This is a genomic window from Mesorhizobium sp. M1A.F.Ca.IN.022.06.1.1, assembly GCF_003952605.1.
GTDB lineage: Bacteria > Pseudomonadota > Alphaproteobacteria > Rhizobiales > Rhizobiaceae > Mesorhizobium.
In genome coordinates, this window is record NZ_CP034455.1 from 3,944,507 (window position 1) to 4,057,588 (window position 113,082).

The 113,082-nt window shown below is 64.0% G+C and carries 110 protein-coding genes and 3 pseudogenes (2 of these 113 only partly in view); 53 read left to right on the forward strand and 60 right to left on the reverse strand.

Translation table 11 applies throughout. From position 1 onward, the window contains the following. The 6 genes from EJ078_RS18690 to gndA all read left to right on the forward strand — a co-directional run. Positions 1-202: the 3' end of a GntR family transcriptional regulator gene (locus EJ078_RS18690; RefSeq protein ID WP_067318943.1), read on the forward strand. It extends 701 nt beyond the left edge of the window; only the last 202 of its 903 coding nucleotides appear in the window; its start codon lies beyond the left edge, outside the window; its stop codon occupies positions 200-202. Positions 203-330: 128 nt separating this feature from the next. Beyond that, positions 331-678 (forward strand): DUF2946 family protein, encoded by a 348-nt coding sequence (locus EJ078_RS18695; RefSeq protein WP_127215390.1) that lies wholly within the window; start codon positions 331-333, stop codon positions 676-678. A gap of 93 nt (positions 679-771) precedes the next feature. Further along, positions 772-1,299: a copper chaperone PCu(A)C gene (locus EJ078_RS18700; RefSeq protein ID WP_127240079.1), complete on the forward strand. Its 528-nt coding sequence runs from the start codon at positions 772-774 to the stop codon at positions 1,297-1,299. A gap of 26 nt (positions 1,300-1,325) precedes the next feature. Then, complete coding sequence (locus EJ078_RS18705; protein ID WP_095780096.1) at positions 1,326-1,844, forward strand: YcnI family protein; 519 nt, start codon at positions 1,326-1,328, stop codon at positions 1,842-1,844. A gap of 52 nt (positions 1,845-1,896) precedes the next feature. Beyond that, the gene (locus EJ078_RS18710) at positions 1,897-3,534 is read left to right on the forward strand and encodes a copper resistance CopC/CopD family protein (RefSeq protein ID WP_127323690.1); all 1,638 of its coding nucleotides are present in this window, start codon (positions 1,897-1,899) and stop codon (positions 3,532-3,534) included. 108 nt (positions 3,535-3,642) lie between these two features. Next, positions 3,643-5,067 (forward strand): NADP-dependent phosphogluconate dehydrogenase, encoded by a 1,425-nt coding sequence (gene gndA, locus EJ078_RS18715; protein WP_127216908.1) that lies wholly within the window; start codon positions 3,643-3,645, stop codon positions 5,065-5,067. 117 nt (positions 5,068-5,184) lie between these two features. On the opposite strand, the gene EJ078_RS18720 is transcribed toward gndA, so the two are convergent. Further along, positions 5,185-6,228: a LacI family transcriptional regulator gene (locus tag EJ078_RS18720; protein WP_127216907.1), complete on the reverse strand. Its 1,044-nt coding sequence runs from the start codon at positions 6,226-6,228 to the stop codon at positions 5,185-5,187. Positions 6,229-6,609: 381 nt separating this feature from the next. On the opposite strand from EJ078_RS18720, the gene EJ078_RS18725 reads away from it, so the two are divergent. The 8 genes from EJ078_RS18725 (at position 6,610) to EJ078_RS18760 (ending at position 14,503) form a co-directional block, all read left to right on the forward strand. After that, positions 6,610-7,848, forward strand: coding sequence for an ABC transporter substrate-binding protein (locus tag EJ078_RS18725; RefSeq protein ID WP_127216906.1), 1,239 nt, complete (start codon positions 6,610-6,612; stop codon positions 7,846-7,848). An 85-nt stretch (positions 7,849-7,933) separates the two neighbouring features. Continuing rightward, positions 7,934-8,827: a sugar ABC transporter permease gene (locus EJ078_RS18730; protein ID WP_067318934.1), complete on the forward strand. Its 894-nt coding sequence runs from the start codon at positions 7,934-7,936 to the stop codon at positions 8,825-8,827. Further along, positions 8,820-9,764, forward strand: a complete 945-nt coding sequence (locus tag EJ078_RS18735; RefSeq protein WP_095800588.1) for a carbohydrate ABC transporter permease — start codon at positions 8,820-8,822, stop codon at positions 9,762-9,764. Before EJ078_RS18730 ends, EJ078_RS18735 begins: the two co-directional genes overlap by 8 nt. Continuing rightward, a complete protein-coding gene (locus EJ078_RS18740) occupies positions 9,764-10,873 on the forward strand; it encodes an ABC transporter ATP-binding protein (protein ID WP_127217481.1) in 1,110 nt (369 codons plus the stop codon). The genes EJ078_RS18735 and EJ078_RS18740 overlap by 1 nt, the downstream gene beginning before the upstream one ends. 47 nt (positions 10,874-10,920) lie before the next feature. Then, the gene (locus tag EJ078_RS18745) at positions 10,921-11,667 is read left to right on the forward strand and encodes a sugar phosphate isomerase/epimerase (RefSeq protein ID WP_127323689.1); all 747 of its coding nucleotides are present in this window, start codon (positions 10,921-10,923) and stop codon (positions 11,665-11,667) included. Between the two features lie 11 nt (positions 11,668-11,678). Then, the gene (locus EJ078_RS18750) at positions 11,679-12,821 is read left to right on the forward strand and encodes a Gfo/Idh/MocA family oxidoreductase (RefSeq protein ID WP_095783546.1); all 1,143 of its coding nucleotides are present in this window, start codon (positions 11,679-11,681) and stop codon (positions 12,819-12,821) included. 106 nt (positions 12,822-12,927) lie between these two features. Then, positions 12,928-13,974: an L-glyceraldehyde 3-phosphate reductase gene (gene mgrA, locus EJ078_RS18755; RefSeq protein WP_127216731.1), complete on the forward strand. Its 1,047-nt coding sequence runs from the start codon at positions 12,928-12,930 to the stop codon at positions 13,972-13,974. Positions 13,975-14,098: 124 nt separating this feature from the next. Next, the gene (locus EJ078_RS18760; RefSeq protein ID WP_059184736.1) at positions 14,099-14,503 is read left to right on the forward strand and encodes a Fur family transcriptional regulator; all 405 of its coding nucleotides are present in this window, start codon (positions 14,099-14,101) and stop codon (positions 14,501-14,503) included. A 47-nt stretch (positions 14,504-14,550) separates the two neighbouring features. Here the strand turns inward: EJ078_RS18760 and polA are convergent, their stop codons facing one another. Then, the gene (gene polA, locus EJ078_RS18765) at positions 14,551-17,514 is read right to left on the reverse strand and encodes a DNA polymerase I (RefSeq protein WP_164750608.1); all 2,964 of its coding nucleotides are present in this window, start codon (positions 17,512-17,514) and stop codon (positions 14,551-14,553) included. Between the two features lie 434 nt (positions 17,515-17,948). Between polA and EJ078_RS18770 the strand changes: the two genes are divergently transcribed. The 8 genes from EJ078_RS18770 (at position 17,949) to EJ078_RS18805 (ending at position 25,499) form a co-directional block, all read left to right on the forward strand. Beyond that, a complete protein-coding gene (locus EJ078_RS18770; protein WP_127323686.1) occupies positions 17,949-19,334 on the forward strand; it encodes a M20/M25/M40 family metallo-hydrolase in 1,386 nt (461 codons plus the stop codon). A 140-nt stretch (positions 19,335-19,474) separates the two neighbouring features. Continuing rightward, positions 19,475-20,095, forward strand: a complete 621-nt coding sequence (locus tag EJ078_RS18775) for a ribonuclease D (protein ID WP_095783543.1) — start codon at positions 19,475-19,477, stop codon at positions 20,093-20,095. 64 nt (positions 20,096-20,159) lie between these two features. After that, positions 20,160-20,366, forward strand: a complete 207-nt coding sequence (locus EJ078_RS18780; RefSeq protein ID WP_095778715.1) for a hypothetical protein — start codon at positions 20,160-20,162, stop codon at positions 20,364-20,366. Positions 20,367-20,423: 57 nt separating this feature from the next. After that, on the forward strand, positions 20,424-20,570 hold the full coding sequence (locus EJ078_RS18785; protein WP_082980768.1) for a hypothetical protein: 147 nt from the start codon (positions 20,424-20,426) through the stop codon (positions 20,568-20,570). Between the two features lie 117 nt (positions 20,571-20,687). Next, on the forward strand, positions 20,688-21,680 hold the full coding sequence (locus EJ078_RS18790; RefSeq protein WP_245322275.1) for a beta-propeller fold lactonase family protein: 993 nt from the start codon (positions 20,688-20,690) through the stop codon (positions 21,678-21,680). A 177-nt stretch (positions 21,681-21,857) separates the two neighbouring features. Beyond that, positions 21,858-22,241, forward strand: a complete 384-nt coding sequence (locus tag EJ078_RS18795; RefSeq protein WP_067004095.1) for a hypothetical protein — start codon at positions 21,858-21,860, stop codon at positions 22,239-22,241. Positions 22,242-22,439: 198 nt separating this feature from the next. Next, positions 22,440-24,686, forward strand: coding sequence for a transglycosylase domain-containing protein (locus tag EJ078_RS18800; RefSeq protein WP_127216386.1), 2,247 nt, complete (start codon positions 22,440-22,442; stop codon positions 24,684-24,686). 63 nt (positions 24,687-24,749) lie between these two features. Next, on the forward strand, positions 24,750-25,499 hold the full coding sequence (locus EJ078_RS18805; protein WP_127403389.1) for an SDR family oxidoreductase: 750 nt from the start codon (positions 24,750-24,752) through the stop codon (positions 25,497-25,499). A 66-nt stretch (positions 25,500-25,565) separates the two neighbouring features. Here the strand turns inward: EJ078_RS18805 and ybaL are convergent, their stop codons facing one another. After that, complete coding sequence (gene ybaL, locus EJ078_RS18810) at positions 25,566-27,368, reverse strand: YbaL family putative K(+) efflux transporter (RefSeq protein ID WP_095823512.1); 1,803 nt, start codon at positions 27,366-27,368, stop codon at positions 25,566-25,568. A 213-nt stretch (positions 27,369-27,581) separates the two neighbouring features. Beyond that, complete coding sequence (locus tag EJ078_RS18815) at positions 27,582-28,022, reverse strand: host attachment family protein (protein WP_164747059.1); 441 nt, start codon at positions 28,020-28,022, stop codon at positions 27,582-27,584. A 419-nt stretch (positions 28,023-28,441) separates the two neighbouring features. Between EJ078_RS18815 and cysG the strand changes: the two genes are divergently transcribed. From cysG to EJ078_RS18845, 6 genes are all read left to right on the forward strand, one after another. Further along, positions 28,442-29,890 carry a siroheme synthase CysG gene (gene cysG, locus EJ078_RS18820; RefSeq protein WP_095800581.1) on the forward strand — a complete coding sequence of 483 codons (1,449 nt, stop codon included), beginning with the start codon at positions 28,442-28,444 and terminating at the stop codon, positions 29,888-29,890. Beyond that, entirely contained in the window at positions 29,887-30,192 is a 306-nt protein-coding gene (locus tag EJ078_RS18825; protein ID WP_095800580.1) for a DUF2849 domain-containing protein, read from the forward strand. Before cysG ends, EJ078_RS18825 begins: the two co-directional genes overlap by 4 nt. A gap of 39 nt (positions 30,193-30,231) precedes the next feature. Next, positions 30,232-31,902 (forward strand): nitrite/sulfite reductase, encoded by a 1,671-nt coding sequence (locus EJ078_RS18830; RefSeq protein ID WP_127216388.1) that lies wholly within the window; start codon positions 30,232-30,234, stop codon positions 31,900-31,902. Further along, entirely contained in the window at positions 31,877-32,641 is a 765-nt protein-coding gene (locus EJ078_RS18835; RefSeq protein WP_127403390.1) for a phosphoadenylyl-sulfate reductase, read from the forward strand. Before EJ078_RS18830 ends, EJ078_RS18835 begins: the two co-directional genes overlap by 26 nt. Before the next feature lie 186 nt (positions 32,642-32,827). Continuing rightward, positions 32,828-33,361 (forward strand): DUF934 domain-containing protein, encoded by a 534-nt coding sequence (locus EJ078_RS18840; RefSeq protein ID WP_067318908.1) that lies wholly within the window; start codon positions 32,828-32,830, stop codon positions 33,359-33,361. A gap of 242 nt (positions 33,362-33,603) precedes the next feature. Next, the gene (locus tag EJ078_RS18845) at positions 33,604-34,224 is read left to right on the forward strand and encodes a DJ-1/PfpI family protein (RefSeq protein WP_127216994.1); all 621 of its coding nucleotides are present in this window, start codon (positions 33,604-33,606) and stop codon (positions 34,222-34,224) included. A gap of 40 nt (positions 34,225-34,264) precedes the next feature. Here the strand turns inward: EJ078_RS18845 and EJ078_RS18850 are convergent, their stop codons facing one another. Then, positions 34,265-34,465: a hypothetical protein gene (locus tag EJ078_RS18850; protein WP_067318902.1), complete on the reverse strand. Its 201-nt coding sequence runs from the start codon at positions 34,463-34,465 to the stop codon at positions 34,265-34,267. A gap of 218 nt (positions 34,466-34,683) precedes the next feature. Between EJ078_RS18850 and grpE the strand changes: the two genes are divergently transcribed. Then, positions 34,684-35,334: a nucleotide exchange factor GrpE gene (gene grpE, locus EJ078_RS18855; protein WP_095800576.1), complete on the forward strand. Its 651-nt coding sequence runs from the start codon at positions 34,684-34,686 to the stop codon at positions 35,332-35,334. Between the two features lie 111 nt (positions 35,335-35,445). After that, positions 35,446-36,078 (forward strand): trimeric intracellular cation channel family protein, encoded by a 633-nt coding sequence (locus EJ078_RS18860; protein ID WP_067318898.1) that lies wholly within the window; start codon positions 35,446-35,448, stop codon positions 36,076-36,078. Between the two features lie 115 nt (positions 36,079-36,193). Here the strand turns inward: EJ078_RS18860 and EJ078_RS18865 are convergent, their stop codons facing one another. From EJ078_RS18865 to EJ078_RS18890, 6 genes are all read right to left on the reverse strand, one after another. Continuing rightward, on the reverse strand, positions 36,194-37,078 hold the full coding sequence (locus EJ078_RS18865; RefSeq protein ID WP_127216995.1) for a GNAT family N-acetyltransferase: 885 nt from the start codon (positions 37,076-37,078) through the stop codon (positions 36,194-36,196). A gap of 186 nt (positions 37,079-37,264) precedes the next feature. Continuing rightward, entirely contained in the window at positions 37,265-39,544 is a 2,280-nt protein-coding gene (locus tag EJ078_RS18870) for a PAS domain-containing hybrid sensor histidine kinase/response regulator (RefSeq protein WP_127403391.1), read from the reverse strand. 143 nt (positions 39,545-39,687) lie between these two features. Next, a complete protein-coding gene (locus EJ078_RS18875) occupies positions 39,688-40,677 on the reverse strand; it encodes an MDR family oxidoreductase (RefSeq protein WP_127216571.1) in 990 nt (329 codons plus the stop codon). Between the two features lie 53 nt (positions 40,678-40,730). Continuing rightward, entirely contained in the window at positions 40,731-41,219 is a 489-nt protein-coding gene (gene lspA / locus EJ078_RS18880) for a signal peptidase II (RefSeq protein WP_067318893.1), read from the reverse strand. A 13-nt stretch (positions 41,220-41,232) separates the two neighbouring features. Further along, a complete protein-coding gene (locus EJ078_RS18885; protein ID WP_127216572.1) occupies positions 41,233-42,093 on the reverse strand; it encodes an RNA methyltransferase in 861 nt (286 codons plus the stop codon). Next, the gene (locus EJ078_RS18890) at positions 42,094-43,152 is read right to left on the reverse strand and encodes a class I SAM-dependent rRNA methyltransferase (RefSeq protein ID WP_127216573.1); all 1,059 of its coding nucleotides are present in this window, start codon (positions 43,150-43,152) and stop codon (positions 42,094-42,096) included. A gap of 124 nt (positions 43,153-43,276) precedes the next feature. On the opposite strand from EJ078_RS18890, the gene EJ078_RS18895 reads away from it, so the two are divergent. Continuing rightward, positions 43,277-43,987 (forward strand): YafY family protein, encoded by a 711-nt coding sequence (locus tag EJ078_RS18895; RefSeq protein WP_127216574.1) that lies wholly within the window; start codon positions 43,277-43,279, stop codon positions 43,985-43,987. Positions 43,988-44,056: 69 nt separating this feature from the next. Continuing rightward, entirely contained in the window at positions 44,057-44,437 is a 381-nt protein-coding gene (locus tag EJ078_RS18900) for a VOC family protein (RefSeq protein ID WP_127216575.1), read from the forward strand. A 35-nt stretch (positions 44,438-44,472) separates the two neighbouring features. Here the strand turns inward: EJ078_RS18900 and EJ078_RS18905 are convergent, their stop codons facing one another. From EJ078_RS18905 to sppA, 4 genes are all read right to left on the reverse strand, one after another. Continuing rightward, positions 44,473-45,444 carry an ornithine cyclodeaminase family protein gene (locus tag EJ078_RS18905; protein ID WP_127216576.1) on the reverse strand — a complete coding sequence of 324 codons (972 nt, stop codon included), beginning with the start codon at positions 45,442-45,444 and terminating at the stop codon, positions 44,473-44,475. Between the two features lie 22 nt (positions 45,445-45,466). Continuing rightward, positions 45,467-45,799, reverse strand: coding sequence for a DUF1049 domain-containing protein (locus EJ078_RS18910; protein ID WP_067004057.1), 333 nt, complete (start codon positions 45,797-45,799; stop codon positions 45,467-45,469). 60 nt (positions 45,800-45,859) lie between these two features. Further along, a complete protein-coding gene (locus EJ078_RS18915; protein ID WP_027165368.1) occupies positions 45,860-46,144 on the reverse strand; it encodes an integration host factor subunit beta in 285 nt (94 codons plus the stop codon). A 75-nt stretch (positions 46,145-46,219) separates the two neighbouring features. After that, positions 46,220-47,173, reverse strand: coding sequence for a signal peptide peptidase SppA (gene sppA, locus EJ078_RS18920; protein WP_095800571.1), 954 nt, complete (start codon positions 47,171-47,173; stop codon positions 46,220-46,222). 296 nt (positions 47,174-47,469) lie between these two features. On the opposite strand from sppA, the gene lptC reads away from it, so the two are divergent. From lptC to ptsN, 6 genes are all read left to right on the forward strand, one after another. Then, on the forward strand, positions 47,470-48,183 hold the full coding sequence (gene lptC, locus EJ078_RS18925; protein ID WP_067004053.1) for an LPS export ABC transporter periplasmic protein LptC: 714 nt from the start codon (positions 47,470-47,472) through the stop codon (positions 48,181-48,183). Then, positions 48,170-48,787: an LptA/OstA family protein gene (locus tag EJ078_RS18930; RefSeq protein ID WP_127217296.1), complete on the forward strand. Its 618-nt coding sequence runs from the start codon at positions 48,170-48,172 to the stop codon at positions 48,785-48,787. The genes lptC and EJ078_RS18930 overlap by 14 nt, the downstream gene beginning before the upstream one ends. Next, positions 48,787-49,605 (forward strand): LPS export ABC transporter ATP-binding protein, encoded by an 819-nt coding sequence (lptB, locus tag EJ078_RS18935; protein WP_067318880.1) that lies wholly within the window; start codon positions 48,787-48,789, stop codon positions 49,603-49,605. Before EJ078_RS18930 ends, lptB begins: the two co-directional genes overlap by 1 nt. 189 nt (positions 49,606-49,794) lie before the next feature. Next, entirely contained in the window at positions 49,795-51,324 is a 1,530-nt protein-coding gene (gene rpoN, locus EJ078_RS18940; RefSeq protein WP_208720766.1) for an RNA polymerase factor sigma-54, read from the forward strand. Between the two features lie 313 nt (positions 51,325-51,637). Beyond that, positions 51,638-52,222: a ribosome-associated translation inhibitor RaiA gene (gene raiA / locus EJ078_RS18945; protein WP_067004045.1), complete on the forward strand. Its 585-nt coding sequence runs from the start codon at positions 51,638-51,640 to the stop codon at positions 52,220-52,222. A gap of 59 nt (positions 52,223-52,281) precedes the next feature. Then, positions 52,282-52,746: a PTS IIA-like nitrogen regulatory protein PtsN gene (ptsN, locus tag EJ078_RS18950; RefSeq protein WP_067004043.1), complete on the forward strand. Its 465-nt coding sequence runs from the start codon at positions 52,282-52,284 to the stop codon at positions 52,744-52,746. A gap of 118 nt (positions 52,747-52,864) precedes the next feature. Here ptsN and EJ078_RS18955 read toward each other — a convergent pair whose 3' ends face one another. Together EJ078_RS18955 and EJ078_RS18960 are read right to left on the reverse strand one after the other, a co-directional pair. After that, positions 52,865-53,122: a DUF1150 family protein gene (locus tag EJ078_RS18955; RefSeq protein ID WP_067318876.1), complete on the reverse strand. Its 258-nt coding sequence runs from the start codon at positions 53,120-53,122 to the stop codon at positions 52,865-52,867. Between the two features lie 64 nt (positions 53,123-53,186). Further along, complete coding sequence (locus tag EJ078_RS18960; RefSeq protein ID WP_067004038.1) at positions 53,187-53,612, reverse strand: Hsp20 family protein; 426 nt, start codon at positions 53,610-53,612, stop codon at positions 53,187-53,189. 140 nt (positions 53,613-53,752) lie between these two features. On the opposite strand from EJ078_RS18960, the gene EJ078_RS18965 reads away from it, so the two are divergent. Beyond that, positions 53,753-54,688, forward strand: coding sequence for a nucleoside hydrolase (locus tag EJ078_RS18965; RefSeq protein WP_127216788.1), 936 nt, complete (start codon positions 53,753-53,755; stop codon positions 54,686-54,688). Between the two features lie 30 nt (positions 54,689-54,718). Here EJ078_RS18965 and EJ078_RS18970 read toward each other — a convergent pair whose 3' ends face one another. The 5 genes from EJ078_RS18970 to EJ078_RS18990 all read right to left on the reverse strand — a co-directional run bounded on the left by EJ078_RS18970 (position 54,719) and on the right by EJ078_RS18990 (position 58,743). Beyond that, on the reverse strand, positions 54,719-55,120 hold the full coding sequence (locus tag EJ078_RS18970; RefSeq protein WP_164757438.1) for a hypothetical protein: 402 nt from the start codon (positions 55,118-55,120) through the stop codon (positions 54,719-54,721). Positions 55,121-55,171: 51 nt separating this feature from the next. Further along, the gene (locus EJ078_RS18975; RefSeq protein WP_067318869.1) at positions 55,172-55,786 is read right to left on the reverse strand and encodes a LysE family translocator; all 615 of its coding nucleotides are present in this window, start codon (positions 55,784-55,786) and stop codon (positions 55,172-55,174) included. Positions 55,787-55,877: 91 nt separating this feature from the next. Continuing rightward, positions 55,878-57,329: an amidase gene (locus tag EJ078_RS18980; RefSeq protein ID WP_127216789.1), complete on the reverse strand. Its 1,452-nt coding sequence runs from the start codon at positions 57,327-57,329 to the stop codon at positions 55,878-55,880. Between the two features lie 5 nt (positions 57,330-57,334). Further along, complete coding sequence (locus EJ078_RS18985) at positions 57,335-58,237, reverse strand: ribokinase (protein WP_127847306.1); 903 nt, start codon at positions 58,235-58,237, stop codon at positions 57,335-57,337. Positions 58,238-58,386: 149 nt separating this feature from the next. Beyond that, positions 58,387-58,743 (reverse strand): hypothetical protein, encoded by a 357-nt coding sequence (locus tag EJ078_RS18990; RefSeq protein WP_306462660.1) that lies wholly within the window; start codon positions 58,741-58,743, stop codon positions 58,387-58,389. Between the two features lie 18 nt (positions 58,744-58,761). Between EJ078_RS18990 and EJ078_RS30725 the strand changes: the two genes are divergently transcribed. Then, positions 58,762-58,890, forward strand: coding sequence for a hypothetical protein (locus EJ078_RS30725; RefSeq protein ID WP_259979711.1), 129 nt, complete (start codon positions 58,762-58,764; stop codon positions 58,888-58,890). A 645-nt stretch (positions 58,891-59,535) separates the two neighbouring features. On the opposite strand, the gene EJ078_RS18995 is transcribed toward EJ078_RS30725, so the two are convergent. Continuing rightward, entirely contained in the window at positions 59,536-60,441 is a 906-nt protein-coding gene (locus EJ078_RS18995; protein ID WP_164747393.1) for a methylated-DNA--[protein]-cysteine S-methyltransferase, read from the reverse strand. Positions 60,442-60,652: 211 nt separating this feature from the next. Continuing rightward, on the reverse strand, positions 60,653-61,147 hold the full coding sequence (locus EJ078_RS19000) for a DUF2244 domain-containing protein (RefSeq protein WP_127214056.1): 495 nt from the start codon (positions 61,145-61,147) through the stop codon (positions 60,653-60,655). A gap of 22 nt (positions 61,148-61,169) precedes the next feature. Between EJ078_RS19000 and nth the strand changes: the two genes are divergently transcribed. Then, the gene (gene nth, locus EJ078_RS19005; RefSeq protein ID WP_127214054.1) at positions 61,170-61,985 is read left to right on the forward strand and encodes an endonuclease III; all 816 of its coding nucleotides are present in this window, start codon (positions 61,170-61,172) and stop codon (positions 61,983-61,985) included. Between the two features lie 82 nt (positions 61,986-62,067). On the opposite strand, the gene EJ078_RS19010 is transcribed toward nth, so the two are convergent. The 4 genes from EJ078_RS19010 to EJ078_RS19025 form a co-directional block, all read right to left on the reverse strand. Next, positions 62,068-63,576, reverse strand: coding sequence for a tripartite tricarboxylate transporter permease (locus EJ078_RS19010; RefSeq protein WP_067318861.1), 1,509 nt, complete (start codon positions 63,574-63,576; stop codon positions 62,068-62,070). A gap of 10 nt (positions 63,577-63,586) precedes the next feature. Continuing rightward, on the reverse strand, positions 63,587-64,048 hold the full coding sequence (locus tag EJ078_RS19015) for a tripartite tricarboxylate transporter TctB family protein (RefSeq protein ID WP_067004012.1): 462 nt from the start codon (positions 64,046-64,048) through the stop codon (positions 63,587-63,589). Positions 64,049-64,137: 89 nt separating this feature from the next. Then, a complete protein-coding gene (locus tag EJ078_RS19020; protein WP_095778744.1) occupies positions 64,138-65,115 on the reverse strand; it encodes a tripartite tricarboxylate transporter substrate-binding protein in 978 nt (325 codons plus the stop codon). 260 nt (positions 65,116-65,375) lie between these two features. Beyond that, positions 65,376-65,831 carry a DUF2214 family protein gene (locus tag EJ078_RS19025; RefSeq protein WP_067318854.1) on the reverse strand — a complete coding sequence of 152 codons (456 nt, stop codon included), beginning with the start codon at positions 65,829-65,831 and terminating at the stop codon, positions 65,376-65,378. Positions 65,832-66,044: 213 nt separating this feature from the next. Between EJ078_RS19025 and EJ078_RS19030 the strand changes: the two are divergent. After that, positions 66,045-66,598, forward strand: a pseudogene (locus EJ078_RS19030) (GNAT family N-acetyltransferase). Positions 66,599-66,646: 48 nt separating this feature from the next. On the opposite strand, the gene EJ078_RS19035 reads toward EJ078_RS19030, so the two are convergent. The 7 genes and pseudogenes from EJ078_RS19035 to EJ078_RS19065 form a co-directional block, all read right to left on the reverse strand. Next, positions 66,647-67,045, reverse strand: coding sequence for a DUF1801 domain-containing protein (locus EJ078_RS19035; RefSeq protein ID WP_127214050.1), 399 nt, complete (start codon positions 67,043-67,045; stop codon positions 66,647-66,649). Between the two features lie 78 nt (positions 67,046-67,123). Next, a complete protein-coding gene (locus EJ078_RS19040; RefSeq protein ID WP_208720767.1) occupies positions 67,124-67,573 on the reverse strand; it encodes a DUF1801 domain-containing protein in 450 nt (149 codons plus the stop codon). Continuing rightward, positions 67,573-67,795: pseudogene (locus EJ078_RS19045) on the reverse strand (hypothetical protein). The gene EJ078_RS19040 and the pseudogene EJ078_RS19045 overlap by 1 nt, the downstream one beginning before the upstream one ends. 83 nt (positions 67,796-67,878) lie before the next feature. After that, positions 67,879-68,289: an SRPBCC domain-containing protein gene (locus EJ078_RS19050; RefSeq protein WP_127214044.1), complete on the reverse strand. Its 411-nt coding sequence runs from the start codon at positions 68,287-68,289 to the stop codon at positions 67,879-67,881. Continuing rightward, positions 68,286-68,609, reverse strand: coding sequence for a metalloregulator ArsR/SmtB family transcription factor (locus EJ078_RS19055; RefSeq protein WP_127214042.1), 324 nt, complete (start codon positions 68,607-68,609; stop codon positions 68,286-68,288). The genes EJ078_RS19050 and EJ078_RS19055 overlap by 4 nt, the downstream gene beginning before the upstream one ends. A gap of 141 nt (positions 68,610-68,750) precedes the next feature. Next, the gene (locus EJ078_RS19060; protein ID WP_067318844.1) at positions 68,751-69,221 is read right to left on the reverse strand and encodes a nucleoside deaminase; all 471 of its coding nucleotides are present in this window, start codon (positions 69,219-69,221) and stop codon (positions 68,751-68,753) included. A gap of 81 nt (positions 69,222-69,302) precedes the next feature. Further along, a complete protein-coding gene (locus EJ078_RS19065; protein WP_082980771.1) occupies positions 69,303-70,154 on the reverse strand; it encodes an IclR family transcriptional regulator in 852 nt (283 codons plus the stop codon). A 202-nt stretch (positions 70,155-70,356) separates the two neighbouring features. On the opposite strand from EJ078_RS19065, the gene EJ078_RS19070 reads away from it, so the two are divergent. The 5 genes from EJ078_RS19070 (at position 70,357) to EJ078_RS19090 (ending at position 75,544) form a co-directional block, all read left to right on the forward strand. Further along, on the forward strand, positions 70,357-71,322 hold the full coding sequence (locus EJ078_RS19070; RefSeq protein ID WP_067318842.1) for a tripartite tricarboxylate transporter substrate-binding protein: 966 nt from the start codon (positions 70,357-70,359) through the stop codon (positions 71,320-71,322). Positions 71,323-71,442: 120 nt separating this feature from the next. After that, positions 71,443-71,979, forward strand: coding sequence for a tripartite tricarboxylate transporter TctB family protein (locus EJ078_RS19075; protein ID WP_127214040.1), 537 nt, complete (start codon positions 71,443-71,445; stop codon positions 71,977-71,979). Positions 71,980-71,984: 5 nt separating this feature from the next. Then, positions 71,985-73,508 carry a tripartite tricarboxylate transporter permease gene (locus EJ078_RS19080; RefSeq protein WP_067318840.1) on the forward strand — a complete coding sequence of 508 codons (1,524 nt, stop codon included), beginning with the start codon at positions 71,985-71,987 and terminating at the stop codon, positions 73,506-73,508. Positions 73,509-73,523: 15 nt separating this feature from the next. Further along, positions 73,524-74,708 carry a CoA transferase gene (locus EJ078_RS19085; RefSeq protein WP_067318839.1) on the forward strand — a complete coding sequence of 395 codons (1,185 nt, stop codon included), beginning with the start codon at positions 73,524-73,526 and terminating at the stop codon, positions 74,706-74,708. Further along, positions 74,705-75,544, forward strand: coding sequence for a citryl-CoA lyase (locus EJ078_RS19090; protein WP_095800552.1), 840 nt, complete (start codon positions 74,705-74,707; stop codon positions 75,542-75,544). Before EJ078_RS19085 ends, EJ078_RS19090 begins: the two co-directional genes overlap by 4 nt. A gap of 110 nt (positions 75,545-75,654) precedes the next feature. Here EJ078_RS19090 and EJ078_RS19095 read toward each other — a convergent pair whose 3' ends face one another. The 13 genes from EJ078_RS19095 to EJ078_RS19155 all read right to left on the reverse strand — a co-directional run bounded on the left by EJ078_RS19095 (position 75,655) and on the right by EJ078_RS19155 (position 89,483). Beyond that, entirely contained in the window at positions 75,655-76,122 is a 468-nt protein-coding gene (locus EJ078_RS19095) for an NUDIX hydrolase (RefSeq protein WP_067318836.1), read from the reverse strand. A gap of 145 nt (positions 76,123-76,267) precedes the next feature. Continuing rightward, complete coding sequence (locus tag EJ078_RS19100; RefSeq protein WP_245299831.1) at positions 76,268-76,531, reverse strand: hypothetical protein; 264 nt, start codon at positions 76,529-76,531, stop codon at positions 76,268-76,270. Between the two features lie 167 nt (positions 76,532-76,698). Next, a complete protein-coding gene (locus tag EJ078_RS19105) occupies positions 76,699-77,391 on the reverse strand; it encodes a response regulator transcription factor (protein ID WP_095826776.1) in 693 nt (230 codons plus the stop codon). Further along, complete coding sequence (locus EJ078_RS19110; protein WP_127403603.1) at positions 77,388-80,111, reverse strand: sensor histidine kinase KdpD; 2,724 nt, start codon at positions 80,109-80,111, stop codon at positions 77,388-77,390. The genes EJ078_RS19105 and EJ078_RS19110 overlap by 4 nt, the downstream gene beginning before the upstream one ends. Positions 80,112-80,167: 56 nt before the next feature. Further along, a complete protein-coding gene (gene kdpC, locus EJ078_RS19115) occupies positions 80,168-80,731 on the reverse strand; it encodes a potassium-transporting ATPase subunit KdpC (RefSeq protein WP_127403602.1) in 564 nt (187 codons plus the stop codon). Positions 80,732-80,743: 12 nt separating this feature from the next. Beyond that, positions 80,744-82,840, reverse strand: a complete 2,097-nt coding sequence (gene kdpB / locus EJ078_RS19120) for a potassium-transporting ATPase subunit KdpB (protein ID WP_127403601.1) — start codon at positions 82,838-82,840, stop codon at positions 80,744-80,746. Then, positions 82,837-83,067 (reverse strand): hypothetical protein, encoded by a 231-nt coding sequence (locus EJ078_RS19125; RefSeq protein ID WP_067319613.1) that lies wholly within the window; start codon positions 83,065-83,067, stop codon positions 82,837-82,839. The genes kdpB and EJ078_RS19125 overlap by 4 nt, the downstream gene beginning before the upstream one ends. A 7-nt stretch (positions 83,068-83,074) precedes the next feature. Beyond that, entirely contained in the window at positions 83,075-84,778 is a 1,704-nt protein-coding gene (gene kdpA, locus EJ078_RS19130) for a potassium-transporting ATPase subunit KdpA (protein WP_127403600.1), read from the reverse strand. Between the two features lie 22 nt (positions 84,779-84,800). Further along, positions 84,801-84,890, reverse strand: a complete 90-nt coding sequence (locus EJ078_RS19135; RefSeq protein WP_067003971.1) for a K(+)-transporting ATPase subunit F — start codon at positions 84,888-84,890, stop codon at positions 84,801-84,803. A 492-nt stretch (positions 84,891-85,382) separates the two neighbouring features. Further along, a complete protein-coding gene (locus EJ078_RS19140) occupies positions 85,383-86,474 on the reverse strand; it encodes a Gfo/Idh/MocA family oxidoreductase (protein WP_067003969.1) in 1,092 nt (363 codons plus the stop codon). A 74-nt stretch (positions 86,475-86,548) separates the two neighbouring features. Then, complete coding sequence (locus tag EJ078_RS19145) at positions 86,549-87,721, reverse strand: ABC transporter substrate-binding protein (protein WP_127403599.1); 1,173 nt, start codon at positions 87,719-87,721, stop codon at positions 86,549-86,551. Between the two features lie 83 nt (positions 87,722-87,804). Next, positions 87,805-88,653: an ABC transporter permease gene (locus EJ078_RS19150; protein ID WP_128203005.1), complete on the reverse strand. Its 849-nt coding sequence runs from the start codon at positions 88,651-88,653 to the stop codon at positions 87,805-87,807. Then, a complete protein-coding gene (locus EJ078_RS19155; protein ID WP_127214028.1) occupies positions 88,650-89,483 on the reverse strand; it encodes an ABC transporter ATP-binding protein in 834 nt (277 codons plus the stop codon). Before EJ078_RS19155 ends, EJ078_RS19150 begins: the two co-directional genes overlap by 4 nt. Positions 89,484-89,752: 269 nt before the next feature. Between EJ078_RS19155 and EJ078_RS19160 the strand changes: the two genes are divergently transcribed. Next, entirely contained in the window at positions 89,753-90,700 is a 948-nt protein-coding gene (locus EJ078_RS19160; protein ID WP_127214026.1) for a MurR/RpiR family transcriptional regulator, read from the forward strand. A 50-nt stretch (positions 90,701-90,750) separates the two neighbouring features. Continuing rightward, positions 90,751-92,541 carry an NAD(P)/FAD-dependent oxidoreductase gene (locus tag EJ078_RS19165; RefSeq protein WP_127214024.1) on the forward strand — a complete coding sequence of 597 codons (1,791 nt, stop codon included), beginning with the start codon at positions 90,751-90,753 and terminating at the stop codon, positions 92,539-92,541. A 5-nt stretch (positions 92,542-92,546) separates the two neighbouring features. Here the strand turns inward: EJ078_RS19165 and EJ078_RS19170 are convergent, their stop codons facing one another. Then, entirely contained in the window at positions 92,547-93,770 is a 1,224-nt protein-coding gene (locus EJ078_RS19170) for an amidohydrolase/deacetylase family metallohydrolase (protein ID WP_127403245.1), read from the reverse strand. A 29-nt stretch (positions 93,771-93,799) separates the two neighbouring features. Further along, complete coding sequence (locus EJ078_RS19175; RefSeq protein ID WP_067318812.1) at positions 93,800-94,165, reverse strand: RidA family protein; 366 nt, start codon at positions 94,163-94,165, stop codon at positions 93,800-93,802. Between the two features lie 200 nt (positions 94,166-94,365). Between EJ078_RS19175 and EJ078_RS19180 the strand changes: the two genes are divergently transcribed. Beyond that, positions 94,366-94,851 carry a hypothetical protein gene (locus EJ078_RS19180; RefSeq protein ID WP_127403247.1) on the forward strand — a complete coding sequence of 162 codons (486 nt, stop codon included), beginning with the start codon at positions 94,366-94,368 and terminating at the stop codon, positions 94,849-94,851. Between the two features lie 96 nt (positions 94,852-94,947). Here EJ078_RS19180 and EJ078_RS19185 read toward each other — a convergent pair whose 3' ends face one another. Then, complete coding sequence (locus EJ078_RS19185) at positions 94,948-95,202, reverse strand: hypothetical protein (protein WP_127403248.1); 255 nt, start codon at positions 95,200-95,202, stop codon at positions 94,948-94,950. Between the two features lie 208 nt (positions 95,203-95,410). Between EJ078_RS19185 and EJ078_RS19190 the strand changes: the two genes are divergently transcribed. Further along, complete coding sequence (locus EJ078_RS19190; RefSeq protein WP_127403249.1) at positions 95,411-96,910, forward strand: ATP-binding protein; 1,500 nt, start codon at positions 95,411-95,413, stop codon at positions 96,908-96,910. A 158-nt stretch (positions 96,911-97,068) separates the two neighbouring features. On the opposite strand, the gene EJ078_RS30870 is transcribed toward EJ078_RS19190, so the two are convergent. After that, a complete protein-coding gene (locus EJ078_RS30870) occupies positions 97,069-97,287 on the reverse strand; it encodes a hypothetical protein (protein WP_292239151.1) in 219 nt (72 codons plus the stop codon). Here EJ078_RS30870 and EJ078_RS19195 point away from each other — a divergent pair, their 5' ends adjacent. Both EJ078_RS19195 and EJ078_RS19200 read left to right on the forward strand, forming a co-directional pair. Beyond that, the gene (locus EJ078_RS19195; RefSeq protein WP_311202797.1) at positions 97,288-102,774 is read left to right on the forward strand and encodes a HAMP domain-containing protein; all 5,487 of its coding nucleotides are present in this window, start codon (positions 97,288-97,290) and stop codon (positions 102,772-102,774) included. Positions 102,775-102,797: 23 nt separating this feature from the next. Beyond that, positions 102,798-104,867, forward strand: a complete 2,070-nt coding sequence (locus EJ078_RS19200) for a response regulator (RefSeq protein WP_095800538.1) — start codon at positions 102,798-102,800, stop codon at positions 104,865-104,867. 9 nt (positions 104,868-104,876) lie between these two features. Here EJ078_RS19200 and EJ078_RS19205 read toward each other — a convergent pair whose 3' ends face one another. The 8 genes and pseudogenes from EJ078_RS19205 to EJ078_RS19240 all read right to left on the reverse strand — a co-directional run. After that, positions 104,877-105,863 (reverse strand): ABC transporter permease, encoded by a 987-nt coding sequence (locus tag EJ078_RS19205; RefSeq protein WP_067003946.1) that lies wholly within the window; start codon positions 105,861-105,863, stop codon positions 104,877-104,879. Continuing rightward, positions 105,860-106,846, reverse strand: coding sequence for an ABC transporter permease (locus EJ078_RS19210; protein WP_127213967.1), 987 nt, complete (start codon positions 106,844-106,846; stop codon positions 105,860-105,862). The genes EJ078_RS19205 and EJ078_RS19210 overlap by 4 nt, the downstream gene beginning before the upstream one ends. Then, positions 106,843-108,390: a sugar ABC transporter ATP-binding protein gene (locus tag EJ078_RS19215; protein WP_127213968.1), complete on the reverse strand. Its 1,548-nt coding sequence runs from the start codon at positions 108,388-108,390 to the stop codon at positions 106,843-106,845. The genes EJ078_RS19210 and EJ078_RS19215 overlap by 4 nt, the downstream gene beginning before the upstream one ends. Positions 108,391-108,543: 153 nt before the next feature. Further along, a complete protein-coding gene (locus EJ078_RS19220; protein WP_067003942.1) occupies positions 108,544-109,578 on the reverse strand; it encodes an ABC transporter substrate-binding protein in 1,035 nt (344 codons plus the stop codon). Positions 109,579-109,647: 69 nt separating this feature from the next. After that, complete coding sequence (locus EJ078_RS19225; RefSeq protein ID WP_095800536.1) at positions 109,648-110,562, reverse strand: sugar phosphate isomerase/epimerase; 915 nt, start codon at positions 110,560-110,562, stop codon at positions 109,648-109,650. An 18-nt stretch (positions 110,563-110,580) separates the two neighbouring features. Beyond that, positions 110,581-112,116 (reverse strand): mannitol dehydrogenase family protein, encoded by a 1,536-nt coding sequence (locus EJ078_RS19230; RefSeq protein ID WP_245456866.1) that lies wholly within the window; start codon positions 112,114-112,116, stop codon positions 110,581-110,583. Further along, positions 112,113-112,894 (reverse strand): annotated as a pseudogene (locus EJ078_RS19235) (SDR family oxidoreductase). The gene EJ078_RS19230 and the pseudogene EJ078_RS19235 overlap by 4 nt, the downstream one beginning before the upstream one ends. A gap of 71 nt (positions 112,895-112,965) precedes the next feature. Then, on the reverse strand, positions 112,966-113,082 hold the 3' end of the coding sequence (locus tag EJ078_RS19240) for a MurR/RpiR family transcriptional regulator (protein ID WP_127213970.1). The gene runs 771 nt beyond the window's last position; 117 of the gene's 888 nt are visible here — the last part of the coding sequence; its start codon lies off the right edge, out of view — the gene reads right to left on this strand; the stop codon is at positions 112,966-112,968.

A 113,082-nucleotide genomic window follows, 5' to 3' on the forward strand; every position in this document is an offset into this window, starting at 1 on the left:
CTTCCACTACCACTACCAATGGAACAAGGCGCAGGAACGCGAGCGCAACGAGGTCGCAGTCCAGGAGCATCTGGCCTATATCGCGGCGCTGAAATCGCGCGATCCCGCCAAGGTGGACGCCGCCTGCCGCAAGCACCTGAAGTCGGCGCGCCAGACGCTGTTGAGCTCAATTCCGGAAGGGCGGCAGGTGCAGCCCGCCTGATCAGGCGCGTCGCGCCGCGTTGCCGCAGCCCGGTTTTGACGATTTTCCGGCCGCCGCCCCCATGCTAGGCTCGGTGGAATTGCTGGAAAGAGGCAGGTCATTTGGATATCCGGCTGAGACGATGGAGCATGCCGACCGCGTTCGTCGCGGCGCTGCTGCTGTTGCTTCAGTCGGCGCTTGGCGCCTTCGCCTTTGGCGCTCCTTCGCAGCTTGATGCCTTCGGCAACGTCATCTGCACCCATGACGGGGCGGTCAAGCTTCCGGGCGGCGATCCGCACCGGCAGCATATGCCGGCTTGCTGCTTGGCTGGCTGCAGCCTGGTTTCGCCGGCGCATCTGCCGCCGCCGGATACCCGTGCGCCCGTCAGGGTGCTGGTGTTCGACGCGGTCGCTTTCCCGCCTTTCGCCTTTCGGCATCTCGATTTTGCCCGCGACCGCTCTCCGGCCAATCCGCGCGCGCCGCCGGCCGCAGTCTGACAAAAACCCGCGAAACCTTTCGCAGGCGCATTCATCCAAGATCAGACTGCTCGCGGCCGGATCACGGCGCGATCTCATACTCATGGAGCAACCATGTCCAATCTTCTTCCCGCCGCGCGAGCGCAAGCTCGTCCGCGCGGTTTCGAACGGCTCGGCCTTGCCGTGTTCGCTCTTCTTCTGTTCGCATGCGTTCCCGGCGCCCAGGCGCATGAATTCAAGGCCGGTGACCTGGAAGTCGGGCACCCGTGGTCCCGCGCAACGCCGCCCGGCGCCAAGGTGGCCGGCGGCTATTTCACCGTCACCAACAAGGGCGGCTCGCCCGACCGGCTGCTGTCGATTTCCTCCGACATCTCCGACAAGGCCGAATTGCATGAGATGAGTGTCAAGGACGGCGTCATGACTATGCGGCCGGTGAGCGGCGGGCTCGTGATCCCGGCCGGCGGCAAGGTCGCACTGAAGCCGGGTGGCTATCACCTGATGTTCATCGGCCTGAAGCGACAGCCCAAGCAGGGCGAGAAATTCCCGGCCACGCTGACCTTCGAGAAGGCCGGCAGCGTCAAAGTCGAGTTCGCCGTCGAGGGCATGGGCGAGATGGGCAGCATGGACGATCACGCCGAGTGATCATTTCGAAATTAGAGGGACAATTCATGAAGAAGTATCTTTTGGCGGTGGGCGCGGTTCTGGCGCTCGGGACAAACGCCGCGCTTGCGCACATCACGCTCGAAACCCAGGAAGCGGCCGTCGGCTCGACCTATAAGGCCGTCCTGCGCGTGCCGCATGGCTGCGAGGGCAAGGCGACGACCGCGGTGCGCGTGCAGATTCCGGAAGGCGTCATTTCGGTCAAGCCGATGCCAAAGCCCGGCTGGACGCTGCAGACCAAGAAAGGCCGATACGAGAAATCCTACCAGCTCTATGGCGAGACGCTGACCACCGGCGTCAAGGAAGTCGACTGGAGCGGCGGCAACCTGCCGGACGAATTCTATGACGAGTTCATTTTCCGTGCTTCGCTCGCCGCCGATCTTCCGGCCGGCCAGATGCTCTATTTCCCGGTGGTCCAGGAATGCGGCGATGCCGCCGATCGCTGGATCGAGATTCCGGCGGCGGGACAGGATGAGGATGCACTGGAAAATCCGGCGCCCGGCATCAAATTGCTGCCGAAGAAATGATCTCTCGATGGCGCGTCCCATTCGGGCGCGCCGTCCCTTCTCGAAAGACCGCATGAACGCAGCAGCAACTTTCCCAATCCGCCTGACGGGCATGCGCATCGGGCCAGTCGCCAGCGGCCTGTTCGCGGCTTTCGTACTCGTGCTGCTGCTGGTGCTTCCCGGCCGCGCCCTCGCGCATGCGGCCTTGGTCGCGACCGATCCGCCCGATGGTGCGGTGCTGTCGCAGAGTCCCGCGCGGTTCTCGCTGACCTTCAGCGAGCCGGTTTCGCCCCTGGTGCTCACTCTGGTGCGGCCGGACGGCACGCAACTTTCGCTGACCTCCTTCCGGCTCAACGATCAGACCGTCGAGATCGATAATCCGGAAAGGCTCGAATCCGGCACGCATGTGCTGAGCTGGCGGGTGATTTCGGAGGACGGCCATCCGGTCGGCGGCTCGGCGCTGTTTTCCGTCGGCGCGCCAAGTGCTGCGCCGGTAGCGGGCGAAGCCGTCGATTTGGCGCTGCGCACGGCAATCTGGATGGGTAAGCTCCTTCTCTATGCCGGGCTGTTCCTCGGCGCCGGCGGCGCCTTCGCGCTCGCCTGGCTCGCGGGAGACTGTCGCTGGGGCCAGGGTTTCGTTATCGGCGCTCTTCTGTGCGGACTGGCCGCCGCCCCGTTCTCGCTCGGATTTCAGGGGTTGGACGCGCTCGGCGCGCCGCTCGCCCGGTTTGCGGCGCCCATCGTGTGGGAGACCGCGCTTGCCACCAGCTTCGGCTGGACGGTGCTTGCCGCCCTGATTGCACTCGGCCTTGCCTTGCTGTCCCTCGCCGGACCGCGCGCTCTTGGCAAGCTGCTTGCGCTCGCCGGGCTCGTCGGTGTGGGCACGGCGCTTGCGGCAAGCGGCCACGCCAGTGCCGCCGAGCCGCAATGGCTGACGCGGCCGCTGGTTTTCCTGCATGGCACAGCCATCGCCTTCTGGAGCGGCGCGCTCGCACCGCTCGGCCTTGCGTTGCGTTGTCAGCCGGCGAAGGCCAAAATCTTCTTGCGCCGGTTTTCGCGCGCGATCCTCCCCGTGGTTGCCGTGCTTGCGATAAGCGGCATCGTGCTGGCGATCATCCAAGTGCGCGAACCGGCAGCGCTGATCAACACCGCCTATGGCCGCCTGCTGCTGCTGAAACTGGCCCTGCTTTTGTTCCTGTTCACCCTTGCCTCCGTGAACCGATGGACGCTGACCGCGCCGGCCGAAACGGGCGACACGGAAGTGCAGCGGCGGCTGGTGCGTTCGATCGGCATCGAGACGCTGATCGTGCTTGCCATCTTCGGCGTCGCCGCCGGCTGGCGCTTCACGCCGCCGCCACGCGCGCTGGCGATCGCCGCAGCGCAGCCGGCCTCGATCCACATCCACACCCTGCAGGGGATGGCCGATCTCAGCATCACGCCCGGCCATGCCGGCCAGGTTGCCGCCTCGATGGTGATCATGACCGGCGATTTCGGCCCGATGGATGCCAAGCAGGTGACCCTGGTGCTGTCGAAGCCGGATTCCGGCATCGAGCCGATCAAGCGGCCGGCGACGAAACGCGGCGACGGCACCTGGCGCGTCGACGATCTCGTCATCCCGCTGCCCGGCCGCTGGAACGCTCGGCTCGACATCCTGGTTTCCGATTTCGAGATGGTGAAGATTGAAGCGCCAATTGATATCAGAGCCGACTGACCTGGGCCGCGACACAATTCGGCGAGGCGGTTGACGCCGTCGCGAAGGCCCGTCAATCATCCGTCCAAAGCGCGGCTTCAACAAAAGTTCGAAAGCAGGGAAGAAACGATGGAAAAAGCCGAAATCGGCCTGATCGGCCTTGGCACGATGGGCTCCAACCTGGCGCTCAACATCGCCGAGCATGGGCACCGCATCGCCGTGTTCAACCGCACCGGTTCGCGCACCGACGCCTTCGTCGAGAGCGCAGGCGCGCTCAGGGACATGGTTGTGCCCTGCTACAGCCTGGAGGAACTCGCCGCAGCGATCCGGCCGCCTCGGCCGATCATCATCATGGTGCTGGCCGGCAAGCCGGTCGACGAGCAGATATCGGCGCTGCGCGGCGTGCTCTCCGACAACGACATCGTCATCGATGCCGGCAATGCCAATTTCCGCGACACGATGCGGCGCTTCTCCGAGCTGTCGGGCTCCGGCCTGACCTTCATCGGCATGGGCGTCTCGGGCGGCGAGGAGGGCGCGCGCCACGGGCCGTCAATAATGGTCGGGGGCACGGAAGACTCCTGGAAGCGCGTCGAGAGGGTGCTGACGGCGATTTGCGCCAAGTTCAAGGACGAGCCTTGCGCCGCCTGGCTCGGCACCGACGGCGCCGGACATTTCGTCAAGACCATCCACAACGGCATCGAATATGCCGACATGCAGATGATCGCCGAGATCTACGGCATACTGCGCGACGGTCTCGGCATGGAGCCGAAAGAGATCGGCAGGGTCTTCGACGGCTGGAACAAGGGCAGGCTCAACTCCTACCTGATCGAGATCACCGCCAAGGTTCTCGCAGCCGACGATCCCAAGACCGGCAGGCCGGTGGTCGACATCATCCTCGATCGCGCCGGCCAGAAGGGCACCGGCAAATGGTCGATCATCGAAGCGCAGCAGCTCGGCATTCCGGCGACGGCCATCGAGGCTGCCGTCGCGGCGCGCGTGCTGTCGTCGATCAAGGACGAACGGCAGGCTGCGGAAAAGGCCTACGGCAATATCGGCGTCGAGAAGATTTCCGGCGACAAGGCGGCGCTGCTGAAGGATCTCGAGCTGGCGCTGTTCGCCGGCAAGATCGCGGCTTACGCGCAAGGTTTTGCTGTGATGAGCGGCGCCTCAAAGGAATTCAACTGGAGCCTGCCGATGCCCACCATCGCCAACATATGGCGTGCCGGCTGCATCATCCGCTCGCAGATACTGGACACAATGGCGGAGGCCTTCGGCTCAGGCGGCGCCTCGACCAATCTCCTGATGGCGCCGGCCTTCATCGCCATGATGAAGGAGGCGCATCCGTCGCTCAGGCGCATCGTCGCGCGGGCCTCCGAAGCCGGCTCGCCGGTGCCGGCGCTGTCCTCGGCGCTCGCCTATTTCGACAGCTATCGCCAGGGCCGCGGCACCTCGAACCTGATCCAGGCGCAGCGCGATTTCTTCGGCGCGCACGGCTTCGAGCGCATCGGCGAGGAGGGGGCGTTCCATGGGCCGTGGGGAAGCGGCGCCGCCTAGAGTCAGGTTAGGCCAGCGTGCAAAGGGCGGCTTCCTGCGCTCCCGGTCCTACTCAAGGACGCTTCCAGTTCTCGGAAGCCGCCGACTCGGCCTGACCTGACTCTCAACTCGCGCCAGTCAACCCCGATAGGGCAGGACCTCGCTCGGTTTGCTCAGCGATTGCAGTGAGCCAGGTTCCTTGCCGCCGATCCAGCCGAGCACAGCGCGGGCAAGCTCGGAGCCGGCGAGCCGGAAATTCTCGTTCACGACCAGCAGTTCGCGCCGGAACAAATGCAGCACTTCCGAGGACTGTTTCGACACCACGTCGACATCGCGGCCGAGTTTCAGGCCGGCGTCCTCGATGCCTGCAACAACGGCGAGCGTGGCGGCGGCGGCGCTGCTGACGATGCCGTCCGGACGGCTCTCGCGGAGCATGAGCTGCGCAGTTCGCATCCTGATCTGCTCGATCGTGTGGTCGATGGAGACGGTGTTGAACGGCACCTCGCTGGCGCCGACTTCGCTCAGCGCATCGGCAAAACCGTTCACCGTGTGGTCGTAATAGGTGAGGCCGACCGGCGGCGTCACCAGAGCCAGCCGGCGCCGGCCCATGCCGGCGAGATGGCGGACCGCCTCGCCGGCGAAAGCATAGTTGTCGAAGTCGTGATAGGGATGCACCAGCCCCATGTCGGTGCGGCCATGCGTGGCAAATGGGATGCCGCGTTCCAGCATATAGCGGGCGCGCGGGTCGTTGGGCTGCGTGCGTGAAATGATAACGCCATCGGCGGAGCCCGTCTCCACCAGATAGCGCACCGGATCCAGCGGGTCCTGCGAGCGCGAATAGGGCGTGACGATCAGGTGATAGGGCGTGTCGGCGATCACCTCGGTGACGCCGTAGATGATGTCCGAGACGAAGCTCATCAGCTCGTGCTCGGTGTTGAGCACCAGGCTAATGACGTTGGTCTTGCCCGTCCTCAGCCTCACGCCGGCGCGGTTCGGGCGATAGCCGATCTGCTTGGCGACGAGCTGCACGCGCCGCCTGGTCTCGGCGCCGATCTCCGGCGCGTCCTTCAAAGCGCGCGAGACGGTGGTGACGCCGAGCCCGGTCATGAAGGCAAGCGTCTTCAGCGTCGGCCGTTCCTTAGCCGACGTGTCGTCGTCCTTCTCGTTTGCTCGTCTGTCCATTCGTCCCGCCCGTCAGGCGCATAGCAGCCGCGAAGCCGGCCGGCAATCGCGCCCATCGCATTTGCGCGGCCTTCAGCCCGTGACACGGTGCAATATACTGAAACGTTACAGATTGCCAACGCCCGTGATCAATGGGCAGGCCGCACTCGTTGCGGTCAGCGCCGGAGGGGTGGACTGAAAGCCACTGGGATCATAAACAAATCTCGATTTACCTCTGCTTTTGCATCGATTGGCCGCACCATCGACTCCCCGGCAGGCCTTTGGAGAGGATTTTGTTCGCGCCTCGAAGAAATCTCATGCCGTCCCATTCGAGGGGTTGCCTATATCGGGCATTTGCCGTATCGAAAATCTGTAACGTTTCAGATTCTGGGAGGAACCGAAATGCGATACAAATTCCTGACTGCCGCGTTCGCCGCGACGGCCGCGCTGAACTTCGCCGGACCGGCGGCCGCGACCGATCTCGAAGTCACCCATTGGTGGACTTCGGGCGGCGAGGCGGCGGCAGTGGCTGAACTTGCCAAGGCGTTCGACGCGACCGGCAATCACTGGGTCGACGGCGCCATCGCCGGTTCCGGCGGCACGGCGCGGCCGATCATGATCAGCCGCATCACCGGCGGCGATCCGATGGGCGCCACCCAGTTCAACCACGGCCGGCAGGCGGAGGAGCTCGTCCAGGCCGGGCTGATGCGCGACCTCACCGATCTCGCCACCAAGGAAAAGTGGACGGAAATCGTGCGGCCGAAGAGCCTGCTCGACTCGTGCACCATCGGCGGCAAGATCTATTGCGTGCCGGTCAACATCCATTCCTGGCAGTGGCTGTGGCTGTCGAACGAAGCCTTCCAGAAGGCCGGCGTGCCGATGCCGAAGGACTGGAATGAATTCGTGGCGGCTGCGCCGGCGCTGGAAAAGGCCGGCATCATCCCGCTCGCGGTCGGCGGGCAGCCCTGGCAGGCGTCCGGCGCCTTCGACGTGCTGCTTGCCGCCGTCGGCGGCACCGACGCCTTCCTCAAGGTCTACAAGGATAAGGACGCCAAATTCGCAAGCGGTCCCGAAATCGCCAAGGTGTTCAAGGCCGCCGACGACGCCCGCAAGATGGCCAAGAACACCAATGTGCAGGACTGGAACCAGGCGACCAATCTGGTCATCACCGGCAAGGCCGGCGGCCAGATCATGGGCGATTGGGCGCAGGGCGAGTTCCAGGTCGCCGGCAAGACCGCCGGCAAGGACTACACCTGCCTGCCCGGTCTCGGCCTGAACGAGGTCATCGCCACCGGCGGCGACGCGTTCTACTTCCCGCTGCTCAAGGATGCCGACAAGGCCAAGGCTCAGGAAGTTCTGGCCGAGACGCTGCTCGACCCGAAGACCCAGGTCGCCTTCAATCTCAAGAAGGGCTCGCTTCCGGTGCGCGGCGACGTCGACCTCAACACGGCGAACGACTGCATGAAGAAGGGCCTCGCCATCCTCGCGAAAGGCGCGGTGATCCCGTGGACCGACCAGCTCTTGTCGCAGGACAGCCAGAAGCAGAAGGAGGATCTGTTCTCCGAATTCTTCGCCAAGCCCGACATGACGCTCGAAGAGGCGCAGAAGCGCTTCGCCGACATCATCGCGTCGGCAGACTGATCAACGGCGCCCCCGCCAGCTCCCGGCCCCCGCCTATCCGGGGTCGGGGGCGTGATGCCCTCATTGTCCCAGCCCGGCTGCCGAGATGAGCAACAGCGAACGCCCCAACCAGCTTTTACGCAACCTCAACGCCAAGGTCGCATCGATCCCGATGATCCTGACCGCGCTGGTCGTCTTCGTCGGCGGCACGGCCTGGACGGTGCTCTATTCCTTCACCAATTCGAAGCTCTTGCCGCGGCTGAACTTCGTCGGCCTCGACCAATATTACCGGCTATGGGCGACGCCGCGCTGGCTGGTGTCGATCGAGAACCTTTTGATCTACGGCGTGATCTCGCTGGTGTTCTCGCTGGTGATCGGCTTCATCCTCGCGGCATTGCTCGATCAGAAGATCCGCTTCGAGGACACGTTTCGCACGATCTTCCTCTATCCTTTCGCACTTTCTTTTATCGTCACCGGGCTGGTCTGGCAGTGGCTGCTCAATCCCGATTTCGGCATCCAGCGCGTCGTGCGCGACCTCGGCTGGACGAGCTTCAGCTTCGATCCGCTCTACAATTCCAGCATCGTCATCTACGGCATTTCGATCGCGGCGCTCTGGCAAGGCACGGGACTGATCATGTGCCTGATGCTCGCCGGCCTGCGCGGCATCGACGAGGACATCTGGAAGGCCGCACGGGTTGACGGCATACCGATGTGGAAGACCTATGTCTTCATCATCATTCCGATGATGCGGCCGGTCTTTATCACCACCTTGGTGATCATCGCCGCCGGCATCGTCAAGGTCTACGACCTTGTGGTGGCGCAGACCAGCGGCGGTCCGGGCATCGCTTCCGAAGTGCCGGCGAAATACGTCTACGACTACATGTTTTTCGCCCAGAATCTCGGCCAGGGCTTTGCCGCCTCGACCATGATGCTGCTCTCGGTGGTAATCGTCATCGTGCCTTGGGCCTATCTCGAATTCGGAGGCAAAAAGCATGGCTGAAGCTGCTGCCTCCATGTCCGGTGATGCTCTTCGGCGCGAAGCCGTGTCGCGCGATGCATCGGGGCCGAGCGGAACGAAGCCGCGGCACGTGCTCTCGCGTCGCAACATCTTCCTCTACGGCACGCTGATCGTCGTGGCGCTCTATTATCTGCTGCCGCTCTACGTGATGATCGTCACATCGCTGAAGGGCATGCCGGAAATCCGCCTCGGCAACATCTTCTCGCCGCCGCTGGAGATCACCTTCGAGCCTTGGGTCAAGGCGTGGTCGCAGGCCTGCACCGGGCTCAATTGCGACGGGCTGTCGCGCGGCTTCTGGAACTCGGTGCGCATCACCGTGCCGTCGGTGCTGCTGTCGATCGCGATCGCTTCGGTCAACGGCTATGCCTTGGCCAACTGGCGCTTCAAGGGCGCCGACACCTTCTTCATCATCCTGATCGTCGGCGCCTTCATTCCCTATCAGGTGATGATCTACCCGATCGTCATCATCCTGCGCGAGATCGGCATCTACGGCACGCTGACCGGCCTCGTGATCGTGCATTCGATCTTCGGCATGCCGATCCTGACGCTCCTGTTCCGCAACTATTTCACGTCCATGCCGGAGGAACTGTTCCGCGCGGCGCGCGTCGATGGCGCCGGTTTCTGGGGCATCTACCTGCGCATCATGCTGCCGATGTCGCTGCCGATCTTCGTCGTCGCCATCATCCTGCAGGTGACCGGCATCTGGAACGACTTCCTGTTCGGCGTCGTCTACACCCGCCCCGACACCTATCCGATGACGGTGCAGCTCAACAACATCGTCAACTCGGTACAGGGCGTGAAGGAGTACAACGTCAACATGGCCGCGACCATCCTGACCGGCCTTGTGCCGCTCATCGTCTACTTCGTTTCCGGCAAGCTCTTCGTGCGCGGCATCGCCGCCGGCGCGGTGAAAGGATGATGATGGCAGCAGCGATCGCCAATCCTAGCGTTTCGATCCAGGACCTGTCGCTGAATTTCGGCGTCATGTCGGTGCTGAAGACGCTCAATCTCGACGTCGCCGAGGGCGAGTTCATCGTGCTGCTCGGGCCATCCGGCTGCGGCAAGTCGACCTTGCTCAACTGCATCGCCGGCCTGCTCGACATCTCCGAGGGCCGCATCTTCATCAAGGGCAAGAATGTCACCTGGGAGGAGCCGAAGGATCGCGGCATCGGCATGGTGTTCCAGTCCTACGCGCTCTACCCGCAGATGACGGTGGAAAAGAACCTCTCCTTCGGCCTGCGCGTCGCCGGCGTGCCCAAGGACGAGATCGCCAAACGCATCGCGCGCGCGGCGGAGATCCTGCAGATCGAGCCGCTGTTGCAGAGGAAGCCGTCGGCGCTTTCCGGAGGCCAGCGCCAGCGCGTGGCGATCGGGCGGGCACTGGTGCGCGACGTCGACGTCTTCCTGTTCGACGAGCCGCTCTCCAACCTCGACGCCAAGCTGCGGTCGGAATTGCGCGTCGAGATCAAGCTTTTGCACCGCAGGCTGCAGAACACGATGATCTACGTCACCCACGACCAGATCGAGGCGATGACGCTGGCCGACCGTATCGCGGTGATGAAGGGCGGCGTCATCCAGCAGCTCGATGCGCCCCAGACGATCTACAAACGCCCGGTCAACCGCTTCGTCGCCGGCTTCCTCGGCTCGCCGGCGATGAATTTTATCAAGGGACACCTGGAAGCAAGCGACGCGCCGGTGTTCAAGGCCGACGGTGTTTCGGTGCCGCTCGGCCGTTATCAGTTCGACAACGAAAGCGGGCGCGCCGCCAAACCCTGCGTGTTCGGCATCCGACCGGAGCATATCGCTTTTGGCGAAGCGGCGAGGGCCATGCCGTTCACCGCCGAGTCCACTGTCGAGATTGTCGATCCGATGGGCTCCGACACGCTGGTGTGGACGAAGCTCGGCGGCCAGATCCTCTCCTTCCGCGTCGAAGCCGACAAGACGCTGCGCAGCGGCGATGCGATCCGCATCGGCTTCGATCCGGCGCGCGCCTCGCTGTTCGACGCCGAGACCGACAGCAGGCTCTAACCTCCCACCACAACCTCCCGGAACCATCAAACAGAACGGACAGACAGATGAACTGGTCATTCCAACTTTACAGTGCCCGCAACTTCCAGCCATGGGACGGCGTGCTGAAAATGCTCGGCGAACTGGGCTACAAAGAAGTCGAAGGTTTCGGCGGCGTCTATGACGATCCCAAGGCTTTCCGCGCCGAGCTCGACAAGAACGGGCTCGCCATGCCGACCGGGCATTTCTCGATCGATGCGCTCGAGAAGGATTTCGACGGCGTGCGCAGGATTGCCGATGCGCTCGGCATCTCGCTGCTCATCTGCCCCTACCTGATGCCCGATGCGCGGCCGGGCGACGCCGCCGGCTGGCGCGGCTTCGGCGAGCGGCTTGCCAAGGTGGGCGACACCGCGAAGAAGGCCGGCTACGGCTTTGCCTGGCACAACCATGATTTCGAGTTCAAGCCGCTCGTCGACGGCTCGCTGCCGCAGGAGCACATCCTGTCCGCCGCGCCCGACATCGGCTGGGAGATGGACGTCGCCTGGGTGGTGCGCGGCGGCGCCGATCCGCTGCCCTGGATCGAAAAGCACGGCAAGCGCATCAGTGCCGTCCACGTCAAGGATATGGCGAAGCCGGGGGAGGGGCTGGACGAGGACGGCTGGTCGGATGTCGGCCACGGCACCATCGACTGGGCCGGCCTGATCAAGACGTTGCGCGCGAAAAGCGCGACGAAGTACTTCGTCATGGAGCAGGACAACCCCAACGACATCGAGCGCTTCGCCCGTCGCTCGATCCAATCCGTCAAGAATTACTAGGACATACCATCATGGCAAACAAACTTGGCGTAGGCGTCGTCGGCTGCGGCAACATCTCGAAGGCGTATTTCTCGCTGGCGCCGCTCTTCCGCGGCATCGAGATGCGCGCCTGCGCGGACATCAACATGGACGCGGCGAAGATGCGGGCGAAGGAGTTCAAGCTTCGCGCCGAAACGGTCAACGACCTTCTCAAAGATGACGACATCGATATCGTCGTTAATCTCACCATTCCGGCCGTGCACTATGACGTGTCGAAGGCGGTGCTCGACGCTGGCAAGCACGTCTATTCGGAAAAGCCCTTCGTGCTGTCGGTCAAGGAAGGACTGGATCTCAAGAAGCGGGCGGAGAAGAAGGGGCTTCGCATCGGCTCGGCTCCCGACACGTTTTTTGGCGGCGCGCATCAGCTGGCCCGCGATCTGATCGACAGCGGCAAGCTTGGCAAGATCACCAGCGGCACCTGCCATGTGATGGGCCATGGCATGGAACACTGGCACCCCAATCCCGACTTCTTCTTCCAGCCGGGCGCCGGTCCGGTGCTCGACATCGGCCCGTACTATGTCACCAACCTGATCCAGCTGATCGGGCCGGTGAAGCAGGTCGCGGCTTTCGCGGCGACGCCGGCCAAGGAGCGCACCATCAGCTCCAAACCGCGCGCGGGCGAAAAAATCCCGGTCAACACGCCGACCACCATCCATGCGCTGCTGGAATTCGCGAATGGCGCGGTGGTGACACTCAACACCTCGTGGGACGTGTGGAGCCACGGCCATGCGCCGATGGAGCTCTACGGCGAGGCGGGCACCGTCTTTGTGCCGGACCCGAATTTCTTCGGCGGCGAAGTCCGCTTCACCGATGCGACCAAGCCGGTGAAGAAGCTTCCCAAGTGGGATCATCCGTTCGGCGTGCCCAATGAGATGCACAGCCAAGGCATGATGGCCAACTACCGCACGGCAGGTCTTGCCGACATGGCGATCGCGATCGGCGAAGGGCGGCCGCACCGCTGCTCGATGGAGCTGGCGCTGCATGCCGTCGATGTCATGACCGGCGTCCTGCGCTCCGGCGAAAGCGGCAAGTTCGTCGCCATGCAGACGACCTGCGAGCGGCCGGCGGCGCTCGGCATCAAGGAAGCGAAGGCGCTGCTGGCGAAGAAAAAGTAGGTGGCAACCCCTCTCCCCGTTTCGGCGGGGAGAGGGTAAAGGTGCGGGGCGAGCATCGATTCAAGTCACCTGGCGGCGATCCCGGCCGCCTTCCCAAGGATTCCCTATGCCCTATGTCGCCGCCGAGAATCGCTACGAGAAGATGATCTACAACCGGTGCGGACGGTCCGGCCTCAAGCTGCCGGCCATCTCGCTCGGGCTGTGGCACAATTTCGGCAATGACACGCCGCACAAGACCAAGCAGGCGATCGTGCGCAGAGCCTTCGACCTCGGCATCACGCATTTCGATCTCGCCAACAATTACGGCCCGCCGCCCGGCTCGGCCGAGACCGCCTTTGGCGAGATCCTGCGCACCGATTTCGCCGCCTATCGTGACGAGCTGATCATCTCGACCAAGGCCGGCTATGAGATGTGGGCCGGCCCCTACGGCGAATGGGGCAGCCGCAAATATGTGCTCGCGAGCCTCGACCAGAGCCTCAAGCGGATGGGGCTCGATTATGTCGATATTTTCTATTCCCACCGTTTCGATCCCGAGACGCCGCTGGAAGAAACGATGAGCGCGCTCGACCATGCGGTGCGCTCGGGCAAGGCGCTCTATGCCGGCATCTCCTCCTACAATTCGCAGCGCACCCGCGAGGCGGCCGACATCCTGCGGCGGCTCGGCACGCCCTGCCTGATCCATCAGCCGAGCTATTCCATGCTCAACCGCTGGGTGGAGGAAGACGGGCTGCTCGATACGCTGGAAGGGCTCGGCATCGGCTCGATCGTGTTCTCGCCGCTGGCGCAGGGCATGCTGACCGATAAATATCTCGGCGGCATCCCGGAAGGCAGCCGCGCATCCCAGGGCAAGTCGCTGCGTCCGACTTTCATCAACGATAAGTCGGTCACCAACATCAAGGCATTGAATGCCATCGCCGGCCGGCGCGGCCAGACGCTGGCGCAGATGGCGCTGGCCTGGGTGCTGCGCAAGGGACGCGTGACGACGGCGCTGATCGGCGCCAGCCGGCCGGAACAGGTCGAGGATTGCGTCGGCGCTCTCAAGGCGCTCGACTTCAGCGACGCCGAGCTTGCCGAGATCGACACCTATGCGCGCGAGGCCGACATCAATCTTTGGGCGGCATCCGCCGAGCGCAAGGGACCGCCGCGCAAGTAGCCCGCGCCGGGCCGCCAGCTGCGGAAACAGTGGCAAAGATGCGCGTTCGTCGCTATCTCATGGACCAAAGGCGGTTCGCGTGCGCAGTCGGCACGCGAAACGACGCGACGACCGGACGGACAAGATGACGGCAAGGGATGCGCTGACCAAGAACCAGCTGTGCGTGCTTGAGAAGCTCGAAGCCGCCAGCGGGCCGCTGAGCGCCTATATGCTGCTCGATCAACTGCGCGAGCGCGGCTTCCGGGCGCCGCTGCAGGTCTACCGCGCTCTGGACACGCTGGTGAAGTCGGGCTTCGTGCACCGGCTCGAAAGCTTGAACTCCTTCGTCGCCTGCGCCGAGCCGCACGACCACAGTCATTCGATGACCGCATTCGCCATCTGCGACAGCTGCGGCCAGGTAACCGAAATGTCCGACCATGATGTCGACCACCGGCTGGACGAATGGGTGCGCTCGACCGGCTTCGCCGCCAAGAAGGCGGTGATCGAGTTTCGCGGGGTTTGCGCGAAGTGTAGAGCTGAGGCGGCTTAGCCCCTCGAGTCGTCATCCTCGGGTCAAGCCCGAGGATGACGAAGGTATCAGTGCGCCTCGTCCCAGTTGTCGGCGGCCCGCGCATCGACATGCAGCGGCACCGACATCGAGACCGCCGGCATCGGCGCGTTCTCCATCACGCGGCGCACCACGGGAATTGTCGCTTCGACTTCCGCTTCCACCGTCTCGAAGATAAGCTCGTCATGCACCTGCAAGAGCATGCGGGCCGACAGCTTCGCCTTCTCCAGCGCCTCTTCCATGTGCACCATGGCGCGGCGGATGATGTCGGCCGCAGTGCCCTGGAGCCTCGCATTGATCGAAGCGCGCTCGTTGAAGGCGCGAACCGACGGGTTGGAGGACCTTATCTCCGGATAGTGGATGCGGCGGCCGAAGATCGTTTCGACGAAGCCGTATTCGCGCGCATAGGCCTTGGTTTCCTCGATATAGTCGCGGATGCCCGGGAAGCGCTCGAAATAGCGCTTGATGTAGGCGCTCGCCTCCTCGCGCGGGATCGACAGCTGGTTCGCCAGACCGAAGGCCGAGATGCCGTAGATGATGCCGAAATTGATCGCCTTGGCACGCCGCCGCACTTCCGAAGGCATGCCTGCGACCGGCACGTTGAACATTTCGGACGCGGTGATGGCGTGGATATCGGCGCCGTCCGCAAAAGCCTGCTTGAGCTGCGGGATTTCGGCGACATGGGCCAGCACGCGCAATTCAATCTGGCTGTAGTCGGCCGAGACCAGCTTGTGGCCCTTTTCGGCGATGAAGGCGGTCCTGATCTTGCGGCCTTCGGCGGTGCGCACCGGGATGTTCTGCAGGTTGGGATCGGAGGATGACAGACGACCGGTCGTCGTCGCGGCCAGCGCATAGGAAGTGTGGACGCGGTTGGTGCCGGCAGTGATGAAGCCGGGCAAGGCGTCGGTATAGGTCGATTTCAGCTTGGTGAGCTGGCGCCAGTCGACGATCTTGCGCGGCAGCTCGTGGCCTTCGGCGGCGAGGTCTTCCAGCAGCTGCGCCGAGGTCGACCACTGGCCGGTCTTGGTCTTGGAGCCGCCCGGCAGCCCCATCTTGCCGAACAATATGTCGCCGAGCTGCTTCGGCGAGCCGATGTTGATGCGCTCGCCGACGATCCCATAGATTTCTTCCTCGGCGCGGGCGGCGCCTTGCGCCAGCTCACCCGACAGCCTGGAGAGAATCTGGCGATCGACCGAAATGCCGCGCTGCTCCATGCGGGCGAGCACGGGCACAAGCGGCCGCTCCAGCCTTTCATAGACGGAGACGAGACCCTTGGCGGCGAGCCGCGGCTTCAGCAATTGCCACAGCCGCAGCGCCAGATCGGCCTGCTCGCCGGCATAGGCGGTCGCCCGCTCGATGTCGACCTGGTCGAAGCCGACCGCGCTCTTGCCCGAGCCGGCAAGCTCCCTCTTCGTGCCCGGCGCATGGCCGAGCCACTTCTCCGACAGCGAGGCGAGGTCGTGCCCGCCGGATGTGCCGGCGTCGAGCACGTAGGAGATCAGCATCGTGTCGTCGAACGGGCCGACCTCGATACCATGCCGGCTCATCACGACGATGTCGTATTTCATGTCCTGGACGATCTTCAGGACCGACCGGTCCTCGAGCAGGGGCTTGAGCAGGGCCAGCGCGTCGCGGACCGGGACCTGGTCCGCCAGCGTGCCGCCGCCAAGCAGGTCGCCATTGCCGCTCGTGTGGGCGAGCGGCACGTAGGCGGCGCGGCCCGGCGCGATCGCCATGGACAGGCCGATCAAGTCGGCCTGCATCGGATCGGACGAAGAGGTCTCGGCGTCGAAGGCAAGGATGCCGGCTTCCCTCGCTTCGGCGATCCAGGCCTTCAGCGCGGCCGTATCGCGAATGGCGACATAGGCCGCGGGATCGATCTTGCGCGCCGTCGCCTGCTCCAGCCGCAGCGCGGAGAGCAGGGAAGGCGTATCGCCCTGCGGTGGGGCATCCTCGGGCCTGACCGGTGCTGCAGGCTTCGCGGCGCCGTTCGGCGTCGCCGCCGGTCTTGAGGCAGTCGGCGTGCCGGCGCCGACATCGGGACCATGTGCGGTGTCGGCGCGCTCGATGGTGACACTGGAAGCCTGGACGTCGCCGATCTCGGTTGCAGTCGCTTCCGCGACGCGGCGTGTCAGCGTGGTGAACTCCATCGTCTTCAGGAAGCCGATCAGCTTCGGCCCGTCCGGGGCATGCAGCACAAGGTCGTCCAGCCCCTCCTTGAGCGGCACGTCGTTCTTCAACGTCACCAGCTCGCGCGAGATGCGCGCCTTGTCGGCATTGGCGATGATCGATTCGCGCCGCTTTTCCTGCTTGATCTCGCCGGCGCGCGCCAGCAGGCCGTCAAGGTCTCCGAACTGCTCCAGAAGTTGCGCCGCGGTCTTCGGGCCGATGCCGGGCACGCCGGGCACGTTGTCGACGGAGTCGCCGGTCAGCGCCTGCAGGTCGATCATCTTTTCCGGCGGCACGCCCCATTTCTCGATCACCTCGGGAATGCCGATCTGGCGATCCTTCATCGGGTCGTACATGCCGACCGTCGGGCCGACCAATTGCATCAGGTCCTTGTCGGAGGAGATGATGGTGGTGTCGGCGCCGACCTCGCAGGCTAGGCGGCAATAGGTGGCGATGATGTCGTCAGCCTCGAAGCCTTCCATCTCGATGCAGGGCAGGTTGAAGGCCACGGTCGCCTGGCGGATCAGGCCGAATTGCGGGATCAGGTCTTCCGGCGGCGCCGAGCGGTTGGCCTTGTATTCGGGATAAAGTTCGCTGCGAAAGGTCTTCGCCGAATAGTCGAAGATGACGGCAAAATGGGTCGGCACGATGCCCACGTTCGTGTTGCGGGCGTCCTGCATCAGCTTCCATACCATGTTGCAGAAGCCGAGCACGGCGCTGGTGGGCAGGCCGTCGGATTTGCGGTTGAGCGGCGGCAGCGCGTGGTAGGCGCGGAAAATGTAGCCGGAGCCGTCGACAAGAAAGAGATGATCGCCTTTTTTCATGCCGGCAGGGATAGCGCGGCCAAGCTTCGCGGTCCATGCCAAAGGCTGCGCAAACGGCCGGTTCCGGCAACACCCCTGACAGACAGGTCTCGGACAAAATTCAGCCGCTCACGGGCATGTTACAAAAGTGTAATCTTCGTGCCCTTGAATCGCCATTTTCACAGACCCAAATAGCTGTCATCGGCAATTTTCGCCGAAGTCCGGAGTAAGGCCCGTCCCCCGCCTATCCCGGGCAACTGCGGCAGCCTATCCCCCTCTCCGGGCTGCCGCAACGTTTCGAGTAAAGACCGCCGTGGTTCCCCCTCCACCACGGCGGTTCTTTTTTGTCTCCTAGCCCGCGTGTTACCGACGCCGGAACGCGTGGTCCAACGATCGCGGCTTTGCGTTTTCTGCTCGCCCCTTTAGGGTCGGGCCAGAATCGAAAGGCTGAAGAAATGTCCAGACTCTCCCCCGTCCTTGACCGTCTCGACCAGAACCTCGATCAGAGCCTGGAGCGGCTTTTCGGCTTGCTTGGTATCAAGTCGATCTCCACCGACCCGGCCTTTGCCGCCGATTGCCGCAAGGGCGCCGAATGGCTGGCGGCCGAGCTCAAGCTGATCGGCTTCGACGCCAGCGTGCGCGACACGCCCGGCCACCCGATGGTGGTGGCGCATCACGAAGGACCGGCCGGCGCGCCGCATGTGCTGTTCTACGGCCACTACGACGTGCAGCCGGTCGATCCGATCGAGCTGTGGGAAACGGATCCATTCGCGCCGTCGATCAAGGAGGTCCAGCCCGGACGCAAGGTGATCGCCGGGCGCGGCTCGGCGGACGACAAGGGTCAGCTGATGACCTTCGTCGAGGCCTGCCGCGCCTGGAGGCAGGTGCACGGCAATCTGCCCTGCCGCGTCACGATCCTGTTCGAGGGCGAGGAAGAGTCCGGCTCGCCGTCGCTCAAGCCTTTCCTCGAGGCCAACGCCGCCGAGCTGAAAGCGGATTTCGCGCTGGTCTGCGACACCAGCATGTGGAACCGCGAGACGCCGTCGATCTGCGTGTCCCTACGCGGCATGGTCGGCGAGGAAGTCACCGTCAAGGCAGCCAGCCGCGACCTGCATTCAGGCCTCTATGGCGGCCCGGCCGCCAATCCGATCCGGATCCTGACCAAAATTCTCGCCGACATTCATGATCAAGACGGCCGCATCACCATCCCGGGCTTCTATGACGGCGTCGAAGAGACGCCCTCGCAGGTGCTGAAATCCTGGGAGGGGCTCGGCGAGACCGCCGAGACCTTCCTCGGACCGGTCGGGCTTTCCATTCCCGCCGGCGAAAAGGGCCGCTCCGTGCTCGAACTCACCTGGGCGCGGCCAACGGCCGAGTTCAACGGCATCATCGGCGGCTATACCGGCAAGGGCTTCAAGACGGTGATCGCGGCGGAAGCATCGGCGAAAGTGTCGTTCCGGCTCGTCCACAAGCAGGATCCGAAAAAAATCCGCGCCGCCTTCCAGGCTTTCGTGCGCGATCGGATTCCCGGCGACTGCTCCGTCGAATTCCATCCGCATGGCGGCTCGCCGGCGATCCAGCTTTCCTACGACTCGCCGTTCCTGGCCAAGGCCAAGGATGCGCTCTCCGACGAATGGGAAAAGCAGGCCGTCGCCACCGGCGGCGGCGGCTCCATCCCCGTAGTCGGCGATTTCCAGACCTATCTCGGCATGGAATCGCTGCTGGTCGGCTTCGGCCTCGATGACGACCGCATCCATTCGCCCAACGAGAAGTACGAGCTCACCTCCTTCCACAAGGGGCAGCGTTCCTGGGCGCGCATTCTCGATGCTCTGACACGCTGAGGTGAACCCGCGGCGACCGCGAAAATCAACTTTCTGTTGATTTTTTTCCGGATCGCGGCAAGGACGGGCGTGATAGCGCAATGCGCGGCGCCTTCGCGTCCAAAAACGGGTGCGCCGCTGGCCGCGATCCGGAGAAGAGAATGACCGACATCCGTTTCCACAAGAACGATCTGCCGGACCTTTCCCGCTACAATGTCGGTGCGGTCGCCATCGACACGGAAACGCTGGGCTTGAACCCGCATCGTGACCGGCTCTGCGTGGTTCAGATCTCGCCCGGCGACGGCAGCGCCGACGTCATCCAGATCGCGCCGGGCCAGAAGGAGGCGCCCAACCTTGTCAGCCTTCTCAGGAACGACGCCGTGGTGAAGCTGTTTCACTACGGCCGTTTCGACATTGCCGTCCTTTATCACGCTTTCGGCGTCATGGCCGAACCGGTTTTCTGCACAAAGATCGCCTCGCGGCTGACCCGTACCTACACCGACCGCCACGGGCTGAAGGATATATGCAACGAACTGCTCGGTATCGGCCTCTCCAAGGCGCAGCAATCGTCGGACTGGGCGGCGGAAACACTGTCGCCCGAGCAGCTCGAATATGCCGCCTCCGACGTGCTTTACCTGCACCGGCTGCGCGAGGTGCTGGCCGCACGGCTTGCGCGCGAGGGTCGCACTAAGGAGGCCGAAGCCTGCTTCCGCTTCCTGCCGACGCGCGCCAAGCTCGATCTGATGGGCTGGGCGGAAGAGGATATCTTCGCGCATAGCTGACGACCCGGCGCGTCGAGCGACGTTCCTGCCGGTCCATTGTCGGCGTGAGATGGGGAGGGATTGAATGGCAGAGCGCAAACCGATAGCGAGCGCGCCGAAGGACGGCTCGCAGGTCACGATCCTGTGGAACGACGAGCACGGCGTGGTCAACGAATCCGTCGGGCAATACCGCGACGGCGGCTGGTGGGTCTACACCGACAGCAACACCCAGAAAAAAGTCGAGCCGACCAGTTGGCGGCCTGCATCGGCCAATGATGACAGCGACCAGTGAGCGACCGCCGCAGGGCCTCGAAGCAGGCGCGAGACTCGGCAGCAAGAAGGGGGCGAGATGAGACAGAACATGCTCTACCTCATCATCGGCGCGTTGGTCGTCGTGGTCATCGCGCTTGGCATCTACATCTACCGCGAGCAGACCAGGCCGAAGGGCGTGGAGCTCAAGATCGACGACAAGGGCATTTCGATCCAGCAGAATTGATCTCACCACGTCCGCATCTCGCGAACTTGACCGGTCGGCTCCTGATAGCACCTATTGCATTCGGGTCCGCTCGCTGGGGCGGTGGTGTTTTTTGATATGATTCCCCGGATCGATTTCGTGGCCACCGGTGCCGTGAACGATGCGCTCGCCGCGATCGGGCGGACCGAGGACCTGCGCTTTTCGCCCGACAACCGCTTGCTTGCCGTCGCCGGATATGGACGCAGGCGATGTCTGATGCTGCGCATCGACATAGAGCCGACGGCCGGTGCAGCGAGGATCGTTATCCGCGATTTCGTGGAGCTCAGATCGGAAAGCATGGGCGAGGTGCATGGCCTCGATTTCATCGACAACAGGACTTTTGTGGTCGCCAATCGCGATGGGCTGGTTGCGGTCTTCGCCCTGCCGCAAGGCGATCCGGCCGGACAAGGGCACGAAATCTCGCCACTTCGCGTGATCAAAGGCAGCCGATTTTGCAGATTGAGAACGCCCGGCTCAGTCGCCGTCAGGCGTGAGTCGCATGGCCGGCTCAGCCTGCTGGTCTGTAACAACTACACGCATCGGGTGACCCGCCATGTGGTTCACCGGCGATGGGGATACCGCGCCCTGTGGAATCAGGTTCTCCTGGAGCAGGGCCTCGACATCCCGGACGGCATCGCGCTCAGCCATGACGGGCGGTGGGTCGCCGTCAGCAGCCACGGCACCAACGACGTGAAGATCTACGACATGTCGGCGCCGCTTGGCCCTGAAACCCGACCCGCCGGTGTCCTGGAAAATGCCAACTACCCGCATGGCCTGCGCTTCACGCAGGACGGCAGCCACATTCTTGTTGCCGACGCCGGCAGCCCGATGGTTCACGTCTATGCAAGCGACGAAGGCTGGAAGGGGCGCCGCACGCCGTCGCGTTCGGTCGCCGTGCTCGACGACGAAAGCTTTCTGCGCGGCAGGGCCAGCGTCGAGGAGGGTGGGCCGAAGGGCCTGGATATAGACAAGTCGAACAGCGTCGTGGCTGTGACTTGTCAGGAACAGCCGCTGGCTTTCTACGGCCTGTCGTCGATCGTCGGTCGAAAGGCGGCGGAGCCCGAGTTCCGCGTTCTTGGACGTCCAGGATAAGCCTGTGATTTCGGCTCCATATTCTGGCGACGGCTTGAAGAATGACGGGGGCCGCGCGCAGCTCCATCAAATCTTGCCGGCGTGGGCGGCAAACGGATGACGTCCGCGCGGTTCGGCGATATCATGCCGCGTATAGGGAGTTTTGGGGCCGACCAACCTAGCCTCTAGGAGGTTGCCATGAAGCACCAAACACTGGACCAGCTGCACGCCGTTGCTGAGGTCCGCACCGCCAAACCCGTCATGAGCCGAACCCAGCGCCTCGCACGTTGGGCGGAGCTTCTCGAACGTGAGCCAAACCGGCTCCTGACCGCGCTGATCGGCACTGAATATCGTGCCCCGCGGGAACGCAATGTCATGCGGGGCGCCGGCTCGCCCATATCCGTCGCCCTGGAAGACCCCGTTCTGCACGACGAGGGTTTGAAGAACGACACCTACGGCGAAGCAAAACGCTTCTTCGAGCTGACCGACTATCAGCTGCACGAGATCGTCTGCTACTGCCATGTCGGCGATGTCATGCGGGCATCGAGAGCTGCGCTCTCGGTCCGTGCCGTGCTCGACTAGTCCGAGCCGACTCGCCCGCCTATGCAAACGCTGGAGCGCGGCCGGAATCCCACGCCGATCGCGCTCCGTCAGGTGGCCGCTTACCAAACATTTGATTTTCAATCACTTCGATTTTTCCCCACTTAACGCGCCTTTAAACCGCCGCATCTACTCTGCAACCCGAGCGCCATCGGCATCGGGGACAGCAAGCACAGCGCAATGGCGAACCGCAGAGACAGTCGCATCGAACCGAGCTTCGAGGGCTCGCCGCGGGCGAAATCCTCCGACGGCTTTTCGGTCAGCGAGGAGGATCGCGTCGTGCCGGCAAATCGCAAATCCGCAGCGAAACGCAAATCCGCCAAGGCGAAATCGCGCGGCCGGGGGCGCGATCGCAGCCAGCGCGGGCTGTTTTCCGTCTTCGGCCGCCTGCTCTACTGGTGCTTCGTTTTCTGCATCTGGGGCGGCATCGCGGTGGCCGGCGTCGTCGTCTACTACGGCGCCAAGATGCCGGCGGCGACCACATGGTCGATCCCCGACCGCGCGCCCAACATCAAGATCGTCTCGGTCGACGGGCAACTCATCGCAAATCGCGGCATGAGCGGCGGCGAGGCCGTCGGCCTCAATGAAATGTCGCCCTATATTCCCGAGGCCGTCGTCGCCATCGAGGACCGGCGGTTCTATTCGCATTTCGGCATCGACCCGATCGGTCTGACGCGCGCCATGGTCACCAACGTCCTTGGCGGTCATTTCTCGCAGGGCGGCTCGACGCTGACGCAGCAGCTGGCCAAGAACCTGTTCCTGACGCCGGATCGCACGCTGGAGCGCAAGGTGCAGGAAGTGCTGCTGGCGCTGTGGCTGGAGCACAAGCACAGCAAGGACCAGATCCTCGAAATGTATCTCAACCGGGTCTATTTCGGGTCCGGCGCCTATGGCGTGGAGGCCGCCTCGCGGCGGTACTTCGGCAAGAGCGCGCGCGATGTCACGCTTTCCGAGGCAGCGCTTCTGGCCGGTTTGCTCAAGGCGCCGTCGCGGCTTTCGCCGGCGCGCGATCCCAAGGCGGCGGAAGAACGCGCACAGCTCGTGCTCGCCTCCATGCGCGAGGAAGGCAAGATCGGCGACAAGGAATACAAAATGGCGCTGAGCGCGCCGGCGACGCGCTCGCCCTCCTACTGGACCGGCTCGGAGAATTATGTCGCCGACACGGTCATGGAGGAACTTCCCGACCTGATCGGCGACGTGCGCGGCGACATCGTCATCGACACCACCGTGGATCTGACGCTGCAGAAGCTCGCCGAGCAGTCGATCCGCCGGCTGATCGACGAGAGCGGCAGAAAGCTCAACGTCACCCAGGGCGCGTTGGTGTCGATCGATGATTCCGGCGCCGTTCGCGCCATGGTCGGCGGTTACGACTATTCGACCAGCCAGTTCGACCGCGCCTCGGAAGCGCGGCGCCAGCCGGGATCGGCCTTCAAGCCTTTCGTCTACATGGCGGCGCTGGAAGCAGGCCGCACACCGGACAGCGTGCGCAACGACGCCCCGATCAGAATAGGCAAATGGACGCCGGAGAACTATGGCGGCAAATATTATGGCAAGGTGACGCTGGCCACCGCACTGGCGAAGTCGCTGAACTCGGTGGCGGCGCAACTCACCATGGAGGTCGGCCCCGACGCTGTGGTTGAGGCCGCGCACCGCATGGGCATCCAATCCGACCTGCAGTCGAACACCTCGATCGCGCTCGGCACCTCGGAAGTGACGCCGCTGGAACTGACCGCCGCCTATGTGCCTTTCGCCAATGGCGGCTACAAGCCGGATATCCATTTCATCCAGCGCGTCACCACGGCTAGCGGCAAGGTGCTCTACGAAAACAATGGCGGCAGCGCGCCGCGCGTCCTCAAGGCCGACATCGTCGGCATGATGAACTCTATGATGACGGGCACGGTCGAGGTCGGCACCGCCAAGAAGGCGGCCTTCAACTGGCCCTCGGCCGGCAAGACCGGCACCAGCCAGAATTCACGCGACGCCTGGTTCGTCGGCTATACCGCCAACCTCACGACGGGTGTGTGGTTCGGCAATGACGACGGCAGCCCGATGAAGAAGGTGACCGGCGGCGCCTTGCCGGCGCAGGCCTGGCACGAATTCATGGTCGCCGCGCATGAAGGCTTGCCGGTCAGGCCGTTGCCCGGCACGTGGAAATCGACGCCGCCCGATACGGTTGTGCCGGACGAGATACCCTCGGCGGACAACTCGCAGCCGGCGCCGCCCGCGCCCGTCGGCCAGTCGAGCCCTGTCGCCCAGGCGCCCGCACGGCAGGCGCGTCCAGCCCAGACGGTCGATGCCGATGGCTTCGATATGCCGAGCGACGGCGGTACCACCGCCTCGGTCGGGCATCCGGTGCCGCCCGGCGATGTCGGCGGCCCGAAGAAAAGGCGGCAGACGTCGATTCTCGACATCCTCAGCGGCGGTTGAGCGGCAACTCGCCTCTCGCAATGGCTGGCGCCTTCGGCTACATGTCCGGCCGGAGATCAAGCCATGGCCGAAATCGACAGCAGAAAAACCATCGTGCTCACCGGCGCCAGCCGCGGCATCGGCCATGCGACGGTGAAACGCTTTTCACGCGAGGGCTGGCGCGTCATCACCTGCTCGCGACAGGCCTTTGCCGAGGACTGTCCATGGCCGGCGGGTCCCGAAGACCACATCAAGGTCGACCTTGCCGACCAGGAGGATGTCGGCATTGCCGTCTCGGAAATCCGCCACCGGCTGGAGGCGCATGGCGGGCAGTTGCACGCGCTGGTCAACAATGCTGGCATCTCGCCGAAGCTCAAGGACGGCGGCCGGATGAACTCGATCGAGACGCCGATGCATGTCTGGCGCGACGTGTTCCAGGTCAATTTCTTCGCCCCGATCATGCTGGCGAGAGGGCTGTTCAAGGAACTCGCCGCCGCCAAGGGCTCAATCGTCAACGTCACCTCGATCGCCAGCACGCGCGTGCATCCATTTGCCGGCACGGCCTATGCGACGTCGAAGGCGGCGCTGGGTTCTCTGACGCGCGAGATGGCGCATGACTTCGGGCCGCACGGCATCCGCGTCAATGCGATCGCGCCGGGCGAGATCGACACGGCGATCCTGTCGCCCGGCACCGACAAGATGGTCGAGACGATCCCGCTGAGAAGGCTGGGCGCCACGTCGGAAGTGGCCGACATCATCTTTTTCCTGTGTTCGGGCCAGGCGTCCTACGTGACCGGCTCGGAAATCCACATCAATGGCGGCCAGCACGTGTGACTTCCATCTCAGCGACATCGCTTCCGTTATTCGTTTCCTGATCCGCTTGGTTTGTGCAGACGAGCGTCAGGCAGGCCGCGGCCTGATCTCGACAGCGGCGTCGTCCAGCCGAGCGGGTGACATGCCGGTAACCGCCTCGACAATGCCGCGTGCTATTTCGCGCTCGCCCATGATCACGGTGTCGGCGCCGAGAGCCTTGAGATGCTCGACCTCGGCATCGGAATGGGCGCGCGCAATGACGCTGATGCCGGGATTGACCGCGCGCGCCCGCAGCACCACCTGTCCCGCCTCGAAGGCGTTGGGGATGGCGAGGATCAGCCGTTTGGCGCCTTCCGGATTGGTTGCCGCGAAGACGTCCGCATTGGCGGCATTGCCGGCCACCGTTTCGACGCCGTCGGCCCTCAGCTTCGCCAGCGTCTTGTCGGCATCCTCGACGACCAGGAAGGGCAGGGCGGCTTGTTTCAGCGCGGCACCCACGAGGCTGCCGACACGTCCATAGCCGATCAGGATGGAATGGTCGGTGAGTCCCGTTCGCGGCGGCAGACCATTCTCGCTTTCAGACACTGCCGCCGCCGAGGCCACCTGGCCGGGCTCGGTCGCCGGGCCGATCGGCCTTGATTCCTCGGGCTCTGCCGTTTTGCCGGCGCGCTTTTCCAGCCACGGCTTCATCCTGTCGACGATCAGGAACATCAGCGGGTTGAGCAGGATCGACAGGATGGCGCCGGCCAGAATGAGGTCGCGGCCCTGTTCGGGCAGAAGCTTCAACCCGACGCCGAGCTCGGCCAGGATGAAGGAGAATTCGCCGATCTGGGCAAGGCTGGCCGAGATAATCAGCGCGGTCGCGACCGGATAGCGGAAGGCGATGACGATGACGAAAGCGGCGAGCGATTTGCCGATGAGGATGATGGCTAAGGTCGCCAGGATCGGCAGGCCGTTGCTGACCAGGCTGAACGGATCGAACAGCATGCCGACGGAAACGAAGAACAGCACGGAAAAAGCGTCGCGCAGCGGCAGCGATTCTTCCGCCGCCCGGTGGCTGAGCTCGGACTCGCTCATGACCATGCCGGCGAAGAAGGCGCCGAGCGCCAGCGAGACGCCGAACAGCTTCGCCGCGCCGAAGGCGACGCCGAGCGCGATGGCAAGCACCGAGAGCCGGAACAGCTCGCGTGAGCCGGTATGGGCAACATAGTGCAGGATCCAGGGGATGACCCTGCGGCCTACGACCAGCATGACGACGACGAAGGCGACGACCTTGGCCAGCGTTATGCCGACCACGCCCCATATGCCGTGGCTGGCGGGCAGCGAAAGCAGGCTCGCATGGTCGTCGGCCTGCGGCTGGCCGCCAAGCACGCCGGCGAGCGCCGGCAAAAGCACCAGCGCCAGCACCATGGCCAAATCCTCGACGATCAGCCAGCCGACGGCGATGCGGCCGCGCTCGGTCTCGATCAGCCGCCGCTCCTGCATGGCGCGCAGCAGGACGACGGTCGAGGCGACGGAGAGCGCGAGGCCGAAGACAAGGCCGGCGCCGAGCGACCAGCCAAGCAGCCAAGCGAGGCCGACGCCGAGCAGCGTGGCAAAGCCGATCTGCACGACGGCGCCGGGCACGGCGATTGCGCGGACCGACAAAAGATCCTTCAGCGAGAAATGCAGGCCGACGCCGAACATCAGCAGGATGACGCCAATCTCGGCGAGCTCGTTGGCAAGGCTGGCGTCGGCGACGAAGCCCGGCGTGTTCGGCCCGACCAGCACGCCAGCCACGAGATAGCCGACCAGCGGCGGGATGCGGAATCGGTTGGCCAATGCTCCGAAAACGAAGGCAAGCCCCAAACCGGCGACGATGGTGGCGATCAGGGGCGTGTCATGCGGCATTGTCTATGGAGCGCCTTTCGAGAATTCACGATGTCGATAAGCGCCGCCCGAGGGCCGCCGCCCCTTCGCAATATGGTCGGGGGAGGGCGGTGACGCAACCACCGCTACACGGAAATCGGCGCCGCGATCGGGCGCCGGATGAGAAAATCAGAGCGAGCCGCCATGAGGGGGCCACGGCATCAATCCCCTGCACTGTGCGTTCCTGCGTGCCGCTCAGGCCGCTTTGAGCAGATTCTCGATGTCGAAGACGGTATGATTGGTCAGCGTCTTGGGGATTTCGGCCTGCACTTTTTCACTGACTTCCTTGTGCAGCTTCTGACGCATCTCGCCGAGCACCTGCGGCGGCGCGATCAGCACGAGCTGGTCGAACTCACCCCGATGTGCAAGCTTGTAGAGCCGATCGGCAATATCGCTTGCGAAACGTTCCTTGCCGAGGCGATGCCAGTCGGTTTCTTCGATCGCGCTGCGTGGCCCTTCGGCATACCGGCCCGGTTTATCGGTGCCTTGCTCCCTGGTGGCGGGATTTTCCTGCTCCATCTCCTGAACCACCTCGAGGTTCGGAAACTTGCTGTCGCCTTCATTGCGGAGGAAAAGCGCCTTCTCGCCGTCGGCCACGACCACCCAGAGACCGCGTTTAAGCTTGATGTTCATGATTTTCCTCCTTGCCTTGAGCACAAATCGAGCCCCGCGAGAGCGGCTCGACCGACGGGATGGATCGTTAGCGAAACGTGCCGCCGAGCATGATAGTTCCGGATCAACTAACGACTGCAGGATGTGCTGCAAGCGGCAGCGATCTCACCCACCAGCAAGACGCTTCTTAATTTACTTAATTGGTAGAATTTAGAAAAAACCGTTTTGCCGTGTCGGCTGCACGGCGCTAAAAACTCTGCCGGATCAGTAGCTCTCGGAGAGGTGCCCGACCACCTCAAGCTCCGACGTAGAATTTTTTTCTCCTGCCTTTCGCGGCTGCGAAAAAGCGATTGCCTGCCATCAAGGGATGCGCGAGTGCTTGCCTTCTGGTTTTTCCCAGGCCCGCATAAAACTGCCAGACTGTTCTCGTACTGTTTATCGCCATGTCGCCAGCCAATGCCAAGCTCAACGCCTTCCCCGTCTTCCTGCGGGTCGACGGCGAAGCCGTGGCCATCGTCGGCAACGGCGAGGAGGCACTGGCCAAGGCCAGGCTGCTTGCTCAGTCAAACGCGACGCTGCGCATCATTGCGGACAATGCCGATCCCGAGCTTCTGAATTTCATTGCAACCGCCGGCGCTGTCCACGTCGATGTCGCCTACGATGCCGCGCACCTCGAGGACGCGGCCATGGTGTTTGCCGCCAGCGGCGACGAGGCGCTCGACCGCCGCGTGGTCGAAGACGCCCGCCGGCTGGGCATTCCGGTCAACGCCGTCGACCGGCCTGAGCTCTGCGATTTCTTCACACCGGCGCTGGTCAACCGCGCGCCGGTCGCCATCGCCATCGGCACCGAGGGCGCCGGCCCTGTGCTGGCGCAGCTGCTGCGGGTGCGCATCGATCGCATGCTGTCGCCGTCGCTTGGCCGGCTGGCAGCCTTGGCGTCGTCGTTTCGCACTGCTGCCGAGCGGCTGCCGAAGGGCAATCGCCGCCGCCAGTTCTGGAGCGATTTCTTCGCCGGCCTCCCGGCCAAGGCGGTTGAAGCCGGAGAGTTCGCCAGGGCGCATAGTGCTGCGCTCGAACTTCTGACTTCGGACGCGCCGACCGCAGGTCACATCGCTCTGGTCGGCGCCGGCCCGGGCGCGGAGGATCTTTTGACGCTGCGCGCCCACCGCCTGCTGATGGAGGCCGACGCGATCGTCTATGACGCGCTGGTGCCGGAAGCGATCGTCGCCATGGGGCGCCGCGATGCCGAGCGCTTGCCTGTCGGCAAGCGCAAGGGCTGCCATTCCAAGAGCCAGGAAGAAATCAACGCTCTGCTCATCGAGCTTGGCCGCGCCGGCAAGCGCGTGGTGCGGCTGAAATCAGGCGATCCGCTTGTGTTCGGGCGGGCGGGCGAGGAAATGGCAGCACTTCGCGAGGCCGGCATCGCCTATGAGGTGGTTCCGGGCGTGACCGCCGCCTTCGCCGCGGCCGCCGATTTCGAATTGCCGCTGACGCTGCGCGGCGTGACGTCCTCGATGGTGTTCACCACCGGGCATGACCTCAAGGGCAACTCACTGCCCGATTGGGCAAAGCTTGCCATTTCCGGCGCCACCGTCGCCGTCTATATGGGCCGCTCGGTTGCAGCCGAAGTCGCCGGCCGGCTGATCGAAGCCGGGCTGTCGCCCGATACCGCCGTCGCCGTGGTGGAGAATGCCAGCCTTGGCAATCGCCGCCGCTTCCACGGCACGCTCGCCGACCTGCCGTCGCTGGAAGCGCGCGCCGATCTTACCGGTCCGGTCATGACCATCATCGGCGACGCGGTCGCCGGCGCCAATTTCGAACAATCCGAGCCGCTTGCGGCGCACACGCGTGAAGATACGGCCGGCGTAGCGGCCGAAGGAGTTGAGCAATGAAGGTTCTGACCGCGAACAGGCTCTCGGACGGTATCGCCGTCTGGTACGCCGATGGCGGCTGGGCGGAGACCGTCACTCGTGCCGACATCGCCCATGACAAGGCGGCGGAGGATCGGCTCGAGGCCATCGGCGCCGCGGCCGCTGCCAACAACGAAGTCGTCGACGTCAACCTGATCGATGTGACCGTGATCAACGGCGCGGTCGAGCCGGTGCGGCTGCGCGAGAAGATCCGCGCCGCGGGCCCCACCATCCGCACCGACCTCGGCAAGCAGGCGAGCCCGGCTCCGGCACGGGCGGCATAGACACAAGAAAGCGGGCGGACGCGCCCTGAAAGACGAAGCATGTACCGTTACGACGAGTTCGACCAGGATTTCGTAAAGGCCCGCGTCGCCGAGTTCAGCGACCAGGTGCAGCGCCGGCTTGCCGGCGAGATCACCGAGGACCAGTTCCGGCCGCTCCGGCTGATGAACGGCGTCTATTTGCAGCTGCACGCCTATATGCTGCGTATCGCCGTGCCCTACGGCACGCTGAACAGCAGGCAATTGCGCATGCTCGGCCACATCGCCCGCAAATACGACAAGGGCTACGGCCACTTCACCACGCGCCAGAACATCCAGTTCAACTGGCCGGCGCTGTCCGACATCCCGGCGATCCTTGCTGATCTGGCGAGCGTCGAGATGCATGCCATCCAGACCAGCGGTAACTGCATCCGCAACGTCACCGCGGACCATTTCGCCGGCGCGGCCGCCGACGAGGTTGCCGATCCGCGTCCCTATGCGGAGATCCTGCGCCAGTGGTCGTCGGTGCATCCGGAGTTCTCGTACCTGCCGCGCAAGTTCAAGATCGCGGTGACCGGCGCCGAGCGTGATCGCGCCGCCATCCAGACGCACGACATCGGGCTGCATCTGAAGAAGAACGCGGCCGGCGAACTGGGCTTTGCCGTCTATGTCGGTGGCGGCCAGGGCCGCACGCCGATGGTCGCCAAGAAGATCCGCGACTTCCTGCCGGAAGCCGAGCTGTTGTCCTACTGCACGGCGATCCTGCGCGTTTACAACCTCTATGGCCGCCGCGACAACAAGTACAAGGCGCGTATCAAGATCCTCGTCCACGAGACCGGGGTCGAGGAGATAACCCGCCAGATCGAGGCCGAATGGCAGGAGTTGAAGGACGCGGAGCTGAAGCTGCCGGACGCCGACATCCAGGCGATCAATGCTTATTTCGCGCCGCCGGCATTGCCTGACCGGCCGGAAGGCGACGCGCAGGTGAACGAGGCGCGGCTCGATTCCAAGAGTTTTTCGGAGTGGCTCGACCAGAATGTCATAACGCATCGCCACCCCGACTATGCGGCGGTGACGATCTCGCTTAAGGGCATCGGCGAGGTGCCCGGTGACGCCTCCGACAGCCAGATGGAGGCGGTTGCCGACATCGCCGAGAAATACGCCTTCGACGAGCTGCGCGTCAGTCACGAGCAGAACCTGATCCTGCCGCATGTGGCGCGCGCCGACCTCAAGGCCGTCTATGACGCGCTGGTCGAGATCGGCTTGGCGACGGCCAATTCCAACCTGATCAGCGACATCATCTCTTGCCCCGGCCTCGACTATTGCGCGCTTGCCACGGCGCGTTCGATTCCGGTCGCGCAGGAAATCTCGCGCCGCTTCGCCTCGCTGGAGCGGCAGCGCGAGATCGGTGAGTTGAAGCTGAAGATCTCCGGCTGCATCAACGCCTGCGGCCACCACCATGTCGGCCATATCGGCATTCTCGGCGTGGAGAAGAAGGGCTCCGAGCTCTACCAGGTCACGCTCGGCGGCTCGGCCGACGAGAACACGTCGGTCGGCGAGATCATCGGCCGCGGTTTCTCTTCGGAAGAAATCACCGATGCCATCGAGCAGATCGTCGACACCTATCTCGGCCTTCGGCTCAATCCCAGTGAACGTTTTATCGACGCCTACCGCCGTGTCGGTCCCGCGCCGTTCAAGGAGGCGCTCTATGCTGGCGAAACCAAGGCCGCTTGACCGGATCGGCGGCGTCGAGGCCGGCGTTGCCGCGGAAGCGGCGGGGCTCGACGCGCTGCTCGGCCATCTGAAGCCGATCGAGATCATCGAGCGCTCGGCGCGTGAATTTTTCCGCGGCGAGGTTGCCGCCGTGTCGTCCTTCGGCGCCGATTCGGCAGTCCTCCTGCACATGATTGCCGAGATCGACCGCTCGCTGCCGGTGATCTTTCTCGACACCGGCAAGCATTTCGAGGAGACGCTGGGCTACCGCGACGCGCTGGTCGCCGATTTCGGCCTGACCGATGTGAGAGTGATCAAGCCGGACGAAGCGGCGCTCGAACGCGTCGATCCGACCGGCAGGCTGCATGAGACCGATACCGACGCCTGTTGCAACCTGCGCAAGGTCGAGCCGCTGGCGCGTGGCGTCGAGCCGTTCCGCGCCTGGTTCACCGGGCGCAAGCGCTTCCAGGCTTCGACGCGCGCGGCACTCCCGGTCTTCGAGGCCGTCGGCTCGCGCATCCGCATCAATCCGCTCGCGCATTGGACGACATCCGACCAGGCCGACTACATGCGCGCGCATGCGCTGCGCGAAAACCCGCTGGTCGCCTATGGCTATCTGTCGATCGGCTGCTTCCCCTGCACGCAGCCGGTACAGCCAGGCGAGGATGCGCGCAGCGGCCGCTGGGCGGGGCACGCCAAGACCGAGTGCGGCATCCATCTGTCGGGGCTGGAGAAGTCGCTGACCGACGCATCACTTTAAGGACAGCCGCTACTCAGGTGAGGCCGGCCTGCAAATGGCGGGTTCCTGCGCTTTCGGAGCTCGCGTAGTTGAAGTACGCTCCGCTCCCGTTCTCGAAAGCCACCATTTTCGACTCCGGGCCGACCTGAACAGCGACATATCCTTTCATTCTTAGGGCATTAGGATCTTAGGGCATTAGGAATTTTGATGACTGAGCCGACCAAATCGGAAACCCGCCTCTGGACCCCGAACGGTTTCCGCGAGGACGAATGGACCCATGCCGAGAGCGCCGAAGCGCTTGCCGGCAATGGCCGCTTCATCCTCCCGTTGCAGGCCTTTCTCGGGCTCGATGACGATATCCGCAGGTCGGCCAAGGAGCGCCTCGGCGTGCTCCTGCTCCCCGGCGACGAGCTCGACAAGATCGTCGGCCTGCTCGACCAGCTGTCGCTGGTGGCGCTTGCCTTCCCGGCCTTCAACGACGGCCGCTCCTTCTCCAAGGGCGAATTGCTGCGCACCCGGCATAACTTCAAAGGCGCGGTGCGCGCCACGGGCCAGGTCCTGGTCGATCAATTGCCGCATATGCTGCGGCTCGGCTTCGACGAGTTCGAGGTCTCCAATCCGGTGCTGTTGAAGCGGCTGGAGGAAGGGCGCACAGGAGGCTTGCCAGTCTATTACCAGCCGGCGGTAGAGCCGGAAGCCAAGGGCCCGAAATATTCCTGGCGGCGCAAACGCCCGGGCTGAGCCGTCCCCGCGCTGACCGCCGAAGGCAGCCATCCGGTAAACCAAGGGAGCCTGCAGCTTTGGTCTGACCAAGCACCTTGCTTTTGACGTCTTGGCGCGGTCGGTTCAGTTCTACGCGCCTCTTTGCAACAATCTGGTCAGACCACTTCTGCGAATTTCACTTTCTCTTTTGCCGTCTTGCCCTTAGGATACGGTGATTATTTCGCGCTCCGAAATAAACAGCCGGCAAAGGAGGAAACGGCATGGCAGGCAAGAAGATACTGATGCTCGTTGGCGAGTTCAGCGAAGAATACGAGATTTTCGTTTTTGAGCAGGCGATGCATGCGGTCGGCCACACAGTCCATGTCGTCTGCCCGGACAAGAAGGCCGGCGACGTGCTCAAGACCTCGCTGCACGACTTCGAGGGCCATCAGACCTATACGGAAAAGCTCGGCCACGACTATATCCTCAACAAGACATTCGCCGAGGTGAATCCCGCCGATTACGACGCGGTCTACGCTGCGGGCGGACGCGGGCCGGAATATATTCGCATCGACAAGCGCGTGCAGGCGCTGGTCAGGCATTTCCACGAGACCGGCAAGCCGATCTTCACCATCTGCCACGGTGTGCAAATCCTGATCGCGGTCGACGGCGTGGTGCGCGGCAGGGAGGTGGCGGCGCTGCAGTATTGCGAGCCCGAAGTGACGCTTGCCGGGGGCACCTATATCGACGTGTCGCCGACCGGCGCGCATGTCGACGGCAATCTGGTTTCGGCAAAGGGATGGCCCGGCCTTGCGTCGTTCATGCGGGAGTGCCTCAAGGTGCTTGGCACCGAGATCCGTCATGGCGAGGCTCTGATGCGCGACGAGCGCAGAGCCGCATAGCTCCTCAGCGCCTTACGCTGTGGAACTGGGGAAGGGCGGTCTAGTGCTGCCGCTGGCCGTCCGCCTTGTCCGTCTCGGCGCCGTCCAGGCGGTCAAGCAGATCCGTGAACTGCTTGGGCACTTCTTTTTCCAGGCGAAATGCCGGAAGCGTGCGCAGAAGGCGCTTGGTCGCTTCGGTGCCAACCTGTCGCCTGATATCGTCGGCGAGCTTGGCGCGCCTTTCGCCGATGTTGCCCTTCATGGTCCCAAAATCCTGTGTCGGCTTCGAAACTCTCGCAGCCCGGCAATGGTTCCCGCATAGGCCCTTAGTGGCAAGCAAAGCCGTCCGGTACGGTAAAATTTGAATTAATTTGGAACGATCGCGGAAGGGCCGTCATCGGTGCTTGCCCCTTGATTTTTGGCCCCTAAACCTCGATATCGGGCGCAAATCCAAACCAATCCGAATGACGGGAAACGGCGATGAGCGACCAGGCAAAAGACGAACGCGCGCCCGAGGAAATCGAAGCCAACCAGGCTTCCGAGGCCCGGGCTTCCGGCGAACGTGCGGAAGGCGGCGTCGACGGCGACTATGAGGCGCTTGTGCGGTTGCTGAAGGAAAACGAGGAACTGAAGGACCGGGCGCTTCGCGTAGCTGCCGAAATGGAGAATCTGCGGCGCCGTACCGCGCGTGATGTACATGACGCACGCACCTACGCTGTGGCCAATTTCGCGCGCGACATGCTGTCGGTGTCGGACAATTTGCGCCGCGCGCTGGACGCCATTCCGACCGAGGCCAAGGCCTCCGGCGATGCCGGCTTCAAGGCGCTGATCGAGGGCGTCGACCTCACCGAGCGCGCCATGCTGGCGGCGCTGGAGCGGCACGGGGTGAAGAAGCTTGCGCCCGAAGGCGAGAAGTTCGACCCGAACTTCCATCAGGCGATGTTCGAAGTGCCCAACCCCGACGTTCCGGCCGGGACCGTGGTCCAGGTCGTGCAACCCGGCTATTCGATCGGCGAGCGCGTGTTGAGGCCGGCGATGGTCGGCGTCTCCAAGGGCGGCCCAAAGGCCGCCGCCGCCGAAGCGCCGGTCGAGCCGGGTCCGGTGAACGAGCAGGCCGAGAAGGATGCGTGAAGGGAGCCAATAGCGAATAGGGAATAGCGAATAGGGAAGGACGGTACCAACCTCACCGCTTCGTGATATTCACTGTGCACTGACTATTCGCCAATCACTATTCGCTCGCCCATGAATCCCATCGAGCTGCTCGACTATGCCGGCGTCGCCGTCTTCGCGGCGACCGGCGCGCTTGCCGCGTCACGCAAAGAGCTCGATATCATCGGCTTCCTGTTTCTGGCCAGCATCACCGGCATTGGTGGCGGAACGCTGCGCGACGTCATTCTCAACCTGCCGGTGTTCTGGGTCGCCAACAGCGGCTATGTGCTGATCTGCGCCGTGATGGCAGTGCTTGTCTTCTTCAGCGCCCATCGTGTGGAATCCCGCTACAAGCTGCTGCTCTGGCTCGATGCGATCGGACTTGCCGCCTTTGCGGTGATGGGGGCTGCAAAGGGCCTGGCGATCACCGGCTCCCCGGTCGTTTCGGTCATCACCGGGGTGCTCACCGCGACCTTCGGCGGCATATTGCGCGACCTGATCGCAGGCGAGCCTTCCGTGCTGCTCAGGCCCGAAATCTATGTCACCGCGGCGCTTGCGGGTGCAGCGCTCTTCACGGTTGGCGATCTCGTTGGCATGTCGGCCCTGCCGTCCAGCCTGCTCGGTTTTGCGGCGGCCTTCCTGGTGCGGGGCGGGGCGCTCAAATTCGGCTGGTCGTTCCCGGCCTATAAGAGCCGGCCGGGGCGAAGGCCGGAGGATATTCCGTGATAGCAAACAACGAATGGCGAATAGAGAGTAGCGAATGGGCTGTTGTAATCAGCCTACTATCGCTACTTCCTTCGCTATTCGCTATTCGCTATTCGCTATTCGCTATTCGCCAGACTCACGCCGCGAAACGCTGGCCTTCGCCGCCATAGTAGTTGACGTAGCGGGCGCCGATCTCCTTGACCGGCATGACAACGAAAATGTCGACGGTCGAGAATTCGTGGTCGACGACGCAGCCGTCGCCGATGCGGGCGCCGACACGCAGATAGCCTTTGACGAGCGGCGGCATGGCGGCGATCGCGGCCTTGGCATTGACCGCCTCGATCGGCATCAAGTCCATCGAGCAGTAGCGGCCGGCCACCGCCCGGACATCCCAGGCCTGGTCGGTGCGGCAGTGATGGGCAAGGTAGGTAAGCGCCTCCGCATGCGCCGCCGGCACGGTGCCGTGGAAGGAGGCGCAGCCGGTCATCACGCCGATGCCATAGTGGTTGATATAGGCCCAGATGCCCTGCCAGAGCGCCTCGATGGTGCGCTTGGAGCGATATTCCGGCAGCACGCAGGAGCGCCCGAGCTCCAGGAAGCGTTGGCCCGGATGGCGCGCCACCAGCTTGGTCAGCTCGAACTCGCCCTCGGAGTAGAAGCCGCCCGCCGCGGTGGCGATCTCCTGCCGCAGCAGGCGATACGTGCCGACGATACGGCGGTGCTCTGGGCCGGGAAGCGAGGTGTCGAAAACCAGGAGATGATCGCAGAGCGGGTCGAAGCGGTCGGCATCGCGCCGATCCTGCGCCTGGAACAAATCCTTCCTCGCGCCGAGCTCGTCATAGAATACCCGATAACGCACTTCCTGGGCGGCGGCGATCTCGGCCCCGTTGCGGGCGAGCCGCACTTCCAGGTTGCCGATGCGGCCCAGCGGTGCGCCGCTTGCGAAAGCGTCGGCGGCACGCGCGCCGAGAAGGGCGCTGGCGTTCGGCCGAGTATCGCATTCAGGCATGACTGTATGCACGAGTGATTCTCCTTCGAGCCATCCCTCTTGGCACGGGGATACGGTGTAGGTGCAACAGGATTGTGACAGTACCGTGATACGGCGATCCCGGCAATACTTCGTCGGCTGGGCAATACCCTCAACCGGCTATCTTATGGCTGCGAAAGCCAAGCAATCCAAGGCGTTCGGGAAAGTCTAAAAAATTCGTTACGCCGCAGCCTGGCTCTCGACGGCCTGGACGAGCGCATCGGGGTCGAGAGGCTTGGTGACGAAGCCGCTGGCGCCGTGGGCCAAAACCGTGTGGCGCGTCTTTTCCTGGCTGTCGGCGGAAAGCACCATGATCGGGATCGGCGGCACGGCAAGCGCTTCCTCATGGCGGCGGATGGCGGCGATCGCGTCCAGCCCGTCCATCACCGGCATGTGGAGATCCATCAGCACGACATCGAAACGATGCTTGAGGCCGGCGTCGGTGACGGCTTCGACCGCGGCCTTGCCGTTGCTGACGATCTTGACGCGATGTCCAGCCTTGAGCAGCGTGGCGCGGGCAAGCATCGCGTTGATGTCATTGTCCTCCGCGATCAGCACGGACAGGCCCTTGTCGCGGCGGCGGACGGACGCGGTGCCGCGCGGTTCCGACCGCGGCTCGGCGGGTGCCGGCACATGGCTGGTCAACAGCACGCGCAGCAGCGTTTCGCCGCGCACCGGCCGGGCGAGGAACGTCGCGTAGCCGTTGGCGCGGAATTCGCCAAGCATGCCGCGATCGGCGGGTGCGATCAGGGTGATGGCCTGGCAGTCGACAAAACCGCTCTGACGCAGCCGCTTGAGCAGGCGGCCGTCGCTGTTCTCGAGCGCGGCGTCGACCAGAAGCACGTTGCAGCCGGCGGCGAAGGCAATGGCCTGGTCCGGCGTGGCCGCGATCTCGACGGCACCGCCATGCGCGCGGATGGTGCGAGCGATGGCATCGGCCTCGATGGCATTCTTGGACACGATCACCGCGCGTCGGCCCGAGAGGATGTCCCGGCGATACTGTGGCGGTTGGGTTGCCGCGGTCGCCGGAATGTCGAAGACGAATTCGGATCCCTCGCCTAGCCGGCTCGAAACCGAGATCGTGCCGCCCATGGCGATCACCAGGCGCTTGGAGATGGCGAGGCCGAGACCGGCGCCGCCGTGCACCCTGGTCGAAGTACCGTCGGATTGCTCGAATTCCTCGAAGATGCGCTCCATATCCTCTTCGCGCAGCCCCGGACCGGTGTCGGCGATGGTGAAGCGGATGCGGTCGGTGCTCTCGGTGCTGGCGCGCGCGACGGTAAGCAGCACGCCGCCTGTGTCGGTGAACTTGACGGCATTGCCGATGAGGTTGAGCAGCACCTGGCGCACGCGACCGGGGTCGGCGGTGATCATCTGCGGCACGTCGGGTTCGACGTGACAGCCGAGGCCGATGGTCTTGGAGAAGGCCTTCGCGGCCAGCAGCTCGATGATGTTGTCGGCGATCTCACGCAGTGATGTCGGCTGCGGCTCGGGATCGAAGCGGCCGGCCTCGATCTTGGAGTAGTCGAGCAGATCCTCGATCAGCGCCAGCAGCGAGCTTGCGGAAGTCGAGACGGCGCCGACATAGGTACGCTGCTCGGGCGACAGGTCGGTGTCGGCAAGCAGCTTCGCCATGCCCATGATGCCATTCATCGGCGTGCGGATCTCGTGGCTGACGGTGGCAAGGAAGCGCGACTTGGCCTGGCTGGCGTATTCGGCCCGCTCGCGGGCGGTGATCAGCGACGATTCGGCGCGCTTGCGGGCGGTGATGTCACGGGCGATCGCCCGGTGCGAAACAGCACCGGTGTCCCTGTCCCGCACCGAGAGCTCGATCCAGGAGAACCAGCGCGGCCCGTTCGGCGTGCGGATGGCGACATCGGTGGAGCTCAGGCATTCATGATCCGAAAAGGCGGCCTCGGGCACGACGCCGACGTCGATGCCGAGCTCGGAAAGCGTCTTGCCTGCGAGGTCGCGCTGATCGATCTCGACGAGCGAGGCGAACACCTTGTTGGCGTAGACGATGTGGCCGTCGCGGTCGCGATGGACAACGAGGTCGCCGAGCGCATCGATCAGACCGCGAAAACGCTCTTCGCTCTCCTGCATCTCCCACATGCGATCAGCGAGGGTCTCGATCTCGGCGCGGCTACGGGCGGCCGTCTCGTCGAGAAGTGCGGCGGTGCGCCGCTCGGCGCGCTGGTTGCGCAGATGCATCATCAGGCCGCCCAGACCCGTCGCCAGGAGGCCTATGGTGATGAAGATCGGCGCTCCGGTGAGATGCGCCAGCCCGGCCAGGACGACTATGGCGACGATCGTCAGGAACGGCAGGCCTTCATGATTGTCCGCTTGCAATGCGGGGACCAGCGGCGGCGCGACAAGCACCTGCCGCTTCGGCGCGTCAGGACCCAGTCCGTCGTCGCCTGCGGCTTTGCTGTCCTGTCTGAAGTCGGAGTCCGCGAGCATGCGGAAAACCTTGCCAGACAGAGATTATGGAAGATTGCGGCGGATCGTTCGAATTTTAGTCGTCCGTGCCGATAACCGGCAGTTTTTGCCTGATTTTGGGCAGTTCGGACGGGAAATCGCCGAACGCTATTCCTGGGATCGCCCTACAGATCGACTACCACGCGGCCTCTGATCCTGCCCTCGACGATGTCGCGCGCGGCGTCGATGATGCCGTCGAAGCCGATCGAGCGCGACAGGGTGGACAGTTTCTTGAGGTCGAGGTCGGCGCCAATGCGGCGCCACGCCTCGAGGCGGACCGCCTTCGGCGCCATGACGGAATCGATGCCGAGCAGCGAGACGCCGCGCAGGATGAAGGGGGCGACGCTCGTCGGAAGGTCCATGCCGCCGGCCAGGCCGCACGCGGCGATCGCGCCGCCATAGGACGTCATCGACAGCACGTTGGCCAGCGTATGGGTGCCGACCGAGTCGACGCCGCCGGCCCAGCGTTCCTTGGCCAGCGGCTTGGCCGGCTGGCTGAGCTCGTCGCGTGAGATCACCTCAGCCGCGCCGAGGTCGATCAGATAGGGGCTTTCGGCATTGCGCCCGGTCGAGGCGATCACATGGTAGCCGAGGGTGGAGAGGATCGAGATGGCGACCGAGCCGACGCCGCCGGCGGCCCCCGTCACCACCACCGGTCCGCGATCCGGCACGATGCCATGCCGCTCCAGCGCCATCACGGCGAGCATTGCCGTATAGCCGGCGGTGCCGACTGCCATCGCATCATGCGGGCTCATGCCGTCGGGCAGCGGCACCAGCCAGTCGCCCTTGACGCGGGCGCGGGCGGCAAAGGCGCCGTAATGCGTCTCGCCGACGCCCCAGCCATTGAGGATGACCTTGTCGCCCTTGCGCCAGTCGGGGTGCGAAGATTCGATGACAGTGCCGGCGAAATCGATGCCGGGCACCAGCGGCCAGCGGCGCACGACCGGGGCCTTGCCGGTGATGGCCAGCCCATCCTTGTAATTCACCGTCGTCGCCTCGACGGCGACGGTGACATCGCCTTCCATCAGGTCAGCTTCGGTGAGGTCGACGATCTCGACCGACTGCTTCTTTTCGGCGTCGCGCGAAACGAGGATGGCTTTGAAGGTATCGGACACTTTGGTCTCCTCGCTTTTGTTTGAAACAAACTTGCGGCGGTGGCCGCGCCAGGTCAATTGCCTGGATCCTGGGACCTGGTTTCCCGCCGCCAGCCGATCAGCTCGTCGAAGACGACCAGCGCCGCGCCGACGGAAATGAAGGCGTCGGCAAAGTTGAACACCGCAAAGGACCAGACCGGCGTGTGGAAAAGAATATAATCGATGACGTGACCGTAGACCGCGCGGTCGATCAGATTGCCGAGCGCGCCGCCGACGATCAGGGCGAAGCCGATCCGGGCAAGGACGTGGCCGGCGGGCGTGCGCACCGCCAGATAGAGCACGAAGGCGACGACGAGCGCGGCGATGGCCACCAGGCCGGTGTCGCCGAAGGACGAGAACATCGAGAAGGCGATGCCGGTGTTGTAGGTGCGAAACAGCGCCAGGAAAGGCAGAAGATCCACCTTTTCCTGGAAGGCGAGGCCGTTTTCCACCAGCTGTTTTATCCACTGGTCGAGTGCGATAGCGAGCACGACCAGCAGGGCGTAAGGGGACCAGGATTTCACGTTTTCGCAGCCCTCATCGCGAGTCGGCAGTGGGGTCGAGCTTCAACGCGCCACGCCGGATTTCGAACAGCATGACGCCGGTGGCAACCGCCAGATTGAGAGAATCGGCGCGTCCGGCCTGCGGGATCCTGAGCAGCCGGTCGCAACTGTCGGCAAGGCTGTCGGGCAGGCCCTGCTGCTCATTGCCCATCAACAGCAGCACCGGGCCTCTCGAAAAGTCGACCGACCGGTAGTCGACCGCGCCCTTCAGATGCGTTCCGGCGACGAGGCCCGGAAAGTCGCGCCGCCAGGCCAGAAAAGCCTGCTCCGTCGCCTTCGCGACCGGCACGGCAAAGATCGAGCCCATGCTGGCGCGCACGGTTTCCAGCGAAAACGGATCGGTGGTGTCGCCGACCAGGATGACGCCCCTCGCGCCGACGGCGTCGACGGTACGGATGACGGTGCCGAGATTGCCGGGATCGCGAACGCGGTCGAGCGCGACCCAGACGTCGCCGTCCGTGGCGCGGATATCCTTCAGCGGCAACGTCTGCTGGACGAAGACGCCTACGACCATTTGCGGATTTTCCCGGCGGGTGATTGCCGCCAGCACCTTTTCCGAGACTTCGAGCACAGTGCCGCCGGCGGCGACAGTGCGCGCCGCGACCTTTTCTATCGCCGCGTTGCCGCGCCCGGCCTTGGCGAAGACGAGCGTCCTGATCGACCAGCCGAGGTCGAGTGCGTCGATGACCAGCTTCAGGCCTTCCGCCATGAAGGCGTTTTGCTGGTCGCGAAACTTCTTCAGCGCCAGCGCCTTGATGTCCTTGACCAGCGGATTGGCGAGGCTGGTGACTTCCTTGACCTGCCCGACGGGCCGGGCGCCATCATGCGGGACCATTCAAGCCACCCAGCGCGAGAACAACGAGGTCGACAGCGCGCGGCCGGCGGATTTCTCGCGGATGATCAGCTCGCCGGATTCGACCGTGCCGCCCATGCCGGCGAAGGCGTCCCGCATCAAGGCATGAATGGCGAAGAAGGAGGCGCGGATCGAATATGCGGTCAGCACCACGGCGATCGGCTTCGGCGTCAGGATCGAGCGGCAGAGATCGGTGAGGCCCGGCAGATCCTCGAACAATTGCCAGACTTCGCCCTTGGGACCGCGGCCATAGGCGGGCGGGTCGAAGAGCACGATGTCGTAGTGGCTGCCACGGCGCTCCTCACGCTCGGCGAACTTAACCGCGTCCTCGACGATCCAGCGGATCGGCTTGTCGGAGAGGCCGGCTCTCTCCTGGTTCTCGCGCGCCCATCCGATCGCCTTTTTCGAGGCGTCGACATGAGTGACCTCTGCGCCGGCGCGCGCCGCCACCAGCGAGGCAAGGCCTGTGTAACCGAAGAGGTTCAGCACCTTGATCGGTCGCTTTGCCGCGGCGATCAGGCCGGCCATGTGGTCCCAATGCGAGGCTTGTTCGGGAAAGACGCCGACATGGCGGAATGAGGTGAAGCGGCCGAGATAGTCGATGCCGTCATGCTTCATCGGCCAGGTCTCGCCGAGCGGCGTTTTTGGAAAACGCCAGCGGCCGATGCCTTCCTCGTCGGTGTCGCCGGTGAAGATGGCGTCGGCGCGCTGCCATTCCTTGGCGGGAAGCGCCCGCTGCCAGATAGCCTGGCCTTCGGGGCGCACGATGCGGTAGGGCCCATACTGCTCCAGTTTTTCGCCGGCGCCGCTGTCCAGCAGAGCATAGTCGGCATTCGGCGCGACCTCGAGGATCAGCGGCAGGCGCTCGGCGGGCAACGGGCCTTCGCGGCGGGCGAGGGGGCGCTGCGCTGGTTCTGCTTCCTGACGACGATGCGGCTCCGGCCTCTCCGGCGAAGCCGCCTCCCGCAGCCGCGACTGGCTGGAGGGATTCGCCGGCTGGCGCGGACGGTTGTCGCGGTTTCGGTCGCGAAAGGACTTCAAGAACAATCTCCGGAACGGCACGCCGCTTTTGGCATAGGCCCTTGACCTTCGCAACCGCATGGTCCGGCGCTGTTCTGTCGCGATGCGATGGACCTCGCCCGAAGAAACGGGCAAGTCTCCGGTCATGTCCCGTTCCGAACGCCTGCTCGACCTGATCCAGATTCTGCGCCGCCACCGCCGGCCGGTCAGCGGCCGCGCGCTTGCGGAGGAAATGGCCGTGTCGATCCGCACGCTCTATCGCGACATCGCGACGCTGCAGGGGCAGGGCGCGCCGATCGAAGGCGAAGCGGGGCTGGGCTATGTGCTGAAGCCCGGCTTCATGCTGCCGCCGCTGATGTTCACCGACGAGGAGATCGAGGCGATCGTGCTCGGCTCGCGCTGGGTGGCGAAACAGCCGGACAAGCGGCTGGCCGCGGCGGCGGCGGATGCATTGTCCAAGATCGCGGCGGTGTTGCCGGACGATCTGCGTGAGGATCTCGACACCACGACGCTGCTGGTCGGGCCAAATTCAGCGAGCGGCGAGGCGATCGATCTCGGCATCGTCAGGCAGGCGATCCGCAGCGAGCGCAAGCTAGGCTTCCTCTATCGCGACGCCGGCGGCGCGTCGTCTGAGCGCATGGTATGGCCGTTCGCGCTCGGCTTCTTCGACAAGGTGCGGGTGATGGTGGCGTGGTGCGAGATGCGCCAGGATTTCCGGCATTTCCGCGCCGACCGCATGGCCAATCTCGCAGCCACCGAGATCCGCTATCCGCGCCGCCGCCAGGCGATGCTCAAGGAATGGCGAGCGACGCACGATGAATCGGCCCGGAAAACGGCGCAGGAGCCTGCTGGCTGATCGCTGCTGCCAGAATCTGACAGTGGGATGATCTAGCTTGGCCAAGGTTCAAACACCTTGGAGATCGACATGACCACGCCCATTTTCGTCATCCTCTATGTCGACAGCCCCGAGAAGAGCGGCGCGTTCTACGCCTCGCTGCTCGGGCGCCAGCCGGTAGAGGCCTCGCCCACCTTCGCCATGTTCGTCCTCGACAACGGCTTCAAGCTCGGCTTGTGGTCGCGCCACACGGTTGAACCGGCGGCCGCCGCCGCGGGCGGGGGCGGCGAGCTCGTGCTTGCGATGGAGAATGCGGCCGCGGTCGACGCCACGCATGCGGACTGGGCGGAACGGGGTTTGAAAATCCCACAGGCGCCGGTCGATCTCGACTTCGGGCGCACCTTCGTCGCGCTCGATCCCGACGGTCATCGGCTGCGTGTCTATTGGCCGAACGAGGCAGCAGGGCAGTAGGAGGGTAGGTGTGAGCTTCTCACTACCCTATCCTCTTACTTGCTTGTGCTGAGCGCCTTGTAGACGGCGATGCCGGCGGCGAGATCTTCAAGCGCTGCGCCGACGGACTTGAACAGCGTGATCTCGCTATCGCTTTGCCGGCCCTGTTTCTCGCCACGCGCCAGTTCGTGCAGGTCGGCGATGACCGCTTCCGGCTTCAGGACACCGGAAGCCAATGGCTGCACGATGTCGCCGGCCTCCCTGGTGGCGCCGGCGCGGGTATCGACATAGACGCGGGCGCGGGAAATGGCATCGTCGTCGCTCTCGCGCATCTGCGGCGTGAAGCCGCCGACCAGGTCGACATGGGCGCCCGGCTTCAGCAGCGCGCCCTTGATCAGCGGCGCGGTCGTGATCGTCGCCGACGAGACGATGTCGGCCTCGCCAAGCTCGGTTTCGAGGTCGCCTGCCACGCTTGCTGGAAAGCCTTCGGCATGCAGCGCTGCCGCGACCTTTTCGGCATTGGCCGGCGTGCGGTTCCAGATGCGGATCGACTTAACGGGCCTCACCGCCGAATGCGCCTTGGCGAGGAAGGGTGACAGCGCGCCGGCGCCGATCACCAAGAGCCGCGAGGCGTCCTCGCGGGCGAGATAGGATGCGGCGAGCGCCGAGGCGCAGGCGGTCCGCCATTGCGTCAGCCGCTGGCCGTCGATCAGAGCCTGGGGTTCGCCGGTCACGCCGTCGAGCAGCAGATAGAGGCCCATCACCGCCGGCTTGCCGATCGCGTTATTGTCCGGCGAGACGGTGACGATCTTGACGCCGATATGGCCGCCGGCCGAGGTGCCGGCGGCGTCGAAGTCGGTCCAGGCCGGCATCAACAAAAGCGTCGAGGCGGCGCCGTCCGGCCGCTCGATCGCGTGATGGTGGCGCACCGGCTGCACGGCGCCTTCGCGGAAGGCGGTGCGCAGTGTCTCGACCAGACCTGAAAAGGTCAGCGCGCGGTCGACCTCGGCGGCCGAAATAGTCAGCATGGAAAGCTCCGTAAGGCGCTGTTTAGTTCGTCGGCTTGGGCAGCGCCGGTCCTTTCGGCGCAGCGGGTGCGCGGCTCACTGCCTGGCGCAAGTTCTCGGCCTCCAGCCCGCGCTGGCGCGCGAGCTTGCGGTAGCGGCCCTGCTTCACCCAGGTCGCCATGCTACCGACGATCATGCCGATGGCCAAAGCCAGGAACAGCAAGATGAAGAGCGGCAAATTCAGCGTCAGCGCCGGATTGCCAGGGTGGAACGGGTCGAGCGTGAAGGCGACGAGGCCGCGATTGGCGACGGCAAGCGCGATCAGGATGACGGCCAGCGGCACGAAGACCACGACGAGCATGACGCGATTGAACATCAAATCTCCTGGAGGTGGCTTAAACGCCGAAACGTCGTTTCCGACCTGCCGGCGCGGCGCCTATTTGCCGCCGTTCAGCCTTTCGCGCAACTCCTTGCCGGTCTTGAAGAACGGCACCCACTTCTCCTCGACCTCGACGGATTCGCCGGTGCGGGGGTTGCGGCCGGTGCGGGCAGGACGGTTTTTCACCGAAAAGGCACCGAAACCGCGCAACTCGACCCTGTTGCCTTCGGCGAGCGCGTCGGTGATCTCGTCAAAGATCGCGCCGACGATGTTTTCAACGTCGCGGAGGAAAAGATGGGGGTTGCGCGCGGCAATGATCTGCACAAGCTCGGACTTGATCATGAACGTTCCCCGTAAACCACTGCGGTCAAATATCAGGATGATTTTATTGCTTTATTTGGTTCGTCCCAATGGTTGTCAAGGGTGCCAGACCGAAACGAGACCGTCAAGGAACAAGCGGTCGGCGCCAAGCTCGTGAATGATGTCGCCGCCGGCATCCGGCAGGCCGAGCGCGTTGGCGACGGCTTTGGTCATGCTTCTCGAAAACAGGAGGCCGTGCCCCTCCGTATCCTTCCATTCGACGACCTTGAGCTTGCTGTCGACGCCTTTGGTCGCCAGCCAGTTGATCGCCTCGGGTTCGCCGCCAACGGCATCAACCAAGTGATTGGCGAGCGCCTGGCGGCCGGTGAAGATCGAACCGTCGGCCAGCGCCTGCGCCTGCTCGCGGGTCATCTTGCGCCGTTCGGCGACAATGCCGACGAACCAGTCATAGCTGTCGAGGATGAGCTTGCGCACCATGGCGCGCTCGTCGTCATTGGTCGGCTTGAACGGCGAGGGCGCAGCCTTGAGCGGCGAGGACTTCACTTCCTCGAGCTTGATGCCGAGCTTGTCCATCAGGCCGCTCACGTCGGGATACTGGATCAGCACGCCGATCGATCCGACGATCGAGGTCTTGCGGGCGACGATGTGGTCGGCCGCGCTTGCGATCATATAGCCGGCGGACGCGGCCAGCGTGCCGACCTCGGCCACCACCGGCTTGTCGGCGGCGAGTTTGCGCACTTCCTCATAGATCGACTCGCCGCCGACCGTGGTGCCTCCGGGCGAATCGATCGACAGGATGACGCCCTTCACCGTTGCGGACTTGCGGATCGTCTCCAGTCTTTTGATCAGCTCCTCGTCCTCGGTGATGGTGCCTTCAATCTTGACCTTCGCGATGTGGTCGATCGCCTGACCGGTGAAATCGTCACCATAGATCCATGCCGAAAACGCGATCAGCGCTGCCGCCAGAATTACAAACGCGGTCACGCGCCAGAACGTCAGCTTGCGGCGCAAGCGGCGGCGGTCGATCAGGTCGTCGGCTCTCATTGCCATGGTCAGCCTCACATTCGGTGGGAAAGGACGCTTTTAAAGCAACCATCCGCGCGGGGCTACCGTTTCCTGACGCCCTGGCCCTTGGCGCAACGCGGCGGTCACGACGACCTCACGAAAAATTAACGCAGCCCGTTCCTATCTGCTATGAAGAGCTGGCAGTGCAGCCGGATTCGTCCTAGTCGTACGGTAGTAGCCGTCACATTTTGCAGTTTTCCTCCGCTTGTGCTTGCTTGCGGGGACCGGCATACCACCTATAGGCGGTGTTTGGCGGGGCAAGGGCTCATTAGAAAATAGTCATGTTGGCGCGATCTGACGAAACGAGCGATGCCGAAACGGTATCGGCTGCCGCTGGCGAAAGCGGCACGCGCGGCGATGCGTTCGATCGTGCGCAGCGGCATTCGCGCCGCGTGCGCGTGTTGAAATTCGCCGTGCCGCTGCTGGCGGCGGCAATTGCGATCGCCTTTCCGGTCTATTCTTATCTCGCCGCGCCGGTGTCGATCTCGGTGCAGGCCGACGGCACGGCGTTTTCGGACGGCAAGCTGGTGATGGCCAACCCCAAGCTCAACGGCTTCACCAAGCAGAAACTGCCTTATTCGCTGACGGCGACCAGGGCGACACAGGATGTCGGCAAGCAGGGTATCATCGACCTCGAAGGCATCAACGCCAAGCTGCCCGTCGCCAGCGACAATGTGGTGGCGGTCAACGCCGCGCATGGCATCTACGACCGCGACGCCAACACGATGGACCTCACAAGCGATGTCCTGGTGACGACGAGCGACGGCATGGAAGCCAAGTTCAAATCGGTCTTCCTAGACATGGGCAAAGGCTCTATGAAGACCGACAATCCGGTCGATGTCAGCCGCGGCGGATCGCGCATCACCGCCGACTCGATGTCGGTGGAAGAAAACGGCAAGGTCGTGGTCTTCGAGAACCGGGTGCGCGTCAACATTGACGCGGCAAGTCTGAAGGCGGCAGAGGCAAAGGGCGGAGAGCAGAATGCGTCGCAGTAGTTCGGCAAGGCTTGCAGCGGCGGCTTCTCTCTTAGTGTTGCTCGGGGCGGCGTCGGCGCTTGCCCAATCCGGCGGCACCAGCCAGATGTCTGGCCTGAAATTGTCAGGCGACCAGCCGATCCAGATCGAAAGCGACAAGCTCGAGGTCCGTCAAGCCGACAGCGCGGCGATCTTCAGCGGCAACGTCACCGTCAATCAGGGGCCGACGCTGCTCAAGGCCGGCAAGATGACGGTCTATTACGTCAAGGACCCAAACGCTCCCAAGGGCGCGGCGGCCGGCGCATCGGCGATGACCGGGGCAGCCAATATCGACCACCTCGTGGTTGAGAACAAAGTCTATATTAAATCGAACGACCAGATCGCCACCGGCGACAAGGGCACGTTCGACATGAAGACCCAGGTGCTCGTTCTTTCCGGCAGCGAAGTCGTGCTCTCGCAGGGCGACAACGTGCTCAAGGGTTGCAAGCTCACCGTTCAGATGAAAAGCGGCCTTGCCAATGTCGACGGTTGCGGCACCGGCGGTCGGGTCATCATGTCGATTACGCCCCAGAAGCAGGGCGCGCCCCAAAAGGGCACGGCCCAGCAGGGAGCGTCGAGCAACTAATGGTCGGCGTATCGTCGCTGCTGGCCCGCCTCCCGGGGCGGACGGCCGCAAAAGCGTCTGCGCCGGCGACGATCGGCGCCGACAAGGCGAAGTTCAAGGGCACCCTGATCGCCAAGGGCCTGACCAAGAGCTATAAGGGCCGCAAGGTGGTGAGCGGCGTGACGCTCGGCGTGCGGGCCGGCGAGGCCGTCGGACTGCTTGGGCCCAATGGCGCCGGCAAGACCACCTGTTTCTACATGGTCACCGGTCTCGTGCCGGTGGACGAAGGCACGATCGAGATCGACGGCTTCGACGTCACCTCGATGCCGATGTACCGGCGCGCCCGCCTCGGCATCGGCTATCTGCCGCAGGAAGCGTCGATCTTCCGGGGCCTCAACGTCGAGCAGAACATTCGCGCCGTTCTGGAAGTGGTGGAAAAGAGCCGCAAGGAACGTGAGCGCACGCTCGACGAGCTGCTCGAGGAATTCCACATCAGCCATCTGCGCAAGGCGCCGTCGATGTCGCTGTCCGGCGGCGAAAGACGCCGCCTCGAGATCGCGCGGGCGCTGGCCACACGGCCGGCCTATATGCTGCTCGACGAGCCCTTCGCCGGTATCGATCCGATCGCGGTCGCCGACATCCAGCAGCTCGTCCGCCATCTGACCGCGCGCGGCATCGGCGTGCTGATCACCGACCACAATGTGCGCGAGACGCTCGGCCTGATCGACCGCGCCTATATCATCCATGCCGGCCAGGTGCTGACGCATGGCCGCGCCGACGAGATCGTCGCCAACGCCGATGTGCGGCGGCTCTATCTCGGCGAGGGTTTTACGCTCTAAACGCGAAAATTCCGGTTCCGCGGCAATTTCTCGCTGAATTTTCCGGCTTTACGCCTGCTCTGCCCGCGAATAACGCTCCGGTAAGCCGTCTCTGCTAGCGTTTGCCTTGACAAGCAAAAGCCGGGCCAGTTTCTATGCCCGACCGAAAAACGGCAGCTCGATGCGTAGACGAGGCGTTTGAATCCAACCATGGCGCTGGCGGCCAAACTGCAGCTCAGACAGTCCCAGTCGCTGGTGATGACGCCCCAGCTGATGCAGTCGATCCGGCTGCTGCAGCTTACCCATGTCGAGCTCGAGCGCTTCATCGACGAGGAAATCGAGCGCAATCCGCTCTTGGAGCGGGCCGAGCCGCAGGACGATGCGGGCGGCGACCAGCCGCAGAAGAGCGAGACCGCTCCGGAACCCGCCGCCGGGGACGACTGGTTCGAAAGCGAGACGGAATGGAGCGCCGAGGCGATCTCGGAAAAGCTCGACTCTTCGCTGGAGAACCTGTTTCCCGACGACCCAGGCACCAGCGAAAAGCTCGGACCGGATCTCACCGCGCAGTGGAAGTCGGCATCCGCCGGCAGCGCCGGCAGCGCTTCGTCGGAAGGCTTCGACGTCGGCGAGATGGCCGCGACCATCGTGACGCTGCGCGAGCATGTCGGCGAACAGATCGCGCTTGCCTTCGCCAAACCCGCCGAGCGCCTGATTGCCGGCGAGCTTGCCGACAGCCTCGACGAAGCGGGCTATCTGCGCGCCGATCTGGAAGAGATTGCCGCGCGGCTGGGGGCGGACATGGGAGCGGTCGCGCGAGCGCTCGCGGTCTGCCAGACCTTCGAGCCGGCCGGCCTGTTTGCCCGCGACCTCGCCGAATGCCTGTCGCTGCAGCTTGCCGCACGCGACCGGCTCGATCCGGCGATGAAGGCCCTGGTGGCTAATCTCGAACTCCTGGCGCGGCGGGATTTCCAGACGCTGAAACGCATCTGCGGCGTCGACGAGGAAGACCTTGTCGACATGCTGGCCGAGATCCGGGCGCTCGATCCGCGTCCCGGCACCGCGTTTTCGGGCGGCGCGAGCGACGCCATCGTTGCCGACGTCGAGGTGCGGGCCGCTGCCGACGGCAGCTGGGCGGTGGAGCTCAACGCCGACACGCTGCCGCGAGTTTTGGTCGATCATGTCTATTTCGCCCGGGTTTCCGGCCATGCCAAGGACCAGGCGGAAAAGGAGTTTCTGGCCGAATGCCTGCAGAACGCCAACTGGCTGACGCGCAGCCTCGACCAGCGGGCGAAGACGATCCTGAAAGTGGCTTCGGAAATCGTGCGCCAGCAGGACGCGTTCCTCGTCCATGGCGTGCGGCATCTCAAGCCGCTCAACCTGCGCACGGTGGCCGACGCGATCGGCATGCATGAATCGACGGTGAGCCGCGTCACTGCCAACAAATACATGCTGACGCCTCGCGGCGTGTTCGAGCTGCGCTATTTCTTCACCGCTTCGATCGCCTCGGCGGAAGGCGGCGAAGCGCATTCGTCGGAAGCCGTGCGTGACCGCATCAAGCAGCTGATCGACGAGGAAAAGCCCGCCGATGTGCTTTCCGACGACGCTATCGTCGACATGCTGCGGGAAAGCGGCGTCGACATCGCCCGCCGCACGGTCGCCAAATACCGGGAAGGCATGAACATTCCTTCATCGGTGCAGCGGCGCCGGGAGAAGCGGGCGCTGGCCAACGCCGGGCGATAGGGCAGTTGATATTCATCGGGCCTGACCTAGTTTGGTCCGAGCTGAGGAATGGCGATTTTTCACAGTTTTCGTGTTTCATTGACAAGCTGCAATGAAGTGTCTAGAAGCCCGCCCGCATGAGCCGGGCCGTGATGCCCGCCTCGCGAATGGCTCCGTCAAAGCGAAGGCCTCGGACGGCCAGAAGGCGACTTGTGATCAACCGGAAAGTTCGGGTCTAAAATCGGCGCGCGTGCCGCCGCAAAGCTTGTGCGCGCGCACCACGGGTATAAACTTGGGACAGTTTGAAGCCTGAGCAGGGAAGGTCAGTTTTCAGATGAATCTGCGCATTTCGGGAAAACACATGGACATCGGCGATGCGTTCCGTACGCGCATCAACGATCGTGTCAACGAAGCGATTGAAAAATATTTCGATCGGGGTTTTTCAGGACATGTAACGGTCATCAAAGCAGGGTCGCGCTTCTCGGCCGATTGCATGATCCGCCTCGATTCCGGCGCCTCGCTGCAGGCGACCGGGGACGCCCAGGATCCCACGCTTGCCTTCGAGGCGGCCGCCGATCGCCTCGAAACGCGGCTCAGGCGCTACAAGCGCCGGCTGAAGTCGCACAATTCCAGCAACGGCAACGGCGAATCCACCGACATCGCCTACGCCGTGATGGAGCCGCTCGCCGACGACGAAGAGGAAATCCCGGAGAACTTCGCTCCGGCCATCGTCGCCGAATCGACCGTGACGCTTCGCACCATGTCGGTTGCGTCTGCCGTCATCGAGCTCGATACCAAGGATAGCCCGGTTTTCGTCTTCCGCAACGCCGGAAACGACCATGTCAATATCGTCTACCGCCGGCCGGATGGAAACATCGGCTGGATTGATCCGTCGACCACCAAAGTTGCGCAGGGATAAGAAAGCCGGCCGCGCGAGGGGGACGACCGGCGCGGTGGCGAGCAAGGGATTTTTCAAGCATGGATCTCAGCGATCTCATCAGCGTCCCGGCTATCATGCCGGCGTTGAAGGCGAATTCCAAAAAACAGCTTCTGCAATTGCTGTCGGAGAGGGCGGCGGCGATTTCAGGCATTCCGGAGCGGGAAGTGTTCGACACCATCCTGCAACGCGAGCGGCTGGGCTCCACCGGCGTCGGCAACGGCATCGCCATTCCGCATGGCAAGCTCGCAGGGGTCAAGCGGATCGCAGGCGTGTTCGCCCGGCTGGAGGCGCCGGTCGATTTCGAGGCGCTCGACGACCAGCCGGTCGACCTGGTGTTTCTGCTGCTTGCGCCCGAAGGCGCCGGCGCCGACCATCTTAAGGCGCTGTCGCGTATCGCGCGCGTGCTGCGCGATGGCGATACGGTGGCCAAGATCAGGGGGACGCGCGACGCAGTGGCGATCCACGCGCTGCTGTCGGACACTCAAGCCTCGCACGCGGCCTGAAGTTTGGGTGAAGCTGGTCTTTGGATAAACCCGGTTTTTGGGATATAACCTTGAGGGGCCGCCGGGAGCGGCCCTTTCCAATTCAGGCAACGACCCCAAATTCAAATAGTGATTGGGGTCAATGGATGGCGACCGTGGTCAGGTCGTTCTCCAGCGCACCCGCCAGGGCCCGGTCACGGGCATCGGAAAGCAGGATCGGCTGACCGTTGGCGGCAAACAGCGCCCACAGTTCCAGCCCGGGCGCGATTTCGCCGAGGCCGGGGAAGCGGCCGCGCAAATCGTCGCTCGATATTTTCCTCAGATATGCGACCGAACCTTCGCCGAGATGGGCGAATTCGCCGCTGGTCATGGTCAGGGTTTCGTCAATTCTGGTCATTACAAGCCTCCTTGGCGCAAGGACGCCACTTCCGGCCGTCCCGCATTAGAGCCATCGGCAAAGATCAGTCTTTCACCGATATGTTTATTTTCCGTACCAGCCGCTCGGCCTCCGGACGGTCGAGATCGATCGACAAAAGGCCGTTCTTCAGTTCCGCGCCGACCACCCGCATGCCGTCGGCCAGCACGAAGCAGCGCTGGAACTGGCGAGCGGCGATGCCGCGGTGGAGGAACTCGCGCTCGGTGTCGTCGGTCTGACGGCCGCGCACGATCAACTGGTTTTCCTCGGTGGTGACATCGAGGTCGTTCTCTGCGAAACCCGCCACGGCAAGTGTGATGCGCAGCCTTTCGGCCTTGCCGTCCGAGGCGCCCAGACGCTCGATGTTATACGGAGGGTAGCTGTCGCCCGACTTCGCCAGACGTTCGAGCGTCTTTTCCATGGCGTCGAAGCCCAGAAGAAGCGGGCTGGAGAAGGGCGTCATTCGACTCATTGTTACACTGTCCTCTTAAGAGCGACACAAACCGGAAAAACCCGGATGGCATTTTTCCCGATGGTCTTGATATGGTCCGCCGCGCGATCAAGTTCAAGCCGTCAAAACCCCGCCCAAAAAGACTCCCCAAAGGAATTGAAATGCCCCAGTCACGAAAGATCATCATCGACACGGATCCCGGCCAGGACGATGCCGTCGCCATATTGCTGGCGCTCGGCAGCGCCGAGCTGGAGGTCGTCGGCATCACCGCCGTTGCCGGCAACGTGCCGCTTAAGCTCACGGAGAAGAATGCGCGCAAGATCTGCGAGCTCGGCGGCCGGCCCGACGTCAAGGTCTATGCCGGCGCCATCCGCCCGCTGGCGCGCGAGCTCGTCACCGCCGAGGACGTGCATGGCAAGACCGGCCTCAATGGACCCCAGCTGCCCGAACCGACCATGCCGCTCCAGGAGCAATACGCGGTCGATTTCATTGTCGAGACGCTGATGCGCGAGGAAGCGGGCACGATCACGTTGTGCCCACTCGGGCCGCTCACCAATATCGCGCTGGCGCTGATCCGCGAGCCGCGGATCGCGCCGCGTATCAAGGAGATCGTGCTGATGGGCGGCGGCTTTTTCGAGGGTGGCAACGTCACGCCTGCCGCCGAATTCAACATCTACGTCGACCCGCAGGCGGCGGATTTGGTGTTCAAGTCGGGCGTTCCGATCGTGATGATGCCGCTCGACGTCACCCACAAGGCACTGACCTCGGCCAAGCGCATCCAGGCCTTCCGCCAGCTCGGCACCAAGGTCGGCACCGCAACCGCCGAGATGCTGGAGTTCTTCGAGCGCTTCGACGAGGAGAAATACGGCACCGACGGCGGGCCGCTGCACGATCCGTGCGTGATCGCCTATCTCATCAAGCCGGAGCTGTTCAAGGGTCGCCGCTGCAATGTCAGCGTGGAGACCAGCTCCGAGCTGACCATGGGCATGACGGTGATCGACTGGTGGGGCGTCACCAAGCGCGAGAAGAACGCCATGGTGATGCGCGACATCGACCACGATGCGTTCTTCGCGCTGCTGGTGGAGCGGCTCAACTGACCGTCAAAGCGGCCAACCGAGCACACGTCGTCATCCGTTGAGCAACCGATAGGTGTCGGCGCCGTGCTTGTGGTGCTGTCGCTCGATGGGAAGGACGGAGCCGACAAGATGGGGTCGCCTCACATCGTCGTCGACAGATATCCGTGTGTTGTCGTCATCAAGGCGCAGATCGTAGGTGTAGTATAGATTGTGGCCGATCGTGCCGTACGGATTGATGGGCTTCACCCTGACGTATTCGACCACGCCCATCACGCGTTGAGTGGCGATGACCGGATTGGCCTGAAGCTCAACGATGGCGATGGATTTCATAGCCGCAAATGCGCAGAAGAAAGCGACGCCGATCACGGCGTCCCTGTACTCATATTGCCAAATAAGCAAGCGATTCCGGAAGGAAACGTTTGACTTGTTCATCCTGAAGAAGTGTGCTGCCAAGCACAATTATTCAATAGGCGTCAAAAATAACTGCGACCAGAGTATTCGCTCTCATTTCGCCTTGGAGAACGCCAGCCAGAGCCCGCCGCCGACCAGGAAGCTGCCGCTGATCCGCGACATCAGCTTAACGCGGCTGGCCGAGAGCATGCGCCCGGCGCGGCCGGCGGCAAGCGCGTAGGTCGAATCCGACATGGCGGCGAAGACCATCGCGGTCAGGCCCGTGACCACGATCTGCAGCGTGTAATTGCCCTGTGGCGCGATGAACTGCGGGAAGAAGGCGCCGAAGAAGACAAGCGTTTTCGGATTGGAAATCGCCACCAGGAAACCCTGCAGGAAGAAGCCGCCGCGCGGTTTCTTGGCCGATCCATCGGGGTTCAGGGCTCCCTTGGCGCGGAGCATCTGCACACCCATCCAGATGAGGTAAGCCGCACCGATCAGCCGTACCCATTCGAACCAGTGACCCATGCCGGCGATCAGCGTGTTGAGGCCGATGCCGACGATGGCGATCATGATGGCGAGCCCCGCCTGGGTGCCGGCGACATTGGCAAGCCCGGCGCGCGAGCCATGGCGGATGCTGTTGGCGATGATCAGCGTGACCGTCGGCCCGGGTACCAGGACGATGACGATGCAGGCGACGACATAGGCGGCGTAGAGTTCCAGCGACATGTTTTCCCTCGAACAGGATCGCGCCGACAGGCGCGGAGCGCGATCAATGCACGGAGTTGACGCGGGCGCAAGCGCCAGCCGGTTGAGCCCGTCAGGCAGCCCCCGCCGGCCAGGGCAGCGTCCCCTCATAGGCGGCGCAGGCCTGGAGGACCGCCAGGTCGCCGCGCGGCTGGCCGATCAACTGCATTCCCATCGGCCGGCCCTTGCCGTCGAAGCCGACCGGCACGTTGAGCGCCGGACAACCGCCGAGCGTGGCAAAGGCGGAGACCTGCATCCAGCGGTGATAGCTGTCCATCGGCCGTCCGACGATCTCGCGCGGCCAATGCGTCGAGACCTCGAAGGGGAAGACCTGGGCGGTCGGTAGCACGATGAGGTCGAAGCGCTCGAACAGCGACAGCAGCGTGCGGTGCCATGAGGTGCGCCGGACCGAGGCGGCATGGACCTGGGGCGCGGTAAGGCGCATCGCCTGCTCAACTTCCCAAATGGCCTCCGGCTTCAGCAGCCTGCGCTTTTCCGGATCGTCATAATGCGCCTTCAGTCCGCAGCCGCTGCTCGCCTGGCGCAAGGTGACAAAAGCCTGCCAGAGCGCCTCGAAATCGACATCCGGCACCAGCGTTTCGCTGTGGAACGCGGCGTCCGCGAAGCGGGCAAGGGCGGCCTCGCACAGGTCGAGAATGCCTGGCTCCATCGGCAGATGGCCGCCGAAATCGCCGAGCCAGGCGATGCGGCCGCCGGTGGCTTTCTCCCGCAGGCCTTCGAGAAACGAGCCCTGCTTGTCATGCGACAATGGCGCCCGCGGATGATAGCCGGCCTGCTCATCGAGCAGCAGCGCGATGTCGCGCACATTCCGGCCCATCGGCCCTTCGACGCCCATCTGGGCGTGGAAGACATCGATGTCGGGGCCGGCCGGCACCAGCCCTTGCGAGGGGCGGAAGCCATAGACGTTGTTGTAGGCCGCCGGATTGCGCAGCGAGCCGCCGAAATCGCTGCCGTCGGCGACCGGCACCATGTCGAGCGCCAGCGCCACCGCAGCGCCGCCGCTCGAGCCGCCGGCGGTGAGCGTCGGATCGAAGGCATTGAGCGTCGGACCGAAGACCGGATTGTAGGTGTTGGAGCCCAGCCCGAATTCCGGAACATTGGTCTTGCCGATGATGATGGCGCCGGCCTTGCGCAGGCGCTCGACGAAGAAATCGTCCTCTTGCGGGACGAAATCGGCGAAGATCGGCGAGCCGAAGGTTGTTCTTAAGCCCTTGGTCAGGGCGAGGTCCTTGATGGCGATCGGCAGGCCGAACAGCGATCCGGCCGCGCCGCCCTGTGCCAAATGGGCGTCCGCCCTGTCGGCTTCCGCCAGGATATCGGCGCGCTCGCGCAGCGACACGATGGCGTTGACCAGCGGGTTCACAGCATCGATGCGGTCGAGAAAGGCGCTGACGACCTCGCGCGCCGACAGACGGCGCTGCCTGATCGTGTCGGTAAGTTCTACGGCGGACAAGCGACAGATGTCGCTTGCCGGCGGCACGGCGTGTTTCGTCGACGGGCGCATCGCCGTCACCGCGCGGCCAAGGCCGCGTCGACATCCTTCGCCAGCGGAATCGCCGGCTGCGCACCCGGCTTCAAGCATGCGAGCGAGCCTGCCGCCGCGGCGCGCGTGAGCGCCTGTTCGAGCGAGAGGCCGGACGACAGGCCGGCGCCCAAATAGCCGCAAAAGGTGTCGCCCGCGCCGACCGTGTCGACCGGAGTTATCTTCAGTGCCGGGACGGTGATGAAATGGTCGGGAGTGGCAGCCAGCACGCCGTCGCCGCCGAGCGTCACGACGATGGCGCGGCCTGCCTTTTCGGCATAGTCGCGCATCCGCGCCTCCCGGTCGCGGCCGGTGAGCACCAGCGCCTCGCCATAGAGGTCGAACTCGGTCTCGTTGGCGACGGCGTAGTCGGCCTTGCCGAGAAAGCCGGCCGCCTCGGGGCGGAAAGGCGCGGTGTTGAGCACGCTGACGGCACCCGCCGCGCGGGTTGCATCAAGCGCCGCTTCGACCGTGGGCAGCGGGATCTCGTGCTGCAAAAGCACGACATCGCCCTTCTTCAGATACGCCTTGGCGATGTCGCCGGGCAGTACAGAATCGTTAGCGCCCGGCACGACGGCGATCACATTCTCGCCGTCGGCACCGACCAGGATGAGCGCTGTGCCGGTGGAGGCGAAGCTCTCGCCGACGCCGGAAAGATCGACACCGCCGGCCTTCAGCAGCGCCAGCGCTTCGGCGGCAAAGCTGTCCTTGCCGACGGCGCCGACCATGCGCACCTCAGCGCCTGCGCGGGCCGCGGCCAGCGCCTGGTTGGCGCCTTTGCCGCCGGGAGCGGTGGCAAAGCCGGAGCCGCGGACCGTCTCGCCGGGTTCAGGCAAACGGTCGACATTGGCGATCAGGTCGAGGTTGATCGAGCCGACGATGATGATCAAGAAAGGCCTCCTGCACGAGCGGGCGAGCCTTCGATCGAAGGCCGATGCCGCAAGTCCTTGCATTTACGCAGTTGCTTGCGCGGGAGGCTAGCCGCAAAGACCGTCTATTGCCAGATCAAGCCGGTTGTGCGCCGCACCGGCCCACAGCATCATTCGCAGCGTACCGTCACCGTGCCCTGGTAGTTGCCGGCCGGGAAGATGCCCGGCGATTTCGTGGCCGTGAGATCGACCTGGATGGTGTGAGTGCCGTTGGTCACCCGCTGCGGCGAACTGCCCGGGATGTCCGAGCCTGAGCCATCGAGGCGGAAGACGGTGGCGAAGGTGACGTCGGTGTCGCCGCCGCTCGGCGCGGACGTGAAGGCAATCGGCGCCGGTGCCGAGACGGAATAGCAGTCGAGCAGGTTGAGGATCGTGCATAGCGTCGCATTCGCGGTGATGGTGGCGCCGGCGCTCGACCCGCCCGCCTGCCTGGAGCCGAAGATATTGATGGCGGGGTTCGATTTCATCGTTCCCGGGCGCCGATCATGATGGTGCAAGTGCCGATGATAGCCGCCGAAGCCGGGAGCGAGAAGCTTGCAAGCGCAGCCACCGCGGCGATCAGCGCGTGGCTATTTCTTTTTCTTTTTCTTGTCATTGCCGGTTTGTGCCTCTGATGCTCCAGCCTTCGTTAGCCCATCCAGTCGATGCGGCGGCGGAGGCGGTCGCGGGATCGGGAGCAGCCACGCTTCCCGTCTGGCCGTCGGCGCCGAGACCCATCTTGAGCAGCTTCAATTCAAGCTGCAGGCGCTCGACCTCGAGTTCGTAGAGGCGGCCGCAATCGACGCGCTTCCGGCGTCCGCCCGATCGGGACCACTACGCCGCCGTAAGTGGCGAGTTTGCTGTTCGACTGGTGGTTGCTGTTGACGCGGATGACGCCGACGTCCAGATAGGCGCCGCTGCCGGAAACGGCCGAGCGGCAGGTCGTGCCGTCGGAAGCATGAACCTCGTCCTCGGCCCTGGGGCAGGGTGACGCCGGGCAAGGTGAAGCCCGTCTGCAAGCGTCAGAACCTGCGATGCCCGACGAACTTTCCGCATATCTGTGCCCTTAGCAAATGCGGCTCAATACAGAGGTATCATCCGTTTATCGTGGTTAATTTAGTGTTAAACAAGATAACGACTGCAAACAATTCAAAATACAACCCGAAACCTGAGGTTGTCTCCGGTTGCATTTCCCGATATTTCGGATGTATTGTTTTCGATTATACTTACCTATATTCAGATCCACGGTTTTCGCAATGGCGCGCGGAAAAAACGAAGTTTCAGGACGCCATTTGTCCCGCCTCCCAGCCGAGGATGGCGCGCTTGCGCGTCAGTCCCCAGTGGTAGCCGGTGAGGGCGCCGGACTTGCCGAGCGCACGATGGCAAGGAACCACGAAGGACATCGGATTGGCGCCCACCGCCGCACCGACGGCCCGGCTGGCGCTCGGCGCGCCGATGCTTGCCGCAATCGAGGAATAGGTGCAGGCCCTGCCCATCGGAATTCGCAGCAGCGCCTCCCAGACGCGCAGCTGGAAATCGGTGCCGATCATCACCACGCGCAGCGGCTGGTCCGCACGCCATTTTGTCGGATCGAAGACGCGCGCGGCATAGGGCTGGGTGGCCGACATGTCCTCGACGTAAGCTGCGTTCGGCCAGCGGCCGGACATATCGGCGAAGGCGGCCCGCTCGCCGCCGGCGTCGCAGAAGGCCAGGCCGGCCAGCCCGCGATCGGTGACCATGATCAACGCAATGCCGAAGGGCGAGATATGGTAGCCGTAGCGGATGGTCAGGCCGGCGCCACGGGTCTTGTAGTCGCCGGGCGACATCGCTTCGTGCGTGACGAAGAGGTCGTGCAGCCGGCCAGGGCCCGACATGCCGAGCTCGAACGAGGTTTCGAGCAGCGGCATGCCGGAATCAAGCAGCCTGCGCGCATGGTCGAGCGTCACCGCCTGCAGAAAGGCCTTGGGCGACAGGCCGGCCCAGCGCGTGAACAGTTTCTGCAGGCCCGTCGGCGTCTCGCCGACCGCCTCGGCCAGGACCTCCAGCGAGGGCTGGTCGCGATAGTCGAGGCTGATCTTCTCGATGGCGCGGCGCACGATTTCGTAGTCGCTGCCCACGGGCGTGATGTCGTTCTGCAGGATCGCTGACGGTTCCATCCGGGTATTCATGGTCATCTGGACGTTCATGGCAATATCTCCCATGGCTATCTGCTCGGCCGCGAATATCGGTCTTCCCGCGCATGGCTACCACCCGAAACTTGCCTTCCTCCGGCCCCTACCCAGATCGAGCAGGCTTCGAGCCGAAGGGCGATGACGGCCGGCGAAAAGATAGATTTGACCGGGGTAGAAAGGCCTTGCTGATGACGCTCTACGGCAAGCCGCCGGGCGCCGTGCCAGTTCAACGCGCCTTGGCGGTCGCCAGTGCGCGCGAAAAGGCAGCAGCAAAGCTTTCGCGGGAACCGGGATCCAGGAAAGACCCGATCGAAACGCTTTCGCCTTGCGCCTCGACGGCCATTTTGGTGATGCCGATCTCGGCATGGCGGGCGATCGAAAAGCGGGTCCAGAACGGGTTGAAGCGATGATCCTCGAAGCGGCCCGACGGCGCCGTTTTGCGGATGTCAAGCCTGGTGCGCGAGACCGATATTTCCTCACGGGCGCGGGCCGCCCGGTAATTAACGCGAAAGGCGATGTAGACGGCGACCACGTCCAGCCCCAAGAAGCCGAAGACCGGCCATGCGCCATGTGCCAGGAAGATCGCGCCGGTGATCGCCCAGCCGAACATCAGCGCGCCCATCAATATCAGAAAGCCGGTCCGACCGAGGGAGCGATGCGGCGTCAGCAGGGCCTGGAAGAATGGCTTGTCGGCTTCGAACGAGGCGTTTGTGTCGCTCATAGGGAAATATTATAGGAAGGGAATGGCGCCGCCCAAGTCCAAAAACTCCTTCCTCGTCAAAAAGCCGTCAGCCTCCGCCTCAGGCGGCAGTGCGAAAGCAAAGACGCCGTCCCGGAAGGGCGGGCTGCGCTCGCTCTACACGCCCGCCGAGGTGCATGAGATCTTCCGGCGTTTTTCCGTGCAGCGGCCCGAGCCGAAGGGCGAGCTCGACTATGTCAATCCCTTCACGCTGCTGATCGCGGTGGTGCTGTCGGCGCAGGCGACCGATGCCGGCGTCAACAAGGCAACGAAGCCGCTGTTTTCGGTCGCCGATACACCGCAGAAGATGCTGGCGCTCGGTGAGGCCAAGGTCGGCGACTACATCCGCACCATAGGCCTGTGGCGCAACAAGGCCAAGAACGTGGTCGCGCTCTCGAAGGCACTGATCGACGACTATGCCGGCAACGTGCCCGAAGATCGGGACGAGCTCGTCAAGCTGCCGGGCGTGGGACGCAAGACCGCCAATGTCGTGCTCAACGTAGCCTTCGGCCAGCACACGATGGCGGTGGACACGCATATCTTTCGCATCGGCAATCGTATTGGATTGGCGCCCGGCAAAACGCCGGAACAGGTTGAGCAGGGGCTGATAAAAGTCATCCCCGCCGAATACATGCGGCACGCCCATCACTGGCTGATCCTGCATGGCCGCTATGTCTGCAAGGCGCGCAAGCCCGACTGCCCGGTCTGTGTCATCGCCGATATCTGCAAGTCCAAGGAAAAGACCACCGACCTGCCGGCGCCGCTGATCGAGCTCGCGCCGCTCGACGAAACTGAGGACCGAGCGATTGGTGTCAGCTAGGCAGAGTGTAGCGGATAGCGCCAGCCGACGGCGCCTGCGGTCAAAACGCCGAATTCAAAAATCGCAACGAAAATTCAATGACTTAATTTTCCTCCACAAACACCTCTTCACGCTTCTTCTTGACCGCGGGCAGGAAGACGATGACGAGCACGGCGAGCGCGATGAAGAGCAGGCTGGCGCTGATCGGTCTCGTCACGAAGGTGCTCGGGTCGCCGCGCGACAGAATCATGGCGCGACGCAAGTTTTCCTCAAGCAACGGGCCGAGCACGAAGCCGAGCAGCAGTGGCGCGGGTTCGCAGCGCAGCTTGGTCAGGAGGTAGCCGAGCAAGCCAAAGAAGGCGACGGCGTAGAGGTCGTAAACATTGGTGTTGACGCTGTAGACGCCGATCGAGCAGAACGCCATGATGATCGGAAACAGCACGTAATAGGGGATCGTAAGGAGCTTCACCCAAAGCCCTATCAGCGGCAGGTTGAGGATGATCAGCATCAGGTTGCCGATCCACATTGAGGCGATGATGCCCCAAAACAGCTCCGGCTGTTCGGTCGCGACATTGGGGCCGGGCACGATGCCCTGGATGATCATCGCGCCGATCATCAGCGCCATTACCGGATTGGCCGGAATGCCAAGCGTCAGCATGGGGATGAAGGAGGTCTGCGCGCCGGCATTGTTGGCCGATTCCGGCCCGGCGACGCCTTCGATGGCGCCCTTGCCGAATTCCCCCGGTTTTTTCGATACGCGCTTTTCGACCGTGTAGGAGGCGAAGGCTGCAAGGATCGCGCCGCCTCCCGGCAGGATGCCGAGCGCCGAACCAATGATCGTTCCGCGCATGATGGGCGCGGCCATGCGCCGAAAATCCTCGCCGGTGGGCATGAGGCCGGAGACTCTTCGGATCAGCACGGAGCGCTCATGCTCGTTCTCGAGGTTGCGTAGGATCTCGGCGACGCCGAAGACGCCGACCGCTACCGCGACGAAATTCAGCCCGTCGGCATATTGCGTGATGCCGAGCGTGAAGCGCGGCGTGCCGGTATAGATGTCGGTTCCGACGATGCCGAGCAGCAGGCCGAGCACAACCATGGCTAGCGCCTTGACTATCGAGCCGTGGGCGAGCGCGACGGACGAGACGAGGCCGACGACCATCAGCGAAAAGTACTCGGCCGCGCCGAATTCCAGCGCCATCGCCGTCAGCGGCGGAGCAAAGATGGCGACCAGGAAGGTCGACACCGTGCCGGCAAAGAACGAGCCTATCGCCGCGATCGCGAGTGCCGCCCCGGCGCGGCCGTTCTTGGCCATCTGGTAGCCGTCGATTGCGGTGACGGCTGACGAGGATTCGCCGGGCATATTGATGAGAATGGCGGTGGTGGAGCCGCCATATTGCGCGCCGTAATAGATGCCGGCGAGCATGATGAGAGAGGAAACCGGGTCGCCTATCTGGAACGTAATCGGCAAGAGCATGGCGATGGTTGCGGTGGCGCCGATGCCGGGCAGGACGCCGATCAGCGTGCCGAGAAGGACGCCGATCAGACAGAAACCGAGATTTGTCAGCGATGTCGCCGTCGAAAAGCCGAGCACCAAGTTGGCGAGGAGCTCCATGGTCGTCTCCTCACAATGGCAGCCACGGGCCAAAGCGTCGGAACGGCAGGCCGAGTGCGTAGCTGAAGACGAGTGAGGCAAACAGCGTCAGGCCGGCCGACAACACGAGCGCGGTCAGCGGTTTCATGCGGGCGCTGGCAAAGGATGCGATCAGCGCCGTCAGGAAGATCGACGGGATGAAGCCGAGGCCGCGCACCGTCAGGCCGAAGAAGATCGGAGCGGGGAGGATGAGCAGCATGCCGCGCCACGCAATGTGGCCGATCGCCTCGCTCTCGAAGCGCACTGCCTGGACGAGGATGATAACGCCGAGCAGGAGCAGCACAATCGCCAGGACCAGCGGGAAATAGCCCGGTCCCATGCGGAAGGCGGTGCCGATTTCGAGGCCGAGCGACTGCAGCGCGAAAAATGCGCCGAAGGCGATGAACAGCGCGGCGCATATGCCGTTGGTCGTGTCGATTGCGAAGGGCTTCATCACGTTCCTCTCAGGTGCGCACCCCGGGCGCGCCGTTGCAACGCAAAACGGGGCCGAAGCAAAAACGGGGCGCCGATCCGTCCAAAACCTCAGTCGGCGTACTGGCCGGCGGCTTCGATGATCGGCTTCCAGCGCCCGATCTCGCTTTCAAGCTTGGCCTTCAGCGCCGCCGGTGTCGCGTCGGCTTCGGGCGACGGCTTGGTGCCGAGTTCGGCGAAGCGGGCGGCGACGTTCTGATCCTTCAGCGCGACCTGCAGCGATTTCGACAGGCGTCCGGTGATCTCGGCCGGCGTACCCTTTGGTGCGTAGAGGCCGTGCCAGATGCTGACCTGCACCTCGGGAAGGCCGCCTTCCGTCGTCGTCGGGACGTCCGGCAGCACATCGAGGCGTTCCGGCGAGGTGACGGCATAGGCCTTGATCGTGCCGCCCTGGATCTGCTTGGTGGTGTTGGTCGTCTGGTCGCACATCATGTCGACCTGGCCGCCAAGAAGATCGGTCATGGCCGGGCCGGTGCCCTTGTAGGGCACGGTGACCAGCGGCGTACCGATGGCGCTCATGAACAGCATGCCGCACAAATGCGAGGCCGCACCGATCCCGGCATTGGCGACGGTGACAGTGTCCTTGTTGGCCTTGGCGTACTCGACCAGTCCCTTCAGATCGGTCGGCTCAAGGTCCTTGCGGCCGACGACGGTCATTGGCACCTCGGTGACGAGGCCGACATATTCGAAGGCGTTGAGCGTGTCGTATGCGAGCTTTCTGTACAGCGTCGCGCTGGTCGCCATGCCGATGTGGTGGAGGAGCAGCGTATAACCGTCCGGGTCAGCCTTCGCGACGCGCCCCGCGCCCAGTGTGCCGCCGGCACCGCCGACATTTTCGACGATGACCTGCTGGCCGAGATCCTTCGACATGGCTTCGGCGATGAGGCGTGTGACCGTGTCGGTCGGGCCGCCGGCCGCAAACGGCACCACAACGGTGATGGTGCGTTCCGGATAGGTCTGCGCGCCCGCGGCGAACGGATAAAGCGTGACGGCCGCTGCGGCAGCCAGAGCGGCAACAAATTTTCTCATTGTGACTTCCTCCCAGAGTATGAACCTCCAGCCACCGCGCGAAATTCCTCTCGGCGACGGCTGTGGATGCAATAGCAACTAGTGCAGGCTAGCAGATTGCAATCGGACTCAAACGGCAAACCGCGATTATCTACAAATCACCCGCAAGATGGATGGAAAAGATCTGGGTCGGATGATGGATCGCGGGATGTCGACATCTGACGACGGTACGTTGGCGGATGCCGGTTGCTGCCCGATCCCTGCTCTTCCTCGGTTCTATTCTAATAACCGTAGCCGCGCGCCATCGCCGCCGCAAAGACCGGGATGAGCAGGAAGATGAAGCCCTCGGCGCGGACATAGTTCTTCACCGAGGCGAGCTCCGCCGCCGGAACCGAGAAGGATGGATTGCCGCTCGCCTGCCTGCTCCAGGAGATGAAGCGCACGGTCGGGATGATCGACAGCAGGCCGACGATGATGAAGGCCATCATCTTTGCCCAGAACACCCAGTTGAAGACGTAGAACTCCCAGCCTTTCAGGCCGAAGAACACCCGGCAGATGCCGATGATGACGATCAGCGCGGCGATGATGCCGTAGTGGCGGTCGATGCCGACAACGCGCTTGAGCGTCGTCGCCCCCAACTCGCCGCGCACCAGCACGAACTCGGCGCCAATGATGCCGGCCAGCGAGAACACCAGAAGATGATGGGCGATCGCCAGCAGAAGGTCGGTGGTGTCCATTATCTTTCCTCGTGTTCAGATGCGCCGCGATATCGCTGAATCAGCTTCGTCCCAAGACTAACATCGCCTGTCGAGAATCCCACACGCCGAAATATCAGCCGGTCAATGACGGCGCTCATCCACTTGCGTCGCTGGAGGATGATCCGGGCGATCCTGGCCCTTGTTCGAACGTGCAGGTTTGCTAAGCGCTGCCGCTCAAAGGAAAGGACTGCGATGAGCATTGCAAGGGAAGCCGGTGTGCCGATCCTCGAGACGGCGCGGACGGTCCTGCGGCCGCATCGGCTCGACGATTTCGAGACCTATGTCGCAATGTGGGCGGACCCGGGGTCACCCGCTTCATCGGCGGCAAGCCGCGCACCCGCGAGGAAAGCTGGATGCGCTTCCTGCGCCATGCCGGGCTGTGGTCGCTGCTTGGCTATGGGTTCTGGGCGATCGAGGACAAGGCGACGGGCCGCTTTCTCGGCGAGGCGGGATTCCATGATCTGAAGCGCGAGATCGAGCCCTCGATCGAAGGCGTGCCGGAAGCCGGCTGGGCTTTAGCTTCGGGTGCGCATGGCCAGGGGCTTGCAAGCGAAGTCGTCGGGCGCATCGTCGCCTGGGGTGACGAGGCGTTCGGGCGAGCCAGAACCGTCTGCATCATCGATCCCGAAAATGGCGCCTCGCTCAAGGTCGCAGATAAGAACGGCTATCGCGAAATCCTGCGGACCACCTATCACGACAAGCCGACGATCCTGCTGGAGCGGTGGGCCGGAGAGGCAACAGCCTAGAGGGCAATGCCGGGTTCGTCCGCCTCCGGTGCTGACGCGCTTCTGGGATCAGCGTTTGGCCTTGGACCTGTTCAGGGCCACCGCTGCTCGCACGAGAGCCTTGAACGCTTCCTGGTCGATCTCCTCGCCTTCGCGAAAATCGATGGCGCGCCTTGTGTTGCCTTCGAGGCTGGAGTTGAAGAGACGTGAGGGATCCGGCAGCGCGGCGCCCTTGGCGAAGGTCAGCTTGACGACGGCCTTGTAGGTCTCGCCGGTGCAGATCATTCCGGCGTCCTCCCAGACCGGCACGCCGCGCCACTTCCATTCCTCGGTGACGTCCGGATCGGCATCCCTAATCAGGGCGCGCAGCCGGCCGAGCATCTCGCCCCGCCAATCGCCCAATTCCGCGATACGGCCATCAATCAGCTCGGAAGGAGACTTGCTTTCCTGCACGCCGATTTTCTCCATATGTGTCCTCCTTCAACACCCGCTAGACGGATCGCCATGATGCCTCGTCGGGCGGACCGTGAGTGACCGATAATGCGCTTACATTCGTTCGCCAGGCAATTGACTTGCCTGTTTCACCCAGGAGACGAATTGCGCTTCGTCGAGCTGGTCGTCCTCATGGATGTGAAAATAGCGCGTGTCCTTGCTCCTGGATTCGCCGGGCGGCACCGGCTTCAGCGACATGCCGCGAAAGAAGGCCACTTTGACGTATCTGGTGAAACAGTGAATGCCGAGAAACCAGCCTTCGCCGTCCATGCCGTAAAACGGCGAGTTCCATTTGACGGCCTTCTGCACGTCGGGGACGGCCTGCATGATAAGTTGGTCGAGCCGGCGGCCTACCTCGCTCTTCCAGCCCGGCATCGCCGCGATATAGGCCTGCACGGGAGCGTCACCATACCCCTTGGCGATCTGCGGGTTGCCGCCCGAAAGCAGGACGGGTTTTTCCCCCGACGGCCTGGCTGCAACCTTTGCCGATTTCGTTTTTGCCATCAGGCCGGTCCGGCGCGCTCGCGCGCCGGCCCACCGCGCCACCTTGCGGCATAGGGCAGCACGAACATGTAGAGGCCGCTGAACAACAGCAGGAAAAGCGGCAGGAGCGGCGAATAGACCACCCAGGCCGGCGGCTCGCCCAATGCCATGGCGACGAAGTTGGCGATGACGGTCACGTCACAGCCAGCGATGCAACTGCCTGATCCACTTGCTCCAGTCCAATGCTTCCTCCTCTGAAAGAACCAATGAACGCTGGGCCTACCAGCGTGCCAGCTGCGTCATCTGGATGAGGTTGCCGCAGGTCCTCACTCGATCCGCGAAAGCACCTGCTCCAAGGCCGCAAAGAACCTCGGCCAGCCAACGGCGGCGCCCCGGAAATACGGCTCCTGGTCAGTCCGAAAGCCCGTCTGCTCCATGCGCAGGCGAGTGCCGGCGCCGGTCCGGGTCAGCGTCCATGTGACGACGCTCTCTAGATCCTTGGTGTCCCATGTGTAGCAAAGCGTCTTGTTTGGCTCGACTGTCTGGACCTGGCACTCGACACCGCCCCAGTCCGCGCTCAGTTCGAAACGGTGGTCTACGACCGGCTTGAAGTTGTTCTTCATCAGCCACTCCTCGATGAGATGCGGCTGGGTCAGTGCCCGCCAGATCTTTTCCGGCGGATAGGGAATCTCGCGCTCGACCACAACGGAGCGCGTTCCGGCCGGCATATCGTTCATTGATCCATCCTCTGCAGCAGATCCTCGAGATCGTCGAACCGGCTCTCCCAGAACCCGGCCATATCGCGAGTCCAATCCATTAGCGGCGCCAGCGCGCCAAGCTGTGCGCTGTAATGGGTCTGGCGACCCTGGTGGCGGTCGCGCACCAGTCCGGCTTGCTTGAGCAGGCCGAGATGTTTCGACACCGCCGGCTGCGAGACACCGGCCTCAGCCGTCAGCGCGCCGACCGTCTGCTCGCCTTGCCGGCACAGACGCTCGAAGATGGCGCGCCTTGTCGGATCGGCAAGCGTCCGGAACAGCATATCGTGTGCGTTCGTCATCTGGATCGATAACTCAATAGCTATTGATTGACGTATAACCAGTGAGATATGTGTGAGTCAAGCAGAGCCTAGAGGGCGGAAGCTTAGGGCGGACTGGGTCACCCTATCCTTGCGGACCCGTCCCCAACATCCGCTTCCGCGTCAGCGCTTCCAGAACTCGCGGTGTGGTGCGAGCAGCTCGTCCGCGACTTCGGGGAAGGGGCCAAACACCTCGATCTTTTTCTGCCCGGAGTCGAGCACGGCGCGCGAAGAAAGGCTCATCGTCGGATTCTCCGCGTGATCGCCGGTGAGCGCCAGAAGCTGGGTCTCCTCGAAGCCGTAAACCAGCCGGCCGATATTGGCCCAGTAGAGCGTTCCGGTGCACATCGCGCAGGGCTCGCCGGTTGAGACGAGCGTGCAGGTCCAGAGAAACTCCGGCGAATAGGCAGTCGCCGCGCGTCGCGCAAGTTCGGTTTCGGCGTGATGGACGGTGTCGATATTGCCTTGGCGCATGAGGATGGCGTCGTCGGGGCCGACCAGCACCGCACCGAATGGATGATGACCGTGCGCCGCCGCCTCGCGCGCCGCGGCGTCGGCGGATCGGAGATGGGCGAGCATCTGATCGCGGGTCATGGCAAAACCTATCGCGCCGCCATCCACCCGATGAGCGGCCTTCGAGCCGAGATTGGTGCCAAGGGACGCGATTGGCAAGAGCTAACCGTCGCTTGAGCGTCCACCTGCCCGAAGCTCGGCGACATTGGCCTGCTGCGTGCCGGAAACTCGAATTTGATGCTCGCCAAAACCCGGATCCGTTGTGGGCTCCGGCGGCGTGTCGAGGCTTGCCGCATCCAGCATGGATGCATCTTCGCCAAAAGCGCGGGTGGCGCGGGCGGCAGCTTCGAGCAGCGGCCGCTTCATGCGGGTGAGGAAGGCCGCGTCGACCCGCGTGTTCGGACCGGCGAGCGTGAGCACGCCGAGCAGTGTCCGTCCCGGCCCGAAGACAGGGGCGGAGATGCCGGCAGTCTGCGGATCGCGGTCACCGATTGAAATGTAACTATAGGTTTTCCGGATCGTCTCGTAAGGCTCGCCCTGCTCTCCCGAGAAAGCGGCCAGCACCCGGCCGCCGGAACCAACCAGCAAGGGCAGCACGTCACCTTCCCGTATCGTGTAACGGATCGGGTGCTTGGACTCGACTCGGTAGAGACAGGTGCGCACGTCGCCCGAGCGGACATAGAAGGCGACGCTTTCCCAGCTCCGCTCGGAGAGATCGCGCATGATCGGCAACAGGATATCCATCGCCACGAGCGAGCGCTGGTAAAGCGCGCCAAGCCTGAAGGTCGCCGGTCCGATGCGATAGCGTCCGTCCTCCAGGCGCTCCAGCAATTGCCCGCGCATCAGCGAGTTGGCCAATCTGAGGATCGTGCTCTTGTAGAGACCGGTTCGGGCCGCGATTTCGGCGAGGCCGAGCGACCGGTCGGCAATGGTGAACGCGTCGAGGATGGCGATTGCCCGGTCGAGCGCGGCAACGCCGTCGGCCGGAGCCTGGCTTGGAGGGAGGTCTGTCATTGCGGTGACGATTTCATCGTGGTCGCCCATCCGGGAATGACCCTGGACATGCGGATTTAGTCCGATCCTATGCGTTCTGTCCAGCAGAATGGCATTCCCGTTGACAGAACGCGGTAACAAATGCTTGAACTCGAATGCGGGTCTTAATTCAGGCCACGTCTTGGCAGGCACCGGAGGAGGTGTCGTGATTTGGAGGAATCCCATGCTGAACAGACGCAGATTCTTGTCGACCACCGCCGCCGGCTTCGCGGCTTTGCATTTCGGACCCGCCTTTGCGCAGGACGCCCCGCAAATCCAAATCTTCGTGCCGGCGGCCCCCGGCGGCGGCTGGGACCAGACCGCGCGCACGATCGATCAGGTGCTGCGCTCCGAAAAGCTGATCTCCGGCTCGCAGATCACCAATGTCGGCGGCGCCGGCGGCACGGTCGGCCTGCCGCAATTCGTCAACCAGTGGAAGGGCAAGGGCAACGCGCTGATGGTTGCCGGCATGGTCATGGTTGGCGCCATCATCGCCAACAAGGCCGCCAACAATCTCACCGAAGTGACGCCGATCGCGCGCCTCACCGGCGAGTTCGAGGCGCTGGTGGTGCCGGCAGCCTCGCCGTTCAAGACGGCCAATGATTTCGTCGCGGCGCTGAAGGCGGATCCGACGAAGGTTCCGGTGGCCGGCGGTTCGGCCGGCGGTTCCGACCACATCCTTTTCGGCCTGATCGCCAAGACGGCCGGCGTGCCTGCCGCCAACCTGTCCTATGTGCCGTTCGCCGGCGGCGGCGAGGCGCTGTCGGCGCTGCTCGGCAACCAGGTCGCGGCCGGCATTTCCGGCTATGGCGAATTCTCCGAGCAGGTCAAGGCGGGCGCGCTCCGGCTGCTGGCGATCTCGTCGGACAAGCGCCAGGAAGGCATCGACGCGCCGACATTGAAAGAGGCCGGCATCGACGTCGAATTGTTCAACTGGCGCGGCGTCTTTGCACCCCCCGGCGTTTCCGATGAAGACAAGGCGGCGATGATCAAGATGGTCGAGACCATGGCGAAGAGCGAGGCCTGGGCGACCGAGTGCAAGAACCGCAACTGGACGCCGATTCTGCTGACCGGCGACGATTATGCCAAGTTCGTCGCCGAGGACACGACACGCATCGGCGCGATCCTCAAGGATCTCGGCCTGGCCTGATCGCCTCCTGCCTGATCTCGAAGGAGGCTGCATCGCCTTCTTCGAGACAGCGGACATGCGACGGTTCAATGAAACTGCGGCGAAGCCGGCAGTGGAAGGCCGGCTTCCGGGGAGGAGATCATGAGCACCAGCGACCAGCAGGCGTCACCGCCGCGCCTTGCCATACCCGAATTGCTGATCGGCGTCGGGCTTCTTGCCTGCGCCGGGGCCGTTGCCTGGCAGACCCTGGCGATCCCGGTTTCGCCGCTCTATTCCAAGGTCGGCCCGAAGGTCTTCCCCTACATGACCATGGCCGGCATGGTGATCCTGTCACTGCTGCTCATCGTCGCCGCCCTGCGTGGCGGCTGGCAGCCGGACGAGGAAAAGGAGACGCCGACCGACTGGAAGGCGATGGGTTTCGTAGTCGCGGGGCTCGTTGCCAATCTCGTGCTGATCCAGCCGCTCGGCTTCACAGCCGCCTCGGTGATCATGTTCGTGCTGGTCTGCTTCGGCTTCGGCAGCCGGCATCCGCTGCGCGATGCGCTGCTCGGCCTGATGTTGGCGCTGGCGGCCTATTTCGGATTCGCCAGAGCGCTCGGCGTCAACATCGGGGCCGGCCTGATCGAGAACCAGCTCAACGCGTTGATCAGCGCCCTCGTCGGCATGGGAAGGGGCTGAGGACGATGGACACGCTCGGTTATCTCGCGCACGGATTTGCGGTCGCCTTCACGCCGACCAATCTCTTGTGGTGCCTGCTCGGCACGACGCTCGGAACCGCGATCGGCGTGCTGCCCGGGCTCGGGCCGGCGCTGACCATCGCGCTGCTTTTGCCGATCACCTACCAGGTGGCGCCGGAAGCTTCCTTCATCCTGTTTGCCGGCATCTATTACGGGGCCATGTATGGCGGCTCGACGACGTCGATCCTGCTCAATACACCGGGCGAAAGCGCCACCATCGTCACCGCGCTCGAGGGCAACCGGATGGCGCGTTCGGGCCGCGGCGGCGCGGCGCTCGCGACTTCCGCGATCGGCTCGTTCGTCGCCGGGACCCTCGGCACGCTGGGCGTCGCCTTCCTGGCGCCGATCGTGGTCAAGCTGGCGCTGGCTTTCGGGCCGGCGGAATATTTCTCGCTGATGGTGCTCGCCTTCATCACCGTTTCGGCGGTGCTCGGCTCGTCCTCTGTGCGTGGGCTTACCAGCCTGTTCGTCGGCTTCGTCATCGGCATGATCGGCGTCGACCTGCAGACCGGGCAGCCGCGCTTCACCTTCGGCATGGGCGAGTTGCTCGACGGCGTCGACGTCATCATCGTCGCGGTCGGCCTCTTTGCGGTCGGCGAGACTCTCTACGTGGCCTCGCGCCGCTATGCCGGGAAGGACGAGATCGTGCCACTGAGGGGCTCGCTCTACATGACTGCTTCCGAATGGGCGCGCTCGTGGAAGCCGTGGCTCAGGGGCGCGGCAATCGGCTTCCCGATCGGCGCCCTGCCCGCCGGCGGGGCCGAGATCCCGACCTTCCTCTCCTATGCCATCGAAAAGAAGCTTTCCAAGCACAAGGAGGAGTTCGGCACGGTCGGCGCCATCGAAGGCGTCGCCGGGCCGGAGGCTGCCAACAACGCTTCGGCTGCCGGCGTGCTGGTGCCGATGCTGACGCTTGGCCTGCCGACCTCGGCAACGGCGGCGATCATGCTGTCGGCCTTCCAGAGCTACGGCATCAATCCCGGACCGCTGCTGTTGACGACGCAGGCCAATCTCGTCTGGGGCCTCATCGCCAGTCTCTTCATCGCCAACGTCATCCTCGTCATCCTCAACCTGCCGCTGATCGGCCTGTGGGTACGATTGCTCAAGATCCCGGCGCCGCAGCTCTATGCCGGCATTCTGGTGTTCGCCACCGTCGGCACCTACGGCATCTCGCAGTCGCCGATCGATCTCATCATCCTCTATCTGCTGGGCGCGGCGGGCTTCCTGATGCGCCGCTTCGATTTTCCGACGGCGCCGGTCATCATCGGCATGATCCTCGGGCCGCTCGCCGAGACGCAGTTCCGCCGGGCGATGACGATCGCCAATGGCGACTGGACGGTGTTCTACCGGCACCCGCTCTCGCTGACGCTTTTAACGCTCGCCTTCATCGGTCTGGTCGGCCCGCATATCTGGGCCTGGATCGAACGCCGGCGCACGCGCGGACCAGAGCATGTGCCGGGCGATGCCTGACCGATCTGGAGCATCATGACAGACCTGCTTTCAGGCATACGCGTCCTCGACCTCACCAATGTGCTGGCAGGTCCTTACTGCGCCTACCAGCTGGCGCTGCTCGGCGCCGACGTCATCAAGGTCGAGGCGCCGCCGGGCGGCGATCTCGCGCGCCAGCTTGGTGCCTCGCCGGAGCTCAACAAAGCCGGCATGGGTGCATCCTTCCTGGCGCAGAACGCCGGCAAACGATCGGTGGTGCTCGACCTGAAGCAGGAGGCCGACCGCGAGCGCTTCCTCGACCTGGTCGCAACGGCGGACGCATTGGTCGAGAATTTCCGGCCGGGCGTGATGGATCGGCTCGGCCTCGGCCACGAGAAGCTGAAGGAGGTTAGGCCAAGCCTCGTCTATTGCGCGATATCGGGTTTCGGCCAGACCGGCCCGATGCGTGGCAACCCAGCCTATGATCAGATCATCCAGGGGCTGTCCGGGATCATGAGCATCACCGGCACGCCGGAAACGGCGCCCCTGCGCGTCGGCTATCCGGTCGCCGACACGCTGGGCGGACTGGTCGGGGCCTTCGCCATCGCTGCGGCGCTGGTGCGGCAGAAGACCAGCGGCGAAGGCGCCTTCCTCGACGTGTCGATGCTCGAATGCACGCTGTCGGCCTTGGGATGGCCGGTGTCGAACTATCTGACGGCGGGCGTCCAGCCTCAAGCCATGGGCAACGAGAACATGACGGCCGCGCCCTCCGGCGCGTTCCGCACCGGCGAGGGCCTGCTCAACATCGCCGCCAACAAGCAGGAGCAGTTCGTGATCCTTTGCGGCTTGATCGGCCGCCCAGACTTGGCTTCGGATCCGCGCTTCGCCGAACGCGAGACGCGCAAAGGGAACCGGGCAGCGCTGAAGCCGCTCATCGAGGACGCGCTTGCCGGCGCTCCTGCGGCGGTCTGGGAAGAAAAGCTCAACCGCGCCGGCGTGCCGGCCGGGCGGGTGCTGACGATCCCGCAAGTGCTGCAGGAACGCCAGGTCATCGAGCGCCGCATGACGACGCGCTTCCAGGAGATACCGGGAATGGACAACCCGCTCACGGTGGTGCGCGGCGGCTTTATGGTCGACGGTGCGGCTCCCGTGCCAGCCGGCCCTCCGCCACGTCTTGGCGCGCATATGGACGACGTGTTCGCCAGCTTGCCGGCGCGCGGCAAGGGGAGGGCGCGGGCATGAGCGCGGACAAAAAGACCGGCCGCGACCGCGGCGAGGAGTGGTGGCGGACTGGCATCATCGAGATGCAGCCCGGCGTGATCCGGCTGCGCGGCTACCAGATCCAGGATCTGATCGGCCGCGTCAGCTTTCCGGCGATGATCTGGCTTATGCTGCGCGGCGAATTGCCGGGCGACGATCAGGCGGCGCTGCTCGGCATCGCGCTCGGGGCCGCCGTCGACCACGGCCCGCAGGCGCCGTCGATCGCGATCGCGCGCATGGCGGCGACCTGCGGCGTCGGCATCAACAACGCCATGGCCTCCGCCATCAATGTGCTGGGGGACGTGCATGGCGGGGCCGGCGAGCAGGCGCTTTCCTTCTATGGCAACATCGCCGCCGCAATCGATGGTGGCGCGAGCCTCGCCGAAGCGGTGAGTGCGCGGCTCGACCGGTTCTTCGCCGAGGAAAAGGGCTACGTGCCCGGCCTCGGGCATCGCTTCCACCCGATCGATCCGCGGGCGCCACGCCTCATCGAACTGACGCGCGACTTCGCCGGTCGCGGCGTCGTCAGCGGGCGCTTTGCCGACATTGCCGAGGCGATCGAGGCGGAGGTGGCGACACGCAAGGGCAAGACGATCCCGCTCAACATCGATGGCGCCACGGCCGTCATCTATGGCGAGCTTGGCTTCCCGCCGCCACTGACGCGCGGCCTCTTCGTGCTGTCGCGCTCGGTAGGCATACTGGCGCATGCCTGGGAGCAATCACAGGAGAGCGACCGCAACAAGGGACCTCTGCCCAAAGAATGGCTGTGGGCTTACAGCGGCACCCCGGCACGGCCGTTTCCTGGCGACTCCGATTAGAGCGTTTTACCGTTCGACGGGAACGGCGAACCAATCTATCTCTTTGTTTTGACGGAATTCCTGACGGACAGCGGTGTCACACTTTCGTGGAATTGCGCCAGGCCATCGTCTTACGCCGGATCGGTCGCCAAGGCCGTCAAATCCCTCAGCAGCGTGGAAAGCTCCGGCTCGTCGATCAGCAGGGCCGCATCGGCCGCCGGCAGCCAAGCCCGCTGACGGTTCACGGCCTCCCGCCAGTCGGCCATCTCCTCGCTGACCTCGAGCAGGTAGACGACCACGTCGACACGGACGAAACGGCTGGCCATGCGCTTCCAATAGGAGTAGCCGCCGGCAGGCTGCTTCAGCGCCTTGCCCAGCACGCCCGCCTCTTCCTGGGCCTCGATCGCGGCCGCCTTGCGCCCGCTCTTGCCTTTCATGGGCCAGCCCTTGGGCACAATGAAACGTTTGGTCGTGCGCGAGGTGACCAGCAAGACTTCAAGCTGGCCGTCGCCGCGTAGGCGAAAGGGGATGGCCGCCACCTGGCGGATCCGCTCTCCCTTCTTTGCCCTGCGTACTGCTTTCTTCTTGGCTGCTGCCATCCCCAAATCCGATCAAAGCGGCATTCCTGCCGTACGCTATCCGCACGGCAAAAATCTCGCTCCTGCAAATCCCAAAACCGCCGCCCATGCAAGGCGGCTCGCTGCCGACAGTAAGTCGGCTAAGTAAACCCAAAAAAGAAAAATGTCAGCGGCAGACCCGCGAAATCGTGGTGCCGATCACCTGAGACTGGCAATTCTGCTTGACGATCGGCACTTCAGGGCGAGCCTTCGGAACGATCTGCCGGTCCTGCTCGCGGTAAAGCTGCTGCTGTTGCTGGAACTGTCGTCGCTGCAGCTGGTTCCGGAGCGCCTGCAGCTCGTTATGTTGGATCAGGGCGTTGCGGTCTGTGGGGATGACGACCTGCGCGGAGGCATATGAAGCCGCGCCCAAAAGGGCGGCAGTCGACAAAGCCGCGGCAATCAAAGCCGCCGATAGCCGAGGATGCGACATCGCTTCCTTCCCGCACGAAAAACAGAAACCTTGCCGTAATATAGGATGTTTGTGCGGATCTACCATGGTTCAAGCGACCGATCTCGGCACAGCCTCGATCGGTTGGATGATGCCCGCCGGTTCCTTCAATCGACCTCGCGCAAACGGTAGCCGACGCCGGTCTCGGTGATGATGTAGCGCGGCTGGTCCGGTGTCTTCTCGATCTTCTGCCTCAATTGGCGGACATAGACCCTGAGATATTGCACGTCCGTCGACTCGTTCCAGATCTGCTTCAGCAGGAACTGATGGGTCAGAACCTTGCCGGCATACTGCACGAGCATGCGCAGGATATCGTATTCCTTCGGCGACAGTTTTACTTCCTTACCCTCTACCTTGACGATGCGCTTCACCAGGTCGACCGAAAGGTCTCCGGCCTGGAACACCGGCTTCTCGCCCTGCTGCTGGAACTTGTGGCGCAGCGCCACGCGGATGCGGGCGACGAGCTCGTTCATGCCGAAGGGTTTCGTCACATAGTCGTCGGCGCCCATCTCGAGCGCCTGGACGATGCCGGCCTCGTCGGTGCGGCTCGATAGGATGACGACCGGAATGTCGAGGCCGTCGTCACGCCATTTGCCGAGCAGTTCGAGGCCCGTCATCCCCGGGAGGCCGAGATCGAGCAGGATCAGGTCGGGCCGCTGCGCCTGCATGAGCTCGATCGCTGCCTTGGCGTTCGGTGCCTCCGATACGGCATAGCCCTGGCTGCCGAGGCCGACCCGAAGCAGCCTGCGGATCGGCGGTTCGTCGTCGACGACCAGGATGCTGACGTTCTGACCGGTCATGCGGCGTCATCCGTTTTGGCCACGGCAAGGTCCGGAATTTCCTGCGGCACCGGCATGCGGATGGTGAAGATCGCGCCGGGCCGGTCGGTACGGTTCGTCGCCGAGATCCTGCCGCCCATGGCCTCGACGAAACCGCGACTGATCGACAGGCCGAGACCCGTGCCGGCGCGGACCTGGTCGCGCTTGCGCACCCGGTAGAAGGTGTCGAAGATCCGTTCGAGGTCGTTCGGCGGGATGCCTGGTCCCTCGTCCATGACCTGCAGGATGACGGAGCCGTTGTCGACCCAGCCTTGGAGGCGGATGGTTGAGCCGGGCGCGGAATATTTGGCGGCATTGTCGAGGAGGTTGAACAGCGCCTGCTCGAACAGCACCGGGTCGAGGCGCAGCATCGGCAAGTCCGGCGGAATGTCGGTGTCGATGCGGTGCTCGCCGGTGATCTTGCGAGCGCGATCGAGCGCCGAGCCGACGATATCGCCGACATAATGGAGGGCGTAGTTCGGCTCCATGGCGCCGGACTCGATCTTGGTCATGTCGAGCAGATTGGCGATGAAGCGGTTGAGCCGCTCCGATTCGTCGACCACCGTCGACAGGAGTTCCGTGCGGTCCTCTTCGGGAAGGGCGGCCGCGTATTCCCGCAGCGTGCCGGCGGCACCCATGATGGCGGCCAGCGGCGTCTTCAGGTCATGCGAGATCGAGGTAAGCAGCGCCGTGCGCAGCCGGTCCGCTTCCGCCGCCAGCCTGGCGCGGTCGACATCGGCGACAAGCTGGATGCGTTCGATGGCGACCGCCGCCTGATCGGCAAGCGCGTCGAGAAGGCGCTGCTGCTCGGGGGTCAGCAAAGGGCCCTGCTTGTCGTTGTCGAGGCCGACGACGCCGACCGCTGTCCGGCCTGTTCGCAAGGGCAGATAGAGGCGCTTCGCGCCGGGCAGCGTATCGGCGCCGCGGCCGGCGGGGCGGTCATGTTCCCAGGCCCAGCGGGCCGCCGCGATGTCGGCCTCGGCGAGCGTATCGTCCGGCGGATAGCCGGCCTTGACGGTGATCGTTCCATTCTCGGGCAGAAGCAGCACCACGCGCACTTTCAGCATCGAGGCGATCTGGAAGGCGGTGGCCCACAGCACGTCGTCAAGCGTGCCGGCGCCGGCGAGCTTCTTCGAGAACGAGTAGATGTCCTGCGTGGCTCGCGCGCGTGAGCGGGCGGCGACCGCCTGGCGCTGGACGCGCGCCGTCAGATTGCTGGCGATGACTGCGACAACGAGAAAGACCACGAAGGCAACGATGCTCTCCGGATCCCTGATCGTGAACGTATAGCGCGGCTCGAGAAAGAAATAGTTGAAGGCAAGCGCGCTCAGGAAACAAGCGTAGAGCGCCGGCCAGAGTCCGAACGTCACCGCAGAAGTCAGCACCGCCAGCAGCAGGACGCTGGCCAGATTGCGGACATCGAGGAACTGATCGAGAATCGAGCTGACGGCCACCGCGCCGGCGACATAGGCCGTCGAGAACAGATAGGGCCAGATCTGGAAGGGCTTCTGCTCGGACGCGGCCTTCACACGTGCCGACAGCATGTCGGCATCGCGCTCCTTGCCCGAAATGACATGGACGCTGATGTCGCCGGCATTGCGGATCAGGTCATAGGTGAGCGAGCCCTCGATCAGTTCCCGCCAGCGCGAGCGGGTCGGCCTGCCGATAACGATATGGGTGAAGTTGTTCGCCGTCGCATGGCGCACGATGTCCTGGGCGACGTTCTGGCCCGGGATGGTCGCCACCTCGGCGCCGAGCTGTTCGGCAAGGCGCAGGTTTGTCGCCAGCCGGTCCTTGTCCTCTTCGGACATGCCGGCCAGGCGAGGTGTGTCGACATGCAGCGCCGTCCATGGCGCCCGCAGGCGATCGGCGAGCCGGCGCGCGTAGCGGATACGAGCGCCCCCGTCCGGACGCGAGTCGACGCAGACAAGGACCCGCTCGCCGGCCGCCCACGGTCCCGGAATGGCGTGGGACTGCATATGGCTGAGGAGCTGTTCATCGACGCGCTGCGCGGTGCGTCGCAGCGCCAACTCGCGAAGCGCCGTCAGATTGCCAGGCGAAAAATAGTTCTCGATCGCGCGCTGAGCGGTTTGCGGGAAATAGACCTTGCCTTCATGCAGCCGCTTGATCAGGTCGTCCGGGGTGAGGTCGATGACCTCGATGTCGTCGGCCTCGTCGATGATGGAATCCGGAACGGTTTCGCGCACCCTGACGCGGGTGATCTGCGCCACGACGTCATTCAGGCTTTCGACATGCTGGATGTTGAGCGTGGTGTAGACGTCGATGCCCTGCGACAGGATTTCCTGAACATCGAGATAGCGCTTGGGATGACGGCCGCCGGGCGCGTTGGTGTGCGCGAGCTCATCGATCAGAACCAGCTCCGGCCGCCGTTTCAGGATGGCGTCGATGTCCATCTCGTCAAGGACGCGGCCCCTGTATTCGACCTCGCGGCGCGGGATCACCTCATAGCCTTCGACCAGCGCCTGGGTTTCCTTGCGGCCATGCGTTTCAACGACGCCGATCGCGACGTCGATGCCGTCGGCGCGCCGGGCGCGGCCTGCCAACAGCATCTCGTAGGTCTTGCCGACGCCGGGCGCCGCGCCAAGGAAGATGCGCAGACGGCCGCGGCCCTCCCGCTCCGCGTGCTCGAGCAGCGCGTCGGGAGAAGGTCTGTTCTCGAAGCTGGTCCTGTCGTCCGGCATCAAGTCCAATCATGGATTGCACCGGGGATCGTGTCGATCCCCGCTGCGAGTGCTGATTATTTGAGATCGTCGAGCTCCATGTTGAGGGCCAGCACATTAACCACCGGCTCACCCATGAAGCCCAGCTCGCGATCCTCGACATGGCCGTCGACAAGCGCTTTCACCTTGGCTTCAGCGATGCCCCTGGCCTTGGCAACCCGCGGCACCTGGAAATAGGCCGCCTCCGGGCTGATGTCGGGATCGAGGCCGCTGCCAGACGTGGTGACGAAATCCATCGGAACCGGTGCGTTCGGGTTCTCGGCCTTCAGCCTGTCGGCGTCGGCCTTGATACGTTCGATCAGCTTCGCATTGGTCGGCCCGAGATTCGAGCCGCCGGAGGAGGCGGCGTTGTAGCCGTCGCCGGCGGCCGACGGCCGCCCGTGGAAATAGCGGTCGCTGGCGAAGGCCTGGCCGATCAGTTCGGAGCCGATAACCTTACCATCCTTTTCGATCAGGCTGCCATTGGCCTGCCTGGGAAACAGCGCCTGCGCGATGCCGGTCATGCCGATCGGATAGATAAGGCCGGTCAGCACCGTGAAGATCACGATCATGACGATCGCGGGTCTGAGTTGCTTGAACATCGAAATGGGTCCCTATGCCAGGCCAAGAGCCGTGACGATCAGGTCGATCGCCTTGATGCCGGCGAACGGCACGATGATGCCGCCAAGGCCGTAGAGGAGAAGATTGCGGGTGAGCAGCGCGCTGGCGCCGATGGCGCGGTATTTCACCCCCTTCAGCGACAGCGGGATCAGCGCGACGATGATCAGCGCGTTGAAGATGATCGCCGACAGAATGGCGCTCTGCGGCGTCGCCAGATGCATAATGTTGAGCGCCTGCAGCGGGCCCGCCGACTGGCCGGGCGCGACGTAGAACACGGCGAACATGGCCGGGATGATGGCGAAATACTTGGCGACGTCGTTGGCGATCGAGAAGGTGGTCAGCGAACCGCGCGTCATCAGCAGCGCCTTGCCGATCTCGACGATCTCGATCAGCTTGGTCGGATCGCTGTCGAGGTCGACCATGTTGCCGGCCTCGCGCGCGGCGACCGTGCCGGTGTTCATGGCGACGCCGACATCGGCCTGGGCGAGCGCCGGCGCATCGTTGGTGCCGTCGCCGCACATCGCGACAAGCTTGCCCTTGGCCTGTTCCTCCCGGATCAGCGACAGCTTGTTTTCAGGCGTCGCCTGGGCGAGGAAGTCGTCGACGCCGGCTTCGGCCGCGATGGCCGCTGCGGTCAGCGGATTGTCGCCGGTGATCATCACCGTGCGGATGCCCATCTTGCGAAGCTCGGCGAAACGCTCGCGAATGCCGCCCTTGACGATGTCCTTGAGGTGGACGACGCCGAGCAGGCGCCCGTCGCGCTCGACCGCCAGCGGCGTGCCGCCGGCCTTGGCGATCTCGTCGGCCCTGGCCTGCAGGTCGCGCATGGTGTCGCTTGTCGGACGCGTGCCATGGCTTGCCACCGTTGCTTGATTGACATGGGCTAGCACGGCATCGACCGCGCCTTTGCGCACCGACGAGCCGTCGATGTCGACGCCGCTCATCCGGGTCTGCGCGGTGAAGGGCACGAAAGTGGCATGCAAGGTCGCCATATCGCGGGCGCGGATGCCGTATTTTTCCTTCGCCAGCACCACGATCGAGCGGCCTTCCGGCGTCTCGTCAGCCAGCGAGGCCAATTGAGCAGCATCGGCCAGCTCCTGTTCGATCACCCCCTTCACCGGATGGAACTCGGTCGCCTGGCGATTGCCGAGCGTAATGGTGCCGGTCTTGTCGAGGAGCAAGGTGTCCACGTCGCCGGCAGCCTCGACGGCGCGGCCGGACATGGCAAGCACGTTGAAACGCACCAGGCGATCCATGCCGGCAATGCCGATGGCCGAAAGCAGCGCGCCGATCGTGGTCGGGATCAGTGTCACGAACAAAGCGACGAGGATCGTCACCGGGATATAGCCGCCGGAATAAGAGGCGAAGCTCGGGATGGTCGCGGTGGCCAGGACGAAGATCAGCGTCATGCCTACAAGCAAGATGTTAAGCGCGATCTCGTTCGGGGTCTTCTGGCGCTCCGCACCTTCGACCAGCGAGATCATGCGGTCGAGGAAGGTCTGGCCGGAGGCGGCGGAAATGCGCACGCGGATCCAATCGGACAGCACCTGCGTGCCGCCGGTGACGGCCGAGCGGTCGCCGCCGGATTCGCGGATCACAGGCGCGGATTCGCCGGTGATTGCCGCCTCGTTGACGGAAGCCACGCCTTCGATTACCTCGCCGTCGGAAGGGATGATGTCGCCGGCTTCGACCAGCACGATGTCGCCGATCTTCAGGCTGGTGCCAGGCACCAACTTCAACTTGCCGCGATCCTCGGCGTTGACGAGCAGCTTGGCCTGGGTCTCGGTGCGCGCCTTGCGCAGCGAGTCCGCCTGCGCCTTGCCGCGCCCCTCGGCCACGGCCTCGGCAAAGTTGGCGAACAGCACGGTGAACCACAGCCAGATGATGATCTGCAAGGTGAAGCCGAGATCGCCGCCGCCGGTGATGACATCCTTGACGAACAGCACGGTGGTGAGTGCTGAGACCATGGCAACGACGAACATCACCGGGTTCTTGATCAGCGTGCGCGGATCGAGCTTGCGGAAAGCGCCGCCAATGGCGGGCATCAGGATGCTGGCATCCAGAATGCTCGCGGATTTGGACTGGCTCATTTTAAGGCTCCAGTATCGGTGATGTTGGATGGCGCCGGGTGTTCGGTCTTCGGCAACAGATGCGGAAGGCCCGAGGCCAGCAGCCACAGCACGAACAGCACGGCCGCCATGCCGAGGAAGGTGGAGAGCGTCGGGAAAGGACGAGGTTTCTCGTCCCCTCCGTCATCGGGCGTTCCGTCACCGGATTGGTGACGATCGTGCCGAGGTATGTTGTTGAACCAAGGCATGGTCATCTCAGAAAGTCTGTCCGCGGATCATCGCCAGATGCTCGACGATCGGACCGACGGCGAGCGACGGGAAGAAGGTGAGGCCGCCGACGATGACGATCACGCCGACCAGGAGGCCGACGAACAGCATGCCGTCGGTCGGGAAGGTGCCGGCGGAAGCAGGCACGGTCTTCTTTGCGGCCAGCGAGCCGGCGATGGCCAAAGCCGGGATGATGACCAGGAAGCGGCCCATCAGCATGCCGATCGCGATGGTGATGTTGTACCAGGGCGTGTTGCCGGTCAGTCCGCCAAAGGCCGAGCCGTTGTTCGCGGCCGCCGACGTATAGGCATAGAGCACCTCGGTGAAGCCGTGCGGGCCGCCATTGGCCATCGAGGCCACCGCGCTCGGCAGGACCACGGCGATAGCCGTGAAGATCAGCATCGCCAGCGGCAGGCAGAGGATGGCAAGCATCGCCATCTTGACCTCCTTGGCCTCGATCTTCTTGCCGAGATATTCCGGTGTGCGGCCGACCATCAGGCCGGCGACGAAGACGGCGATGACGACAAACATCAGGATGCCGTAGAAGCCGGCGCCGACGCCGCCGACGATGACCTCGCCAAGCTGCATGTTGATCAGCGGAATCATGCCGCCAAGCGCGGTGAACGAATCGTGCATGGCATTCACGGCGCCGCACGAGGCGGCCGTGGTGATGACCGCGAACAGCGCCGACAACGCAATTCCGAAGCGCGTCTCCTTGCCTTCCATGTTGCCGCCGTCGATGCCGAGCGCATGCACCAGCGGACTGCCGGCGGCCTCGGCCCAGTAGCAGACGATGACGCCGACGAGAAACAGCACGCCCATCGAGGCAAGGATGGCCCAACCCTGGCGCTCACTGCCGACCATCCGCCCGAAGACGTTGGTGAGACCGGCGCCGAGCGCGAAGATCGACAGCATCTGGATCAGGTTCGAGATGGCGTCCGGATTCTCAAAAGGATGCGCGGCATTGGCGTTGAAGAAGCCGCCGCCATTGGTGCCAAGCATCTTGATGGCGACCTGAGAGGCGACTGGGCCGAGCGCGATCGTCTGCTTGGCGCCTTCCAGCGTGGTGGCGTCGACATAGGGTCCAAGCGTCTGCGGGATGCCGAGCCACACATAGACGAGCGTCAGCACGATGCAGGCCGGCAGGAGCACGTAAAGCGTGCAGCGGGTCAGGTCGACCCAGAAACTGCCGATCGACTTGCCCGAGGCGCGGGCAAAGCCGCGGATCAGCGCGATCGCAATGGCAATGCCGGTGGCGGCCGAAACAAAGTTCTGGACGGTGAGGCCGGCCATCTGCACGAGGTAGGACATCGTGCTTTCGCCGCCGTAGTTCTGCCAGTTGGTATTGGTGACGAAGCTCGCCGCGGTGTTGAAGGCGAGCTCCGGTTCGACCGCAGCCATCCCGGCGGGATTGTAGGGCAGCGCGCCCTGCAGCCGCTGCAAGGCATAAAGCACGAGGAAACCGGCGAGGTTGAAAAGCAGCATGCCGGTGGCGTAGGCGGCCCAGTGCTGTTCTTCCTTCTCGCTTGTCCCGGCGAGGCGATAGAGGCCGCGCTCGATCGGGACAAGCACGGGCGACAGCAACGTACGATCGCCTTTGAAGACGCGGTGCATGTAGCCGCCGAGCGGCTTCACGAGCAAAAGCAGGATCCCGCAATAGACGAGGATCTGTATCCAGCCGTTGAGTGTCATGAACTGACTTTCCGTATGCCGATCAGAAGCGCTCTGGACGGATGAGGGCGTAGGTGAGGTAGGCAAGCAAGAACAAGGTCACCGCGCCGCCGAGGACGTAGTCGAAAAGCATTGTAAGACCCTTCGATCAGATTCTGTCGCAGGCTTTGACGTAAGCTAAGGACAGGACGAAGAACAAAATCCCCATCCCGAGAACAACGAGGTCCATTGCAGGCATTCCTTGTTTCGGCTTGTTTTTGCACCCCGACACGGTCGAGTTCAAAATTGCACAGGACCGCCCGTCACCTTGGCGGCGATGGCGATGAAAGTGTTTTTCGAGGGGAATATGGACCCGACCGCCATAAAGGTTCGAGACGAGGCGGGGAGCAAAGAAATAGGAATCTTATAGGAAATTGACGCCACGGGATGAAGGCGGCGGCAACGTGCTATTCCAAAGATCCGGAAGCTGGTTGGCCGGCCGCCGGTCCCTGCACGGCATCTCCTCTTCCAACTGCGTGGAGAGCGCTACATAGCGGCCCGACTGGCTGCATGCCGATCGGCACGCCGCCGGCGGACTGCCCATCCGCGAAGGGCTTAGGGGTTGCGCGGCAGGTGACCGGGAGCTTCAGGTCAGCTCGACGGTCCGCTTCTCCGCGATGCTCTGTTCGGCGGCCAAAACGATGCGCAGGCTGTTGACGGCGGCATCCATTTGCTCGGTCAGATCGAGGTCCTCACGGATGGCGCGCAGGAAGAAGGCCTGCTCGCGGTCGCAAAGCTCCTGATGGCCGGGCTCGTCCTCCATGCTGACGATCTCGTCGGGCTTCGAGAAGTTCTTGTCGCCATCGACCTGCGCGTAGTGGATCTTCAGCGCGTCGGTCTTGGTGTGGCGGTCGATGTCGGCGGAATCCGATACCTCCTCGGCTTCCTTGGCGCTGCTTGCGGACTGGCCGGCGACGATCGAAACGGCGCCCTTCGGGCCGACCACATCCTTCACGAAATAAGCGGTCTCGCTCATCATCGGGCCCCAGCCGGCTTCATACCAGCCGACCGAGCCATCGTCGAAAGTGACGTGCAGATGGCCATAATTCTGCTTGTCGGCTTCGGCCCAGAGCTTGGCGCCGATGCCGTGCACGCGCACCGGCTTGGCGCCGGTCAGCTGGCACATCACGTCGACATAGTGCACGCCGCAGTCGACGATCGGGATCAGCGAGTCGATCAGGTTCTTGTGCCAGTGCCAGGCGCTGCCGCTGCTCTGCTGGTTGAGGTTGAGGCGCATCACCAGCGGCTTGCCGAGCGTCTTGCCGACCTCGATGAATTTGATCCAGGACGGGTGGACGCGCAGGATGTAGCCCAGAACCAGCTTCCGGTTCTTGGCCCGCGCGGCGGCCACCACCTTCTCGGCGTCGGCGATGTTGGTGGCGAGGGGCTTTTCCATGAACACATGGCAGTTGGCGGCGATCGCCTTCAGCGCGTATTCGGCATGCGTGTTCGGCCAACTGTTGATCGAGACCGCGTCCGGCTTGGTCTCCTTCAGCGCCAAGTCGAAATCCTCATAGAGCGGATAGCCGGCGAGCTCCTTCGGGATCTTCTTGTTGCTCTTGATGGTGCGGCTCATGATGCCGACGATCTCGAAGCCGTCGGAGCGGTGATAGGCGCTCGCATGCGAAGCGCCCATATTGCCCAGACCAACCACCAGGATTTTTACTTTGTCGGCCATGTCAGCCTCCCCAATGCTCTTTGAACAGTAGCTCGGGCGGCATCAGGCGCCGCCCGATGGTCAATGCGCCCGCCTTACTTGACGGCGGAATCGAACAGGTGCGCCTTGATCTTCTCGACGTCGAGCGCGGCAAAGCCTTCCGACAGTTTCACGCCGTCGGCATCGGCCTTGACCTTCGCCTTGTCGAAGTCGTTGGCGGTCGGAATCAGGTCGTTGGTGCAGACGTCTTCGGCCTTCACCGGCGCGGTGATCTGGCCGATCTTCAGGATCTCGTCGAAAAAGCCCTGCCAGCTCGCCATGTCGTGCGAGCCCCAGCCACTGCGCTTGTCCATGTCACCGCGGAAGACGTTGATCTGCTGCAGGATCGAGGTGGTGCCGAGCTCAGGGCCAAGGTTCTTGGCCAAGGTCGGGAATTGCTCGAACACGGCTTCGACGGCCGCGCGCGGGTTCTGGTAGCCGAATTCGAGGCCCATCGCCCAGCCGCGCAGATATTTTTCGAGGAAGGCCCTCTTGTCGGGATCCTCGAGATCGGCGGCGCGCACGACGAAGGTGTTGGCCGGAAGCTTGGAATTCTGGACGCCGAGCCAATATTCGAAGTCGAGGTCCTTGGCGATCCATTCGGCGCGCAGACCTTCCCAGGAGAGTGCGGCATCGCCTTGGCCGCCGGCGAGCGCGGTGCCCCAGGTCGGCCACCCGGCCTCGACATATTTCACCTTCTTGATGTCGACACCCTGCGCGGCAAGCAGCGGATCGACGATCGCCTGCCAAGCGGCGGAGCCGAGCAGGATCGTCTTGCCTTCGAGGTCCTTCAGGTTCTTGGTGCCCTGGCCCTTGCGGAAGGCGATGCTGAAGGTGTCGCGCGCGCCCATGTGGAACACCGACTTCAGCTTCATGCCGTTCTGGATGGCGAAGGAGAAGACGCCGGGCGAGGGGAAGCCCATGTCGGCCTGGCCGACATCGACGAACTTGACCGTCGCGGTGCCGTCAGACGGACCCGGCTGCATGTCGGTGGCGAGGTCGCCGAAATAGCCGGCCTTCTTGGCCGACCAGTAGGGATAGTCGTCCAGCACTTCGAGCGTGCCGCGCGGCGAGATCCAGGTGAATTTTTCATAAGCCGCCGCGCTGGCTTTCAGACCCGATGCGCCGAGCGCGGTGGCGGTCACGACGCCGGCGGCCGTCACTTGCAGGAAGTAGCGGCGGCTGATGCCCGCTCTTGTCGCCGTACTGAATAAGCTTTCGTTGGTCATGGCATTCCCCTTTTGTTGATTGCCCTTATCGATCGCTTGCCCTTGCCTTCGCCCGTCTCCCGGGCGATCTCATCCGTCCGCGCTCATGCCTCCCAGCTCGCCCATTTCTTGCCGATCAGGAAGAAGAGCACGTAGATCAGGATGCCGAGCGTCGACAGGATCAGCACCACCGCGAAGAATTGCGGCATCTGGATCATCGACGAATACGAGGTAAGCCGGTTGCCGAGGCCGAAGCCGCCGCCGACCATCTCGGCACCTACCGCAGTGAGGAGCCCGAAGATCGCACCGATCATCAGCCCGACCAGGATCATCGGCAGCGCCATCGGCGCGCGGATCTTCCAAAAGATCTGCAAGGTGCTCGCGCCATAGGAGCGAGCGAGCGCGATCTTGGCGCTGTCCACGCGCCGGAACCCGGTCGCGGCATTGATCATCACCATCGGTCCGGCGGCTAAAGCTACCGCGATAATGCGCGGCGTATAGCCGAAGCCGAAGCGCAGGATGAGAAGCGGCACCAGCGCCAGCATCGGCGTGGTGACGAGGATCAAGATGTAAGGCGCGACGATCTTCTCGGCGAAGGGAAACTGCGTGATCACCGCCGCCATCACCAGCCCGACGACGGCGCCGATGGCAAAGCCGGAGAAGAGCTCGACCAGCGTGTAGCCGAGATGCGGCGCGATCAGCGGGAACTCGTCGAACAAAGCGTAAACGATCGCACTCGGCGGCGGCATGATGTATTGCGGCACGTGGAAGATGCGCAGCGCCAGCTCGATGCCGCCGATGATCACCACCGCGACGACGAGAATCGCGGCCACCTCGGCACCGGACTTGACGCCCGGGCCGCCGGCGAAGGCGGAGAGGTTGGTGAGGCTGACATCCTGGCCGTCGCCGGACTTGGCCTTGGAGAATTCCGGAATGGCGTCGCCCCCGCTCACGGCCTGATCCTCACGATTTCAGCGCTCTTGTGTTGCAGCTGCTCCTGCGCCTTCGGCCGGCGCTCGCCGACGATGTCCATCTTGATGCGGTTGGTGAGGTCGAAGACCTCCTTGGTGGCCATGATCTCCAGCGAGCGCGGGCGCGGGAACGGCACGTCGTAGACCTTGGCGACGCGTCCCGGCCGCGCGGTCAGCACCACGACCCGGTCGGAGAGGAAGATCGCTTCCTCGATGCTGTGGGTGATGAAAACGATGGTCGTCTTGGTATCGAGCCAGATCTCCTCGACGAGGCGGTTCATCTCCTCGCGGGTGAAGCTGTCCAACGCACCGAAGGGCTCATCCATCAAGAGCACGGAAGGCTTCAGCGCCAGCGCGCGGACGATCGCCGCGCGCTGCTGCATGCCGCCGGAAAGCTCGCGCGGGAACTTGCCGCCGAAGCCGTCGAGCCCGACGCGATGAAGCAGATGCGCGATCCAGGCGCGATCGGGCTTCTCACCCTTGATCTCGAACGGGAAGTTTATGTTGGCGTCGAGATTGCGCCAGGGCAGAAGGTTCGCTTCCTGGAAGACGATACCGATCTCGGGACGCGGGCCGGTGACCTCCTTGCCGTCAAGCAGTATCGCGCCGCTGGTCAGACGATGCAGACCCGACATCGACCACAACAGCGTGGTCTTGCCGGAGCCGGAGGGGCCGACGATGGAGACGATCTCGTTGGCGTGCACGTCGAGGCTGCAGCGGTCTAGGGCGAGAAGATCGCCGGAGGCCGTGGTATAAACCTTGCTCGCTGCCTGCACGCCGAGCTTCGGCGTTCTTGCGCTGCCGGTATTCATGCTCCCCTCGGAGACTGCGTGATTGTTGCCGGAGCCCCCTCTGTCCGCGAAATCAGTCTGTAACTATCCTACTTTACTGTCAAGCGGTGGCAAAGATCTGGCGCCATCAGATTCAACTAAAGCTCATCTAAGCGTCTGATTTCGCCTGTGTTTAGACGCGCTTGCAGTGTGTGTTACTTTCCTACATACTCACTTCGGCTGATTGCCCATGGCCAGCCGGCGGATAATCGCAAATATGGTGGTCCAGAAACGGCAGAGAAGGACGGCCAATGACCGAAGCTGACAGCCAGGCGCTGCGGATTTCCGACGGGGATGACGGCCGGCATGATCATGTCAGGCGCTTCCCCGACATCATTTCGCAGGTGAAGGACAGCTACACGGACTTGCGGCCGGCGGAGCGTCGCGTCGCCGACGTCGTGCTCGACGACGTCAAATATGCCGTCGATGCATCGAATGCCGCGCTGGCGCAGCGCGCCCAGGTCAGCGAGCCGACGGTCACCCGTTTCTGCCGCGCCATCGGATGCGACGGCGTGCGCGACTTCAAGCTGAAGCTGGCGCAGAGCCTCGTCGTCGGCGCGCTCTATCTTAGCACCAAGCCGCAACCCACGAACGGCGACAGCGGCATGCCGTTCTGGAACGCCGTCTTCGGCGAAGCGCGCCGCGCGCTGCAGGAGGCCGAACGGCAGATCGATCCAGGGCAGTTGCAGAAAGCGGCGGAGCTGATCGCCAAGGCCAGGCAAGTGGCGGTATTCGGACTTGGCGGCAGCTCATCGGCGCTGGCGCAAGAGACGCAGTATCGCCTGTTTCGCTATGGCATCACCATCAGCGCGCAATGCGATCCGTATCTGATGCGCATGACGGCTTCGACGCTGAAGCCGGGCGATGTGGTGATCGCGATATCGGCGACCGGCCGTACCCGAGAGGTGATCGAGGCGGTGGAGCTTGCCAAGCACTATCGCGCCGACGCGATCTGCGTGACCGCGCCGGACACGGAGCTGACACGCGTCTGCGATGTCCAGCTGACGATGGCGGTTCCCGAATATCCCGACACGCTGAAGCCGACAGCTTCGCGCTACGCCTTCCTTGCGGCCATCGACCTGCTCGCGGTCGCGTCCGCCTACAAGCTCGACGGCCCGGCGCGCGAGACGGTGCGCCGCATCAAATATAACGCCCAGATCCATCGGACGGGGAAGGAGATGGAGCCGCTCGGCGACTGAGAACAGCCGCAACGCGGCTATGATCTGCGTATTCAGGGGAACGAACATCAATGCTCGACATCGCACCATCGCAACAGGCGGCAACCTGGCTCGGCACATTCGGCCGCGCGCTCGAGGCGGGTGACATCGAGGCGGCGACGCACCTTTTCGTGGACGATTGCTACTGGCGCGATCTGCTGACCTTCACATGGAACATCAAGACCGTGGACGGCCAACCGGCGGTCCGCGAGATGCTCAAGGCGACGCTTTCCTCGACGCAACCATCGCACTGGCGCCTGTCCGGGGAGTCAAGCGTCGCCGACGGCGTCATCGAGGCCTGGTTCAGCTTCGAGACGGCCGTGGCGCGAGGCGAGGGCATCCTGCGGCTCAAGGATGGCCGCTGCCGGACGCTGTTCACGGCGATGAGCGAGCTCAAGGGTTTCGAGGAGCAGAAGGGGCCTGCCCGGCCGCTCGGCATCCGCCACAAGGCCGATCCCGAACGCGAGACCTGGGCGGAAGCAAGAGCGCGCGAGGCGCGTGAGCTCGGCGTGCACGAGCAGCCCTATTGCCTGGTGATCGGCGGCGGCCAGGGCGGCATCATGCTCGGCGCCCGTCTGCGGCAGCTCGGTGTTCCCACCCTCATCGTCGAGAAGAACGCGCGCGCCGGCGATTCCTGGCGCAACCGCTACCGCTCGCTCGTGCTGCACGACCCGGTCTGGTACGACCATCTGCCCTACATTCCGTTCCCGGAAAACTGGCCGGTGTTCACGCCCAAGGACAAGATGGGCGATTGGCTCGAAATGTATGCCCGCGTCATGGAGCTGAACTACTGGGTCGCCACCAAATGCATCAGTGCGGCCTATGACGAGCCCGAAAAGCTCTGGACGGTGGTGGTCGATCGCGCCGGCGAGCGCATCACGCTGAAGCCGAAGCACATCGTGTTCGCCACCGGCGCCTACGGGCCGCCGCGGCAGATCGATCTGCCTGGCGCGGACAGCTTCAAAGGCGAGCTTTTGCATTCCAGCCAGTACTCGACCGGCGAGAAATTCCGCGGCAAGCACGTCGCGGTGATCGGCGCGGCGAGCTCCGGCCACGATGTCAGCGTCGACCTCTGGGAAGCCGGCGCCAAGGTCACCATGGTGCAGCGCTCGCCGACGACGGTGGTGAAGTCGGACACGCTGATGGAGGTCGGCTTCGAGATCTTTTCGGAAAAGGCGCTGGCGCGGGGCATCACCACCGACAAGGCCGACATGATCGTGGCTTCGACACCCTTCGCGCTGGTCCCAAAAGGCCAGCGGGCGCTCTATGACGTCATCCGCGAGCGCGACGCGGATTTCTACAAGCGCCTCAGCGACAGCGGCTTTGCCATCGACTTCGGCGAGGACGAGACCGGACTGCTTATGAAAGCCTATCGCACCGGCTCCGGCTACTACATCGATGTCGGCGCCTGCGAGCTGATCCTGAACGGCGAGATCGCGGTGAAGAGCGGCGTCGGCATCAAATCGCTGACGCCGACCGGCATCCTGTTTGAGGACGGCAGCGAGCTGGCGGTCGACGCGATCGTCTCCTGCACCGGCTACCAGTCGATGAACGAGACCGTGGCAGGGATCGTTTCCCGGGAGGTCGCCGACAAGGTCGGGCCGTGCTGGGGCCTCGGCTCCGGCGTCAAGGGCGATCCCGGCCCGTGGCAGGGCGAGTTGCGCAACATGTGGAAGCCGACCGCCCAGGAGGCGCTATGGTTCCACGGCGGCAATCTCGCGCTGTCGCGCTTCTATTCGAAGTTCGTGGCGCTGCAGCTCAAGGCGCGGATGGAGGGGATTGCGACGCCGGTCTATGGCGAGCCGAGCAATTCGCGACGGTGAGCCAATCAGCGCCCGAAGTGCCTGGCCGCAACCTCGACATGCGTGTGGTGCGCATGGGCCTCGAAGCGCTCGGTCTCATTGTGGTCGGGCGCCTGGTTCCGCCACCATTTGCCGCCTATCACGATGCCATTCGAGACCAGCCGCTGGTCCGCGATGAGTGACGCACCGACCGCGTCGACAAAGGTAAAGCGGCCGGGCTGCAGCCTCAGCACCGCGACATCGCCGATGCCGCCGACTTTAAGCGCCCCGAGCTCGGGCCTGGCGATCGCATCGGCCGGGCGCTGCGTTGCCGCGCGCACGACCTCGACCAGCGGCATGCCGAGCGCCATGAGCTTCGACATGCAGACGAGAATATCGAAGGCAGGGCCGTCGACGCAGTAGAGATGCACATCGCTCGAGATGACGTCCGGCGCCAGCCCCTCCGCCAGCATCGCCTTCGCCACCTCGAAGTCGAAGGAGCCCATGCCGTGGCCGATGTCGAAGATGACGCCGCGCTCGCGCGCCTGCCGCATATCCGGCCGCACCGCGCCCGAAGCGAAGACCGGCGCGTTGGGGAACGGCCGGAAGCAGTGAGTGAGGATGTCGCCGCGGCGGAGCCTGGGCAGCACTTCCGAGCGGCCGGGCGGCGGCTCGTCGATGTGCGCCATCAGCGGCAGGCCGGCTCGGTCTGCGGCTTCGAGCGCGAGGTCGACCGGCGCGATGCCGCTGGTGCCGCCGGCGTGCTTCCCGGAACGGACTTTTACGCCGACGACGACGGCGGCGTGCTCGCGCACCGCGGCCACCGTCTCGCGCGGCTCGCAAAGCCTGAGATCGCTGCATTCGCCGACGGATACCGTCTCGGCGAAGCCGAATATGCCGGCAAACGAGATGTTGACGTAGGCAAGGATGCGGACCTTCGAACGCTCGATGACATGGCGGCGAAACCCCAGGAAATTGCCGGCGCCGGCGCTGCCGGCATCGATGAAGGTGGTGGTGCCGCTCTTGGCGGCGAGACGGTCAGCGTCAACGCCGAGCGAGGTGCCGCCCCAGTAGACGTGGCTGTGCAGATCGACGAGGCCCGGAGTGACGATGCAGCCGCTGGCGTCGACGACATCACCGGCGGTCTCGCTATCGATGGCCGCTTCGATCGCGGCGATTCGACCATCGGCGACGGCGATGTCGCGCGGCGCATCCAACCCGGAAGCCGGGTCGATCACACGGCCGCCCTTGATCAACAGATCGAACTGCATTCCGCGCCTCCGTTGTTGTCTGGCCCCGATCAGACCGGCCGGTAGGCGACGGCCTCGATCTCGATCTTGATGTCGATCATCAGGCGCGACTCGACGGTGGTACGCGCCGGCGGGTCGTTCGGGAAGTGCCTGGCATAGACCGTATTGAAGGCGCCGAAATCGCGGGCGTCCTCGAGCCAGACGGTGGTCTTCACCACGTCGTCCATGGTGCATCCGGCCAGCGCCAGCGCAGCCTTGACGTTTTGCAGCACCTGCTCGGCTTGGTCAGTTATGCCGCCCTTGACTACCAGGCCGTCGCTGCCCACCGGCACCTGGCCGGAGACATAGACGAAATCGCCGGCGCGGACGGCAGGCGAGAGCGGGACATGCGACTTTCCGAAGCACTGCTTGGGCAAATGAATCTCCTGTTGTCGAGCGTAAGGACCGTTCTTGCAGCCGTCTACGCTTGTAGAGGTGATCCTCCAAGAGGCAATGTCGGAAAGCAACATTTTTTCCGAAAATCATGTTGCTTTATTACAAATCGTGAGCATCCTGCACTCCGAATCCTGAGATGCGACCGGTGGGTTGCTGATCGAACGCAAGGGGAAGAGCCAGCATGACCTTTGACAAGAATCCGTTTCCGGAAGGCGATGCCGATCGCCATGCGCTGTGGGAAATGCTGGTGCGGCGCGACATCGACGCCTTCCTTGGCCAGGACTGGTCGATGGTCGAGGACGACTTCATCGCCGAGAGCTTTTTCGGCATGCATGCGCATTTCCTGCCCAATGCCGATGCCTGGCGGCTGCAGTTTCCCAGGCTGGAAGTCTATCGCGACGAATGGCTGCGGCAGGCCAAGGAGACAGCCGCGACGGAATTCGCCGAGCCGCTGCGCGAGGCGATTTTCCGCGTCACCAATCTGCGCGACATCGACGTCGACGGCGATCGTGCTGTGCTGCACAAGAAGTTCGACGGCTCGATCGCCAAGGCCGACGGCAGCGTCGACCGCCTGAAATGGCAGACGCTCTACTTCTGCCGCAAGGTCGGCGGGCGCTGGAAGATCACCCGCTTCGTCGGTTATATGCCGCATCCGCTCGGAAGCTAATGCATGTCGCCCGGACGTGCGCGCGTTCTGGGACACCGACATGCCCCAAACAAAGATTTACAGCGCCTCGCCTAATCCTTTTCAGCGCAACGAGGTTTAGGACAGGCGCGGCAACCGCTCGTCGGGCGAGCGGTGATCGAAGACGACTCCCATGGTCTTACCAACAGCGGCCATGACGATCAGTTCCACCAGATGGTCGTCGCTGTCCCCGCAGGCGGGGTCCGATTGGCGGATGGCGTCGAGGATTGCCCGGGTCGAAACGGTGTCGCCGGCGCGAAATTTCGAAAGAGCAGAAGAAACAATGTCTTGCACTGTCAGGTCTATGACGGGCACTTCCGCAGCGACGTTCATAAGCCTCCTCCTGCCATGAACCCCTCCCTCAAGGGATGATACGCCGATCGGGGGATTGCGCCAGCGAAATGGTGGTCGGACCAGTTCAGCTGGCGATGGCCTGCCGTTAAGTGTGGAACATCGCGCCGAGCCCTTGGCCCCATGCTCGACGCACCGCGCGCCGGTTGCTAAGTCCCTCCCGCGCAGGGAGACTATCCGAGTCGAGAATATGACGGTTGCGATCGAGATGGGGCAGACGTCGGCAGGCGCGCCGGCGGCCCTCGACCTTGAGGAGCTGCTGGCGACCCGCCTGCTGGTGCAGGGCAACTCGGGCTCGGGCAAGTCGCATCTGCTGCGTCGGCTGCTGGAGCAGAGCGCGCCCTGGGTGCAGCAGACCATCGTCGATCCCGAAGGCGACTTCGTCTCGCTCGGTGAGCGCTACGGCCATCTGGTGATCGACGCCGAGGACCATACCGAGCGCGGCCTGCAGGCGGCCGGCGAGCGAGCGCGCATCCACCGCGTCTCGACGGTGCTAAACCTCGAAGGGCTCGATGCCGAGAACCAGATGCGGCGCGCCGCAGCCTTCCTTGGCGGGCTGTTCGAGGTCGCGCGCGACCATTGGTATCCGATGCTGGTGGTGGTGGACGAGGCGCAGCTCTTCGCGCCGGCTGCTGCAGGCGAGGTCTCGGATGAGGCGCGCAAGCTTTCGCTCGGCGCCATGACCAATCTGATGTGCCGCGGCCGCAAACGCGGGCTTGCCGGCATCATCGCCACGCAACGGTTGGCGAAGCTCGCCAAGAACGTCGCGGCGGAGGCCTCCAACTTCCTGATGGGCCGCACCTTTCTGGACATCGACATGGCGCGCGCCGCCGACCTGCTCGGCATGGAGCGGCGGCAGGCGGAAGCCTTCCGCGACCTCGAGCGCGGGCATTTCATGGCGCTCGGTCCGGCGCTGTCGCGCCGCCCGCTCAGCGTGCGGATCGGATCGACCGAGACGAGCCCGCGCAACGGCACGCCGCGGCTGATGCCGCTGCCCGAAGCGACGCTCGAAGATGCGCGCGCCATCATCCTCGCGGCACCGCCGCCGGAGACGGTCCGCCCGCAGCGCCGGCCGTCGCCCGACCTGCTCGATCAGTTGATGGCGGCCAAGGCCGCGCCGCTCGACATCCGCCCCGAGCCGGCCGAGCCGCAGCCGAGCGCCGAGGACCTTGCCGAGCGGCGCGGGCGGATGGACCGTATCCTGCGCGCCATCTTGGCTGAGCCCGATGCCGGATTCCGCGTCATCGGCGTGCTCTATCAGGAGTTCGTGGTTCGCTGCCGGATCGAAGGACTCGCTTCGGTGGTGCCCGACCTTTCGGAATTCCGACGCATGCTGACGCGCGCCCGCGCCGGCGTCGGCTCCGACATCGCCGAGGACGACGCGTGGCGCGACGTCTCCGTGCGCGCATCGCTTCTGCCGGAGGACATGCAGGGCGTGTTCATGATGATCGCGAGGGCGGCGAAGGAAGGCTGGCCTTGCCCAAGCGACGCGGCGATCGCCCGCGCGTATGGCTCGCATTCGCTGCGTCGCGCCCGGCGGCTGCTCGATTACATCGAGGAGCAGGGGCTGATCGTCTGCCAGATCGACGGTGTTGGCCGCCGCACGGTGACGCTGGTCGAGCTCGCCTGGGCAACGGCCCCGGGCGATCCGAATGCCGGAGAAGAAGAGCCGGGCAGTTCGGCTGCATAAGAATCCGGCCTGAGTGTCTCTACGGCAAGCTTGGCCACATCTGATTAACCACCTGTTCAAACAGGCACGGAACCAAACAGGCCGCGATGCGTTTTGGCCCTCGGCTTAATATAGCTGTCGGGGCAGGCGCGGAGGGGAGTGTGGGCGTTTCTCGTTCGTCAAAGGAACAATTCGATTCCCGTCAGATTCTCAACGCCCTCAAAGCCTTTCGAAACGGTGACTTCTCCGTCCGCATCGAGAATTCTTATGAAGGGTTGAACGGCGAGATCGCCGACACATTCAATCAGATCGTCGAGTTGAACGATCAGATGGCGCGAGAATTTGCGCGGCTGAGTAGGGTCGTCGGCAAGGACGGCCGCATCGGCGAACGCGGCCATGTGAGGAACGCCAAAGGCAGCTGGGAATCGAGCGTCCGTTCGGTCAACGACCTGATCGAGGACATGGTGCAGCCCACCGCGGAAGTTGCCCGCGTCATCGGCGCGGTCGCCAAGGGCGATCTGTCCCAATCCATGATGGTGGAAATTGACGGCAGGCCGCTTCGTGGCGAATTCCTGCGCATCGGTAAAATCGTCAACACCATGGTTGAGCAGCTCGCGTCCTTCACGTCGGAGGTGACGCGTGTGGCGCGCGAGGTCGGCACCGAAGGCAAGCTGGGCGGTCAGGCACGCGTCAGGGGGGCGGCCGGCACTTGGAAGGACCTGACCGACAATGTCAACGCGATGGCGACCAACCTGACCAGCCAGGTGCGCAACATTGCGGAGGTGACCACGGCTGTCGCGTCTGGCGACTTGTCGAAGAAGATCACCGTCGACGTGAAGGGTGAGATCCTCGAACTGAAGAACACCATCAACACGATGGTGGACCAGCTCAACTCCTTCGCCTCGGAGGTGACCCGCGTCGCGCGTGAGGTCGGCACCGAGGGCAAACTCGGAGGCCAAGCCCGTGTCGAGGGCGTTGGCGGTACTTGGAAAGACCTCACCGACAGCGTCAACCTGATGGCCGCCAACCTGACCGGCCAAGTCCGCAACATCGCCGATGTGACGACGGCGGTGGCTTTGGGCGACCTCTCCAAGAAGATTACCGTCGACGTGAAAGGCGAAATTCTGGAACTGAAATCGACCATCAACACCATGGTCGATCAGCTCAACTCATTTGCCGGCGAGGTGACGCGCGTGGCGCGCGAGGTCGGCACGGAAGGCAAGCTCGGCGGCCAAGCACAGGTGCGCGGTGTCGCCGGCACCTGGAAGGACCTGACCGACAACGTCAATTCCATGGCGGCGAATCTTACCGGTCAGGTGCGCAACATCGCCGAAGTGACTACCGCGGTGGCACTGGGTGACCTCTCGAAGAAGATCACCGTCGATGTGAAGGGCGAGATCCTGGAGCTGAAGAACACCATCAACACGATGGTGGACCAGCTGAACTCCTTCGCCTCGGAAGTCACCCGCGTGGCACGCGAGGTCGGCACCGAGGGAAAGCTGGGCGGCCAAGCTGAAGTCCGCGGAGTCGGCGGCACGTGGAAGGACCTGACGGACAACGTCAACCTGATGGCCGCCAATTTGACCGGGCAGGTGCGCAATATCGCCGATGTGACCACGGCCGTTGCCAGGGGCGATCTTTCGAAAAAGATCACCGTCGATGTGAAGGGCGAAATCCTCGAACTGAAGAACACCGTCAACACCATGGTGGACCAGCTCAATTCATTCGCGTCGGAGGTCACCCGCGTGGCGCGCGAAGTGGGCTCGGAAGGCAAACTGGGAGGTCAGGCGCATGTCGAGGGCGTCGGCGGCACCTGGAAGGATCTGACCGACAATGTCAACGCGATGGCCGGCAATTTGACCGTGCAGTTGCGCGACGTCTCCAAGGTCGCGACCGCAATCGCCACCGGCGACCTGACCCAGAAGATCACCGTCGACGCCTTGGGCGAAATCCTGCAGATCAAGGACGTCATCAATACGATGGTGGATCAGTTGAACTCCTTCGCCTCGGAGGTGACGCGCGTCGCCCGCGAAGTGGGTTCCGACGGCAAGCTCGGCGGACAGGCGCAGGTGCGCGGTGTTGCCGGCACCTGGAAGGACCTCACCGACAACGTCAACGCCATGGCCGCCAATCTCACGGGCCAAGTGCGCAACATTGCGGAGGTGACGACCGCCGTCGCACTCGGCGATCTGTCGAAAAAGATCACGGTCGATGTGCGCGGTGAAATCCTGGAGCTCAAGGACACCATCAACACGATGGTGGACCAATTGAACTCCTTTGCCTCGGAAGTGACGCGCGTGGCGCGCGAGGTCGGCACAGAAGGCAAGCTCGGCGGTCAGGCACAGGTGCGCGGCGTTGCCGGCACCTGGAAGGACCTGACCGACAATGTCAACTCGATGGCCGAGAACCTCACCGGTCAGGTTCGCAACATCGCCGAAGTTACCACAGCGGTGGCGCGAGGCGACCTGTCCAAGAAGATCACCGTCGATGTCAAGGGCGAGATCCTGGAGCTGAAGTCGACCATCAACACCATGGTCGACCAGCTCAACTCGTTCGCCGGCGAGGTGACGCGCGTGGCGCGCGAGGTCGGCACCGAAGGCAAGCTCGGCGGTCAGGCTCGGGTGGAGGGTGTGGCGGGCACCTGGAAGGACTTGACCGACAACGTCAATCTGATGGCGACCAATCTAACCAACCAGGTGCGCGGCATTGCGGACGTCGTGACCGCCGTTGCCCAGGGCAACCTGAAGCGCAAGCTTGCGGTCGATGCCAAGGGTGAGATCGCTTCGCTGGCGGACACGATCAACGGCATGATCGAGACGCTGGCGACTTTCGCGGATCAGGTGACCAACGTGGCTCGCGAGGTCGGCATCGAGGGCAAGCTCGGCGGTCAGGCCAGGGTGCCGGGCGCCGCCGGCCTATGGCGCGACCTGACCGACAACGTCAATCAGCTGGCGGCGAACCTGACGACCCAGGTCCGGGCCATCGCCGAAGTGTCGACCGCGGTGACCAAGGGCGACCTCACCCGCTCGATCAGCGTGCAGGCCTCCGGCGAGGTCGCGGCGCTGAAGGACAACATCAACGAGATGATCCGCAACCTCAAGGACCAGACCTTGAAGAATGCCGAGCAGGATTGGCTGAAGACCAATCTCGCCCGTTTCTCGCGCATGCTGCAGGGCGAGCGGGACCTTGCCACGGTTTCGCGGATGATCATTTCCGAGCTCGCGCCGCTGGTGAACGCGCAATATGGCCTGTTCTACGTCACCAATCGCGACGAGGAAGAATCCTATCTGGAACTGGCCGCGTCCTACGCCGCCGAAGGCAAGGCCACCGTCCGCCAACGGGTCGACTTCCGCGAAGGCCTGATCGGGCAGTGCGCCGCCGACAAACGGGCAATCATGCTCGATGACGTCCCATCGAGCTTCCTGCGCATCACCTCCGGCCTGGGCGAGGCCCCGCCGGCGAGCGCCATCGTCCTGCCGGCATTGTTCGAGGACGAGGTCAAGGCGGTCATCGAACTCGCTTCGTTCAGCCGGTTCAGCGATACGCACCGCCTTTTCCTGGAGCAGCTCATGGAATCGGTCGGTATCGTGCTCAACACGATCGCCGCGACCATGCGCACGGAAGGGCTTCTCAAGCAATCGCAGCTTTTGACGTCCGAACTGCAGTCGCGTCAGACCGAGCTCACCAAGAAGCAGGAAGAGCTTCACGCCACTAATGAGGAGCTGCAGGAAAAGGCGCAACTGCTCGAGAATGAGAAGAAGCAGGTGGAAAACAAGAATCTCGAGATCGAGATGGCCAGGCGGGCTCTGGAGGAGAAGGCCGAGCAGCTGGCGCTGACCTCCAAATACAAATCCGAATTCCTGGCGAACATGAGTCACGAGCTGAGGACGCCGCTAAATTCGCTTTTGATCCTGTCCAATCTGCTTGCGACAAACCAGCAGGGGAATCTGAACGACAAGCAGATCGATTTCGCGCGTACGATCAACTCGGCAGGTACCGACCTGCTCAGCCTCATCAACGACATACTGGATCTTTCCAAGATCGAGTCCGGCACGGTGTCGATCGAAATCAACGACATGCCACTCGCACACCTGCGCCAGCATATGGAGCGGACTTTCAGACAGCTTGCGGCTGACAAGGGGCTCGGCTTCACCATCAAGATCGAGCAAGCCCTGCCTGAGACGATCCGCACGGACGAAAAGCGGCTGCAGCAGATCGTGCTCAATCTGCTGTCAAATGCCTTCAAATTCACTTCCAATGGCGAGGTGATCCTGAACATCCATGCCGAGAGAACCGGCCGCAAAAACGGTGCGGCGCCGCCCCGGGCGCTGGCGATCGCCGTTACCGATACCGGGATCGGCATTCCGGAAGACAAGCAAAAGCTCATCTTCGAGGCCTTTCAGCAGGCCGACGGCACGACCAGCCGCAAATACGGCGGCACTGGCCTCGGCCTTTCCATCAGCCGGGAAATCGCCCGGTTGCTCGGCGGTGAGCTGCGCGTCGAAAGCGAGCCAGGCAAGGGATCGACCTTCACCCTGGTCATCCCCTTCGATGGCCCGCGCAGCAGCAGCCTGGCGGCGCCGATCGAGCTTTCGCCTGCCGACGTCATCGCGGCGGGCGTCCAGCCAGCAGACACTTCGGGTACCCCAGAACTTGCGGACGATCGTGACACGATCAACCCCTCGGACAGGGTGGTGCTTATTGTCGAGGACGACCCGACTTTTGGAGGGCTGCTGCTCGGTCTTGCTCGATCCGCCGGACTGAAGGGGGTGCTTTCAACGGCCGGTTCCGGCACGCTGGCACTGACCCGCAAGCTGATGCCCGATGCGATCACGCTCGATCTCGGCCTTTCAGACATCGACGGCTGGGTGCTTTTCGACCTTCTGCGGCATGACCAGAAGACCAGGAACATTCCGATCCATGTCATCTCCGGCGCCGAGGATCTCGAAGTGCTGACGCGCAGGGGCGCTGCAAGCGTTTCGAGCAAGCCGGTTTCGGCTGGTGAGCTCGCCCGCGTTTTCGAGGAAATCCATTCGCGAAACCTGAGGGTGCAGCGCAACGTGCTGATCGCCGATCCCGATCCCGAGCGCCGCCTGGCCCTGGTGGAAGCCATTCGAGATGGCATCACCTCGGTCACCGCGGTCGGTCGTGTCGCCGCCAACGCGGACGAGCCGGGCGCCGCCGCTTATGATGCGTTTGTTTTCGGGTTTGGGCGTTCGGCCAAGGACAACGCCCAGATGCTCGACGAAATCATGTCTCAGTTCAGCGACGCTCTACCGCGCCTGCTGTTCTTCACGCCGCACCCGGACGCGTTTCTGCAGCAGGTCGCGCTGCATCCGGCACTAGGCGATGTCCCACGTGCCGACAACTTCGGCCAACTCGGGCTCCTGATCTCGGCAGCACTGCCAAGCGCCACGCAGAGCGAACAGATCTTGGCCACCGAGCAGGTCGACAATGCCGATCTCGCCGGCGCCAAGGTTCTGATCGTCGACGACGACATTCGCAACATCTACTCGTTGACCAGCGTGCTGGAGACTTACGACATTGATGTGCAGCATGCCGAACGGGGCCGGGACGGCATCGCGTTGCTCGAAGAAACACCCGACGTCGATGTCGCCTTGATCGACATCATGATGCCGGAAATGGACGGCTACGAGACCATGCGTCGGATTCGGGCCATGCCGGCGATAGCCCACATCCCCTTGATCGCGGTTACCGCCAAGGCGATGAAAGGCGACCGTCAGAAATGCCTGGACGCCGGCGCATCCGACTACATCGCCAAACCGGTCGACCTCGATCTGCTGCTTGCGTTGCTGCGGGTTTGGATCGGTCGCGCGCGAGCGCGGGCTGAGCCCTTCGCGCCGGCATTGATGACCGCCATCTGAAAGCGCTCCGGCAGGTAAAAGGAATGGCCGCGATCGAGGCAGAAAGAAGCGAACCGGTCGAAGGATTGCGGGCACGCGTTCTCGCGGTCGATGACGACGAACGCAATCTGCTTGCCATCGCGGAGGTGCTTGGCGAAGTCGGCGAGGTCGTCTGCGCCCAGTCGGGTGAGGAAGCGCTGCGCTTCCTGCTCAAGGAAGATTTCGCCGTCATCCTGCTCGACGTGCTCATGCCGAACCTCGACGGCTACGAGACGGCCACGCTGATCCGCCGGCGTGAACGATCGAAAAACACGCCGATCATCTTCCTTACCGCGATCAGCAAGGAAGAGGCGCATATGCTGCGCGGCTATGACGTCGGCGCTGTCGACTACCTGTTCAAGCCGTTCGACCCGGTGATGCTTCGCTCCAAGGTTATGGTCTTCGTCGATCTTCATGAGAAGACGCGCGAGATCGAGCGAAACGCGGCGCGGGAGCAGCGGCTGCTCGAACAGGCGCTGAAGGCCAAGTCGGACAAACTCGATGCCGAGCGGGCGCTGCGCCATTCGGAAGCAAGGCAGGAGGCTATTCTTGCCTCGCTTCCAATTTGTTTTCATGCCCGCTCGGCTGAGGCGCCTTTCGCCCCAAGCTACGTCTCGAAAGGCGTCGAGCGGCTGACAGGGTTCCCGCCGAGCCGTTTCCTGTCGCATCCGGATTTCGGGCTCAGCCGGGTTCACCCCGACGATCGCGAGGAGGTAACCAGGTCGCTTTCGGCGGCATGCGAGACGGGGTCCTATGGCTGCGAATTTCGCTGGCGGTGCGCCAATGATGAATATCGCATCTTCTTCGATCGGGGCGTGGTTTCCAAAGATGACGCTGGGCTCGAGTTGCTTGGCACCATGCAAGACATAACAGAGCAACGCCGCCTGGAGAGCCAGCTGCTGCAGTCGCAGCGGCTCGATGCGATCGGCAAACTGACCGGCGGACTCGCCCATGACTTCAACAACCTCCTCGCGGCGATCCTTTCCGGCCTAAGCCTGCTCGAGCGACAGCTGACGCTGGACGGCAACGCTACCAAGATCCTCGACATGACACGCCGCTCCGCCGGGCAAGGCAGGGATCTCGTCCAGCGCATGCTCGCTTTTTCGCGACGCCAGGACCTGAAGCCCGTGGCAGTACCCTTGTCGAGCCTTGGGGATACGATGAACGGGTTGGTTGCCCCGGTCCTTGGAGGCCTCGTGCGCTTCAAGTGGCTGGTGAGTGACGACACATGGCCCGTGTATGTGGATGCGGCGCAGCTCGAGCTCGCCTTGATGAACCTCATCTTCAATGCGCGAGACGCAATGCCTTCGGGAGGCACGGTTCTCGTCCGAACGAGCAACCGCAGCGTCGGCCACGCGGGCGACGAACTGCCGGCCGGCGACTATGTGGTGGTCGCTGTCGAGGACACCGGGACCGGAATTGCCGGCGACATGATAAGCAAGGTGGTCGAGCCGTTCTTTACAACCAAGCCGATCGGGAAGGGCACGGGGCTGGGTCTCAGCACCGTCTATGGTTTCGCCAAGCAGTCGGGCGGCACGCTCAGGATAGAGAGCGAGGTGGACCGCGGCACCATCATAGAACTGTGGCTGCCCCGATCCAATCAGCCGCAGGATGTCACCGAGGCTATCGCTGTTGCCGGGGCAGAGGCTGTCGAGGCTGCCGACGCGGAGCGCGCCACGGCGGTTGGCGAACGATCACTGACCGTTCTGCTCATCGATGACAGCCACTCCTTGAGAGAAATGACGGCCATGTCGCTCAGGCAGTCCGGCTTCGAGGTCGTAGGGGCCTCCGGCGGAGCCGAAGCGCTTGCGGCCATTGAGAGAGAGCCGGATCGATTCGACGTGATCGTCACCGACTTTGCCATGCCCCTTATCTCGGGCATAGACGTGATCCGGTTTGCCCGCAATCTGCGTGCCGGCTGGCCCGCGGTTATGATCACCGGCTATGCGGATGCGGAGAAAATCGTGGAGCGCCCCCTCGATGTCGCGCTCGTCGGCAAGCCGTTCGACGAAAAAGACCTTGTTGTGGCCATACATGCCGCAGCGCGCGGCAAGCTAATCAACGCCTCGGCATAGCTTCCCCTGTTACCTGTCCTCGATGATCCTCAAATAGGCCGCGGTCACGAACAGCACGATGAAACCGAAGAGGATGCGGCGGCCGCCTTCGGGCATATGCAGGATGGTGAGCAGCGTCGTCAGCACGGTCAGGATCAGCGCGCCGACAATGGTTCCCATATAGCCGCCGCGGCCGCCGAAGATCGAGGTGCCGCCGATGACGGCGGCAGCCACCGAAGGTAGCACCAGCGGCTCGGCGAGCGACAGCGAGGGCGCCTTGATCAGGCCGATATAGAGCAGGCCGGTGATGCCGGCGAGCAGGCTGGAGATGACATAGAGCGCCGTGATCACCTGCCAGTAGCGGACGCCCGAAAGCCGTGCAGCGCGCTCATTGTCGCCGACGGCGTAGAGCAGGCGGCCGAAGCCTGTACGGTTCAAGGTGAAGACGATCAGCACCGCCACCGGCACGAACAGGAAGAGCGCGTTGGGGAAGCCGTAGGTGAGACCGGTGCCGAGCCAGTTGAGGAAATCCGGAATCTTGGCGCCGGAGGCGATCACGGTGCGCTGGTAGACCTGCAGGAAGCCGGTGCCGATCAGGCTGGTGCCGAGCGTCATGATCAGCGGATGGACGCGGAAGACGCCGACGCCGACGCCGTTGACGAGGCCGATTAGCACCGCCGGCAGCATGGCGAGGATGAAAGCCACCGTCGGATCCTGGTTGACGATTTGCGTCGCCATGATGAAGGCGCTCATCGTCGCCACCGTGCCGACCGAGAGGTCGATGCCGCCGGTGAGCATCGTCATGGTCTGACAACCGGCGAGGATTGCCAGCGGAATGGCGAACTTGGCGGTGTTGGCGATCCAGCGCTCGTTGACGATCCCGGGGCGAAGAACCTGCAGGATCAGCACCAGTATGACGAGCAGGATGATCAGGGGAATGAGCGGCCGGTCCGCCATGAAGCGCTTCAGGCGGCGGCCGAGCGAGACCGGCTGGGGCATGGTCGCGCTGTTCGTCATGGTGTTGCTCCTGCCGGGCGGCCCCGGATGGTGATGAAGGCGCCGAACATCACCACGGCGACCATGATCGCGCCCTCGATGATGGCCGTGACGTTGGGATCGATGGCCAGAAGCGTCAGGTCGGTGCGCACCAGCCTGAGCACGAAGACGGCGATGATCGGCCCGAGCAGCCCACCCTTGCCGCCACCGAGCGCGACGCCGCCCAGCACCACCGCCGCGACGCTGGCCAGCAGATAGGGACCGGGGATCGGCGCGCCGATGCCGGTGCTGATGGTGAGCGACAGCCCGCCAAGTGCTGCGAACAGGCCGGAGAGCGCGTAAGCGACGATCCTGGTGCGGGCCACCGGCACGCCGCTGCGGAAGGCGGCGAGCTCGTTGCTGCCGATGGCGTAGATGGAGAGGCCAAGCCGCGAGCGCCTGAGCGGGATCCAGATGACGAAGAGGCAGACAAGCAGCAGCACCAGCGCCTTCGGGACCCAGGCATCGGCCCAATCCGGCAGGCCGGGGATCGGCATGGTGCCGACGACGGTGGCCTTCAGCCACTCGGCGGCTGCGCCGCCGGGCGCGTCAAGCACCAGGAGCGCCGCGCCTTGCAGGACGAATAGCGTGGCCAAAGTAACCACGATATCCGGCACTCGGGTCACGACGATCAGGAGGCCGTTCAGCGCGCCGAGCACAAGGCCCATGGCCAGCACGAAGGGCACGACGAAGTACGCATATTCCTCGCTGGCGCCGTTCATCATCGAGGCGGCGGTGACGCTGGTCAGCGCCATCATGGCGGCAACCGAGAGGTCGATGCCGCCGGCGATGACCACCACAGTCTGCGCCGCGACGGCGAAGGCGTAGGGCAGAACCGCCCGCGCCAGCGAGCCGAAGTCGCCGCTGCCGTAGGCCGGCTGGATTAGTTTGGTGACGACGAACAGGAATACGAGCAGGGCGAGCAGGCCGGCGACCCAGCCCTGGCGGCGCAGAAAGCGCATCATGGCGTGGTCTCCGCGTCGGACGTTGGCCTGACATCGGCAAGGATGCCGACATCCGCCCTGGCGCCGCGCGGCAGGCCGTAGGCGGCCCGCATCAGAGCCGGCTCGTCGGCGAGCTCGACCGGGAAGGTGTCGACGACACGGCCGCCGAAGATGACGATGACGCGGTCGCAGACACGCTGCACTTCCTCCAGCTCGGATGTGTAGAAGAGGACCGATTTGCCGAGGCCGGCGAGCTCGCGCAGCAATTTGTAGATTTCCTGCTTGGTGCCGACATCGATGCCGCGCGTCGGGTCGAAGCAGAGGATGGTGCGGGCATCTGCCGCGATCCAGCGGGCAATCGTCACCTTCTGCTGGTTGCCGCCGGAAAGGCGCTGGACCTCGCCCTGCGCGCGGGTGTCGATCTGCAGCCGGGCGATGGCGCTTGAAACCACCATATGCTCCCGGCGCACCTTGATCGGTCCCCATTTGCGCAGCGCAGCGCTGAAAGGCAGCGCGATGTTCTCGCGCACGGAACGCTGCATGGCTAAAGCCTCCGTGCGGTCACCCGGCACGTAGGCGAGGCCGGCCTGGATGGCATCGCTCGGATGGAAGAACTTCACCGGCGCGCCATCGACGGCGATCGTGCCGCCGGCCGGGCGGATCGAGCCGGCAAGGGCGGCGAAGAGTTCGTCCTGGCCCTGACCCTCGAGCGCGACGACGCCGGCCACCTCGCCATTGGCGAGATCGAAAGAGACGTCATGCAGCTTGGTGCCGAGCTGCAGGTTGCGGACCGAAAGCCGAGGGTGGCTGTCCTTCACCACCGGCGCTTCGCTTGCCGTGCGCGCCGCGGCGACGCTGGTCTTCTCGATACGGGCGCCAAGCATCATCTCGACGATCTTTTCCTCGACGCCGGGCTCGATGTCGACCACGCCGACGGTTGCGCCGTCGCGCAGCACTGTGGCTCGGTCGCACAGCGCCGAGATCTCGACGAAACGGTGCGAGATGAAGATGACCGAGCGGCCGCTGTCGCCCTGGCGGCGCACGACTTCCAGCACTTTTTCGGCAAGGTTGGCGGGCAGCGCGGCCGTCATCTCGTCGAGCAGCAGAACGTCGGGCTCGGCGGCGAGCGCGCGCGCTAGGTCGAGCACACGCAGGACGGCCAGCGGAATGTCGCGCGCGGTCTCGCGCATGTCGAGGTTCGGAATGCCGAGCTCGCGCACCCAGGCGCGGAACGGCTCGACCGGCGTGCCAGTGAGCCTGAGATTGGAAAGCACATCGAGGTCAGGGATCAGCGCCGGTTCCTGGTAGACCGGCAGCAGGCCGGCGCGACGCGCGGCGGCCGGAGAGCGGACATCGCGAGCTTCGCCGCGGATCAGGATGCGGCCGGCATCCGCCGGGATCGCACCGGTCAGGATCTTAACAAGGGTCGACTTGCCGGCGCCGTTGGCGCCCATCAGCGCATGCACTTCGCCCGGCAGCACCGATAATGATGCGTCACGCAGCGCCGAAACCGCGCCGTAATTCTTCGCCACGCCGGTGGCGTCCAGCAATGTATTGTTCGGCAATTCGTTCGTCGTCAAAACCAGCGTTCTCGCATCAAGCACCGAGGACGGCAGGTTCGCACCTGCCGTCCCAGCGACCTTATCTGCCGCAGTTCCTTATCGCAAAAACCGTAGGATGCTTTTGCGAAATCTGCGAAGTTGAAGTCGGTCGGGCGATTATTCGCCCGGACCCTTGCAGGCGACGATCTGCTCCTTGGTGTAGGTGGTCCAGTCCGGGATAGAGATCGAGACCGGCCATTCGGGGCTGAGCGACGGGTCGGCGGCCGCCTTCAGCTTGGCCTTGCCTTCCTCCGTGACATTTTCCCAGAGCTGCGGCTCGACCAGAACGGTTTGCTGCGCCGGCTTCTTGCCGTCGAGGATCTGCAGTGCGAGCGTAACGCCGGCGCCGCCGATCGAGCCGGGATTGGTGACGGCAGCGCCGACCAGACCCTTAACCGTGTTCAACTGACCGACGAAGCCGGCATTGTCGGCGCCGACAACCGGCACCATCGGCGCCTGCTGCTCGACCAGAGCGTCGACGATGACGTTGTCGATGCCGGAGGTCCAAATGCCGTTGATCGGCGTTCCGGTGGCGAGGAAGGACAGGATCTGCTGCTTGGCCTGGTCCTGCTGCCAGCCGGTGAAGACTTCCTGCGCGACCTTCACGTCGGGGAATTCGGCCAGCGCCTTCTTGAAGCCCTTGTCGCGGTCGCTGTCGGCGGAAGCACCGGCGGCGCCGCGCATGTACAGCACCTCGCCCTTGCCGCCCATCTGCTGGAACAGCCACTTGGCGCCGAGATAAGCATACTGTTCCTGGTTGTTGGAGATGATGTATGCGGACGGCTCGGTCACCGCCTGGTCGACAGCAACGACGACGATACCGGCCTTGGTGGCTTCCTCCAGACCGGCCTTGATGCCGGCCGGATCGGCCGGGTTGACGACGATGGCGTTTACCTTGGCGCTGATCAGATTGCGGATGTCCTCGAGCTGGCCGGCGGCGTCGGTGTTGCGGTGGGCGATGTTGAGCTTCGCCACTTCGCCGGAGGCGAGCGCCTGGGCCTTCATGGCGCAGATCATTTCCTCACGCCAGCCATTGCCCTGCACGGTGTTGGAGATGCCGATCGTGTATTTGCCTTCGGCGGACGACACGCCCACCGAAGCAAGCAAGGCAGCGCCGGCAAGCAGCGGGGCCATGGTCAGGTATTTCTTCATTTCAGTACTCCTCCACATTGATTTCAGTTCCTGGGCTCCGAAGCGATCGAAGCCTAGCCGTTTGTCCCCTCATTTGACGAAGGGGCGCAGCACGTCGCGAGCCAGCAGAAAACCGCGCTTGACCTTCTCGTCGCTTCCCTCGAACCGGCGGTCCTCATGCTCGATGACCACCGGCCCGTCATATCCGGCCCGGTAAAGGCCCGAAAAGATGCTGCTCCAGTTGATGTCGCCAAGCCCCGGCATGCGTGGCACCTGCCAGCCTATGCCTGCGGAAAGGATCCCGCGCTCATACAAACCATCATGATCGATCATCAGGTCCTTGGCATGCACATGCAGCATGTGCGGGCCGAACTCGCGGATGAAGCGTTCCTTGTCGATCATCTGCCAGACGAGATGCGAGGGGTCGAAATTCATGCCGACGTCGCCGCCCCAGGCCTCGAGAATCCGGCGCCAGACATAGGGCGAATAGGCGATGTTGTGTCCGCCCGGCCATTCGTCATAGCTGAAGATCATCGGGCAGTTCTCGAAGGCGAGCTTGACGCCGTGCTCGCGCGCGTGGGCGATGATCGCGGGCCAGATTTTCTGCGCGGCCTGCCAGTTGTCGTCGACAGTCTTCGAGGCGTCGCCGCCGCAGAAGGTGTTGACGAGCGAGACACCCATTCGGCTTGCCAGCACGATCACCTTCTTCAGGTGATCGATCACCGCATCGCGATGCGCCTGATCGGGATGCAACGGATTGGGATAGAAACCGAGACCGGAGATCGTCAGGCCCTTGCCGGCGAGCTCGGCGGCAATGTCCTTGGCTTGCGCGGGGGAGGTGCCGGCGGCGTCGATATGGCTGGTGCCGGCATAGCGGCGGCTGGCGCCCGAAGTCTTCGGCCAGCAGGCGATCTCGAGCGCTTCGAAGCCGGCCGAGTTCGCCCAGTCGGCGACATCGCCGAGAGCAATATCCGGAAATGGTGCCGTGAGCAGTCCAAGCTTCATGATGCCTCCCGCTTCGTACTATGCAGATCGTGCTGGTCGCTTCAACCATCCGTCTGTTGGGTCAGCGCACACATGTCTGACAAAGGCCATCGGATCATCTGACAGCAAACCATCGAGGCTGGTGACGACATTTGCATGGAACATGTCGCTGGCGGCAAGTGACGGATGAAAGATGGCTTCGATGGCAAGGATTGCATTGGCAAGGGCCTTGCTGTCCGAACCAACGCGGTCGGCGATGGCCGCAATCTTTTCGGCAAAAGGATCGGACACCTGCCAGGCGCGGCCGAAGCGCGACGACGCCTTGATCAGATAGGCCATCCAGCCCGCGATCGGAACCGACAGCAGCGCGCTGCTTTGGCCCTTAGCCAGGCGATCACTGACCGGGTTGAGCAGGCGCTGGACGATCTTCTGCGAGCCGTCGGTAGCAATCTGGTGATTGCGGTGGCGGATCGCCGTGTTGGCGAGGCGCGAAAGGCTTTGCTCGACATAGGCCGACGGCGAGATGCCGGGCACGGGCATCAGCGTCGGCAGCGTCTCTTCCGTCAGCATGCGGCGGACGAAGGTGGCAAGCAACGGGTCGGCCATGGCGTCCGATGTGTGCTCGAAGCTGCCCAAAACGCCAAGATAGCTGAGCGTCGTCTGGGCGCCGTTCAGCACCCGCATCTTGAGATGCTCGAACGGCGTGACGTCGTCTACGAAAGCGGCGCCGATGCGGTCCCAGCGCGGCACGCGGCCGGCGAAGCGGTTCTCGATCACCCATTGCCGAAAGCGCTCGCCGACGACGACGGCGCTGTCGCGATAGCCGAAGCGCTGCTCGACCGTCTCGATATCGTCCTCGGTCGTTGCCGGCGCGATGCGGTCGACCATGGCCGAGGGGAAGGCGACGTTGGCGGCGATCCAGTCCGCCAAGCCGTTGCCGCGCCGCTCGGCGAATGTCCCCACGACATTGCCGAGGATAGTGCCGTTGGCCGGGATGTTGTCGCAGGAAAGCAGCGTCACCGGGCGGCCATGCGAGCCCATGCGCAGCTCAAGCGCTCGTGCCAGGATGCCGGGCACGCTGCGCGGGGCCTCAGGGTTGGCGAGGTCGTGGACAATGTCGGGATGGTCTAGGTCGAGCGCGCCGCTCGACGGGATGTGGCAATAGCCCTTTTCGGTCACCGTCATCGTGATCATCTCGATTTCGGGTGAGGCGAGCACCTCGAGTGCGGGCGCGGCGCTGTGCTGGCTGTCGACCACACCGACGATGCTGCCGATGACGCGGGCCTCGACCTCGTTGTTCTGACGGATGAGCCGCGTATAGAGGCCGTCCTGCCGGCCGAGCGTCGCGGCGAGCACGGGAGGCCGGATGTTGATGCCGACGAGCCCCCAGCGATCGAAATCATCCGCCAGGAGGTCATCCGTGTATTCGGCCTGGTGGCAGCGGTGAAAGGCGCCGACGCCGATATGGGCAATGCCCGGCTGCAGCGCCGAGCGAGCGTAAGCCGGTTTGCGGACTTCAGGCGGCAGGCCGCCGAGCAGGGCGGGGCCGAGATTGGCGGAGGGTGAGATGCTCACCGGTTCGCTCCGATCACCCATTGCTCCTGGTCGATCAGCGCGCCGGTCATCGGCCCGGCCGCGTCGGAAAGCAGGAAGACGGCGAGGTTCGCTACGTCGGTAACGGAGAGTAGCCGGCCGAAGGGCTGCGCGGCATTGGCCGCGTCTAGCCAGCCCGGGCCGTGGCCGAGCGTTTCGGCCTGCATGACGCGTTCGGCGGGCGTGTCGGTCCAGCCGACATTGATGCCGTTGACGCGGATGCGATCGAAGCGGTGCGCGTTGGCGGCATTCTTGGTCAGCGTCGCCAGGGCGCCCTTGGTGGCGGAATAGACGGCGAGATCCGGCGCGCCGCAATGCGCATTGATCGACAGGATGTTGACGACGGCGCCGCCTTGTCCGCGCTTTTTCATGTCGGCGATCGCCGCCTGCATCAGGAAGAAAGGCGCACGCGCATTGACGGCGAACAATGATGTCCAGTCGTCGAGGCCGGCATCGACGAAGGAGGCCGGTCGGTCAGAGCCCCTGCATTGACCAGCCCGTCGATGCGGCCGAAGCGCTCGGTGCATGCGGCGGCGAGCAGGGCCGGAGTCTCCGGGACGCCGAGGTCGGCTGCCAGGAAAGCGGACGGCGCCCCGATCGCCGACAGTTCCGCCGCGACCGCGTCGCCGCGCTGCCGGTTGCGGCCGGTGATCAGCAAACCTTCGGCGCCGGAACGGGCGGCCGTCCAGGCAATCGCGCGGCCGATGCCTTGGGTCGAACCGGTGATCAACAAGACCTTGCCGTCGAGCCGAACCTCCATTCCTCCTCCCGGAACAAAGTTTCTATTTTCTCGAATATGGAACGACAGTTCCTTGCAGTCAGCTGCGCCGATCAACCTGTCCGCCGCGCGACGACGCCGTGGACCAAAGCCATGCCGACGGCGAGCGAAGCGGCGAGCGAGCGGAAGCCTGCGAAGTCCTGTTCCACCACTTCCAGCCAGGTGTCGGA

Excerpts from the sequence above, each read along its gene's own strand:
- mgrA (WP_127216731.1), top strand. The coding sequence starts at position 12,928 with ATGCCCTATGTCGCCGCCGAGAATCGCTACGAGAAGATGATCTACAAC.
- EJ078_RS19220 (WP_067003942.1), bottom strand. The coding sequence starts at position 109,578 with ATGAAGAAATACCTGACCATGGCCCCGCTGCTTGCCGGCGCTGCCTTG.
- EJ078_RS18710 (WP_127323690.1), top strand. The coding sequence starts at position 1,897 with ATGAACGCAGCAGCAACTTTCCCAATCCGCCTGACGGGCATGCGCATC.
- EJ078_RS18750 (WP_095783546.1), top strand. The coding sequence starts at position 11,679 with ATGGCAAACAAACTTGGCGTAGGCGTCGTCGGCTGCGGCAACATCTCG.
- EJ078_RS19075 (WP_127214040.1), top strand. The coding sequence starts at position 71,443 with ATGAGCACCAGCGACCAGCAGGCGTCACCGCCGCGCCTTGCCATACCC.
- EJ078_RS19170 (WP_127403245.1), bottom strand. The coding sequence starts at position 93,770 with ATGCAGTTCGATCTGTTGATCAAGGGCGGCCGTGTGATCGACCCGGCT.
- polA (WP_164750608.1), bottom strand. The coding sequence starts at position 17,514 with ATGAAAAAAGGCGATCATCTCTTTCTTGTCGACGGCTCCGGCTACATT.
- EJ078_RS18740 (WP_127217481.1), top strand. The coding sequence starts at position 9,764 with ATGATGGCAGCAGCGATCGCCAATCCTAGCGTTTCGATCCAGGACCTG.
- EJ078_RS19090 (WP_095800552.1), top strand. The coding sequence starts at position 74,705 with ATGAGCGCGGACAAAAAGACCGGCCGCGACCGCGGCGAGGAGTGGTGG.
- EJ078_RS19000 (WP_127214056.1), bottom strand. The coding sequence starts at position 61,147 with ATGAGCGACACAAACGCCTCGTTCGAAGCCGACAAGCCATTCTTCCAG.
- EJ078_RS30725 (WP_259979711.1), top strand. The coding sequence starts at position 58,762 with ATGATGGTGCAAGTGCCGATGATAGCCGCCGAAGCCGGGAGCGAGAAG.
- EJ078_RS19210 (WP_127213967.1), bottom strand. The coding sequence starts at position 106,846 with ATGATGCGCTTTCTGCGCCGCCAGGGCTGGGTCGCCGGCCTGCTCGCC.
- EJ078_RS18770 (WP_127323686.1), top strand. The coding sequence starts at position 17,949 with ATGTCCAGACTCTCCCCCGTCCTTGACCGTCTCGACCAGAACCTCGAT.
- grpE (WP_095800576.1), top strand. The coding sequence starts at position 34,684 with ATGAGCGACCAGGCAAAAGACGAACGCGCGCCCGAGGAAATCGAAGCC.
- EJ078_RS18930 (WP_127217296.1), top strand. The coding sequence starts at position 48,170 with ATGCGTCGCAGTAGTTCGGCAAGGCTTGCAGCGGCGGCTTCTCTCTTA.
- EJ078_RS18990 (WP_306462660.1), bottom strand. The coding sequence starts at position 58,743 with ATGAAATCGAACCCCGCCATCAATATCTTCGGCTCCAGGCAGGCGGGC.
- EJ078_RS18910 (WP_067004057.1), bottom strand. The coding sequence starts at position 45,799 with ATGTTCAATCGCGTCATGCTCGTCGTGGTCTTCGTGCCGCTGGCCGTC.
- EJ078_RS19020 (WP_095778744.1), bottom strand. The coding sequence starts at position 65,115 with ATGAGAAAATTTGTTGCCGCTCTGGCTGCCGCAGCGGCCGTCACGCTT.
- rpoN (WP_208720766.1), top strand. The coding sequence starts at position 49,795 with ATGGCGCTGGCGGCCAAACTGCAGCTCAGACAGTCCCAGTCGCTGGTG.
- EJ078_RS19055 (WP_127214042.1), bottom strand. The coding sequence starts at position 68,609 with ATGACGAACGCACACGATATGCTGTTCCGGACGCTTGCCGATCCGACA.
- ptsN (WP_067004043.1), top strand. The coding sequence starts at position 52,282 with ATGGATCTCAGCGATCTCATCAGCGTCCCGGCTATCATGCCGGCGTTG.
- EJ078_RS19010 (WP_067318861.1), bottom strand. The coding sequence starts at position 63,576 with ATGGAGCTCCTCGCCAACTTGGTGCTCGGCTTTTCGACGGCGACATCG.
- EJ078_RS19040 (WP_208720767.1), bottom strand. The coding sequence starts at position 67,573 with ATGGCAAAAACGAAATCGGCAAAGGTTGCAGCCAGGCCGTCGGGGGAA.
- cysG (WP_095800581.1), top strand. The coding sequence starts at position 28,442 with ATGTCGCCAGCCAATGCCAAGCTCAACGCCTTCCCCGTCTTCCTGCGG.
- EJ078_RS18980 (WP_127216789.1), bottom strand. The coding sequence starts at position 57,329 with ATGCGCCCGTCGACGAAACACGCCGTGCCGCCGGCAAGCGACATCTGT.
- EJ078_RS18860 (WP_067318898.1), top strand. The coding sequence starts at position 35,446 with ATGAATCCCATCGAGCTGCTCGACTATGCCGGCGTCGCCGTCTTCGCG.
- sppA (WP_095800571.1), bottom strand. The coding sequence starts at position 47,173 with ATGGCAATGAGAGCCGACGACCTGATCGACCGCCGCCGCTTGCGCCGC.
- EJ078_RS19080 (WP_067318840.1), top strand. The coding sequence starts at position 71,985 with ATGGACACGCTCGGTTATCTCGCGCACGGATTTGCGGTCGCCTTCACG.
- EJ078_RS18850 (WP_067318902.1), bottom strand. The coding sequence starts at position 34,465 with ATGAAGGGCAACATCGGCGAAAGGCGCGCCAAGCTCGCCGACGATATC.
- EJ078_RS19225 (WP_095800536.1), bottom strand. The coding sequence starts at position 110,562 with ATGAAGCTTGGACTGCTCACGGCACCATTTCCGGATATTGCTCTCGGC.
- EJ078_RS19185 (WP_127403248.1), bottom strand. The coding sequence starts at position 95,202 with ATGAACGTCGCTGCGGAAGTGCCCGTCATAGACCTGACAGTGCAAGAC.
- EJ078_RS18960 (WP_067004038.1), bottom strand. The coding sequence starts at position 53,612 with ATGAGTCGAATGACGCCCTTCTCCAGCCCGCTTCTTCTGGGCTTCGAC.
- EJ078_RS19190 (WP_127403249.1), top strand. The coding sequence starts at position 95,411 with ATGACGGTTGCGATCGAGATGGGGCAGACGTCGGCAGGCGCGCCGGCG.
- EJ078_RS18720 (WP_127216907.1), bottom strand. The coding sequence starts at position 6,228 with ATGGACAGACGAGCAAACGAGAAGGACGACGACACGTCGGCTAAGGAA.
- EJ078_RS30870 (WP_292239151.1), bottom strand. The coding sequence starts at position 97,287 with ATGGCCGCGTTCGCCGATGCGGCCGTCCTTGCCGACGACCCTACTCAG.
- EJ078_RS18845 (WP_127216994.1), top strand. The coding sequence starts at position 33,604 with ATGGCAGGCAAGAAGATACTGATGCTCGTTGGCGAGTTCAGCGAAGAA.
- EJ078_RS19135 (WP_067003971.1), bottom strand. The coding sequence starts at position 84,890 with ATGCTTTTCGACTACGTCCTCGGCGGCGCGGTGACCTTGTTCTTGCTT.
- EJ078_RS18900 (WP_127216575.1), top strand. The coding sequence starts at position 44,057 with ATGACCACGCCCATTTTCGTCATCCTCTATGTCGACAGCCCCGAGAAG.
- EJ078_RS18915 (WP_027165368.1), bottom strand. The coding sequence starts at position 46,144 with ATGATCAAGTCCGAGCTTGTGCAGATCATTGCCGCGCGCAACCCCCAT.
- lptC (WP_067004053.1), top strand. The coding sequence starts at position 47,470 with ATGTTGGCGCGATCTGACGAAACGAGCGATGCCGAAACGGTATCGGCT.
- EJ078_RS19140 (WP_067003969.1), bottom strand. The coding sequence starts at position 86,474 with ATGGCCGACAAAGTAAAAATCCTGGTGGTTGGTCTGGGCAATATGGGC.
- raiA (WP_067004045.1), top strand. The coding sequence starts at position 51,638 with ATGAATCTGCGCATTTCGGGAAAACACATGGACATCGGCGATGCGTTC.
- EJ078_RS18835 (WP_127403390.1), top strand. The coding sequence starts at position 31,877 with ATGCTGGCGAAACCAAGGCCGCTTGACCGGATCGGCGGCGTCGAGGCC.
- EJ078_RS19065 (WP_082980771.1), bottom strand. The coding sequence starts at position 70,154 with ATGACAGACCTCCCTCCAAGCCAGGCTCCGGCCGACGGCGTTGCCGCG.
- nth (WP_127214054.1), top strand. The coding sequence starts at position 61,170 with ATGGCGCCGCCCAAGTCCAAAAACTCCTTCCTCGTCAAAAAGCCGTCA.
- EJ078_RS19035 (WP_127214050.1), bottom strand. The coding sequence starts at position 67,045 with ATGGAGAAAATCGGCGTGCAGGAAAGCAAGTCTCCTTCCGAGCTGATT.
- EJ078_RS18995 (WP_164747393.1), bottom strand. The coding sequence starts at position 60,441 with ATGAACGTCCAGATGACCATGAATACCCGGATGGAACCGTCAGCGATC.
- EJ078_RS18870 (WP_127403391.1), bottom strand. The coding sequence starts at position 39,544 with ATGCTCGCGGACTCCGACTTCAGACAGGACAGCAAAGCCGCAGGCGAC.
- EJ078_RS19180 (WP_127403247.1), top strand. The coding sequence starts at position 94,366 with ATGACCTTTGACAAGAATCCGTTTCCGGAAGGCGATGCCGATCGCCAT.
- gndA (WP_127216908.1), top strand. The coding sequence starts at position 3,643 with ATGGAAAAAGCCGAAATCGGCCTGATCGGCCTTGGCACGATGGGCTCC.
- kdpA (WP_127403600.1), bottom strand. The coding sequence starts at position 84,778 with ATGACACTCAACGGCTGGATACAGATCCTCGTCTATTGCGGGATCCTG.
- EJ078_RS18735 (WP_095800588.1), top strand. The coding sequence starts at position 8,820 with ATGGCTGAAGCTGCTGCCTCCATGTCCGGTGATGCTCTTCGGCGCGAA.
- EJ078_RS18965 (WP_127216788.1), top strand. The coding sequence starts at position 53,753 with ATGCCCCAGTCACGAAAGATCATCATCGACACGGATCCCGGCCAGGAC.
- EJ078_RS18825 (WP_095800580.1), top strand. The coding sequence starts at position 29,887 with ATGAAGGTTCTGACCGCGAACAGGCTCTCGGACGGTATCGCCGTCTGG.
- EJ078_RS19015 (WP_067004012.1), bottom strand. The coding sequence starts at position 64,048 with ATGAAGCCCTTCGCAATCGACACGACCAACGGCATATGCGCCGCGCTG.
- EJ078_RS19085 (WP_067318839.1), top strand. The coding sequence starts at position 73,524 with ATGACAGACCTGCTTTCAGGCATACGCGTCCTCGACCTCACCAATGTG.
- EJ078_RS19165 (WP_127214024.1), top strand. The coding sequence starts at position 90,751 with ATGCTCGACATCGCACCATCGCAACAGGCGGCAACCTGGCTCGGCACA.
- EJ078_RS19155 (WP_127214028.1), bottom strand. The coding sequence starts at position 89,483 with ATGAATACCGGCAGCGCAAGAACGCCGAAGCTCGGCGTGCAGGCAGCG.
- EJ078_RS19095 (WP_067318836.1), bottom strand. The coding sequence starts at position 76,122 with ATGGCAGCAGCCAAGAAGAAAGCAGTACGCAGGGCAAAGAAGGGAGAG.
- EJ078_RS18895 (WP_127216574.1), top strand. The coding sequence starts at position 43,277 with ATGTCCCGTTCCGAACGCCTGCTCGACCTGATCCAGATTCTGCGCCGC.
- EJ078_RS18695 (WP_127215390.1), top strand. The coding sequence starts at position 331 with ATGCCGACCGCGTTCGTCGCGGCGCTGCTGCTGTTGCTTCAGTCGGCG.
- EJ078_RS18780 (WP_095778715.1), top strand. The coding sequence starts at position 20,160 with ATGGCAGAGCGCAAACCGATAGCGAGCGCGCCGAAGGACGGCTCGCAG.
- EJ078_RS18785 (WP_082980768.1), top strand. The coding sequence starts at position 20,424 with ATGAGACAGAACATGCTCTACCTCATCATCGGCGCGTTGGTCGTCGTG.
- EJ078_RS19060 (WP_067318844.1), bottom strand. The coding sequence starts at position 69,221 with ATGACCCGCGATCAGATGCTCGCCCATCTCCGATCCGCCGACGCCGCG.
- EJ078_RS18730 (WP_067318934.1), top strand. The coding sequence starts at position 7,934 with ATGAGCAACAGCGAACGCCCCAACCAGCTTTTACGCAACCTCAACGCC.
- EJ078_RS18800 (WP_127216386.1), top strand. The coding sequence starts at position 22,440 with ATGGCGAACCGCAGAGACAGTCGCATCGAACCGAGCTTCGAGGGCTCG.
- EJ078_RS18795 (WP_067004095.1), top strand. The coding sequence starts at position 21,858 with ATGAAGCACCAAACACTGGACCAGCTGCACGCCGTTGCTGAGGTCCGC.
- EJ078_RS19205 (WP_067003946.1), bottom strand. The coding sequence starts at position 105,863 with ATGACGAACAGCGCGACCATGCCCCAGCCGGTCTCGCTCGGCCGCCGC.
- EJ078_RS19025 (WP_067318854.1), bottom strand. The coding sequence starts at position 65,831 with ATGGACACCACCGACCTTCTGCTGGCGATCGCCCATCATCTTCTGGTG.
- EJ078_RS19145 (WP_127403599.1), bottom strand. The coding sequence starts at position 87,721 with ATGACCAACGAAAGCTTATTCAGTACGGCGACAAGAGCGGGCATCAGC.
- lptB (WP_067318880.1), top strand. The coding sequence starts at position 48,787 with ATGGTCGGCGTATCGTCGCTGCTGGCCCGCCTCCCGGGGCGGACGGCC.
- EJ078_RS19125 (WP_067319613.1), bottom strand. The coding sequence starts at position 83,067 with ATGCCTTGGTTCAACAACATACCTCGGCACGATCGTCACCAATCCGGT.
- EJ078_RS18905 (WP_127216576.1), bottom strand. The coding sequence starts at position 45,444 with ATGCTGACTATTTCGGCCGCCGAGGTCGACCGCGCGCTGACCTTTTCA.
- EJ078_RS18830 (WP_127216388.1), top strand. The coding sequence starts at position 30,232 with ATGTACCGTTACGACGAGTTCGACCAGGATTTCGTAAAGGCCCGCGTC.
- EJ078_RS18775 (WP_095783543.1), top strand. The coding sequence starts at position 19,475 with ATGACCGACATCCGTTTCCACAAGAACGATCTGCCGGACCTTTCCCGC.
- EJ078_RS18700 (WP_127240079.1), top strand. The coding sequence starts at position 772 with ATGTCCAATCTTCTTCCCGCCGCGCGAGCGCAAGCTCGTCCGCGCGGT.
- EJ078_RS18840 (WP_067318908.1), top strand. The coding sequence starts at position 32,828 with ATGACTGAGCCGACCAAATCGGAAACCCGCCTCTGGACCCCGAACGGT.
- EJ078_RS18885 (WP_127216572.1), bottom strand. The coding sequence starts at position 42,093 with ATGGTCCCGCATGATGGCGCCCGGCCCGTCGGGCAGGTCAAGGAAGTC.
- EJ078_RS18975 (WP_067318869.1), bottom strand. The coding sequence starts at position 55,786 with ATGTCGCTGGAACTCTACGCCGCCTATGTCGTCGCCTGCATCGTCATC.
- EJ078_RS19070 (WP_067318842.1), top strand. The coding sequence starts at position 70,357 with ATGCTGAACAGACGCAGATTCTTGTCGACCACCGCCGCCGGCTTCGCG.
- EJ078_RS19110 (WP_127403603.1), bottom strand. The coding sequence starts at position 80,111 with ATGCCGGACGACAGGACCAGCTTCGAGAACAGACCTTCTCCCGACGCG.
- EJ078_RS19050 (WP_127214044.1), bottom strand. The coding sequence starts at position 68,289 with ATGAACGATATGCCGGCCGGAACGCGCTCCGTTGTGGTCGAGCGCGAG.
- EJ078_RS18760 (WP_059184736.1), top strand. The coding sequence starts at position 14,099 with ATGACGGCAAGGGATGCGCTGACCAAGAACCAGCTGTGCGTGCTTGAG.
- EJ078_RS19105 (WP_095826776.1), bottom strand. The coding sequence starts at position 77,391 with ATGACCGGTCAGAACGTCAGCATCCTGGTCGTCGACGACGAACCGCCG.
- EJ078_RS19200 (WP_095800538.1), top strand. The coding sequence starts at position 102,798 with ATGGCCGCGATCGAGGCAGAAAGAAGCGAACCGGTCGAAGGATTGCGG.
- kdpC (WP_127403602.1), bottom strand. The coding sequence starts at position 80,731 with ATGTTCAAGCAACTCAGACCCGCGATCGTCATGATCGTGATCTTCACG.
- EJ078_RS18805 (WP_127403389.1), top strand. The coding sequence starts at position 24,750 with ATGGCCGAAATCGACAGCAGAAAAACCATCGTGCTCACCGGCGCCAGC.
- kdpB (WP_127403601.1), bottom strand. The coding sequence starts at position 82,840 with ATGAGCCAGTCCAAATCCGCGAGCATTCTGGATGCCAGCATCCTGATG.
- EJ078_RS18955 (WP_067318876.1), bottom strand. The coding sequence starts at position 53,122 with ATGACCAGAATTGACGAAACCCTGACCATGACCAGCGGCGAATTCGCC.
- EJ078_RS19160 (WP_127214026.1), top strand. The coding sequence starts at position 89,753 with ATGACCGAAGCTGACAGCCAGGCGCTGCGGATTTCCGACGGGGATGAC.
- ybaL (WP_095823512.1), bottom strand. The coding sequence starts at position 27,368 with ATGCCGCATGACACGCCCCTGATCGCCACCATCGTCGCCGGTTTGGGG.
- EJ078_RS18705 (WP_095780096.1), top strand. The coding sequence starts at position 1,326 with ATGAAGAAGTATCTTTTGGCGGTGGGCGCGGTTCTGGCGCTCGGGACA.
- EJ078_RS18745 (WP_127323689.1), top strand. The coding sequence starts at position 10,921 with ATGAACTGGTCATTCCAACTTTACAGTGCCCGCAACTTCCAGCCATGG.
- EJ078_RS18725 (WP_127216906.1), top strand. The coding sequence starts at position 6,610 with ATGCGATACAAATTCCTGACTGCCGCGTTCGCCGCGACGGCCGCGCTG.